This window comes from Cupriavidus sp. H39 (genome assembly GCF_050271075.1).
Taxonomy (GTDB): Bacteria; Pseudomonadota; Gammaproteobacteria; order Burkholderiales; family Burkholderiaceae; genus Cupriavidus; species Cupriavidus necator_B.
The window spans coordinates 2,254,527-2,367,176 of sequence record NZ_CP189848.1; the positions used below are offsets into that span (position 1 = coordinate 2,254,527).

Annotated in this window: 109 protein-coding genes and 2 tRNA genes (1 of these 111 cut by a window edge); 28 read left to right on the plus strand and 83 right to left on the minus strand. The window is 66.4% G+C overall.

What is annotated here, in order from left to right:
* The 3 genes in view from ACOCMH_RS25780 to ACOCMH_RS25790 are tightly spaced (at most 48 nt apart) and all read right to left on the minus strand, a layout consistent with a single transcriptional unit that may run on beyond the window.
* On the minus strand, positions 1–922 hold the 5' end (the start) of the coding sequence (locus ACOCMH_RS25780) for a dipeptide ABC transporter ATP-binding protein (protein ID WP_427309862.1). It extends 983 nt beyond the left edge of the window; the window shows 922 of its 1,905 coding nt (coding positions 1–922); the start codon lies at positions 920–922; its stop codon lies off the left edge, out of view.
* Positions 923–970: 48 nt separating this feature from the next.
* Positions 971–1,945: an isoaspartyl peptidase/L-asparaginase family protein gene (locus ACOCMH_RS25785; RefSeq protein WP_427309863.1), complete on the minus strand. Its 975-nt coding sequence runs from the start codon at positions 1,943–1,945 to the stop codon at positions 971–973.
* A gap of 8 nt (positions 1,946–1,953) precedes the next feature.
* Positions 1,954–2,916: a MurR/RpiR family transcriptional regulator gene (locus ACOCMH_RS25790; protein ID WP_427309865.1), complete on the minus strand. Its 963-nt coding sequence runs from the start codon at positions 2,914–2,916 to the stop codon at positions 1,954–1,956.
* 294 nt (positions 2,917–3,210) lie between these two features.
* Here ACOCMH_RS25790 and ACOCMH_RS25795 point away from each other — a divergent pair, with 294 nt between their 5' ends.
* On the plus strand, positions 3,211–5,145 hold the full coding sequence (locus tag ACOCMH_RS25795; protein ID WP_427309867.1) for an ATP-binding cassette domain-containing protein: 1,935 nt from the start codon (positions 3,211–3,213) through the stop codon (positions 5,143–5,145).
* A 258-nt stretch (positions 5,146–5,403) separates the two neighbouring features.
* On the opposite strand, the gene ACOCMH_RS25800 is transcribed toward ACOCMH_RS25795, so the two are convergent.
* From ACOCMH_RS25800 to alr, 4 genes are all read right to left on the minus strand, one after another.
* Positions 5,404–5,889 carry a disulfide bond formation protein B gene (locus ACOCMH_RS25800; protein ID WP_427313367.1) on the minus strand — a complete coding sequence of 162 codons (486 nt, stop codon included), beginning with the start codon at positions 5,887–5,889 and terminating at the stop codon, positions 5,404–5,406.
* Positions 5,890–6,033: 144 nt separating this feature from the next.
* Positions 6,034–6,597 (minus strand): GNAT family N-acetyltransferase, encoded by a 564-nt coding sequence (locus ACOCMH_RS25805; protein WP_427309869.1) that lies wholly within the window; start codon positions 6,595–6,597, stop codon positions 6,034–6,036.
* A gap of 3 nt (positions 6,598–6,600) precedes the next feature.
* Entirely contained in the window at positions 6,601–7,962 is a 1,362-nt protein-coding gene (gene radA, locus ACOCMH_RS25810) for a DNA repair protein RadA (protein WP_427309871.1), read from the minus strand.
* A gap of 116 nt (positions 7,963–8,078) precedes the next feature.
* Positions 8,079–9,200: an alanine racemase gene (alr, locus tag ACOCMH_RS25815; protein ID WP_427309873.1), complete on the minus strand. Its 1,122-nt coding sequence runs from the start codon at positions 9,198–9,200 to the stop codon at positions 8,079–8,081.
* A gap of 567 nt (positions 9,201–9,767) precedes the next feature.
* On the opposite strand from alr, the gene lplT reads away from it, so the two are divergent.
* Complete coding sequence (lplT, locus tag ACOCMH_RS25820; protein ID WP_171517232.1) at positions 9,768–11,087, plus strand: lysophospholipid transporter LplT; 1,320 nt, start codon at positions 9,768–9,770, stop codon at positions 11,085–11,087.
* A gap of 42 nt (positions 11,088–11,129) precedes the next feature.
* Here lplT and ACOCMH_RS25825 read toward each other — a convergent pair whose 3' ends face one another.
* The 4 genes from ACOCMH_RS25825 to tsaB are packed head-to-tail and all read right to left on the minus strand — an operon-like array spanning position 11,130 to position 14,413.
* A complete protein-coding gene (locus tag ACOCMH_RS25825) occupies positions 11,130–12,263 on the minus strand; it encodes a DUF1853 family protein (protein WP_427309875.1) in 1,134 nt (377 codons plus the stop codon).
* Positions 12,238–13,104: a uracil-DNA glycosylase gene (locus tag ACOCMH_RS25830; protein WP_427309877.1), complete on the minus strand. Its 867-nt coding sequence runs from the start codon at positions 13,102–13,104 to the stop codon at positions 12,238–12,240. The genes ACOCMH_RS25825 and ACOCMH_RS25830 overlap by 26 nt, the downstream gene beginning before the upstream one ends.
* Positions 13,101–13,661: a ribosomal protein S18-alanine N-acetyltransferase gene (rimI, locus tag ACOCMH_RS25835; RefSeq protein ID WP_171517216.1), complete on the minus strand. Its 561-nt coding sequence runs from the start codon at positions 13,659–13,661 to the stop codon at positions 13,101–13,103. The genes ACOCMH_RS25830 and rimI overlap by 4 nt, the downstream gene beginning before the upstream one ends.
* Positions 13,658–14,413: a tRNA (adenosine(37)-N6)-threonylcarbamoyltransferase complex dimerization subunit type 1 TsaB gene (tsaB, locus tag ACOCMH_RS25840; protein ID WP_427309879.1), complete on the minus strand. Its 756-nt coding sequence runs from the start codon at positions 14,411–14,413 to the stop codon at positions 13,658–13,660. The genes rimI and tsaB overlap by 4 nt, the downstream gene beginning before the upstream one ends.
* A gap of 128 nt (positions 14,414–14,541) precedes the next feature.
* Between tsaB and ACOCMH_RS25845 the strand changes: the two genes are divergently transcribed.
* Entirely contained in the window at positions 14,542–14,811 is a 270-nt protein-coding gene (locus tag ACOCMH_RS25845) for an acyl-CoA-binding protein (protein ID WP_427309881.1), read from the plus strand.
* A 20-nt stretch (positions 14,812–14,831) separates the two neighbouring features.
* On the opposite strand, the gene ACOCMH_RS25850 is transcribed toward ACOCMH_RS25845, so the two are convergent.
* Together ACOCMH_RS25850 and ACOCMH_RS25855 are read right to left on the minus strand one after the other, a co-directional pair.
* A complete protein-coding gene (locus tag ACOCMH_RS25850; RefSeq protein ID WP_427309883.1) occupies positions 14,832–16,313 on the minus strand; it encodes a DHA2 family efflux MFS transporter permease subunit in 1,482 nt (493 codons plus the stop codon).
* Positions 16,310–16,780 (minus strand): SRPBCC family protein, encoded by a 471-nt coding sequence (locus tag ACOCMH_RS25855; RefSeq protein WP_427313368.1) that lies wholly within the window; start codon positions 16,778–16,780, stop codon positions 16,310–16,312. Before ACOCMH_RS25855 ends, ACOCMH_RS25850 begins: the two co-directional genes overlap by 4 nt.
* 238 nt (positions 16,781–17,018) lie before the next feature.
* Between ACOCMH_RS25855 and ACOCMH_RS25860 the strand changes: the two genes are divergently transcribed.
* From ACOCMH_RS25860 to ACOCMH_RS25875, 4 genes are all read left to right on the plus strand, one after another.
* Complete coding sequence (locus ACOCMH_RS25860) at positions 17,019–17,426, plus strand: VOC family protein (protein WP_427309885.1); 408 nt, start codon at positions 17,019–17,021, stop codon at positions 17,424–17,426.
* A 314-nt stretch (positions 17,427–17,740) separates the two neighbouring features.
* Complete coding sequence (locus ACOCMH_RS25865) at positions 17,741–18,550, plus strand: MetQ/NlpA family ABC transporter substrate-binding protein (protein WP_427309887.1); 810 nt, start codon at positions 17,741–17,743, stop codon at positions 18,548–18,550.
* Between the two features lie 91 nt (positions 18,551–18,641).
* Positions 18,642–18,728 (plus strand) — tRNA-Leu (locus ACOCMH_RS25870).
* A 291-nt stretch (positions 18,729–19,019) separates the two neighbouring features.
* Positions 19,020–20,576, plus strand: a complete 1,557-nt coding sequence (locus ACOCMH_RS25875; RefSeq protein ID WP_427309889.1) for a serine hydrolase — start codon at positions 19,020–19,022, stop codon at positions 20,574–20,576.
* A 53-nt stretch (positions 20,577–20,629) separates the two neighbouring features.
* Here the strand turns inward: ACOCMH_RS25875 and ACOCMH_RS25880 are convergent, their stop codons facing one another.
* Positions 20,630–21,112, minus strand: a complete 483-nt coding sequence (locus ACOCMH_RS25880; RefSeq protein WP_427309891.1) for a DUF1801 domain-containing protein — start codon at positions 21,110–21,112, stop codon at positions 20,630–20,632.
* Positions 21,113–21,203: 91 nt separating this feature from the next.
* Here ACOCMH_RS25880 and ACOCMH_RS25885 point away from each other — a divergent pair, with 91 nt between their 5' ends.
* Complete coding sequence (locus tag ACOCMH_RS25885; protein WP_427313369.1) at positions 21,204–21,623, plus strand: DUF1801 domain-containing protein; 420 nt, start codon at positions 21,204–21,206, stop codon at positions 21,621–21,623.
* Between the two features lie 10 nt (positions 21,624–21,633).
* Here ACOCMH_RS25885 and ACOCMH_RS25890 read toward each other — a convergent pair whose 3' ends face one another.
* Positions 21,634–22,551, minus strand: coding sequence for a LysR family transcriptional regulator (locus ACOCMH_RS25890; RefSeq protein ID WP_427309892.1), 918 nt, complete (start codon positions 22,549–22,551; stop codon positions 21,634–21,636).
* A 218-nt stretch (positions 22,552–22,769) separates the two neighbouring features.
* On the opposite strand from ACOCMH_RS25890, the gene ACOCMH_RS25895 reads away from it, so the two are divergent.
* Complete coding sequence (locus ACOCMH_RS25895; RefSeq protein ID WP_427309894.1) at positions 22,770–24,530, plus strand: ABC transporter ATP-binding protein/permease; 1,761 nt, start codon at positions 22,770–22,772, stop codon at positions 24,528–24,530.
* 89 nt (positions 24,531–24,619) lie between these two features.
* The gene (locus ACOCMH_RS25900; protein WP_427309895.1) at positions 24,620–25,138 is read left to right on the plus strand and encodes a hypothetical protein; all 519 of its coding nucleotides are present in this window, start codon (positions 24,620–24,622) and stop codon (positions 25,136–25,138) included.
* Positions 25,139–25,157: 19 nt separating this feature from the next.
* Here the strand turns inward: ACOCMH_RS25900 and ACOCMH_RS25905 are convergent, their stop codons facing one another.
* Entirely contained in the window at positions 25,158–26,114 is a 957-nt protein-coding gene (locus ACOCMH_RS25905) for a Bug family tripartite tricarboxylate transporter substrate binding protein (RefSeq protein ID WP_427309897.1), read from the minus strand.
* Positions 26,115–26,150: 36 nt separating this feature from the next.
* On the minus strand, positions 26,151–27,299 hold the full coding sequence (locus ACOCMH_RS25910) for an L-talarate/galactarate dehydratase (RefSeq protein ID WP_427309899.1): 1,149 nt from the start codon (positions 27,297–27,299) through the stop codon (positions 26,151–26,153).
* A 250-nt stretch (positions 27,300–27,549) separates the two neighbouring features.
* Here ACOCMH_RS25910 and ACOCMH_RS25915 point away from each other — a divergent pair, with 250 nt between their 5' ends.
* Positions 27,550–28,545: a LacI family DNA-binding transcriptional regulator gene (locus ACOCMH_RS25915; protein ID WP_427309901.1), complete on the plus strand. Its 996-nt coding sequence runs from the start codon at positions 27,550–27,552 to the stop codon at positions 28,543–28,545.
* Between the two features lie 62 nt (positions 28,546–28,607).
* Here the strand turns inward: ACOCMH_RS25915 and ACOCMH_RS25920 are convergent, their stop codons facing one another.
* The 6 genes from ACOCMH_RS25920 to ACOCMH_RS25945 form a co-directional block, all read right to left on the minus strand.
* A complete protein-coding gene (locus ACOCMH_RS25920; RefSeq protein ID WP_427309903.1) occupies positions 28,608–29,072 on the minus strand; it encodes a ferritin-like domain-containing protein in 465 nt (154 codons plus the stop codon).
* A gap of 72 nt (positions 29,073–29,144) precedes the next feature.
* Positions 29,145–29,573, minus strand: coding sequence for a universal stress protein (locus ACOCMH_RS25925; protein WP_427309905.1), 429 nt, complete (start codon positions 29,571–29,573; stop codon positions 29,145–29,147).
* 178 nt (positions 29,574–29,751) lie between these two features.
* Positions 29,752–30,495, minus strand: a complete 744-nt coding sequence (phbB, locus tag ACOCMH_RS25930) for an acetoacetyl-CoA reductase (RefSeq protein WP_427309907.1) — start codon at positions 30,493–30,495, stop codon at positions 29,752–29,754.
* A 263-nt stretch (positions 30,496–30,758) separates the two neighbouring features.
* Positions 30,759–31,316, minus strand: coding sequence for a TIGR01841 family phasin PhaP3 (gene phaP3 / locus ACOCMH_RS25935; protein ID WP_427309909.1), 558 nt, complete (start codon positions 31,314–31,316; stop codon positions 30,759–30,761).
* A 343-nt stretch (positions 31,317–31,659) separates the two neighbouring features.
* Positions 31,660–33,246 (minus strand): malate synthase A, encoded by a 1,587-nt coding sequence (aceB, locus tag ACOCMH_RS25940; protein WP_427309910.1) that lies wholly within the window; start codon positions 33,244–33,246, stop codon positions 31,660–31,662.
* A gap of 51 nt (positions 33,247–33,297) precedes the next feature.
* Positions 33,298–33,999 (minus strand): haloacid dehalogenase type II, encoded by a 702-nt coding sequence (locus tag ACOCMH_RS25945; RefSeq protein WP_427309911.1) that lies wholly within the window; start codon positions 33,997–33,999, stop codon positions 33,298–33,300.
* A 290-nt stretch (positions 34,000–34,289) separates the two neighbouring features.
* Here ACOCMH_RS25945 and ACOCMH_RS25950 point away from each other — a divergent pair, with 290 nt between their 5' ends.
* Together ACOCMH_RS25950 and ACOCMH_RS25955 are read left to right on the plus strand one after the other, a co-directional pair.
* Positions 34,290–35,240, plus strand: coding sequence for a LysR substrate-binding domain-containing protein (locus ACOCMH_RS25950; protein WP_171516831.1), 951 nt, complete (start codon positions 34,290–34,292; stop codon positions 35,238–35,240).
* 175 nt (positions 35,241–35,415) lie between these two features.
* A complete protein-coding gene (locus ACOCMH_RS25955; protein WP_171516832.1) occupies positions 35,416–35,850 on the plus strand; it encodes a universal stress protein in 435 nt (144 codons plus the stop codon).
* 80 nt (positions 35,851–35,930) lie between these two features.
* On the opposite strand, the gene ACOCMH_RS25960 is transcribed toward ACOCMH_RS25955, so the two are convergent.
* Positions 35,931–36,692, minus strand: a complete 762-nt coding sequence (locus tag ACOCMH_RS25960; protein ID WP_427309914.1) for a M48 family metalloprotease — start codon at positions 36,690–36,692, stop codon at positions 35,931–35,933.
* Positions 36,693–36,959: 267 nt separating this feature from the next.
* Entirely contained in the window at positions 36,960–38,255 is a 1,296-nt protein-coding gene (aceA, locus tag ACOCMH_RS25965) for an isocitrate lyase (RefSeq protein ID WP_427309915.1), read from the minus strand.
* A 501-nt stretch (positions 38,256–38,756) separates the two neighbouring features.
* On the opposite strand from aceA, the gene ACOCMH_RS25970 reads away from it, so the two are divergent.
* From ACOCMH_RS25970 to ACOCMH_RS25980, 3 genes are all read left to right on the plus strand, one after another.
* Entirely contained in the window at positions 38,757–40,016 is a 1,260-nt protein-coding gene (locus tag ACOCMH_RS25970; protein ID WP_427309917.1) for a polysaccharide pyruvyl transferase family protein, read from the plus strand.
* Positions 40,017–40,259: 243 nt separating this feature from the next.
* On the plus strand, positions 40,260–41,300 hold the full coding sequence (locus ACOCMH_RS25975) for an isocitrate/isopropylmalate dehydrogenase family protein (protein ID WP_427309919.1): 1,041 nt from the start codon (positions 40,260–40,262) through the stop codon (positions 41,298–41,300).
* 65 nt (positions 41,301–41,365) lie between these two features.
* The gene (locus ACOCMH_RS25980) at positions 41,366–42,706 is read left to right on the plus strand and encodes a CitMHS family transporter (protein ID WP_427309921.1); all 1,341 of its coding nucleotides are present in this window, start codon (positions 41,366–41,368) and stop codon (positions 42,704–42,706) included.
* Positions 42,707–42,750: 44 nt separating this feature from the next.
* On the opposite strand, the gene ACOCMH_RS25985 is transcribed toward ACOCMH_RS25980, so the two are convergent.
* From ACOCMH_RS25985 to ACOCMH_RS26100, 24 genes are all read right to left on the minus strand, one after another.
* On the minus strand, positions 42,751–43,167 hold the full coding sequence (locus tag ACOCMH_RS25985; RefSeq protein WP_427309923.1) for a gamma-glutamylcyclotransferase family protein: 417 nt from the start codon (positions 43,165–43,167) through the stop codon (positions 42,751–42,753).
* A gap of 2 nt (positions 43,168–43,169) precedes the next feature.
* Positions 43,170–43,667 carry a ribonuclease E activity regulator RraA gene (gene rraA, locus ACOCMH_RS25990; protein WP_427309925.1) on the minus strand — a complete coding sequence of 166 codons (498 nt, stop codon included), beginning with the start codon at positions 43,665–43,667 and terminating at the stop codon, positions 43,170–43,172.
* 48 nt (positions 43,668–43,715) lie between these two features.
* Positions 43,716–45,455 carry a thiamine pyrophosphate-binding protein gene (locus ACOCMH_RS25995; RefSeq protein WP_427309927.1) on the minus strand — a complete coding sequence of 580 codons (1,740 nt, stop codon included), beginning with the start codon at positions 45,453–45,455 and terminating at the stop codon, positions 43,716–43,718.
* 58 nt (positions 45,456–45,513) lie between these two features.
* Positions 45,514–46,773, minus strand: a complete 1,260-nt coding sequence (locus ACOCMH_RS26000; RefSeq protein WP_427309929.1) for an MFS transporter — start codon at positions 46,771–46,773, stop codon at positions 45,514–45,516.
* Between the two features lie 155 nt (positions 46,774–46,928).
* Positions 46,929–47,753, minus strand: coding sequence for a LytR/AlgR family response regulator transcription factor (locus ACOCMH_RS26005; protein ID WP_427309931.1), 825 nt, complete (start codon positions 47,751–47,753; stop codon positions 46,929–46,931).
* A gap of 100 nt (positions 47,754–47,853) precedes the next feature.
* Positions 47,854–49,029, minus strand: coding sequence for a sensor histidine kinase (locus ACOCMH_RS26010; RefSeq protein WP_427309932.1), 1,176 nt, complete (start codon positions 49,027–49,029; stop codon positions 47,854–47,856).
* 59 nt (positions 49,030–49,088) lie between these two features.
* Positions 49,089–49,493 (minus strand): terminase, encoded by a 405-nt coding sequence (locus tag ACOCMH_RS26015; protein ID WP_427309934.1) that lies wholly within the window; start codon positions 49,491–49,493, stop codon positions 49,089–49,091.
* 244 nt (positions 49,494–49,737) lie between these two features.
* Positions 49,738–50,682: a CysB family HTH-type transcriptional regulator gene (locus tag ACOCMH_RS26020; RefSeq protein WP_012353037.1), complete on the minus strand. Its 945-nt coding sequence runs from the start codon at positions 50,680–50,682 to the stop codon at positions 49,738–49,740.
* Complete coding sequence (locus ACOCMH_RS26025; RefSeq protein ID WP_427309935.1) at positions 50,679–51,791, minus strand: sulfate/molybdate ABC transporter ATP-binding protein; 1,113 nt, start codon at positions 51,789–51,791, stop codon at positions 50,679–50,681. Before ACOCMH_RS26025 ends, ACOCMH_RS26020 begins: the two co-directional genes overlap by 4 nt.
* Entirely contained in the window at positions 51,788–52,729 is a 942-nt protein-coding gene (gene cysW, locus ACOCMH_RS26030) for a sulfate ABC transporter permease subunit CysW (RefSeq protein WP_427309936.1), read from the minus strand. The genes ACOCMH_RS26025 and cysW overlap by 4 nt, the downstream gene beginning before the upstream one ends.
* Position 52,730: 1 nt before the next feature.
* Positions 52,731–53,693, minus strand: coding sequence for a sulfate ABC transporter permease subunit CysT (gene cysT / locus ACOCMH_RS26035; RefSeq protein ID WP_427309937.1), 963 nt, complete (start codon positions 53,691–53,693; stop codon positions 52,731–52,733).
* Between the two features lie 160 nt (positions 53,694–53,853).
* Positions 53,854–54,525 (minus strand): RBBP9/YdeN family alpha/beta hydrolase, encoded by a 672-nt coding sequence (locus tag ACOCMH_RS26040; protein WP_427309939.1) that lies wholly within the window; start codon positions 54,523–54,525, stop codon positions 53,854–53,856.
* A complete protein-coding gene (locus tag ACOCMH_RS26045; protein WP_427309940.1) occupies positions 54,522–55,382 on the minus strand; it encodes an EAL domain-containing protein in 861 nt (286 codons plus the stop codon). The genes ACOCMH_RS26040 and ACOCMH_RS26045 overlap by 4 nt, the downstream gene beginning before the upstream one ends.
* Positions 55,383–55,567: 185 nt before the next feature.
* Positions 55,568–56,494: an ATP-binding cassette domain-containing protein gene (locus tag ACOCMH_RS26050; RefSeq protein ID WP_427309942.1), complete on the minus strand. Its 927-nt coding sequence runs from the start codon at positions 56,492–56,494 to the stop codon at positions 55,568–55,570.
* 36 nt (positions 56,495–56,530) lie between these two features.
* Positions 56,531–57,334 (minus strand): aliphatic sulfonate ABC transporter permease SsuC, encoded by an 804-nt coding sequence (gene ssuC / locus ACOCMH_RS26055; RefSeq protein WP_427309944.1) that lies wholly within the window; start codon positions 57,332–57,334, stop codon positions 56,531–56,533.
* A 14-nt stretch (positions 57,335–57,348) separates the two neighbouring features.
* Entirely contained in the window at positions 57,349–58,521 is a 1,173-nt protein-coding gene (gene ssuD / locus ACOCMH_RS26060; protein WP_427309945.1) for an FMNH2-dependent alkanesulfonate monooxygenase, read from the minus strand.
* Between the two features lie 29 nt (positions 58,522–58,550).
* Complete coding sequence (locus ACOCMH_RS26065; protein ID WP_427309947.1) at positions 58,551–59,579, minus strand: sulfonate ABC transporter substrate-binding protein; 1,029 nt, start codon at positions 59,577–59,579, stop codon at positions 58,551–58,553.
* Between the two features lie 155 nt (positions 59,580–59,734).
* Entirely contained in the window at positions 59,735–60,358 is a 624-nt protein-coding gene (gene ssuE / locus ACOCMH_RS26070; RefSeq protein ID WP_427309949.1) for an NADPH-dependent FMN reductase, read from the minus strand.
* Between the two features lie 73 nt (positions 60,359–60,431).
* Entirely contained in the window at positions 60,432–61,436 is a 1,005-nt protein-coding gene (locus ACOCMH_RS26075; protein ID WP_427309951.1) for a sulfate ABC transporter substrate-binding protein, read from the minus strand.
* Positions 61,437–61,834: 398 nt separating this feature from the next.
* Complete coding sequence (locus tag ACOCMH_RS26080; protein WP_427309953.1) at positions 61,835–62,377, minus strand: ferritin-like domain-containing protein; 543 nt, start codon at positions 62,375–62,377, stop codon at positions 61,835–61,837.
* A gap of 442 nt (positions 62,378–62,819) precedes the next feature.
* Positions 62,820–64,049, minus strand: coding sequence for a PLP-dependent transferase (locus tag ACOCMH_RS26085; RefSeq protein WP_427309955.1), 1,230 nt, complete (start codon positions 64,047–64,049; stop codon positions 62,820–62,822).
* Positions 64,030–65,292, minus strand: a complete 1,263-nt coding sequence (locus ACOCMH_RS26090; protein ID WP_427309957.1) for an MFS transporter — start codon at positions 65,290–65,292, stop codon at positions 64,030–64,032. Before ACOCMH_RS26090 ends, ACOCMH_RS26085 begins: the two co-directional genes overlap by 20 nt.
* 1 nt (position 65,293) lies before the next feature.
* Positions 65,294–66,031, minus strand: coding sequence for a TenA family transcriptional regulator (locus tag ACOCMH_RS26095; protein ID WP_427309959.1), 738 nt, complete (start codon positions 66,029–66,031; stop codon positions 65,294–65,296).
* A gap of 23 nt (positions 66,032–66,054) precedes the next feature.
* Positions 66,055–66,597 carry a GNAT family N-acetyltransferase gene (locus ACOCMH_RS26100; protein WP_427309961.1) on the minus strand — a complete coding sequence of 181 codons (543 nt, stop codon included), beginning with the start codon at positions 66,595–66,597 and terminating at the stop codon, positions 66,055–66,057.
* Positions 66,598–66,789: 192 nt separating this feature from the next.
* Between ACOCMH_RS26100 and ACOCMH_RS26105 the strand changes: the two genes are divergently transcribed.
* Entirely contained in the window at positions 66,790–67,767 is a 978-nt protein-coding gene (locus ACOCMH_RS26105; RefSeq protein WP_427313370.1) for a GlxA family transcriptional regulator, read from the plus strand.
* 117 nt (positions 67,768–67,884) lie between these two features.
* Here ACOCMH_RS26105 and clpB read toward each other — a convergent pair whose 3' ends face one another.
* The 10 genes from clpB to ACOCMH_RS26155 form a co-directional block, all read right to left on the minus strand.
* Positions 67,885–70,473: an ATP-dependent chaperone ClpB gene (gene clpB, locus ACOCMH_RS26110; RefSeq protein ID WP_427309963.1), complete on the minus strand. Its 2,589-nt coding sequence runs from the start codon at positions 70,471–70,473 to the stop codon at positions 67,885–67,887.
* A 227-nt stretch (positions 70,474–70,700) separates the two neighbouring features.
* Entirely contained in the window at positions 70,701–71,582 is an 882-nt protein-coding gene (locus tag ACOCMH_RS26115; protein ID WP_427309965.1) for a MaoC/PaaZ C-terminal domain-containing protein, read from the minus strand.
* The gene (locus ACOCMH_RS26120; protein WP_427309967.1) at positions 71,582–73,726 is read right to left on the minus strand and encodes a D-(-)-3-hydroxybutyrate oligomer hydrolase; all 2,145 of its coding nucleotides are present in this window, start codon (positions 73,724–73,726) and stop codon (positions 71,582–71,584) included. The genes ACOCMH_RS26115 and ACOCMH_RS26120 overlap by 1 nt, the downstream gene beginning before the upstream one ends.
* Positions 73,727–73,854: 128 nt before the next feature.
* The gene (locus ACOCMH_RS26125; protein WP_427309969.1) at positions 73,855–75,408 is read right to left on the minus strand and encodes an acyl-CoA synthetase; all 1,554 of its coding nucleotides are present in this window, start codon (positions 75,406–75,408) and stop codon (positions 73,855–73,857) included.
* Positions 75,409–75,422: 14 nt separating this feature from the next.
* Positions 75,423–76,499 carry a branched-chain amino acid ABC transporter permease gene (locus tag ACOCMH_RS26130; RefSeq protein WP_427309971.1) on the minus strand — a complete coding sequence of 359 codons (1,077 nt, stop codon included), beginning with the start codon at positions 76,497–76,499 and terminating at the stop codon, positions 75,423–75,425.
* Positions 76,500–76,510: 11 nt separating this feature from the next.
* Positions 76,511–77,539: a branched-chain amino acid ABC transporter permease gene (locus ACOCMH_RS26135; RefSeq protein ID WP_427309973.1), complete on the minus strand. Its 1,029-nt coding sequence runs from the start codon at positions 77,537–77,539 to the stop codon at positions 76,511–76,513.
* Between the two features lie 106 nt (positions 77,540–77,645).
* The gene (locus ACOCMH_RS26140) at positions 77,646–78,386 is read right to left on the minus strand and encodes an ABC transporter ATP-binding protein (protein ID WP_427309975.1); all 741 of its coding nucleotides are present in this window, start codon (positions 78,384–78,386) and stop codon (positions 77,646–77,648) included.
* Entirely contained in the window at positions 78,379–79,140 is a 762-nt protein-coding gene (locus tag ACOCMH_RS26145; protein WP_427313371.1) for an ABC transporter ATP-binding protein, read from the minus strand. The genes ACOCMH_RS26140 and ACOCMH_RS26145 overlap by 8 nt, the downstream gene beginning before the upstream one ends.
* Positions 79,141–79,232: 92 nt before the next feature.
* On the minus strand, positions 79,233–80,420 hold the full coding sequence (locus ACOCMH_RS26150; protein ID WP_427309977.1) for a substrate-binding domain-containing protein: 1,188 nt from the start codon (positions 80,418–80,420) through the stop codon (positions 79,233–79,235).
* 109 nt (positions 80,421–80,529) lie between these two features.
* A complete protein-coding gene (locus ACOCMH_RS26155; protein ID WP_427309979.1) occupies positions 80,530–81,177 on the minus strand; it encodes a TetR/AcrR family transcriptional regulator in 648 nt (215 codons plus the stop codon).
* Positions 81,178–81,416: 239 nt separating this feature from the next.
* On the opposite strand from ACOCMH_RS26155, the gene ACOCMH_RS26160 reads away from it, so the two are divergent.
* The gene (locus ACOCMH_RS26160; protein ID WP_427309981.1) at positions 81,417–82,292 is read left to right on the plus strand and encodes an alpha/beta fold hydrolase; all 876 of its coding nucleotides are present in this window, start codon (positions 81,417–81,419) and stop codon (positions 82,290–82,292) included.
* Here the strand turns inward: ACOCMH_RS26160 and crcB are convergent.
* From crcB to ACOCMH_RS26195, 7 genes are all read right to left on the minus strand, one after another.
* Positions 82,274–82,654, minus strand: coding sequence for a fluoride efflux transporter CrcB (gene crcB, locus ACOCMH_RS26165; protein ID WP_427309983.1), 381 nt, complete (start codon positions 82,652–82,654; stop codon positions 82,274–82,276). The genes ACOCMH_RS26160 and crcB overlap by 19 nt on opposite strands.
* Entirely contained in the window at positions 82,654–83,157 is a 504-nt protein-coding gene (moaE, locus tag ACOCMH_RS26170; protein WP_427309985.1) for a molybdopterin synthase catalytic subunit MoaE, read from the minus strand. The genes crcB and moaE overlap by 1 nt, the downstream gene beginning before the upstream one ends.
* A 1-nt stretch (position 83,158) precedes the next feature.
* A complete protein-coding gene (moaD, locus tag ACOCMH_RS26175; protein WP_171516870.1) occupies positions 83,159–83,416 on the minus strand; it encodes a molybdopterin converting factor subunit 1 in 258 nt (85 codons plus the stop codon).
* Positions 83,417–83,452: 36 nt separating this feature from the next.
* A complete protein-coding gene (locus tag ACOCMH_RS26180) occupies positions 83,453–84,691 on the minus strand; it encodes a molybdopterin molybdotransferase MoeA (protein ID WP_427309987.1) in 1,239 nt (412 codons plus the stop codon).
* A gap of 175 nt (positions 84,692–84,866) precedes the next feature.
* The gene (thrC, locus tag ACOCMH_RS26185) at positions 84,867–86,312 is read right to left on the minus strand and encodes a threonine synthase (RefSeq protein ID WP_427309989.1); all 1,446 of its coding nucleotides are present in this window, start codon (positions 86,310–86,312) and stop codon (positions 84,867–84,869) included.
* 21 nt (positions 86,313–86,333) lie between these two features.
* A complete protein-coding gene (locus ACOCMH_RS26190; protein WP_427309990.1) occupies positions 86,334–87,644 on the minus strand; it encodes a homoserine dehydrogenase in 1,311 nt (436 codons plus the stop codon).
* A 50-nt stretch (positions 87,645–87,694) separates the two neighbouring features.
* Positions 87,695–88,930, minus strand: coding sequence for a pyridoxal phosphate-dependent aminotransferase (locus ACOCMH_RS26195; RefSeq protein WP_427309992.1), 1,236 nt, complete (start codon positions 88,928–88,930; stop codon positions 87,695–87,697).
* Between the two features lie 320 nt (positions 88,931–89,250).
* Between ACOCMH_RS26195 and ACOCMH_RS26200 the strand changes: the two genes are divergently transcribed.
* From ACOCMH_RS26200 to ACOCMH_RS26220, 5 genes are all read left to right on the plus strand, one after another.
* Positions 89,251–89,634 carry an Mth938-like domain-containing protein gene (locus tag ACOCMH_RS26200; RefSeq protein WP_427309994.1) on the plus strand — a complete coding sequence of 128 codons (384 nt, stop codon included), beginning with the start codon at positions 89,251–89,253 and terminating at the stop codon, positions 89,632–89,634.
* A 142-nt stretch (positions 89,635–89,776) separates the two neighbouring features.
* Positions 89,777–90,241, plus strand: coding sequence for a peroxiredoxin (locus ACOCMH_RS26205; RefSeq protein ID WP_427309996.1), 465 nt, complete (start codon positions 89,777–89,779; stop codon positions 90,239–90,241).
* A gap of 444 nt (positions 90,242–90,685) precedes the next feature.
* Positions 90,686–92,389, plus strand: coding sequence for a PhoH family protein (locus ACOCMH_RS26210; protein ID WP_427309998.1), 1,704 nt, complete (start codon positions 90,686–90,688; stop codon positions 92,387–92,389).
* Between the two features lie 126 nt (positions 92,390–92,515).
* Positions 92,516–92,923 carry a hypothetical protein gene (locus tag ACOCMH_RS26215; protein WP_427310000.1) on the plus strand — a complete coding sequence of 136 codons (408 nt, stop codon included), beginning with the start codon at positions 92,516–92,518 and terminating at the stop codon, positions 92,921–92,923.
* A 46-nt stretch (positions 92,924–92,969) separates the two neighbouring features.
* Complete coding sequence (locus tag ACOCMH_RS26220) at positions 92,970–93,641, plus strand: C40 family peptidase (protein WP_427310002.1); 672 nt, start codon at positions 92,970–92,972, stop codon at positions 93,639–93,641.
* Positions 93,642–93,710: 69 nt separating this feature from the next.
* Here the strand turns inward: ACOCMH_RS26220 and ACOCMH_RS26225 are convergent, their stop codons facing one another.
* The 8 genes from ACOCMH_RS26225 to ACOCMH_RS26260 form a co-directional block, all read right to left on the minus strand.
* Positions 93,711–94,718: an inorganic phosphate transporter gene (locus ACOCMH_RS26225; protein WP_171516880.1), complete on the minus strand. Its 1,008-nt coding sequence runs from the start codon at positions 94,716–94,718 to the stop codon at positions 93,711–93,713.
* Positions 94,719–94,731: 13 nt separating this feature from the next.
* On the minus strand, positions 94,732–95,358 hold the full coding sequence (locus ACOCMH_RS26230) for a DUF47 domain-containing protein (RefSeq protein ID WP_010809517.1): 627 nt from the start codon (positions 95,356–95,358) through the stop codon (positions 94,732–94,734).
* A 191-nt stretch (positions 95,359–95,549) separates the two neighbouring features.
* The gene (locus ACOCMH_RS26235) at positions 95,550–96,941 is read right to left on the minus strand and encodes a replicative DNA helicase (protein WP_115661877.1); all 1,392 of its coding nucleotides are present in this window, start codon (positions 96,939–96,941) and stop codon (positions 95,550–95,552) included.
* A 164-nt stretch (positions 96,942–97,105) separates the two neighbouring features.
* A complete protein-coding gene (gene rplI, locus ACOCMH_RS26240; protein ID WP_171516881.1) occupies positions 97,106–97,558 on the minus strand; it encodes a 50S ribosomal protein L9 in 453 nt (150 codons plus the stop codon).
* A 32-nt stretch (positions 97,559–97,590) separates the two neighbouring features.
* On the minus strand, positions 97,591–97,869 hold the full coding sequence (gene rpsR, locus ACOCMH_RS26245) for a 30S ribosomal protein S18 (RefSeq protein WP_006163606.1): 279 nt from the start codon (positions 97,867–97,869) through the stop codon (positions 97,591–97,593).
* Between the two features lie 3 nt (positions 97,870–97,872).
* The gene (priB, locus tag ACOCMH_RS26250) at positions 97,873–98,172 is read right to left on the minus strand and encodes a primosomal replication protein N (protein ID WP_427310005.1); all 300 of its coding nucleotides are present in this window, start codon (positions 98,170–98,172) and stop codon (positions 97,873–97,875) included.
* An 86-nt stretch (positions 98,173–98,258) separates the two neighbouring features.
* The gene (gene rpsF / locus ACOCMH_RS26255) at positions 98,259–98,633 is read right to left on the minus strand and encodes a 30S ribosomal protein S6 (protein ID WP_427310007.1); all 375 of its coding nucleotides are present in this window, start codon (positions 98,631–98,633) and stop codon (positions 98,259–98,261) included.
* A 119-nt stretch (positions 98,634–98,752) separates the two neighbouring features.
* Positions 98,753–99,745: an asparaginase gene (locus tag ACOCMH_RS26260; protein WP_427310009.1), complete on the minus strand. Its 993-nt coding sequence runs from the start codon at positions 99,743–99,745 to the stop codon at positions 98,753–98,755.
* Positions 99,746–99,997: 252 nt separating this feature from the next.
* On the opposite strand from ACOCMH_RS26260, the gene lexA reads away from it, so the two are divergent.
* Both lexA and ACOCMH_RS26270 read left to right on the plus strand, forming a co-directional pair.
* Positions 99,998–100,651 (plus strand): transcriptional repressor LexA, encoded by a 654-nt coding sequence (gene lexA / locus ACOCMH_RS26265; protein ID WP_171516884.1) that lies wholly within the window; start codon positions 99,998–100,000, stop codon positions 100,649–100,651.
* A 113-nt stretch (positions 100,652–100,764) separates the two neighbouring features.
* The gene (locus ACOCMH_RS26270; RefSeq protein ID WP_427310010.1) at positions 100,765–100,935 is read left to right on the plus strand and encodes a hypothetical protein; all 171 of its coding nucleotides are present in this window, start codon (positions 100,765–100,767) and stop codon (positions 100,933–100,935) included.
* Positions 100,936–100,973: 38 nt separating this feature from the next.
* Here ACOCMH_RS26270 and ACOCMH_RS26275 read toward each other — a convergent pair whose 3' ends face one another.
* From ACOCMH_RS26275 to ACOCMH_RS26305, 7 genes are all read right to left on the minus strand, one after another.
* Positions 100,974–101,318, minus strand: a complete 345-nt coding sequence (locus tag ACOCMH_RS26275; protein ID WP_427310011.1) for a hypothetical protein — start codon at positions 101,316–101,318, stop codon at positions 100,974–100,976.
* A 90-nt stretch (positions 101,319–101,408) separates the two neighbouring features.
* A tRNA-His gene (locus tag ACOCMH_RS26280) sits at positions 101,409–101,484 on the minus strand.
* Between the two features lie 102 nt (positions 101,485–101,586).
* Positions 101,587–101,865, minus strand: coding sequence for a hypothetical protein (locus tag ACOCMH_RS26285; RefSeq protein WP_427310013.1), 279 nt, complete (start codon positions 101,863–101,865; stop codon positions 101,587–101,589).
* 991 nt (positions 101,866–102,856) lie between these two features.
* The gene (gene dusA, locus ACOCMH_RS26290; RefSeq protein WP_427310014.1) at positions 102,857–103,870 is read right to left on the minus strand and encodes a tRNA dihydrouridine(20/20a) synthase DusA; all 1,014 of its coding nucleotides are present in this window, start codon (positions 103,868–103,870) and stop codon (positions 102,857–102,859) included.
* Between the two features lie 189 nt (positions 103,871–104,059).
* Positions 104,060–104,620: an NADPH-dependent FMN reductase gene (locus ACOCMH_RS26295; protein WP_171516888.1), complete on the minus strand. Its 561-nt coding sequence runs from the start codon at positions 104,618–104,620 to the stop codon at positions 104,060–104,062.
* 128 nt (positions 104,621–104,748) lie between these two features.
* Complete coding sequence (locus tag ACOCMH_RS26300) at positions 104,749–105,837, minus strand: enoyl-CoA hydratase/isomerase family protein (protein WP_427310016.1); 1,089 nt, start codon at positions 105,835–105,837, stop codon at positions 104,749–104,751.
* Positions 105,838–105,942: 105 nt separating this feature from the next.
* On the minus strand, positions 105,943–107,508 hold the full coding sequence (locus tag ACOCMH_RS26305; RefSeq protein WP_427310018.1) for a methyl-accepting chemotaxis protein: 1,566 nt from the start codon (positions 107,506–107,508) through the stop codon (positions 105,943–105,945).
* Between the two features lie 33 nt (positions 107,509–107,541).
* On the opposite strand from ACOCMH_RS26305, the gene ACOCMH_RS26310 reads away from it, so the two are divergent.
* Together ACOCMH_RS26310 and ACOCMH_RS26315 are read left to right on the plus strand one after the other, a co-directional pair.
* Positions 107,542–107,667 (plus strand): hypothetical protein, encoded by a 126-nt coding sequence (locus ACOCMH_RS26310; protein WP_427310020.1) that lies wholly within the window; start codon positions 107,542–107,544, stop codon positions 107,665–107,667.
* An 83-nt stretch (positions 107,668–107,750) separates the two neighbouring features.
* Positions 107,751–108,614 (plus strand): sterol desaturase family protein, encoded by an 864-nt coding sequence (locus ACOCMH_RS26315; protein WP_427310022.1) that lies wholly within the window; start codon positions 107,751–107,753, stop codon positions 108,612–108,614.
* 49 nt (positions 108,615–108,663) lie between these two features.
* Here ACOCMH_RS26315 and ACOCMH_RS26320 read toward each other — a convergent pair.
* Together ACOCMH_RS26320 and typA are read right to left on the minus strand one after the other, a co-directional pair.
* Positions 108,664–110,033, minus strand: a protein-coding gene (locus ACOCMH_RS26320) for an IS3 family transposase (RefSeq protein WP_427308559.1) whose coding sequence is annotated in 2 segments (ribosomal slippage) — positions 108,664–109,550 and positions 109,550–110,033 — 1,371 coding nt in all. Because the reading frame shifts where the segments join, the coding sequence is not laid out codon by codon here.
* 87 nt (positions 110,034–110,120) lie between these two features.
* Positions 110,121–111,941 carry a translational GTPase TypA gene (gene typA, locus ACOCMH_RS26325; RefSeq protein ID WP_171516892.1) on the minus strand — a complete coding sequence of 607 codons (1,821 nt, stop codon included), beginning with the start codon at positions 111,939–111,941 and terminating at the stop codon, positions 110,121–110,123.
* A gap of 188 nt (positions 111,942–112,129) precedes the next feature.
* On the opposite strand from typA, the gene ACOCMH_RS26330 reads away from it, so the two are divergent.
* Positions 112,130–112,615 (plus strand): MarR family winged helix-turn-helix transcriptional regulator, encoded by a 486-nt coding sequence (locus ACOCMH_RS26330; RefSeq protein WP_427310024.1) that lies wholly within the window; start codon positions 112,130–112,132, stop codon positions 112,613–112,615.
* The last annotated feature ends 35 nt before the right edge of the window (positions 112,616–112,650 follow it).

The window sequence follows — 112,650 nt, forward strand, 5'->3', positions numbered from 1 at the left end:
CGGGGCTGGCGCTGTCCAGCCGCAGCAGCGGGAACTTGGCCGGCAGGTCGGTGCCGCGCATGGCGCCCAGGCGCGGCACCGCCGACAGCAGCGCGCGCGTATACGGATGGGCCGGCGCGCGGAACACGTCGTCCGAGGTGCCCTCCTCCACCTTCTCGCCGCGGTACATCACCAGCACGCGATCGGCCACCTCGGCGACCACGCCCATGTCGTGGGTGATGAAGACCACGCCCATGTGCATCTCGGCCTGCAGGCCGCGGATCAACTGCAGGATCTCGGCCTGGATGGTCACGTCCAGCGCCGTGGTGGGCTCGTCGGCAATCAGCAGCGCCGGCTTGCACGACAGCGCCATCGCGATCATCACGCGCTGGCGCATGCCGCCGGAGAGCTGGTGCGGATAACGCTCGAGCACGCGACGCGCCTCCGGGATGCGCACCAGTTCCAGCATGCGCAAGGCCTCGGCGCGCGCCGCCGCGCGGCTCTTGCCCTGGTGCAGCCGGATCGATTCGGCGATCTGCTCGCCCACCGGGAACACCGGGTTGAGCGAGGTCATCGGCTCCTGGAAGATCATCGCCACATCGGCGCCACGCACGCTGCGCAGCGTCGCGTTATCGGCGCGCGCCAGGTCGATCACCTCGCCGCCGCGCCGGCGCAGCGCCATGCTGCCGCTGGCGATCTTGCCGCCGCCATGCTCCACCAGCCGCATCAGCGCCAGCGAGGTCACCGACTTGCCCGAGCCCGACTCGCCCACCACCGCGAGGGTCTCGCCGCGGTCGACATGGAAGGACAGGTTGCGCACGGCCTCGACGGTGCGCTCGGACGTGGCAAAGCGCACGCCGAGCCCGTCCACCTGGACCACGCGCTCGGGCGGCAGGACGATGCCGGATGCGGGAACGCGCGCTGGCGCTGGGGTAGTGACCACGGGGACTCCTTGTATGGCGGGATGCGGGACGGACCGGGGCGCGGCGCGTCAGCCGTAGATCGACACGTTCACGGCCTCGCCCACCCGGGCGACACCGCGGTACATGCCTTCGGTGTTGAAGGGCAGCGTGACGTTGCCGGCGCGGTCCACCGCGATCAGGCCGCCGCGGCCGCCGATGGCGGGCAGCTTCTCCATCACCACGCGCCGCGCCGCTTCGTCGAGCGGCAGGCCGGCATAGCGCATCTGCGCCGCGACGTCGTGCGCGGCCACGGTGCGGATAAACATCTCGCCGGTGCCGGTGGCGGACACGGCGGCCACGTCGTCGGCATAGCAGCCGGCGCCGATCAGCGGGGTATCGCCGACGCGCCCCACCTGCTTGTTGGTCACGCCGCCGGTGGAGGTGGCCGCCGCGAGGTTGCCGCGGCTGTCGCAGGCGACCGCGCCGACGGTACCGAACTTGCTGTCAGGGTCGAGCGGATCCGCGCCCCGGACCTGGTCCTGCGCGGCCAGCGCGGCGGCATCGTGGTCGAGCAGCGCCATGCCGGCATTGCCGCGCGCGCGCTGCCACTGGTCGTGGCGCGCCTGGGTGAAGTAGTACCCGGGCGGCACCAGTTCCAGCCCTTGCGCCTGCGCGAAGGCCTCGGCGCCGGCACCGGCAAACAGCACGTGTTCGCTGTGGTCGAGCACCGCGCGCGCGGCCAGCACCGGGTTGCGCAGGCGCGTGACGCAGGCTACCGCGCCGGCGTCGCGGGTGGCGCCGTCCATCACGGCCGCATCCAGTTCATAGGTGCCGGCATGGGTCAGCACCGCGCCCTTGCCGGCGTTGAACAGCGGGCACTCTTCGAGCAGGCGCACCGCTTCGGTGACGGCATCGAGCGCGCTGCCGCCCTCGGCCAGGATGCGCTGGCCGGCGTGCAGCACGTGTTGCAGCGCTTCGATGTACTCGCGTTCGCGGGCCGCATCCATCGCCGCGCGGGTGATGGTGCCGGCGCCGCCGTGGATGGCAATGACAGCTGCTTGCATAAGGAGGTTCAGGACTTGCGTGTGTGGGTCGACCGGCCGCGCCTGGCGCCGGTCCCGGGTTCGGTGGAGGCCGCGGCCATCGGCGCGGGCCCGCGCGCCGCCTCGGCATCGGGAGCGCCATACAGCCACGGCAACAGGAATTCGGTCATTTCGGCGGCGGCCTTGACCGGTCGTTCGGCCCGGTGCGCCACCGCGCCGCACAGCGCTTCGATCAGCGCCAGCACGGTGGCATCGGAGTTGGCCGACAGCCGGTTGCCGGCCTGCGCGTACAGCGCGATATCGGCCAGCGGCGCCAGCGGCGAGGTGGGCCCGTCGGTCAGCGCCAGCACCTGCCCGCCGCGCAACTTGGCGCGCTGGGCCAGCTCGATGGTGTCGGTGACGTAGCGCGGAAAGGCAATCACGATCAGCAGGTCGCTTGGCTGCAGCTTGAACAGCTGCCGCGCCGCATGCGAGGCGCCGCCCGCGCCGGCCACCGAGGTCACCATGCGGCAATGCATTTCCAGCCCGTGCTGCAGCAGGCCCGCGAGGAAACCGCTGGCGCCGAAGCCGGCCACGTAGACACGCTGCGCGGCGAGGATCGCCGCCACCGCGCGCTCGCACGAGCCCGGGTCGATGCCGCGCCGTGTCGCTTCGGCATTGGCCGCGGCATCTTCGAGCGAGGCCGCGAAGACCTCGGCGGCGGTGGCGGGCCGCTCGAGTTCGCTGCGCAGCCGTTCCACCGGCGCCAGCGTGGCTTCGAAGCCGCGCACCAGCTCCGCCCGGAACTGCGGATAGCCGTCAAACCCGAGCGCGCGCGCGAAGCGGTTGGCCGTCGCTACCGACACTTCCACCGCCGCGGCAAATTCGTCGATGCGCATGGTCGCCGCGCGGAACAGATTGGCGAGCACGTATTCCGCCATGCGGCGGTGCGCCGGCGTCAGTGCCGGCAGGCTGCGTGCAATGCGGTCGGAGATCGAATGGCCGGTGGGCATGGTGGAAGCGCTTGGTCAGGGCGGCGTCGGGTCCGGCGCCGCTTTGTGAAAATGAATTTACACGCAACCGCCTTCCAAGAAAATAGAGTTTTGCCAGACCAAGGGTAATCCCTAGATTTGCACCTGTCGCCAGCCCATTCGCGGTGCACGCTGGCACCGGCCTTGCCGCGGTTTTGCACCGGCACGGCGTGCCGCGCACCGGAAACGCTACAATGCGGGCCAGCGCCTCAGACCCGGCCGCGGGCCGCGTTTCCCGGCGCTTTTTCTGTTTTTCACTCAGGCATTTCCCCTCTCGTGATCCGAATCGACCAGCTTGTCCTTCAGCGCGGCACCAAGGTGCTGTTCGACCACACCAGCGTGACGCTCAACCCGGGCGAGCGCGTGGGCCTCGTCGGCGCCAACGGCAGCGGCAAGTCGACGCTGTTCGCGCTGCTGCGCGGCGAATTGCATCCGGATGGGGGCGATGTCAGCGTGCCGGCGCAGTGGCGCGTCGCCCACGTGGCGCAGGAAACGCCGGCGGTCAGCCGCACCGCGGTCGACTACGTGATCGATGGCGACACCCGACTGCGCGAGATCGAGGCCGCCATTGCCGCCGCACAGGCCAGCGGCGACGGCAGCGACGAAGGCGAAGCCCACGCCGCCTATGCCGACGCCGACGGCTACACCGCCCCGGCGCGCGCCGAGGCCCTGCTGCTGGGCCTGGGCTTCACGCTGGCGCAGGTGTCGCAGCCGGTGGCGTCATTCTCGGGCGGCTGGCGCATGCGCCTGAACCTGGCGCAGGCGCTGATGTGCCCGTCGGACCTGCTGCTGCTCGACGAACCGACCAACCACCTGGACCTGGACGCCATCGTCTGGCTGGAAGACTGGCTGGCGCGCTACCCCGGCACCCTGGTGATGATTTCGCACGACCGCGAATTCCTCGACGCGATCTGCAATGTCACCGTGCATATCGAGAACCAGCAGTTGCGCCGCTACGGCGGCAACTACACGCTGTTCGAGACCTTGCGGCTGCAGCAGATGGCGCAGCAGCAGTCAGCCTACGCGCGCCAGCAGAAGGAAATCGCGCACCTGGAATCGTTCATCACGCGCTTCAAGGCCAAGGCGACCAAGGCGCGCCAGGCGCAGAGCCGGGTCAAGGCGCTGGAGAAGATGGAGCGACTCGCGCCGGTGCATGTCGCCGCCGGCTTTGCCTTCGAGTTCCGCGAGCCCGATGCCGCGCCCAACCCGATGATGGTGCTCGACGGCGTCGACTGCGGCTACGCCGAAGCCGAGCCTCCGGTTACCATCCTGCACAACCTGGCGCTGTCGATCCAGAACGGCCAGCGCATCGGCCTGCTGGGCGCGAACGGCCAGGGCAAGTCGACGCTGGTCAAGACCCTGGCCGGCACGCAGGACCCGCTCAAGGGCAACCTGCGGCTGGGCAAGGGCCTGCAGATCGGCTACTTCGCCCAGCACCAGCTGGAAACGCTGCGCGATCACGACTCCGCGCTGCAGCACCTGGCCCGGCTCGCCCCCGACACCCGCGAACAGGAACTGCGCGACTTCCTCGGCAGTTTCAACTTCCGCGGCGACATGGCCACCGCGCCGATCGAACCGTTCTCGGGCGGCGAGAAAGCGCGGCTGGCGCTGGCGCTGATCGTCTGGCAGAAGCCCAACCTGCTGCTGCTCGACGAGCCGACCAACCACCTCGACCTCGATACCCGCGAGGCGCTGACCATGGCGCTGGCGCAGTTCGAAGGCACGCTGATCCTGGTCTCGCACGACCGTCACCTGCTGCGCGCCACCGCCGACCAGTTCCTGCTGGTAGCCGACGGCACCATCCGGCCGTTCGACGGCGACCTCGACGACTACCGCGACTGGCTGCTGCAGCAGGCCGCGGCCAAGCGCAACGCCGCCACCGCCGCGCATCTCGCCGACAATGCCGGCGATGCCGCCGCGGCGCCCAACCGCAAGGACCAGCGCCGCGCCGAGGCTGACGAGCGCCAGCGGCTGTCGGCGCTGCGCAAGCCGCTGGCGAAGGAACTGGAAAAGGTGGAAAAGCGCATGGCGGTGTTGCAAGCCGCCAGGGTCGAGATCGACCAGTTCATGGCCGATGAAAGCAGCTACGCCGAGGCCAACAAGGCGAAGCTGATGGAGATGCTGAAGCGCCAGGGCGAGGTCAATGGCGAGCTGGAAACGCTGGAAGAGAAGTGGCTGGAACTGCAGGAGCAGATCGAGCAGATTGCTTGAGGGTCGGCCTCAACGCCAATAGCGCCGGCAAACCCCGACACCACGCGCAGACGCTCCCCTCTCCCGCGAAGTGGGAGAGGGGTGGGGGTGAGGGCCGGAGCATCCACGAAGCGAAGTTGGTCGGTATGCCAGCGCCTGCCCTCACCCCCTGCCCCTCTCCCGCATGCGGGAGAGGGGAGCACACCCACGGGACTTGAACGTTCGCGACAGCAAATAAAAACCGGCGCCTCAGCACCGGTTCTTTGCTTGCCTTACCGCTCAGCGGAAATTCTTCTCCCTCCGGATCAACCCCACCGCCAGCGTCAGCGTCAGGATAAACAGCCAGATCAGCGACCATGCCGGCACCGACAGCCCCAGCACCGGCGGCAGCGGCGCGGTGCACAGGCCATCGGCATAGAACACCTGCGGCAGCACCTTGGCGGTAGGCAGCGCATTGACCCAGTTCTCGAGCGGATCGATGCCGCACGATGCCTTGGGGTTGAGCAGCAGCGACACGTGGTAGACCGCCACCGCGATGCCGGCGATGCCGGACAGCATGCCCAGGCCCTGCCACAGCGAGCGCGTGTTCTGCGCCACCGCGGCCAGCAACGCGAAGATGCCGATGCCGACAAAAGCGAAGCGCTGCATCACGCAGAGCGGACAAGGCTGGTAGCCCTTTTCAAACTGCAGGTAGAGCGCAACGCCGACCAGGGCGAAGGAGACGATGGCAATCAGCAGGAAGTACGCGCGGGAATTGGCTTGCATCATGGGAACTCAGGTGATCCGGTAATCGTTGCCGTCAGTGGAGGGCGCGGCGTTGCTGCGCATTATTACCGATTTTGCCGCGCCTGCCCGTGGCGCCACATGCGGCGCAAGGCCCCTCGCCCGTGGCGGATTGACGCAGGGACATCAGGCGCCCGTTGCCAGCCACGTCGCGCGCGGCAAGCGGTACAGGCAATGCGGCCGCAAGGGGTGTCCCGGCGGCAATGCGGGATGGTCGAAGCCCTCGGCATCCTGGCGCATACCGAGCCGTTCCATCACCGCGCGCGAGCGGGTATTGGCAAGCGTGGTGAAGGCGACGATCTCTTCCAGCGCCAGGCGGCCGAAGCCATAGGCGAGCGCGCCGCGCGCCGCCTCGGTGGCGTAGCCCTGGCCCCAGGCCTGCCGCGCCAGCCGCCAGGCGATCTCCACGCACGGCGCGAACGGCAACACGGCGGCCGGCTCGTGCAGTCCGACAAAGCCGAGGAAGGCATGGTCCGCCATGCGTTCGACGACCCAGACGCCCCAACCCTTGTCCGCGATCAGGCTACGGCAGCGCCCGGCCATCGCATCGCTTTCGGCGCGGCTGAGGGGTGCCGGGAAATAGCGCATCACCTGCGCATCGGCATTGAGCGCGGCAAACGGCGCATAGTCTTCATCGCGCCATTGGCGCAGCCGCAACCGGCCGGTCTGGAAGGCGATGCCGGAGTCCATGGCTCACTCCAGATGCCGCACGCGGTCGATGGCCTGCTCGATGCGCTCCACCGCGATCACCTCGAGCCCGTCGATCTTCTGCTTGGGCGCGTTGGCCTTGGGGATCACGGCCAGCGTAAAGCCCAGCTTGGCCGCTTCCTTCAGGCGTTCCTGCCCGCGCGGGCTGGGCCGGATTTCGCCCGCCAGGCCCACTTCGCCGAACACCACCAGGCCGCGCGGCAGCGGCTTGTTGCGCATCGACGAGTGGATCGACAGCAGCACCGCCAGGTCGGCGGCGGGTTCGGTGATCTTGACCCCGCCCACCGCATTCAGGAACACGTCCTGGTCGAAGCAGGCAACGCCCGCGTGCCGGTGCAGCACCGCCAGCAGCAAGGCCAGCCGGTTCTGCTCCAGCCCCACCGCCAGCCGGCGCGGATTGGGCACGTGGGCGGTATCGACCAGCGCCTGGATCTCGACCAGCAGCGGCCGCGTGCCTTCCTGCGTCACCAGCACGCACGAGCCCGGCACGGTCTCTTCATGGTGCGACAGGAACAGCGCGGACGGATTGCTGATGCCGCGCAGGCCGCGCTCGGTCATCGCAAAAACGCCCAGCTCGTTGACCGCGCCGAAGCGGTTCTTGAAGGCGCGGATCAGCCGGTGCGACGAATGGGTATCGCCCTCGAAATACAGCACCGTGTCGACGATATGCTCCAGCACGCGCGGGCCCGCCAGGCTGCCCTCCTTGGTCACGTGGCCGACCAGGATGATGGTGATGCCGCTGCTCTTGGCAATGCGCGTCAGCTGCGCCGCGCATTCGCGCACCTGCGCCACCGACCCGGGCGCCGAGGTCAGCGCCTCGGAATACAGGGTCTGGATCGAATCGATCACCGCCACTTCGGGCTTTTCCACTTCCAGCGTGGCCTGGATCTTCTCCAGCTGGATTTCCGCCAGCAGCCCCAGCGACGGGCTTTCCACGCCCAGGCGCTGCGCGCGCAGCGCGATCTGCGCGCCCGATTCCTCGCCGCTGACATAGAGCACGCGGCGCTGTCCGGCCAGGTTGGCCAGCGCCTGCAGCAGCAGCGTGGACTTGCCGATACCGGGATCGCCGCCAATCAGCACCACCCCGCCCGACACCAGGCCGCCGCCCAGTACCCGGTCGAATTCATCGATGCCGCTGGAAAAGCGCGGCACGTCGGCCGCCTCGATCTCCGCCAGCTTGCGCACCGTGGCCGACGCCGCCAGCGGCTGGAAGCGCTTGTTGGCCGCGGATTCCGCCACGGTCTCCACCAGCGTGTTCCACTGCTGGCAATGCGGGCACTGGCCGGCCCAGCGCGGCGTGGTGCCGCCGCATTCGGTACAGGTATAGACAGTCTTGCTCTTGGCCAACGGAGGTCCTTGCATAATGAAACGAGCCGGGTCCAAATTGACCCGGCCCGCGGAAGGTGGCGGGGATGCCCGCAGATCGTAACCGGGCCGGCCTGGGCCCGCACCCGCGCCGCGGATCAGGCCACCACGGGCGCGGCGCTGTCCGATGCCGTAATGGTCGCCACCGTGGTCGGCACGCGCGGCGCCAGCGCGCACATCAGCTCGTAGCCGACCGTGCCGCTGGCCTGCGCCACTTCGTCGATCGGCAGGCCCTGGCCCCACAGCGTGACGGGGCTGCCGACGCGGGCCTTCGGGCATGGCGTCAGGTCCACGCACAGCATGTCCATCGACACGCGCCCGACCAGCTCGGTGCGCACCCCGTCGACCAGCACCGGGGCGCGCTGCTCGCCCCAGCCCGACGCATGGCGCGGGTAGCCGTCGGCATAGCCGCACGCCACCACGCCGATGCGCATCGGCCGCTCCGCGGTGAACAGGGAGCCATAGCCGACGGTATCGCCCGGCTGCAGGTCCTGCACCGAGATCAGCTCGCTGTGCAACGACATGGCCGGCTGCAGTCCGGTGCCGGCAAGATCGGCATCGCGCCCGGTGGGCGAGGCGCCGTACAGGATGATGCCGGGGCGCACCCACGCGCGGTGCGCCTGCGGGTGCCACAGCACCGCGGCGGAATTCGCCAGGCTGGCCTCGCCCGGCAGGTTGGCCGTGGCGGCGTCGAACGCCTCCACCTGGTGGGCGATGCCGCGCGGGCCATCCGCATCGGAAAAATGCGTCATATGGACGATGCTGCCCACGCAGGGCATGGCGCGCGCCCGCTCCCAGGCCGTGCGATATGCCGCCGGATGGAAGCCGAGCCGGTTCATGCCGGTATTGAGCTTGAGCTGGATCGCCAGCGGGCCCTTCGGGCGCGCGCTCTCAAGCATGCGCAGCTGCTCGTCGCAGTGGATCGCGGTGGTCAGCCGGTATTGCTCGATCAAGGCAATGTCCTGGGGCTGGAAGAAGCCCTCCAGCAGCAGGATCGGGCCCTGCCAGCCGAGGTCGCGCAGCAGCACGGCTTCATTCAGGTCCAGCAGGCCGAAGCCGTCGGCACCGCGCAGCGCGGCAAAGACGCGGCGGATGCCATGGCCGTAGGCGTTGGCCTTGACCACCGCCCAGACGCGAGAGTGGGATGCCTTGCGGCGGATCACGTCGAGATTGTTGGCCAGTGCGGGTTGGTGGATGACGGCTTGGATCGGTCTTGGCATGGAGGTCACATCAGGGTAGCGGACAGGCCGGCAGCGGCGCGGGGCGGCAAACACGCATGGCACAGGCTGGAGGGACGGCTCTGTCTCAGTATCGATGGCGCAAACGTCACCTGTCGGTGTGCCGCAGCACGTTGCGGCGACTGATATGCGGGATGCCCGCAATTGGCACCCTCAGGTATCCCAGTCACCATATCTTGCCGGGCGCACACCGGATCAGGGAAAGACCGGTCCGGCGGGCCGCGGTGGCAGCCGTTATTTGAACACATCCGGATGCGGTTGCCGGGGGTCATCGGGGAATCGGCAGGGCAATTTGCTGTCAAAAAGAGCCGTTGCCGGGGTTCGGGAATGTCATGTTTTCGTGATATAAAGCCGGACGCTCCGGCCATGTTCTAAAAGCGAAGCATTATGTCAATGACTGTCAGGCAGGCCTCACGGCGCCGCAGCGCAGCACCTACGACACAATTCGACACGGCCGCGGCACAAGGTTCCTTGCAAACCATGGCCTCTGCGGCCGGCACCAGCCTGGCCAACCTGAATGGAGCGCGCGATGGAGAGAAAGTCGACAGCATGAAGAAGGGTTTTTACACCATCATGGCCGCGCAGTTTTTTTCCTCGCTGGCCGACAATGCCTTACTGATCGCCGCCATCGCCCTTCTCACCGAATTGCATTCCCCGCAGTGGATGACCCCGCTGCTCAAGCTGTTCTTCGTTCTCTCCTACGTCATTCTTGCCGCCTTCGTCGGCGCCTTCGCCGATTCGATGCCCAAGGGGCGGGTGATGCTCATCACCAACGCCATCAAGGTGGTCGGCTGCGCCATCATGATGTTCGGGCTGCATCCGCTGCTGGCCTACGGCGTAGTCGGCTTCGGTGCGGCGGCGTATTCGCCCGCCAAGTACGGCATCCTGACCGAGCTGCTGCCCCCTGAAAAGCTGGTGCTGGCCAACGGCTGGATCGAGGGCCTGACGGTGGGTTCTATCATCCTGGGCACGGTGGTGGGAGGTGCGCTGATCTCGGTGCATGTCTCGAGCCTGCTGCTGCGCCTGGACGTGCCGTTTATCAATACCGGCATCGACACCCCGGCCGAGGCCGCGATGGTGGTGATCATGCTGTTCTACGTGATCGCTTCCGTCTTCAACGTGTTCATTCCCGACACCGGTGCCCGCTATCCGGCGCAGGAAAAGAACCCGATCAAGCTGATCGCCGAGTTCGGCGACTGCTTCCTGGGGCTGTGGCGCGACAAGCTGGGCCAGATCTCGCTGGCGGTGACCACCCTGTTCTGGGGCGTGGGCGCGACGCTGCAGTTCATCGTGCTGAAGTGGGCCGAGAAATCCCTGGGGCTGAACCTGTCCCAGGGTGCGTTGCTGCAAGCCGTGGTGGCCGTGGGCGTGGCGGTCGGCGCAATCCTGGCGGCGGCGCGCATTCCGCTGCGCAAATCGCTGTCGGTGCTGCCCTTCGGCGTGGCAATGGGCGCCACCGTGATGCTGATGGCGTTCTACACCAAGGACGCGATGCCGCAGGTCACGCTCGACGTGCTGGGCCTGCACATGCCGCTGTACATGGCCATCGCCTACGTGTTCCTGATGCTGGTGGGCGCCATGTCGGGCTATTTCGTGGTGCCGATGAACGCGCTGCTGCAGCACCGCGGCCATGTGCTGCTGTCGGCCGGGCACTCGATCGCGGTGCAGAACTTCAATGAGAACGTCTCGGTGCTGCTGATGCTGTGCCTGTACGCGCTGCTGATCAAGCTGAACGTGCCGATCGGCGTGGTCATCATTGCGCTGGGCCTGTTTATCTGCGTGACCATGGCGCTGGTGCTCAAGCTGCACAAGTACAACGTACGCACCTTCAACTCGCTGGCGATGATCGGCGAGGACAAGCACCACTAACACCGTCGCGACGCGGCCCGCGCCAGCGGCGGCAAGGCCAGCTCAGGCGTCGTCCTGCCCGCCTTGCGGCCCGGCCCGCGGCGGTTCCCCGGTGCGCGCCAGCGCGCGCTCCTGCCACCCCGGCGGTACCACGAACCCGCGCGAGCATTCGCGCCACCAGCCCGGCGCCTGCGGGCCGGCCGGTTCCAGTTCGCACAGCATCACCGGCGACTCGCGGCGCCAGCCGTGGTCATGGCGCGGATCGGCAAAGCGCTGCGCCAGCATTGCTTGCAGCGCGCCGGCGTCGGCCGTGCCGGAATCGGGCACCAGCGCCCCCGACAGCCACCCGGTACGCGGCAGGCGGCACCAGCGCATGCCCGGGCGTGCAGCGGCGCGCGCGGCCCAGGTATCGAGCGTGGACCACCAGCCGTGCAAGTGGTCCGGTGCAATGCCCAGTGTCTCCAGCCCGGCCGGCACCTGGCCGTCGCGATAGAACAGCCAGCCCAGCAGGTAGACCTCGCTGCGGTCCACGGTATGGCCCAGCGCGGCCCGCGCCTCGGCGGTATGTCCCAGCGGCAGCTGGCGATGCACGATATGGCCGAGCTTGTCGCCGAGGCGGTCGACCAGGTTCGGGCCGACGAAATCCTGCGCCCGCGGCGGTTGGTGGCCGCCCGCCGCCATCAGGTAGAACTTGGCCGCCATCTCCCAGTGGACCACCGCGCCCGAGGCCAGGTCGCGCCAGACGAAATCCAGTTCGCCCAGCGTGCGCACGCCGTGCTTGCCGGCACGCCGCACCGGCACGTTGGCCGCCAGCAGCGACAGCCCCTGCATATGCCGCAAGGCAAAATGCAGCAGCCGCTCGGCATGCCGGCCCAGGCGCAGGCTGCGGTTGGCGGGGTCGTGGTCGGCATCGGCGGGGAACGCGGCGTGGCCGTCGGCCAGTTCGTCGATGGTGGCGGGCAGCGTGGCGGGATCGGCGCCTTCGAGCCAGTGCTGCCAGGCCTCGCGGGTGCCGGCCGGCCAGCGCGCCAGCGCGGCGCCTGGCACCACGCCCAGCAGCGGCGGCGACAGCGTGGTCCAGGCCAGGTCGCGCGCGCGTGCCGACGCGGCACGGCGCCACAGCGGCGCGCCCGACGGCCCAGGGCCGTCGCCGCCGCGGGTCAGGGAAAGATCAGGCCCCAGCTCCCGCACGGTCATGGACCTCCCGGGCCAGGCACAAGTCTTCCCAGGCGCGCGCCTTGTCGGTCAGGGTGCGCAGCAGATAGGCGGGGTGGTAGGTCACCACCACGGGGATGCCTTCGTACGCATGCACGGTGCCGCGCAGCTTGCCGATGGGCGTGGTGGTGCGCAGCAATGTCTGCGCCGCGAAGCGGCCCAGCACCACGATCACGCGGGGCCTGACCAGCGCAATCTGCCGGCGCAGGAAGGGCTCGCACTGCGCCACCTCTTCAGGCTCCGGGTTGCGGTTGCCGGGCGGGCGGCACTTGAGCACGTTGGCGATGAACACATTGCGCCCGCGCGCCAGCCCGAGCGCGCCAAGCATGTTGTCGAGCAGCTTGCCGGCCTGGCCGACGAACGGCTCGCCCTGCAGGTCTTCGTTCTCGCCGGGGGCTTCGCCGACCAGCATCCATTCCGCCTGGCGGTCACCCACGCCGAAGACGGTATGGGTGCGGGTCTGGCACAGCCCGCAGGCGGTGCAGCCGGCCACGGCGGCACCCAGCGCCGCCCAGTCCATGGTGGCGATGGCGGCTTCGCGGTCGGCCTGCACCGAGCCCGGCGCCGGCCCGGCGGGAACCAGCGAAGGTATGGCGGGGGCCGGGGCTTGAGGCTGCATCGCGCGCGCCGACACGGGCTCCGCGACATCGGCAATCACCGCCGCAACCGGTGCCACCGGAGCAGCCGTTACGGCTGCAGGCGCCTGCGCGACCGGCGCCGTGGCCATGGCGGGCACCGCCTCTGCCGGTGCGTCGTTGCGCTCGCGCGGGACCCATTCGGTGGCGATCCCCAGCACCTCGAGGAACTGCGCACGGCGGTTCATGCCTGCCCCTCCGTGCCTTCATTGGCGGCATCCTGCGCCGGCCAGGCGCGGCGCAGCACCAGCGCGTCTTCGCGCTTGCCGCCGGGCGCCGGGTAATAGCCCTTGCGGCGCCCGATCTCGGCAAACCCGGCCGCCTGGTACAGCGCGATCGCGCCGGTATTGGAGGGCCGCACTTCCAGCAGCATGGTGTGGATGCGGTGCGCGTGCGAGGTCGCCAGCACCACCGCGAGCATCAGCCGCCCCAACCCCTGGCGCTGGCGCTGCGGTTCGACGGTGATATTGAGCAGGTGCATTTCATCGACCACCGGCATCAGCACGGCGTAGGCCACCAGCGTGCCCGCCGGATCGCGCAGCGTCAGCCCCAGATGCCCGGACTTGACCGAGTTCTCGAAGTTGCCGCGGGTCCAGGGGTGGCTGTAGGCGCGGGCCTCGATGCCTGCTACCGCTTGCAGGTCCAGCGCAGTCATGCGCCCCAGCGACCAGCCGTCCGGCAGCACTGGCATCGCCGGTACCGCGGGCCAGTCATGGCGGTCTTCGAGGGGATAGGCGGCGCTCACGATGCCTTCCCCGGCTGGGCCGCGGTGCGCGCCGCCGCGACGGCTTCGCGTTCGGCGATGGTCTGCGCGACCTTGTCGCGCAGGTAGAGCGGCATGGCCTGGTCGGCGTCGATGGCCTCGCCGCGCGCCAGCGCGCGCAGCGCGATGGCTACCATCGGCTGCGCATGGGGCATCGCCTCGGGCAGCACGTGGGCGGCGCGGGCCAAGCCGGCCAGCCGCTCGCCGAACACCGTCGACGCATTGCCGGCCAGCCAGAACGCGCCATCGGGCAACGCCACGGTTTCCGGCGCGCTGACCTGCATCGGCGTGATTGCCGTCCACTCCTGCGCGGCGGCGTCCCAGCGGAACGACGCGGCATAGGCCTCATCCATGCGCGCATCGAGCGCCACCAGCACCGCGGTATCGTCCGGCAGCGCCGGCGTGGCGGCGCGGGCGCGCTCGGCACAGGTCATCAGGGTATTGACCGGCACCACCGGCAGCCCGGCGCCGAACGCCAGCCCCTGCGCCACGCCGCAGGCGGTGCGCAGGCCGGTGAACGAGCCCGGGCCGGCCCCAAAGGCAATGGCCGCGCAATCGGCCAGCGCGATGCCGGCCTCGGCCAGCAATTCCCCGGCGGCCGGCAGCACGCGCCCCGACGAGCGTGCGCCGGTGTGCTCATGGCGCACCAGGCACTCGATGCCGGCGCCTGCCGCGCGTCCGAGCGCGACCGAGCACCACTCCGTAGAAGTTTCAACAGCAAGAATCCAGGACATGGCGCGATTGTATCCGTTGGGCCCGGAATCGAGGGCTTCTTCGGTTTTATACGGACGGCGCGGCCGTGCGGGACGGCTATCATCGGGCTGCATTTTCGCAATCCAGACAGTCCACACGGAGGAATCCCATGAGCGACCTGCAGGCACGCTTCGAACAGGCCCAGATCGACGTCAAGCAACTGAGCGAGCGCCCCAGCAATATGTCCCTGCTGCGCCTGTACGCCCTGTTCAAGCAAGGCAGCGAAGGCGACGCCCACGGCGACAAGCCCGGCATGACCGATTTTGTCGGCCGCTACAAGTTTGAAGCGTGGGAAGCGCTGCGCGGCACCGCGCGCGAACAGGCGATGGAGCAATACATCACGCTGGTGGAGGAACTGCGCAGCGGCGCGGCCAGCTGAACGGTGGCGGGCCGGTGGCCTCAGGCCGCCGGCACCGGGCGCGGGCGGATCCGCCAGGCCGCCAGCATCGCGCTGGCAATCACCACGCCCACCGCCAGGAAGGTTTCGTCGAAGGCGCGGATGCGCGCCGCCTGGACTACAGTGTCGCCGGCCTGGCCCAGCAACGCGCCATGCTCGGCCAGGCGCCACTGCAACCCCACGCCCGCCAGGCTCACGCCGATGGCCCCGCCCAGCTGCCGCAGGAAGTTGATGCAGCTCGAACCCTGTGCGATCAGCGTGAAGTCCACGCCGCGCATCGCACCCAGCGTCAGCGATGGCAGGATGCAGCCCAGGCCGATCCGCCCCAGCACCGCCAGCGCCACCAGCACCAGGTACGGCGTCGCGCGCGAGCCTAGCGCCATCAGCAGGAACGACAGCGACAGCAGCGCCAGCCCGAACGACACCTGGATATGCGGCGGGATCCGGTGCGTGAAGCGCCCCGCCAGCGCAATCGTCAGCGCCAGCACCACGCCCGCCGGGAACAGCACCAGGCCCGCGCGCGACGGCGTGTATTCCAGTGCCATCTGCATATAGACCGGCAACAGGTAGGTCGAGCCGAACAGGCCCGCGCCATAGATGAAGGCCACCACCGCCCCCGCCGCGAACTGCCGGTAGCTGTAGAGCCGCATATTCATCAGCGGATACGCCGCGCGCAGCTGCCACATCACGAATGCCGCCAGCATCAGCACGCCGAAGCCCGACAGCGCCAGGCCCGCGGGCACGCTCTCGCGCATCTCCACCACGCCGTTGAGCAGGCTCACCGTGGCGATGCCGGCCAGGCCCAGCCCGCGCCAGTCCAGCGGCTGGCGCTCGCCCATCATGATCGAATCCACCGCCATGAAGCGGCGCGCCATCAGCACCGCGAGCAGCGTCAGCGGCACCACCACGAAGAAGATCGAGCGCCAGCCAAAGGCCTCGACCAGGAAGCCGCCCAGGCTGGGCCCCAGCGCCGGTGCCAGCACCACGCCGAAGCCGAACATGCTGATCGCCTTGCCCTGCTCGCGCTCTTCGAACACCCGCAGGATCAGGATATTGGGCAGCGGCTGCATGATGCCCGCGGCAACGCCCTCGGCGACGCGCATGGCGATCATCACGCCGTAGGTCGGCGAAAAGCCGCCCACCAGCCCGCCCGCGCCCAGCAGCAGCGACGCGCCCAGGAAGGTGCGCCGCAGCCCGTAGCGGTTCAGCAGCCAGGGCGTCAGCAGCATCGACATCGTCATCGCGATCATGAAGCTGGCGGCGACCCATTGCGCGCGCTCCTGTCCCAGCGCGAAATGCCGGCTCAGGTCCGGAATGGCCACATTGACGATGGTGGACGAGACGATCGACGAGATCGTGCCCAGCATCAGCGTCGCCAGCACCAGCCAGCGCAGCCGCTCGCCGTAACGCGCACGCAGCACCTGCCGGGTCGGCAGGCCCGACTGCTGGCCGGAACCTTCCGGCGTGGCGGGGCCCTCGCTCACCCCAGCCGCCCGGTGTCGGCGATCTCGCGGATCTTGCGGACGGTGTCGATGTCGGCCGCGTGGTAGGCCGACTTGACGATCTCGGCGTAGCGGTCATCGCCGCTGGCATCGACTGCCGGCATGGTGGTGTCGTAGATAAAGCGCAGCAGCAGCGCGCCCGGCCCCGGGGTCTCGATCGCCATGGTCAGCGTGCCGCCGGCATGCTCGGCCGTCGCCGCGGTTTCATAGCGCACCCGCCGGCGCGGCTCGTAGACCACGTGGTCCTCGATCGACGCTTCGCCGAAATGCAGCACGCGATCGATCCAGTTGTCGCCGCGCCCCACCACCTCGGCGCGGTCCAGGCCCAGCACGAACAGCTCGGGAGACTCGGCGCGCAGCACCAGGCCCTGCCACACCTGCTCGGCCGACAGCGGTTCCAGCTGCGGGTTGCCCGGATCATTGATCTCAACCAAGTGCTCAAAACGCAACTTCACTCTCCCATTTGCGGTAAGTCGATATTATGAAGTCTCGGCGTATTCGCGAGGCCTTTTTGTCGGCGCGCTGCAACATGATTGCGCCCCTGCCTTTCTGATCGGCTTAACGCCGCGGCGACTTGAGCCCTGCGCAAGCGCCGCGCCCGGCTGAAACATCACTCCTGACAGCAGGTGTCAGGAGACCCGGCGCACAATGCGGCCGCTTTCACACGGAACGCCGCAGGAGGCTGTGATGGAGTTGCTGATCAATATCGATGTCGACGAGCTGTCGCGCGGCATCGACTTCTACACGCAAGGGCTCGGCTTGCGGCTCAACCGCAAGCTGTTCGACGGCACCGTCGCCGAAATGCTGGGCGGCAATACCCCGATCTACCTGCTCGCCAAGCCCGCCGGCACACGCCCGACCACGCGCGCCGAAACCCGGCGGGATTATCGTCGCCACTGGACCCCGGTGCACCTCGATTTCGTCGTCGCTGACCTGGAGCCAGCCATCGAGCGCGCCCTCGAGGCCGGCGCGGAGATCGAGGACTGGCCACAGGAGTTCGCCTGGGGCCGGCAGGCGACGCTGTCGGACCCGTTCGGTCACGGGCTGTGTTTTATCGAGTGGAAGGGCCAGGGATACGGGGCGGTGGCCGACTGAGCCGATCGCCGCTGCGCCGGGGCAGGCGTGTTCGGAAGATTCGCCTGTTGCCGGCGCCACCGTGATGTCCCATTTCCATGCGGCGTCGTGCCTGCCTGTTTCATGGATGCCCGCGATGTTAAAAAGCATTTAATGCCGGCATGCCCGCATGGCTTGGATTCATAAGCTTATGAAAAATAAATAGACGCCAGAATCGTCTGCATCGCGCCGTTCTGACGCAATTGCGTTAATCTGTGCCTTCGCTCCGGACAGGTGCTCCCTGCCCTGCGCTAGCCTCTCACTTGCCACATCACCACAAGCTCTTCACCACTCTTATGCGCACGTCTTTCATCAAGCGTCTGGCGGCAACCGTGTCCGCCTTGGGTTTTATCGCCGCCGGCAGTGCCTCGGCCCAGGACCAGACCATTCGTGTCGGCACGGTCAGCGGGCCGGACGCCGAGGTCTGGCAGGTGGTGCAGAAGGTGGCCAAGCGCAATGGCCTGAACGTGAAGGTGGTCGAGTTCAACGACTACGTGCAGCCCAACGCCGCGCTCGACGCCGGCGACCTCGACGCCAACAGCTTCCAGCACCAGCCGTACCTGGACAGCCAGGTGAAGCAGCGCGGCTACAAGATGCAGAGCGTGGGCTACACCTATATTTCGCCGCTGGGGGTCTACGCGAAGAACCTGAAGTCGCCCAAGGACCTGCCGCAGGGCGCCAAGGTGGCGGTGCCCAACGATCCGTCCAATGAAAACCGCGCGCTGCTGTTGCTGCAGGCGCAAGGCGTGATCAAGCTGAAGGCTGGCGCCGGCACCAACGGTTCCAATGCCACGCCGCTGGACGTGGCCGAGAACCCGAAGAAGCTGAAGATCGTGGAACTGGACGCGGCGCAGCTGGCCCGCGCACTGCCCGATGTCGGCGCCGCCGTGATCAACACCAACTACGCGCTGGCCGCCGGCTTGCAGCCGACCAAGGACGCCATCGCGCTGGAAGACATCCACAGCCCGTACGCCAACATCATCGTGGTGCGCACCCAGGACAAGGACAAGCCGTGGGTCAAGAAGCTGGTGGCGGCGTACCAGTCCGAAGACGTACGCCAGTTCATGAAGGCGCAGTACAAGGGCGCAATGGTCCCCTCGTTCTGATTGCCTGGCGGTCGCCAGGGTTTTTCACACGGCGCCCGCGCAGGGGCTTGCAAATTCCGTCGCCTTCGGTAGAATTCGCGGCTCACCACCTGCCCAGGTGGCGGAATTGGTAGACGCACTAGGTTCAGGTCCTAGCGGTGGCAACACTGTGGAGGTTCGAGTCCTCTCCTGGGCACCACAATACTAAAAAGGGTCTGCGCACGCAGACCCTTTTTTCATTTCCGCACAGGAAGAAAAGCGCTTGAGCGCTTTTCGCGAGGACGAGAAGGGCTGCGCTTGCAAGCGCAGCCGGGGTCGCGCTTGCGTGACCGAGCCCTCTCCTGGGCACCAGAGTTACAGGCAAAAGGCCCGCACGCAAGTGCGGGCCTTTTGCTTTGTCGGACGTCTCCCTAGCGATCGCATACAGTACTCCTATCCAGGCCACGGCGTCGCCGTGCCACCGCCTGCTTCTTCACAACGGAGAACCACCGTGGGCAAACTGCAAGAGCGTCGCCGTTTTCTGGGAGCCGCGGTGGGCGGCCTGCTTGTTCCTGCGCTGCCGGCATGCGGCGGCGGCGACGACAAACCGCCCACGCCCACGCCGCCCGAGCCGGTTCCCCCGGCACAGATCACCCAGGCCATCGCCCAGCTCGACAAGCTCGCGGCAGACCTGATGGCAAGCTCCCGCGTGCCCGGCATGGCGGTCGCGGTGGTGCGCGGCAATCAGACCGTTTACGCCAAAGGCTTCGGGCGCCGGCTGGTGACCGACCCCGCGCCGGTCGATGCCGATACCGTGTTCCAACTGGCCTCGGTGTCGAAGTCCCTCGGCGCCACCGTGGTGGCCCGACAGGTCGGCCGCGGCGGCATCGGCTGGGATACGCCGGTGCGCACGCACCTGCCATGGTTCGCGCTTGCCGATGCCGAGGCCTCAGCGGCGGTCACCATTGGCGATCTTTACTGCCACCGTTCCGGTCTGCCGGACCACGCCGGCGACCGCCTCGAGGACATGGGCTATGACCGCCAGCAAGTGCTGACACGCCTGCGCTTCCTGCCGCTGCATCCGTTCCGCGCGGTCTACGCGTACACCAACTTCGGCATGACCGCCGCCGCCGAAGCCGTTGCCGCCGCGGCGGGCATCGACTGGGCCACGCTGTCGGAACAGGCGCTCTACCAGCCGCTGGGCATGACGCGCACCAGTTCGCGTTACGCCGACTTTGCCGCGCGCGACAACCGCGCGGTGGGCCATGTCCGGGTCAACGGCGACTGGGTGCAGGGGGCGGGCCGGATGCCGGATGCGCAATCGCCCGCGGGCGGCGTCAGTGCGTCGGTGAACGACATGGCGAAATGGCTGGCGATGGTGCTCGGCAAAGGCGAGTTCGCGGGACAAAGGGTGGTCGACGCCGCCGCGCTGGCGCCGGCGCTAAGCCCGCAGATGCAGAGCAATCCGCCCGCCGGGGGCCGCCCTGCCGGCTACTATGGCTATGGCTTCAACGTCGGCACGACCGAACTGGGCCTGACCTCGCTTAGCCACTCAGGCGCCTTCGCCGTGGGCACCGCCACCAGCTTCACGGCGGTGCCGGAAGTCAACCTGGCCATCGTGACGCTGACCAACGGCCAGCCCATCGGCGTGCCGGAAGCCCTGAACGCACAGTTCTTCGACCTGGTGCAGTACGGCGCCATCCGCCGCGACTGGGGCAAGCTCTACGGCGATGCGCTGGCGTCGCTGCTGGCGCCGGAAGGCCGGCTGGTGGGGCAACCGCGCCCGGCCAATCCCCTGCCGGCGCGCGCGCTGTCGGCCTACACCGGCATCTACCGCAACGATTACTACGGTCCGCTGCAGGTCGTCGACCAGGGCGGCACGCTGGTGATGACGCTGGGCGGCGCGCCGCTGGTGGTGCCGCTGAGCCACTGGGACGGCGATGTGTTCACCTTCACGCTTGACAATGAAAACGCCATGCCGGGCACGATCTCGCAGGCCGCATTTTCCAGCGACCGCGTGTGGCTGGAGTTTTACGACCACGAAGGACTGGGCATCTTCGTCCGCTAGCCCGTTCGGGGGAAAGAACACCGGGCCACGCTGGCCGCGCGGCGCGCGGCTGGCTAAGGCTTCCATCCCGGCAGCGTCGCGGCCTGCCTGATCCAGTGCGCCACCAGGGCCTCGTCGAAGGCCTCGCCCTCGTGGATATGGAAATAGCGTGTGTCCTTGTCCCTGGACTCGACCGGCGGCACCGGGTCCAGCGACATGCCGCGGAAAAACGCCACCTTGATGTATCTTGTCATGCAATGGAAGCTGAGAAACCAGCCCTGCCCCGCCCTGCCATAGAACGGCGAGTTCCAGCGCACCGCCTTGCTCACATCGGGCACGTTGCGCTCGACCAGTGCGTCAAGGCGGCGGCCTGCGTCCTGCTTCCAGCCCGGCAGCGCCGCCAGGTAGGCTTGCACCGGCGCGTTGCCATCGCCTTTCGGAATCTGCGGATTGCCGCCTGCCAGCAGCACCGGCTTGCCGGTGGCAGGCCGGCTGACGGCTTTCTGCGGGGCCTTGCGTGCCCCCCTTGCCGGGGTCCTGGGCGTGCTGTGGGCCATGGCTGAACTCCGCTGGTTGACGGGCGGCGGCGAGACCTCGCTCCGCGGCTATGATAAGCCGGCCAGCCAGAACCTTGAGGAACGAGCATCGATGAATCCGTCTGAACAGATCGACCAGCTGATCGCGGGATTGACCGACTGGCGCGGCCAGACCCTGGCCACGCTGCGCAAGACCATCCTCGCGGCCGACCGCGGCATCGTCGAGGAATGGAAATGGATGGGCAGCCCGGTATGGTCGCGCGATGGCATGATTGCCGTCGCCAACGCGCACAAGGGCAAGGTGAAAATCACCTTTACCAACGGGGCCAGCCTGCCCGATCCGGACCGCCTCTTCAACGCCGGCCTGGGCGGCAACAAATGGCGGGCGATCGACCTGGCCGAGGGCGACAAGATCGACGCAGGCGCGTTGAAGAACCTGGTCCGCGCCGCCATCGCCTTCAACCAGGACAAGTCAAAGAAAAAGGCGCCGGCGCCGAAGCGGGCGAAAGCCAGCCAGCAAGACAACGCATAACGCCGGGGGCTCAGCCGGCGGCCCGCGGCGGCCCGAACCGTTCCGCATAGATCCCCGCCACCCAGTCGACAAACACCCGCACGCGCGGCGCCAGCTGCCGGTGGAACGGGTACAGCGCCGACACCGGCAGATCCGGGCAGGGCCAGGCTTCCAGCACCGGCACCAGCCGCCCCGCGCGCAGATGCGCGTCGACGCGGAAGCGCGGCACCTGGATCAGGCCGCAGCCGGCCAGCGCCGCACTGGTATAGCACTCGGCATCGCTTACTGAAATCCAGCCGCTGGCCCTGAACGCCCGCACCTCGCCATCGACGGTCAGCGTGAACGGATAGCGGTTGTCATGGTTGCGCGAAAAGAAGCCCACGCCGACATGATCGGCCAGCTCGGACGGATGCCGCGGCGTGCCGTGCGCCGCCAGGTAGGCGGGGCTGGCGCACAGCACCTCGGGCATATCCGCCAGGCGCCTGGCCACCAGCGACGAATCGCGCGGCCGGCCGGCGCGCACCACGCAATCGATGCCCTCTCCGATCAGGTCGACCAGGCGGTCGCCGCTGCTGACCACCAGGTCGATATGCGGGTAGCGCGCGCGGAACTCGCCGATGCGCGGCAGGATGATCAGCGTGGCATGCGTGCCGTGCAGGTCCAGCCGCAGCGTGCCGCGCGGGTCGGCCACCTGGGTGCTGAGCGAGGTTTCGGCGTCTTCCAGCGCTTGCAGCACGCGCTTGCCGCGCTCATAGAAGGCCTGCCCGTCCAGCGTCGGACGCACCTGCCGCGTGGTGCGCTCCAGCAGCCGGGCACCGACGCGCGCCTCGAGTTCCTTGATCGCATGCGTGGCCGTGGCGCGCGGCATATCCAGCGCGCTGGCGGCACGGGTAAAAGAGCCCAGTTCCACGATCCGGGTGAAGAGTTGCAGCGCGTCGAAGCGGTCCATGCGGGGGCGGCCTGTGATAGGAAAACGGTCACCCGGGATTGGAATCAGCTTCGCACCCTGCGTCAAGCCACAGCGGCTTTGGGCGCGAGCAAAACCGCCAGGCATTGATTTTGCTGGCCTATATTTCAATAGTCATTTTCCGCCGCGCCGCGCTCGCGATCGGGCCGGCGCCGCAATGTGACGATAATGAAATCTGCTCAGCACCCCGGAGGTGGATCATGAGCGCCGTGCCCGAGCAGGTGGCCGACAGCACTCCGCCCCCAGGCAAAGGCCCCGCCACGTCGACCCGGCACGTCTGGACCCGCTATTGGGTGATCGCCAAACCTTACTGGGTCTCGCAGGACCGCTGGAAGGCCGCCGGCCTGCTGCTGGTGCTGGTCCTGCTGCTGCTGGGCCAGACCCAGGCGGAGGTGCTGATCAACGAGCAGACCGGCGAATTCACCTCGGCGCTGGCGGCGCGCGACGCCGACCGTTTCTGGGCCTCGATCCGCAGCTGCCTGTATATCCTGATCGTCGCCATCCCCGTCTACGCGGTCTACTACTACATCCGCAACAAGCTGGGCCTGCTGTGGCGGCGCTGGATGACCCATCATTACCTGGATGGATATTTCAAGAACCGCATTTTCTACAAGCTCAATGCGGATCCTGCCATCGACAATCCGGACCAGCGCATCTCCGAGGATATCAACACGTTCACGCGGCAGTCGCTGTTCTTCCTGTCGATCGGCATCGGCGCGCTGCTGCAGCTGATTGCGTTCAGCGCGGTGCTGTGGCTGATCTCGAGGGAGCTGGTCTATTTCCTGGTGGTCTACGCCATCGCCGGCACCTTTGTCTCGATCGTGTTCTTCGGGCGCGTGCTGATCGGCCTGAACTTCTACCAGCTCAAGCGCGAGGCCGATTTCCGCTTCAGCCTGATCCGGGTGCGCGAAAACGCCGAATCGATTGCGTTCTATCGCGGCGAGCCGCAAGAGTCCGCCCATGTCCGTGGCCGCTTCGGCAAGGCCTTCCAGAACTTCGACCGGCTCATCAAGTGGCAGCTGGGGCTGAACATGTTCCAGTATGGCTATGGCTTCCTGACTATCCTGCTGCCCAGCGCCATCGTGGCCGCGCGCGTGCTGGACGGCGAGCTCGAAGTCGGCAGCGCCATCCGCGCCGCGGGCGCCTTCGCCGCCGTGCTGAATGCGCTGACCGTAATCGTCGACAACTTTGAAGACCTGAGCCGGTTCGTGGCCGGGCTGGACCGGCTGGATACGTTCTCCAGCACGCTGACCGGGAAAAAGGCGGGCGGGCCGCGCGCGACAGACACCATAGAATCCCGCCAGGAGGCGCGGCTAGCGCTGGAGCATGTCACGCTGCAGACCCCCAACCAGGAGCGCACGCTGGTCACGGACCTCAGCGTGTCGATCGACCCGGGCCAAGGCCTGCTGATCGTCGGCGCCAGCGGCGGCGGCAAGAGTTCGCTGATGCGCGCCATCGCGGGGCTGTGGAACAGCGGCACGGGCCGCATCCTGCGGCCGGTTCCCCAGGACATGCTGTTTCTGCCGCAGCATCCGTACATGGTGGTCGGCAGCCTGCGCAGCCAGCTGCTCTACCCCAACCACATTGGCCGGCAGATCCCAGACGACGAGCTGCTGCGGTTGCTGGATACCGTCAACCTGCGCGACATCGCCGGCCGCTTCGGCGGGCTGGACACGGAAGTGGACTGGAGCAAGGTGCTGTCCCTTGGCGAGCAGCAGCGGCTGACCATCGCGCGCGTGCTGCTGGCCAGGCCGCGCTATGTGATGCTGGACGAGGCCACCAGTGCTCTCGACATCAGCAACGAAGAAGCCCTGTACCAGTTGCTGGACGGCTTGCAGGCCACGCTGGTCAGCGTCAGCCACCGGCCCACGCTGCTGAAGTATCACCACCAGGTGCTGGAACTGCCCGGCGACGGCACGTGGCGGCTGCATCCGGCAAGGGATTATCGGTTTGGCTGGTGATGGCCGGGATGCAAGCGCCAGCACGCGCCCCGCAGGCGTTGCGCTATGCTGAAAGGATTCCCATGCGACGCGCTTACCGGAGATCGACCATGCGCCATCACCTGTCCGTCTGGCTGGCCGCCACCGCGGCAGCCCTGCTGTGCGCCTGCGCCACCCTGCAGCCCGTGCAAACCGCGCAGAAGATGCTCGGCAGCCCGCAGAGCGCGGTACGCGACACCTTCGGCGCGCCGTCCGAAACCTATGCGCTGGCAAATGGCGCCAGCCGCTGGATCTATTCCAAGCAGCCGTTGGGCTTCGAGGTCTACGCCGCCGACTTCGACGCCGGCGGCAAGCTGACCAGCTTCCGGCAGATGCTCACCGAGAAGGAAATCTACGCCGCCCGTCCAGGCGTGTGGACCAAGCAGGACGTGGCCGAGCACTTCGGCAAGCCGCGCGAGCCGGTCGAGTACTACCCGATGATGAAACGCGAGGCCTGGTCGTACCGGCTCTACGCCGGCGCGTATCAGCCGGCGCACTTCAGCGCGTACTTTGACGAACGTGGCGTGCTCGACCGCACCATGATCATTGTCGATGCGATCGGCGGGGACGCGCGCGACGGCAGCAAATAGGCAGCGCTGCCTGGCAAGGTCAATCGGCCGTGATCTTCCCCGCCTCGATGACCTTTTTCCACCGGGCGAACTCCGACGCCTGGAACGCTGTGAACTGTTCCGGCGTATTGGCGACGATCTCAAAACCGACATCGAGCAATTTCGCCTTGACTGCCGCGTCATTGAGCGCGTCCACGGTGGCGGCATGCAGCTTCGCCCGGATATCCGCGGGAAGGCCTTTGGGCGCCGCCACCGCTTGCCAGGAATAGACCGTCACACCCTTGATGCCGGACTCGTCCATGGTTGGCACGTCGGGCAGGATCGGCGATCGCCTGGTGCTCGTAATCGCGAGCGCGCGCAGCTTGCCTGCCCGGATATGCGGGACCGCGGTATTGATGTTCATGAAGGTGGCGTCGACCTGTCCGCCAAGCAGGTCATTCATCGCCGGCGCGCCGCCCTTGTACGGGATGTGGATGCCGGTGGTGCCGGTTTGCTGCCAGAACAATGCCGCGGTGAGGTGGTCGCTGGTGCCGTTTCCCGCGGACGCGAACGTCATCTTGTCGGGATTGGCCTTTTCGTAGGCGATGACATCCTGCAGGGTCTTGAAGCGTGAACTGGCCGGCACCGCCAGCACGTTCGGTGCCTGCACCGCGACACTGATGTAGTCGAAATCCTTGAGCGGATCATAGCCCGCATTCTTCGACAGATGCGGGCCAATCACGAACGGGCCCAGCGACGAGACGAAGACGGTATAGCCATCGGCCGGCGCGCGTTTGACGGCAGCCGCACCGATCATGCCGGCCGCCCCCGGGCGGTTGTCGACCACGAAACTGCCACCGAATTGCGCCTGGAATTTTGCGCTCAGGATCCGCGCGACATTGTCGGTCGAACCGCCCGCCGGGAAGGGAACCACCAGCGTGACGGGCTTCTCGGGCCACGCCGCCTGCGCGCCGGCCATGGCTACGGTCAGCAGCACGGATGCAATCCGCTTTTTCATGTTCTGTCTCCTTTGTCTTGGGTACGGCGGGGTAGGTCAGGCGCGATCGCCGAATTCGGCCTGGTGTCGCGTCCAGGCGCGGGCCTGCTCGCTGATGCTCAGGCCCAGGCCCGGCCTGGTCGGCACGATGATCCGGCCGTCGCGGATCTCCAGCCGCTCGTTGAACAGCGGCTCCAGCCAGTCGAAATGTTCCACCCACGGCTCGCGCGGATAGGCCGCGGCAAGATGCACATGCAACTCCATCGCGAAGTGCGGTGCGATCATCAGGCCCGCATGCTCGGCCAGCGCCGCAACCTTGAGGAACGGGGTGATGCCGCCCACCCGCGGCGCATCGGGCATCAGGTAATCGGCGGCGCGGTGGCGGATCAGGTCCCAGTGTTCGGCCGCGCTGGTCAGCATCTCGCCGGTCGCGATCGGGGTATCGAACTGGGTCGCGAGCGCGGCATGGCCTTCATGGTCATAGGCGTCGAGCGGCTCCTCGATCCAGACCAGGTTGAACGATTCGAAGGTGCGGCACATGCGCTGCGCCGTGGGGCGATCCCACTGCTGGTTGGCGTCGACCATCAGCGGCACCGCATCCCCCAGGTGCTCGCGCACCGCGGCCACCCGCCTGATGTCGAGCGCCCCGTCGGGCTGGCCTACCTTCAGCTTGATGCCGCCGATGCCGCGCGCCACCGACGCCGCCGCATTGACCCGCAACTGGTCCAGCGGCGTGTGCAGAAAGCCGCCGGAGGTGTTGTAGCAGCGCACGGCGTCCCGGTGGGCACCCAGCAGCTTTGCCAGCGACAGGCCGGCCCGCCGGGCCTTGAGGTCCCACAGTGCCACATCGAAGGCGCCGATCGCCTGGGTCGACAATCCGCTGCGTCCCACCGACGCGCCGGCCCAGCAGAGCTTGTCCCACAGCCTGGCAATGTCATTGGGGTCCTCGCCGATCAACGCCGGCGCAATTTCACTGGCATGCGCGAACTGCCCGGGACCGCCGGCGCGCTTGGCGTAGCTGAAGCCAACGCCCTCCTGGCCCTGCGCGGTCCGGATCTCGGCAAAGAGAATGGCGACCTCGGTCATCGGCTTCTGCCGGCCGGTCAGCACCTTGGCATCGCTGATCGGTGTGGCCAGCGGCAGGTAACACGACGAGAGCCGGATCCAGGCGATGGCATCGGCGGATGGGGTACTGGCAGTTGTCATGGCATATCCAGAAGGAAAAGAAGGGTCTCGACGGCGTCCCGCCCCATCACATGGTAACGTTGTCATTTTTCGACGAGCAAGATTGATATAATCGATCCGTCATAAGTCATTCCGCCGTTACCGAGCCTGTTCAGGCGATCATGCCACGGTTGCTTTGGGGGAATGAACGGATGGTAACGTTGTCATTTTAAGCGGTCAATGATTCCGAGCGATGTTGACCCTAGCGATTTACCCTGAGCCAGAACCCCGGATGACGAATACCAACCTGCCGAAATCCGTGACCTTGCATGACGTGGCACGCGAAGCCGGTGTCTCACTGATCACCGCCTCGCGCGCGCTCAGCAATCCCGGCATGGTGTCCGAGAAGACCATCGCGCGGGTGCAGCAAGCCGTGGCCGCGACCGGCTACATCCCCAACCTGCTCGCCGGCGGACTGAAGTCGAAGCGAAGCCTGATGGTGGCCGCACTGGTGCCGAATATCGCGGTGGCGCAGTTCCTGCCCACGGTCAAGGCACTGACCGATGCGCTGGACGCGGCCGGCTACCAGTTGATCCTGGGACAGACCGGCTATGACCACGCGCGGGAAGAAGCCTTGCTGGGCACGATGATCAGCCGCCGCCCGGACGGCATCGTGGTAACCGGGCTGGTCCACTCGCAGGCCGCCCGCGAGCGCTTGCGCCGCGCGGGGATTCCGGTGGTCGAAACCTGGGATCTCAGTGACCGCCCTGTCGACATGAGCGTGGGCTTTTCGCACGTGAAAGTCGGCAGTTCCATTGCCGGCTACTTCCTTGGCAAGGGCTGGCGTCACCTGGGCATTGCCACCGGCGACGATCACCGCGCCTCCGTGCGCCGCGAGGGCTTTGTCTCGACGGTGGGGCATGACGTGCCGACCGTGGTCGTGCCGGCCCCGAGCAGCCTGGCTCTCGGACGCCAGGCGCTGGCCAGGCTGCTGGAGCAGGATCCGCGCATCCGGGCCATCTACTGCAGCTCCGACCAGCTCGCGCAAGGCGTCATGGTCGAGGCGCTTGCGCGCGGCTTGCGCATTCCCGGGGATCTCGCCATCTGTGGCTTCGGCGATGCCGATTTCGCGGCGCACCTGAATCCGTCGCTGACGACGGTGCACGTGGATGGCGCCGCCATCGGCGCCCTGGCGGCGCGCCTGCTGCTCGACCGTTGCCAGGGCAAGGCCGTTTCCCAGCCCGTTATCGACGTCGGCTTTCGCATCATCGAACGGGAATCGACTTGAGGCATCGCGGGGAACGTTGCCGTTCCGTGGCGGGAGAAAAGCCTTGCCTGCGCTGGCGCTGGTCAGCCCTTCCCTGCCGGCCCCGCTACCGCGACACCGGGCTTGCGCAGCATTTTCTCGACCTCGCCCGCATGCAGTTCCTCCAGCTGGATGCATTGCCGCGCATACTCTTCGAGCGCCACGGAGCGGCCCTCGACCAGGGCCAGCAGTTCGCGGTACAGCGCGAGCGCCTGCTGTTCCGTGGCCAGCGATTCACGCAGGATCGCGCCGATATCGGTGGTATGGGCGTCCAGCAGTTCGCCGATGCCCAGCGAAGGATAGGCGCCGAGGGTGGTAATCCATTCCCCCGCCTGGTGCGCGTGCAGCAGCGACTCGCTGGCCTGCTCGCGCAGCCATGACACGATGGGAATGCGGCCGAAGCCAAAGATCAGGAACGAATAGTGCGTGTAGCGCACCACCCCGGCGAGCTCGGCCTCGAGTATCTGGTTGAGCACGCCGACGACCTTATCCTGTTCGATGTCCGTCATGGCAGTACCTCCGTGGGATGCAGTTCGACGGCACGCCCGCACCGGGGCGGCAAGGGCTGCGCACCCGCGCCTTCAGCGGTACACCAGTACGGGCACCCGGCAATGGGTGAGCACCTTCTGCGTTTCGCTGCCCACCAGCAAGGCGTCCAGGCCCCTGCGGCCGTGCGACGCCATGAAGATCACATCACACCCGTGCCGCTCCGCGGCATCGATGATGCCCTTGTAGGGAACGGTTGCCGTCATGTCCGTGGCGCAGGTCACGCCTGCCGCCTTGGCCGCGGCGACCACCTCCTCAAGCCGGGCCCTCGCCCGCTCGGCTTCCTGCTCCTCGAAAGCCTTGCGCCTGGGATGGCCGGCATCGCCCGACGCCACGTAGGGATATTCCTCCATGCACGTATAGGCGGTCAGCCTGGCGCCGGCTTTGACAAAGCCGATGGCCGCCTCCATTGCCATTCTTGAAAGTTCTGAGCCGTCGGTGGCCAGCAAGATGTGCTTGAACACGATTTCCCTCCGTCCGCGGTGGTCCCTGGCGGGGTGAGGCGGTCCGCCGGTCAAGCTTCAGTATGGACAAGAATCCGGCTTGCGGAAGCAACGCAACCATGACCAGCGGCTGGCACTTGCGCCGTGCCGCTCCCGGAAACGGCTTTCCGGGAGCAGGCAAAGGCCGGTGCCGACCCTCTTACTGCATGTGCTGCCCGCCGTTGATGGCGATATTGGAACCGGTCACATAGGCTGCGTCCTCGGAGCACAGGTAGGCAATCAGCGCGGCCACCTCCTCCGGCTTGCCGACGCGGCCCACCGGGATCTGCGGCAGGATCTTGCTCTCCATGATGTCTTTGGGCACGGCATTGACCATCTTGGTAGCCAGGTAGCCCGGCGAAACCGTATTGACCGTCACGCCCTTGCGCGCCACTTCCAGCGCCAGCGATTTGGTGAAGCCGTGCATGCCGGCCTTGGCCGCGGCGTAGTTGGTCTGGCCGAACGCACCCTTGGAGGCGTTGACCGACGAGATATTGATGATGCGGCCCCAGCCGCGCTCGACCATGCCTTCGCAAAGCGGCTTGGTGAGGTTGAACACCGAATCGAGGTTGGTGCGCATCACTGCATCCCAGTTCGGCTTGTCCATCTTCTTGAAAGCCATGTCGCGCGTAATGCCGGCATTGTTCACCAGGATGTCGACGTGGCCGACGTCGGCCAGGATCTGCGCCGCGCAGGCCTGGCAAGCGTCATAGTCGGCTACGTCGACCGCATAGGCGCGCATCTCGCGGCCGCCGGCGGCCATCGCGGCGAGCCAGGCCTGCGCGTTGGCATTGCCCGGCGTGTGGGTCACCACCACGGCATGGCCGGCGTCGTGCAGCCGGATGCTGATGGCTTCGCCCAGTCCACCCATGCCACCTGTTACCAGTGCGATTCTCTTTGTCATGCTGATTGCGTCGTTGTCGTAAGTTGAAAGACCCCTGCCATGCAGGAAAAAAGCATTCCCCCGGTAGTTCCGGGAAAGCTCCCGCCGCCGTGGCGCAGGCAAAGCGCGGCCATGCCGGGCCGGACCATGCCGGTCCCGGTGCGCAGTTTGGGCGGGAAGGTGGGTGTCGCGGTGCCGCAGGCCGGGAAACGCGGGGGTCCCGGCCTGCACGCCTGCGATCTGTGTTTAGCGCTGGCGGCGCTTGCGGAGCCAGCGTCGCGCCGTTACGCCTTGGCGGCGCGCGGCGAAGCGTTGGCAGCCGTGCCCGACGCGGCTGCGGCGCTCCTGGCAAAGTTGGCCTTGGCGACTTCAGCGGTCTGCTTGGCTGCGTCCTGGAGCGATTGATAGGTGGTGCTGGCCGCGGCGACGCCGGATTGCAGCAGCGCGGTCAGCGCTTCCGAACCGGCCGGCGCGTTCTGCACGAAGCTATCGACGAACACCTGCATATTGCGATTGTGCTGAGCGTACTGGGCCTCGACGGCCTTGCTCAGCTCCGCTTGCGTATTCGAGGCGATTTCGTAGACGTGGCGCGCATACGCTACCGCCTTCTCGGCGGCCGGCTGGGCCAGGTTGCCCTGGGCCGCGAACACTTCGCGCAAGTCCTTGCCGGCCAGCACTGCCTCGACGTTTTCCTGGCCTTCGACAAGCGTGCTCCTGAGGGCCTGCAGGTTCAGCTCGGTCAGCTTCTGGAAGCCTTCAAACGCCGTGTTCGTGAGCGCGAACAAATGGCTCAGGTTGGACTTCTGCGCTGCAGCAAACTGGTCAGGCGTAAAAGGTGACATGCAGATCTCCTGTGGATGGATCGGACGGGATGGCGCGCCAGCGCTGGCTCGCGAGCACGGAGCCAAGCCCTGCCCGGCCCGCGCGGCGAATCTTGCAGCGCACCATCGAGAACGCATCCTAGAGTCTTTCTTCTAATTCAAGCGCTAGGGATAAACCCAAAAAGTATTGAAGAAATGACAAATAAAAGTGCAGAAAGCGTTACTAAAGTTACAACTACTTACGCTGTCTTGCTGCACTGCATGACAGATGTAAGGCCGGCTTAACGTGCCCCCGTAGAAAGGCAACGCAAAAAAAACCGCAGCCAAAGCTGCGGTTTCTTTACCACTGGCGCCGGCTTGGCGCTCAGACTTCCTCGTACAGCGGCAGCGTCAGGAACTCGGCAAAGTCCTCCGACGTCGACATCTGCTCGAAAATTTCGGCGGCACGGTCGTACGTGCTGGTATCGCCGCCGACCAGTTGCTTGACCTTGGCCAGCTCTTCCGGAATCAGCTTGCGCACCAGTTCGGCCGTGACCTTGGTGCCGTCTTCCAGCTTGCCCTTGGGCGAGCGGATCCACTGCCACACCTGCGAGCGCGAGATCTCGGCGGTGGCGGCATCTTCCATCAGGTTGTGGATCGGCACGCAGCCATTGCCGGCCAGCCAGGCGCCCAGGTAGTGGATGCCGACGTTGATGTTCATGCGCAGGCCATGCTCGGTGATCGGCGTTTCCGGCTGGAAGTTCAGCAGGTCGGCGCCCTTCACTTGCACGTCCGGACGTTGCTTGCCGAACTGGTTCGGCTGGTCGCCCAGCACCGCCATGAATTCCTTCATGGCCGGCTCGACCAGGCCCGGGTGGGCCACCCAGCCGCCGTCATAGCCGTCGGTGGCGTCGCGGCGCTTGTCGCTGATGATGCCTTCCATGGCGATGGCGTTCTTCTCCGGATCGTTCTTGATCGGGATCAGTGCGCTCATGCCGCCGATGGCGGGCGCGCCGCGGTGGTGGCAGGTCTTGAGCAGCAGCAGCGCATACGAGCGCATGAACGGTGCGGTCATGGTGACCTTGGCGCGGTCGGCCAGGCAGAAGTCCTTGTCGTTCTTGAACTTCTTGATGCACGAGAAGATGTAGTCCCAGCGGCCGGCATTCAGGCCAGCGCTGTGCTCGCGCAGCTCATACAGGATTTCATCCATCTCGAACGCCGCCAGGATCGTTTCGATCAGCACGGTGGCCTTGATGGTGCCCTGCGGCAGGCCGATTTCGTTCTGCGCCATCACGAAGATGTCGTTCCACAGGCGCGCTTCCAGATGGCTTTCCATCTTCGGCAGGTAGAAGAACGGGCCGGCGCCGCGCGCGATCTGTTCCTTGGCGTTGTGGAACAGGAACAGCGCAAAGTCAAAGATGCCGCCCGAGACGCGCTTGCCGTCGATGGTGACGTGCTTCTCGTCCAGGTGCCAGCCGCGCGGACGCACCTGCAGCGTGGCGATCTTGTCGTTCAGCTTGTATTGCTTGCCCTTGGATTCCAGGCTCAGCGTGCGGCGCACGGCGGCCTTCAGGTTGACCTGGCCCTGCATCTGGTTGTGCCAGTTGGGGGTGTTGGAATCCTCGAAGTCGGTCATGTAGCTGTCAGCGCCCGAGTTGAAGGCGTTGATCACCATCTTGGCTTCGACCGGGCCGGTGATTTCCACGCGGCGGCATTCCAGCGCCTTGGGCACCGGGGCAACCTTCCAGTCGCCTTCGCGGATGCTCTTGGTTTCCGGCAGGAAGTCGGGCACCTCGCCGGCGTCCAGGCGCTTGGCGCGCTCGACGCGCGCGGCCAGCAGTTCCTGACGGCGCGGCTCGAAGGCGCGGTGCAGCTTGTCTACCAGGGCCAGGGCTTCCGGCGTGAGGATATCTTCGTAGGCCGGCAGGACTTCGCCGGTAATCTTCATGCCCGCGGGCAGCGTGATAGCCATCAGTGTTCTCCTGTTAAACGATAGCGATAGCGTTGGTTGTGGGGCGCCCTGCTATGCCGCCACGCCATGGGCGCGGACGAATTCGAGCAGGTCGTTCATGTCGTGCCCGGTGCCGGCGGGGGCGACATCGAGCCGCTCCGCCGGGTGGCCGGCACGGTTGATCCAGAAAGTGGTGTAGCCATACCAGGTGGCGCCGCAGGCGTCCCAGCCGTTGGACGAGACGAACAGCATCTCCCGGGCCTCCAGGCCGAAGGCCAGGGGCCCCAGCGCATAGGCCGCCGGCGCGGTCTTGTACTGGCGCACCGCATCGACCGACAGCACATGGTCGAACAGCCCGTGCATGCCCGCGCTCTTGACCGAGATGTCGAGCATCTCGGCATTGCCGTTGGAGAGGATGCCCAGCGGCAGCCCTGCCTTGCGCAAGCGCCTGAGCGCGCCCAGGTTTTCAGGGAAGGCCGACAGGCACGCGTACTCCTTGAGCAGCTGCGCTTCGTTGGCCTCGTCCAGCGCCAGGCCCAGGCGCTCGGCGGCGTAGCGCAGCGCGTCCACGGTGATGGCCCAGAACGGCTTGTAGTGCGCGCCGTCGGGCGCGGCCATGGTGCGGATGCGCGTGTAGTCGATCTGGCGCTCGCGCCACAGCAGCGCCAGCGCCTCGCCGCGGCCGGGGAACAGCTGCTCCGCGCGCGCGGTCACGGAGTACACGTCGAACAGCGTGCCATAGGCATCGAAGACGACGGCGCGGATCTTGTTCATAAGGGCCTGGGCAAGCTGCGACGGTATGGGCGACTGGATGGATAAGGGCCAGACCACAGCTGCGTGGCTCTGTACACCATTGAATGCATCAAATTGTAGGGAGACGCTGCAATGCGGCAAAGTGGCCGTCGGTCACTTGATCTTTTACTTTTACACAACTAATCTTGGCTCACTAAAACGAAACTCCGCACCAAATCCTCTTCTTTGGCGTGCGAAGGCCCGGCACGGCACCCAGTGCGTGGCCAACGCGCCACACCGCGCCCCTCCCGCGCATATCAGGCGAAACCTTTGTGGACCATTTCAAACAACTGGAGACTTTTGTATCCGTCGCCTCGCGCGGCAGCCTGTCCGCCGCCGCCGCGGCCGAGGGCGTAGCGCCCGCGATCATCGGCCGGCGCATCGATGCGCTCGAAGAGCGCCTGGGCGTCAAGCTGCTGGTACGGACCACCCGAAAGATCAGCCTGACCTTCGAGGGCTCGGCGTTCCTGGAAGATTGCCAGCGCATCCTCAACGACCTGCACAACGCCGAGGCCAGCGTCTCGGCGGGCGGGGTCAAGGCCAGCGGGCACCTGCGCGTGACCGCCCCGGCAGGCTATGGCCGCAAGCACGTGGCGCCGCTGGTGCCGCTGTTCATCGAGTCGCACCCCGACGTGTCGATCACGCTCGACCTGTCCGACCGCGTGGTCGACCTGGTCAACGAAGGCTTCGACTGCGCCATCCGCCTGGGCGACCTGCCCGATTCCAGCCTGGTGTCGATCCGGCTTGCCGAAACCCGCCGCGTGGTGGTGGCCGCGCCGGAATACCTGGCGCGCGCCGGGCGCCCGAAGACGCCGGAGGACCTGCAGCGCCATAACTGCCTGGCCTTCGGCGCCAGCGCCAATATGCAGCGCGGCTGGGTGTTCCAGGAAGAAGGCCGGGCCGTGACCGTGAAGGTGGGCGGCACCATGGAATGCAGCGACGGCGCGGTGCTGCACGAGTGGTGCCTGCAAGGCAACGGACTGGCCTGGCGCTCCTGGTGGGAAGTCGGCAGCGAAATCGCCAGCGGACGGCTGGTCACGGTGCTGGACGAGTTCCAGGCGCCGCCGATCGGCATCCATGCGGTGTTTCCGCAGCGCAAGCACCTGCCGCTGCGGGTGCGGCTCTTTATCGACCACCTGAAGAACACCTACGGCAACCCGTCCTACTGGCGGCGCGCCGAGCAGGCCGCTGCGCTGCCCGTGGCCGAGGTGCTGGCGGACTGAACCGCGGGGCGCACACGGTGCCGGGACACCTTGATCGCCATTGACATTACGCAATGACCTTCTCGGCACACTGACTACAATGGATTCGAGACAGGCGTTTCCCGGCGCCCCGGCGCTGCCGCCGATCAACGGGTCGCCGCCCTGCCCCGATCCCTAGTCAGCAAAGGAGCCCCGCATGTTCCAACATATCCTGCTTCCCACCGACGGTTCGGAACTCTCCAAGAAAGCCATCAACGGCGGACTGGAGCTCGCCAAGGCCATCGGCGCCCGCGTCACGGCCTATGTCTGCCTGGAGGAATACCCGTACACGCCGTTCAGCGAGATCGTGGTCGAGGCCCCACAGGCGTTCAAGGACCGCATCGAGAACCAGGCCAAGCTGTATCTGAAGGAAGTCGAGAACCTCGCCATGGCGGCCGGCGTGACCTTCGACACCGACATGTCGACCTTTGCCGTTCCTTACCTGGGCATCATCGATGCCGCCGAGCGCCATGGCTGCGACGTGATCTTCATGGCCTCGCACGGCCGGCGCGGGCTGTCCGGCCTGCTGCTTGGCAGCGAGACGCAGAAGGTGCTGACGCATACCGACATTCCGGTGATCGTCTATCGCTGAACGCCGGCGCGCCGCGCGCCAAAGCAAAACCGCCCGCACCGGCATGGCCGGTACGGGCGGTTTTTTTTTGCGCAGGCTGCTTACGAAGCCTTGCTGATGCGCTGCTCGATATGCTTGGCGCGATCTTCCGAGCCGGGGTGCGACGAGAACATGCTGGACTTGCCGCCGTCGAGCTTGGCCAGCTTCTGGAAGGCCGTGACCAGGCCCTTGGTGTTGGCCTTGTTCTTGGTCAGCAGGTCGAACGAGTAGTCATCCGCCGCGCTTTCCTGCGACTGCGAGAACTGCGCATTGATCAGCTTTTCGCCCAGCTCGCCCAGTTGCGACTGCGACAACGCCGCCACCGCGCCATTGCCGGCCGCCGCCGCCGCGCCGCGTGCCGCGGTGGCGGTGTAGGCCACCTGCATGGCCTTCTTGGTGTGGCCCAGCGCCACGTGGCCCAGCTCGTGGCCCAGCACGCCGCGCACTTCGTCGTCGGTCATCATGTCCATCAGGCCGCTGTAGACGCGCACGCAGCCGTTGGCCATGGCCCAGGCGTTGACGTCCTTGGTCATGTAGACCTTGGCATTGACATTGGGCACGTCGCTGTTCTTCAGCCCGCTCATGATCTTGACCAGGCGCTTGCTGTAGGTGGTATTGGCAGCGGCGATCTTGTTGGTCTTGTCCGATTCCGCGCAAGCCTGGTCCGACAGGCTCTTGACGTCGGCGTCAGACAGCGTGGCAGCCTTGGCCAGCGAGGTGCCGGCGCTGAGCATGCCGTCGACATTGGTGGGCATGCCGCCGGAACAGCCGGCCAGCAGTGCCGCCGCGACGGCGCAGGAAGCGAGCGAGAGAGTTGCTTTCATGATGTTGTTCTGGGTGAAGTGGCTCGGAGTGCCGATAAAGGCCCCGGCACTTTAAGCCATCTCTCCGCGCGAGGGAATCACCCAAACGCTGCAAGCCGCCAAAAATGACAATTTGTTGCATTTGGACAATCTTCCAGATCTCAGGCAAAAAAAAATCGCGCCGTCCCAGAGAGAGAGAACGGCGCGTCGCCTAAAAGAGAGAGCGTGATGGTCACACGCACTCCCGATCCCGCCGGACCCACGAGCCGGCGGGAGTGACCAGGAGAGTCAGGCCACTTTCTTGTTTTCGAAGAACTGTTCGTCTTCGGTCGAACCCTTCAGCGCGGTCGTTGACGACTGGCCGCCTTCGATGGCCTGGGTCACGGCGTCGAAGTAGCCGGTGCCGACCTCGCGCTGGTGCTTGACCGCGGTGAAGCCCTTCTCGGCCGCCTTGAACTCGGCTTCCTGCAGTTCCACGAACGCGCTCATCTGATTGCGGGCGTAGCCGTAGGCCAGGTTGAACATCGAGTAGTTCAGCGAGTGGAAGCCGGCCAGCGTGATGAACTGGAACTTGTAGCCCATCGCGCCCAGTTCCCGCTGGAACCGGGCGATGGTGGCGTCGTCCAGATTCTTCTTCCAGTTGAACGACGGCGAGCAGTTGTAGGCCAGCATCTTGCCCGGGAACCTGGCGTGCACGGCTTCGGCAAACTTCTTGGCGAACTCCAGGTCCGGCTTGCCGGTTTCGCACCACACCAGGTCAGCCACTTCGGCGTACGCCAGCGCGCGCGAGATCGACTGCTCCAGGCCGTTGCGGACGCGGTAGAAGCCTTCCACGGTGCGCTCGCCGGTGCAGAACCGCTTATCGTTGTCGTCGATGTCCGAGGTCAGCAGGTCGGCGGCCTCGGCGTCGGTGCGGGCGATCACCAGGGTCGGCACGCCCGAAACGTCGGCGGCCAGGCGCGCGGCGGTCAGCTTGGCGACGGCTTCGCGGGTCGGCACCAGCACCTTGCCGCCCATGTGGCCGCACTTCTTGACCGAAGCGAGCTGGTCTTCGAAGTGAACGCCGGCGGCGCCTGCTTCGATCATGGATTTCATCAGTTCGAAGGCGTTCAGCACGCCGCCGAAGCCGGCTTCCGCGTCCGCAACGATCGGGGCGAAGAAGTCGGTGTCACCCGTGCCTTCGCTCCACTGGATCTGGTCGGCCCGCTGGAAGGTGTTGTTGATGCGCTTGACCACCTGCGGCACCGAGTTGGCCGGGTACAGCGACTGGTCCGGGTACATTTCGCCGGCCAGGTTGGCGTCGCCGGCGACTTGCCAGCCCGACAGGTAGATCGCCTTGAGGCCGGCTTTCACTTGCTGCAGGGCCTGGTTGCCGGTCAGCGCACCGAGCGAATTGACGAACGGCTCGGTATGCAGCAGCTTCCACAGCTTTTCGGCACCCCGGCGTGCCAGGGTGTGCTCGACCTGAACCGAACCACGCAGGCGCACCACGTCTTCGGCGGTGAAATTACGCGTAATCCCCTTCCAGCGGGGATTGGTATCCCAGTCTGTTTGCAGCGCCTGGATCTGTTCTTGGCGGTTCATGGTCATGCTCCTGAAAGTGATTGGGATGGCTGAACAATTTCCTCATCACTTGCTCCTGAGCAGCGCTGCAGTGCCGTGGGGCCCTGTTTTGCGCGCTCAGGTCACGTGTCTTATATAAGAGTTTAGAGAGCCATACCGCGTTGCAACAACCCCGTTGGTGGCCTGGCGCATAGAATTTTTAATCTTGAAATTCAATAGGTTATGGATGCAATTTCACGATGCGGGACATAATATTCCATCATGAGAAATGACGTTGTGCTACGCAAAGCATGGATTTTTGCGGTTTAGAATCTCTTTCCACATCGTGAAAGAGCAAGGACCCGGTGAAGTTCCGGCACGCTGGCCAACATCGACGATGTCCGCGCCCGCTTCTCGGCCTATTTCCGCTGAAGCGACCGCACCCGCGGCGGGCGCCGCATGGGCGGCTTGAACGCGTCCTGGTTTGGCATTAAGTTGGACGCACGTGTGCGGCACATCCGCGCGTCCGACCTGGGAGCTGACATGGCAGGTTCACTTGCCGTCGACAAGACCGCAGTGTCCGGATCGTCTTCGCGAACCGCCGACTGCCCTGCCGTCCTGTTTGGCGCCTTTGACCGCCACAACTTCGGCGATCTGCTGCTGCCCCATGTCATCGCGCGCCTGCTCGCCGCGCCCGGTCTACCGGACCTCTATTACGGCGGCCTGGCCGAGCGCAACCTGGTCCCGCTGGGCGGCCATCGTGTGCGCGCGATGGCGCGGCTGGCTGCGAGCGTGGGCAACACCGCCGTCGACATCATCCATGTCGGCGGCGAGATCCTGGCCTGCAATGCCTGGGAAGCGGCCGTGATGCTGCAACCCGCCGAGCGCGCCCCTGCCATTGTGGCGAAACTCGATGCCCTGCCGCGGGAGCGGACCGCGTGGGCGCGCGAAGTGCTGGGGCTGCGGGACCGCGCGCCGTATCTGCTGCCTGCGGGCCTGTTTGCCAACGTGAGGCGGGTGATTTACCACGGCGTCGGCGGCATCACGCTGGGACAGATCGACCCGGACACGCGCCACGAAGTGATGACCAAGCTCGCAGCGGCCACCTGCGTGGGCGTCAGGGACCGGCAGACCCAGGCGATGCTGGACACCCACGGCATAGGCTGCCACCTGGAACCCGACCCGGCCGTAATGGTGGCCGCACTGTTCAGCGATCGCATCCGGCAACGCGCCCGTCACGGCGAGCTTGCTAGGCTGGTCTCCCGCTTTGCGCGCGGGTACCTCGCGGTGCAGTGCAGCGCCGACTTCGGCGACGACGACACCCTGTCGCAGCTTGCCACGCAGCTTGAACAGGTGGCCCGGCCCCGAAATCTCTGCCTGGTACTGTTCCGCGCCGGCGCGGCGCCGTGGCACGACGACCTGGCCTGCTACCGGCGCCTCGCGGCGCGACTGGTGGGCACACCGGCCGCGCTGTTTGGCTCGCTGAACCTGTGGGATATCTGCGCCCTGATCGCACACAGCCGCGGCTTCGTCGGCAGCAGCCTGCATGGCAGCATTGTCGCGGCCGCGTTCGCACTGCCCCGCCTGGGCGTGCTGCGGCCCGGGCAGGCGCTTGCGGCAAGCAAGCAGGCTGCCTTCGCCGCGACCTGGGGCACGGCCGACGTGCCCGCGGCGGTGGCGGTGAACGAGCTGGCCGCCGGCATGGACCAGGCCATGGCAACGGCGCCAGCGCAGCGCGAAGCGCTCGCCGGAGCCCTGGTGAACGCCTTCCGGGCCAGCTTCAAGGCGGTCCACCACGCATAGAGGGCACGCCGATGAAGTTGCCTGGTGGCAGCGCAGCGGCTGTCCTCAGCGTAAACCCCGAGGCGATATCCGTCACATTGACAGTTTGCTGACAGCCTTGCCTCCTAGAATCGGTCCCCCGGCTGGCTGTACCGGCTCTCGCATGCCGGAGCTCGGTGCCCGCCCCGCGCCAGCACGAGAAAACAGGGCCCGCCGGCCCGTAACCGTGGCCGGATCGAAGCCCGCTACATGACAGGAAAGCAAATGGAAAACGGTGCACGCGAACAGATCCCGGCCACGCTGATTCCCGGCGATGGCATCGGCCCCGAAGTGGTGGACGCCACCGTCAGGGTGCTCGACGCGCTGGGCGCCCCGTTTGCCTGGGAGATCCGGCATGCGGGCATGGCCGGCGTCGACTACAGCGGCGACCCCATGCCGGAGGAGACGCTCGACAGCATCCGCCGCACCGGGCTGGCGCTGAAGGGCCCGCTGACCACGCCGGTCGGCGGCGGCTTCCGCTCGGTCAATGTGCGCCTGCGCGAGACCTTCAACCTTTACGCCAATGTGCGCCCGGCCCGCACGCTGGTGCCGGGCCGCTTCGACAACATCGACCTCGTGCTGGTGCGCGAGAACGTCGGCGGCTTCTACGTGGCGCACGACTATTACATCCCGGTCGGCGACGATCCGCATGCGGTGGCGGTATCCACCGGCAACAACACGCGCGAGGCGTGCCAGCGCATTGCCCGCTTCGCGTTCGAGTACGCGCTCCGGAACGGCCGCAAGAAGATCACCGTGGTGCACAAGGCCAACATCCTGAAAGCGCTCACCGGCATCTTCCTCGACGCCGCCCGCGAAGTGGCCGGTGACTACGCCGGACGCGTCGAGATGGACGACATCATTGTCGATGCCTGCGCCATGCAGCTGGTGCTCAATCCATGGCGCTTCGACATGCTGCTCTGTACCAACCTGTTCGGCGACATCCTGTCGGACCAGATCGCCGGCCTGGTGGGCGGCCTCGGCATGGCCCCGGGCGCCAACATCGGCGACCAGGCCGCCATCTTCGAGGCGGTGCACGGCTCGGCCCCCGACATCGCGGGCAAGGGCATTGCCAACCCGATCTCGCTGATGCTGGCCGCGGGCCTGATGCTGGACCACGTCGGCCGCCAGGACCTGGCCACGCGGCTGCGCGCCGCAATCGCGCTGACGCTCAACCAGGACCAGGTGAAGACCGGCGACCTCCACGGCACCGCTTCCACGCTGCAATTCGCCGACGCGGTAACGAAACGCATCGTTTCGGCCGCCTGATCCCCTCTCCAACCGCCGCTCATCGCCCTCGCGCGGCCTGAGCGGCATCGTGACTTTTTTAGAAGATGTTGACTTTGCTTGCTTACGCCATGGTGGTCGTGTTCATGGCACTGATCATGACCAAGCGGCTCTCCGCCATGGTGGCGCTGATCCTGGTTCCGATTGCCTTCGGCCTGATCGGCGGCTTTGGCCCGGAACTCGGGCCGATGATGCTGGACGGCGTCAAGAAGCTGGCGCCGACCGGCGTGATGCTGATGTTCGCGATCCTGTATTTCGGCCTGATGATCGATGCCGGCCTGTTCGACCCGGTAGTGCGCGTCATCCTGAAGCTGGTCGGCGGCGATCCGGTCAAGATCATCGTCGGCACCTTCGTGCTGGCCGCGCTGGTGTCGCTCGACGGCGACGGCTCGACCACCTACATGATCACCTGCGCCGCCATGCTGCCGCTGTACAAGCGGCTGGGCCTGAGCCGGCTGGTGCTCGCCTGCGTGATCATGATGGCAGGCGGGCTGATGAACATCCTGCCGTGGGGCGGCCCGACCGCGCGTGCCGCCAGCGCGCTCGGCGTCGAGGTGGGATCGCTGTTCGTGCCGATGATCCTGCCGATGCTCGTCACCGGCATGTGGGGCATGTTCGTGGCCTTCCTGCTCGGCCGGCGCGAACGCAAGCGGCTGGGCCACCTCGCGCTGATGACTGCCGGGACTGCAGCGACCGGTGCGGCCGCAATCTCCGGCCATGGCGCGGCGGCACTGGCCACGGGCGATGCGCAGATCGCCCGGCCGCGGCTGCTGTGGTTCAACCTGCTGCTGACCCTCGGGCTGATGGTCATGCTGATCCTCGGCATATTCCCGCTGCCCGCGCTGTTCATCGTCGCGAGCGCGATCGCGCTGATGGTCAACTACCCGAGCCTGGGCGAGCAGAAGGAACGGATCGGCGCCCATGCGGCCAACGTCGTGCCGGTGGTATCGCTGATCTTCGCGGCAGGCATCTTCGTCGGCATCCTGTCGGGCACCAGGATGGTCGACGCCATCGCCAACAGCGTCATCAGCGCCGTGCCGGCCTGGATGGGCCCCTACCTGGCACTTGTCACCGGTGTGCTGAGCGTCCCGTTTACATTCTTCATCTCGAATGACGCGTTCTACTTCGGCGTCCTGCCGATCCTGGCCAAGGCCGCAGCGATGTATGGGATCAGCGCCGCCGAGATCGGGCGCGCCTCGCTGATCGGCCAGCAAGTGCACCTGCTGAGCCCGCTGGTGGCGTCGACGTATCTGCTGGTCGGACTGGCCGAAGTCGAATTCGGCGATCACCAGCGCTATACGATGCTGTGGGCGCTGTCGGCAGCGCTGGTCATGATGCTGGCCACGGTGTGCTTCGGCGTGATTCCCATCGTTGGCCGGATGGCGTGACCGCAACCGCGCCCGCTCCTGCGCGGATGCAGGGGCAGGCGCAGTCAGGCGGCGGCGTGGTCGCGCGCGCGGCGATAGGCGACCCAGTCGCCGCTGTCGATGCGCGGCAGCGTGGCTACCGCGGCTTCGGCCACCGGGTACAGCAGGCAGGCGAGGGGGTGGCCGTGGTGCAGCACATCCCGCTGCTCGCGCACGAACAGCGTGGCCTGGCCCGGATAGACCTCCTCGATTTCGTCCAGCACCGGCAACAGCGCGTCGGCGATGTCGTAGATATCGCCAAGCACCGGTCCGCTGCCGGCGTCCAGAACCAGGCCGGGATAGGTGCCGAAGTCATACAGCCGGCCGCTCACCGTACCCGTGCCCAGCAGCGTCGGCGCGGCAATGCCGTGGCGCCGGGCCGCGGCATTCAGGTCGTTGACCTCGCCGGCACGCAGCGTGCCGTAGACGAAGACGCGCGGCATGCTCAGCGCTCCAGCGCTTCGTCCGAGACCAGGATCCCGTCGACATCGACATAGATCCAGTTGCCCGGGCGCACCACGGCGCCAGGCATCTGCACCGTGACCTCGCTCTCGCCCACGTTGCGCTTCTGGCTCTTCTGCGGATGCGCGGCCAGCGCGCGGATGCCGATGTCGCACACGTCCAGCTCGGCGGTATCGCGGATGCAGCCGTTGACGACGATGCCGACCCAGCCGTTCTTCTCGGCCAGCAGGCCCAGGTTGCCGCCCACCAGCGCGCAGCGCAGCGAGCCGCCGCCGTCGACCACCAGCACGCGCCCCTGTCCCGGCGATTCCAGCGTGGCGCGCACCAGCGAGTTGTCTTCGAACACCTTGAGCGTCGCGGCAGGACCGGCAAACGCGGGCTGCCTGCCGAAGGCGCGGAACACCGGCGCCATCACGCGCAGGCTGCCTTCGGCAAGGCGGTCTTCATGCGCGTCGCACAGGTCGGTGGTGACGGGCTTCATCTACGGTCTCCTGATAGCAAGAAAAGAATGCGGTCGGGCAGCGCGGCCTCAGGGGTTCCCGCTGGCCAGCGCCTGCGCCCGGATCGCGCTCAGCGTGGTGCGCGGCGTGATCACGTCGGGGTCCACCTGGATCTCGATCAGCGTCGACACCGGCGCGGCCAGCGCTTCGCGCAGCGCCGGCGCAAAGCCCTCAGTCGTGGTCACGGTAGCGCCGCGTGCACCATAGGCGCGCGCCAGCGCGGCAAAGTCAGGGTTGTGCAGCTCGGTGCCGGACACATGCGTCGGGTATTCGCGTTCCTGGTGCATGCGGATGGTGCCGTACATGCCGTTATTGACGACGATGAAGATCACCGGCGCCTGGTATTGCATCGATGTAGCAAGTTCCTGGCCATTCATCAGGAAACAGCCGTCGCCCGCCAGCGCCACCACGGTCCGCTGCGGGAAAGCGATCTTCGCCCCCACTGCCGCGGGCACGCCGTAGCCCATCGCGCCGCTGGTCGGCGCGAGCTGGCCACGCCCGCCGCTGGTGAACGGGCGATAGTGGAAATAGCGGTGCAGCCAGCCGGCATAGTTGCCCGCGCCGTTGGTCACGACCGCGTCGGCCGGCAGCATCTGGTCCAGCGTGCGGATGACTTCGGCCATATCGACGCCCTGCCCCATGAACGGCGGCGGTTGCAGGTAGCGCTCGTAGTCGGCGTGCGCGGCTTCGGTCCAGGCTTGCCAGCGTGGCGCGGCCGGGGGCTGCAGCATGGCCAGGCGCGCGGCGATGGCCGGCATCGACGCCTGGATCATCAGGTCGGCCTGGTACACGCTGCCCAGCTCTTCGGCGCCGGCGTGCACATGGACCAGCGTCTGCGCGGGCCGCGGCGCCGCGATCAATGCGTAGCCGCCGGTGGTCATCTCGCCCAGCCGCGGGCCGATCGCGAGCACCAGGTCAGCGTTGCGGATGCGTTCGGCCAGCGCAGGGTTGATGCCGATGCCGACATCGCCGGCATAGTTGGGATGGCGGTTGTCGAACAGGTCCTGGCCACGGAAGGCACAGCCCACCGGCAGCGCGAAGCGCTCGGCAAAGGCCTGCAGATTGGCGCAAGCCTGCGGCGTCCAGCCGCTGCCGCCGGCCAGCACGAAGGGGCGCTCGGCGGCGTTCAGCATGTCGGCCAGCCGCGCCAGCTCACCCTCGCCGGGCCACGCCATGACGCGCTGGTACGCCTGCAACTGCGGCACCGCGGCCGTCTGCGCCAGCATGTCTTCGGGCAGTGCCAGCACCACCGGGCCGGGACGGCCCGCGGTGGCGGTCTGGTAGGCGCGCGCGATGTATTCGGGGATGCGCTCGACCCGGTCGATCTGCGCCACCCACTTGGCCATCTGGCCGAACATGCGGCGGTAGTCGATTTCCTGGAAGGCCTCGCGGTCCATGAAATCGGTGCCGACCTGGCCGATGAACAGGATCATCGGCGTCGAGTCCTGGAACGCGGTATGCACCCCGATGCTGGCATTGGTGGCGCCCGGCCCGCGCGTGCAGAAGGCCAGCCCGGGGCGGCCGGTGAGCTTGCCGTAGGCTTCCGCCATCACGGCGGCGCCGCCCTCCTGGCGGCAGACGATAAAGCGCAGCTGGTCGCGGCGGCGGTGGAAGCCGTCAAGCACCGCCAGGTAGCTTTCGCCCGGCACGCCGAAGGCCAGCTCGGCCCCGTGCGCCAGCAGCGCGTCGACCAGGATATGGCCGCCCGGCAGCGGCGTGCCGCGATCGGCGTCTTCAGGCTGGGTGGCGTTGGCCGGCGTCGTTGGCATGGAAACGTTCCTCAGGCAATCGGATTCGGATAGCGGTTGGCTGGACTGGCTGGCCGCGCTAGGCGGCCCCCGCCCGGGCGGCGGCGTGGCTGCGCGAGCGGTTGCCATTGCCCACCGTCACCGCAGTGAAGATGGACAGCAGCTGGAAGCCGCCGATCATGAAGAAGACCCAGGCCGGCAGCCTGGCATCCATCAGCGCGCCGAAGAACAGCGGGCCGCAGGCCAGGCCGATATCCAGCCCCGAGTAGACCACGCCGTAGACGCGCCCGGTGGCGCCGGCCGGGGCTGCCGCGCGCACCAGCAGGTCGCGCGAGGGCCCGGCGGTGCCGGCGCCAAAGCCGATCACGCCCATCAGCACCGGCACCAGCAGCGCCGGCACCAGGTTCAGCCCCACCAACACCGCCATCAGCCCCGACACGGTAAAGCTCACCGCAATCAGGCGGTCATGGTTGCTGGTGCGGCTGGCGGCAAAGCCGCCGACGATCATGCCCCCGGCGCTGCACAGCATGTAGATGGTGTACGACGCGGTGGCCAGCGTGAACGGCATGCCGTAGAGGTAAGTCAGCGCGGTCGGGGCAAAGCTCTGGATGCCGGCGGCGGAAAACGTGGTCAGCAGGAAAAAGCCCCAGCACACCCACACCTGCGGCAGGCGCAGGAAACCCAGCACGCTGGCGCCCGCCGCGGCCCTGGCGGCGGGACGGCCCACCGCGCCCCGCACTTCGCGGGGGTCCAGCACATGGCGCAGCGCCGCCAGCACGGCCAGCACGATGAAGGCCACCGCCGACGCCGCCGCCAGCGCCACGCGCCAGCTGGCCAGGTTGGCAACCGCCACCAGGAACAGCGGCGCCGCGGCCCAGCCCAGGTTGCCGGAAATGCCGTGCACCGAGAACGCGTGGCCCAGCCGCGGCTGCGACACATGCTTGTTCAGCAGCGTGAAGTCAGCCGGATGGAATACGCCGTTGCCCAACCCCGCCACCGCGGCGCCGAACAGCAGCCCTGCATAGCCGCTACTGGCCGACAGCAGCAAGGCCGCGGCGCCCAGGCAGGCCAGCCCGCCGAACAGCACCGGCCGCGCGCCGAAGCGGTCGACCACAAAGCCGGACGCCGTCTGCACCACCGCCGAGACCGCGAAGAACACCGTCATCAGCAGGCCCAGCTCGGCATAGCTCAGCCCGAACTCGGCCTTGATCCATGGGAACAGCGGGGCCAGCAACAGGTGATAGAAATGCGAGACCCCGTGCGCCAGCCCCACCAGCCCGATCACCTGGGCGTCGTGGCGAAGGGAGTTGCGCGTGGGTTCGAGGGCGGCGGTGGACATGGCGCTGGCGGTCGGAGGGACGATACGGTGGGCTGGGCGGCAGGCAAAAAAAATACGGGCCGAAGCCCGCATCATAGAGGAAAACCCCTGCCCGCTGCCGCCAGGTGGCGGTCACGCCGCCCCAGTCCTGTCCCGTCCCTGGCCCGTCGGCGCGCTCACATCTGCTTGAACAGGTGCGCGTACTGGCGCGCCACCGGCAGCAGTTCCGGGCGGTCGCGCAGCCGCAGCGACAGCCGGCCCAGCGACTGGTTGACCGCGCTGGCCACGCAGCCGATGTTGACCACGGTGCCGCGGTGCACCTGCCAGAAGCGCTCGGGATCCAGCTGCTGCGTCAGCTCGCGCAGGCTGGTGCGGATCAGCGCCTCGCCGGCACCCGAGACCACGTTGACGTACTTGTCGGTGGCTTCGAGGTAGATCACTTCATCGACGGGGATGATGCGCACCTCCTGCCCCACCAGCGCCTTGATAAAGCGCAGGTACTGGCGTTGCGGCGCGCCGGCGGCGCCCGGGGTGGCATGCTCCAGGGATTCCAGCCGTGCCAGCAACTGGCCCAGCCGGTCGGTCTCGGCCGTTGCGGCGTCATCGTCGCCGTCGTCCGCTTCCGCGGGATCGGACAGCCGCGCCTTGAGGCGCTGGACGGTCGCCTCCAGCCGTTCGCGCTGCACCGGCTTGAGCACGTAGTCCACCGCGGCGCGCTCGAAGGCCTCCAGCGCAAACTGGTCGTAGGCGGTGACGAAGACCACCAGCGGCGGCGCGTCGAATTCGATCAGTTCGCGCGCCACGTCCATGCCGCTCATGCCCGGCATGCGGATATCCAGGAAGGCCACTCGCGGCTGGTGCTCGCGCGCCGCCGCCAGCGCGGCCACGCCATCGTGGACCACTGACACCACCCGGGCTTCCGGCCACAAGGACGTCAGTTCGGATTCCAGCACGCGCGCAAGCAGCACTTCGTCGTCGGCAATCAACAGGGTCGGGGTCATGGGGGCGTGGGGGGCGGTCGCGGGGTAGTAGGCGGCACCCATGCAGGCAGTGCCGCCCTTGGTACTTGTTCTGGTCAGACGCACTGGCAGGCCAGTGGGTTCAGAGCCGTGGCATGGCGGCCGCGGATACCGGCATGCCCTCGGGCACGGCGGTGACGGTCTGGGTCACGGCGGGCGCCTCGGCCGGGCGCTCCAGCGGCAGCGTCAGCCGCACCACCACGCCGCGCGGCGTGTTCTCTTCCATCTGCATGGTCGCAGCCGCGCCGAAAATGCGCGCCAGCCGCTCGCGCACATGCGTGATGCCCAGCCCGGATCCCTTGCCCGAGGCATGGCCGAAACCCACGCCGGTATCGGCGATCACGACCTGCACCGCGTTGTCGCCGGCCGCGCGCGCCGACAGCCGGATATGGCCGCCGATCATGCAGGGCTCGATGCCGTGCGTGACCGCGTTTTCCACCAGCGGCTGGATCAGCATGGGCGGGATCTCCACCTTGGCCAGTTCGCGCGGCAGGTCGATCTCGTACGAGAGCCGCTGGCCGAAACGCATCGCCTGGATCTCCAGGTAGCTGCGCAACAGCTCGAACTCTTGCCGCAGCGTGCATTGCTCGGCGCGGGTATGCGCCAGCGACATGCGCAGGAAGCCGATCAGCCGCTGCAGCAACTGCCGCGCCGCCGGCGGATCGGTGGCGATCAGCCCATCGAGGTTGGCCAGCGAGTTGAACAGGAAATGCGGCTCGATCTGCGCCTGCAGTGCCATCAGCTGCGCGCGCACCAGCTGCTTTTCGGCCTCCTCGCGCTGCAGCGCGTCCAGCGCCGCCTGCCGTTCCAGCGACGCCAGTTTCTCGCGCGACCAGTAGAAATAGATCATCGATGCGGCCGCCAGCATGCCCACCACCAGGCACATGCGCAGCATGCCGCCGGCTTCGTCCGCCGATTTGGGCGGCAGGTCCAGCACCACGCGCGTGGCCCAGCTGCCGAACACCACGCCGGCCGGCACGGCCGCGGCGGCAAGCAGCAGGAAGGGCCAGCGGCGCGGCCGGTCGTTCCACCAGATCACCACGCGCGGGATGTCGATCAGCACCCAGATCGACAGGCCGATCAGCTGGCTGTAGACGAAGTTGTGCCACAGCGAGCCGCCGGTCTGGAAGCCGTAGTTCAGGCTGATCGCGATCACCGAGTTCATGCACAGCACGAACAGCAGGTCGCGCCCGAGGATATTGATCCGGGACGGGATGGCGGTGGCGACGTGTGAGAAGCAGCGGTCCATGGCGTTCATGTTAGCGCGGCTTTCGCCATGCGCAATACAGCAGCTGACGGGACGGCGGCATGGGGGCGTCAGCCACCCTGCCCGCTCGCATCGCTGGAGCGCGGCGCAGGCACCGGCGCCGGGCTGCGGCCGGCCAGCGCGCGCCACCATTGCCCGGACAGCACATAGCGGGGAAAGGTGATCCACTGCTCGGCCAGGATGCGCCCCGCGATGTCAGCAGGCCCGGCAAACGGTTCCGGCGCATGGGCTTCAAGCCGGTGGCCGCGGCCCTGCAGCGCCATTGACATGCCCATGCACACCAGCCCCAGCGCGATCGCCGGCAGGTTCAGGCGCAGCAGGCCATAGAGGCCCAGCACCGTGCCGGCCATGAACATCGGCACGGCCACGATATGCAGCAGCAGGTTGCGGGGATGCTGGTGGTTGCGGGCATAGCCGCGCCACTGCCAGCGCAGCAGCGGTTCGTCGTCGCGCATGATCGTCTCTCTCCCTTGCCCGGTCGTTGCCGGCCGGCGGCCGTGCGCAAGCTTTGTTGCGCTGCGGTACACGTGGCCGCCCTGGCCGGAATGCCAGTCGGGCACGTGCAGGGAATGTACCGCGCGGAGCAGGCTGGCGAAAGCCTCTTGCGACGAACGGCGGGCACGGGGTGCGAACGGCACCGTGCGGGTGCCGACGGCGTGGCTGCCGGGCGGCGCAGGTGATGTCGCCGCCGCGTGGGGGTCAGGCGGCCAGGGCCTGGCGGTCCTGCTCGGATAGCGCGCTGCTTACGGTATCGCGCGACAGGTGTGGCGCGAACATGTTGATGAAGGCGTGCGCATAGCCGCGCAGGTAAGCGCCGCGGCGCACCGCCACGCTGGTGGTGTTGGGCGCGAACAGGTGGTCGGCCGAGATCCGCACCAGGCCGGAGTCCTTGCGTTCGTCGTAGGCCATCGAGGCGATGATGCCAACGCCCAGGTCCAGTTCGGCATAGGTCTTGATCACGTCCGCGTCCAGCGCCGTCAGCACGATCTCCGGCTGCAGCCCGGCCTCGGCAAAGGCGCTGTCGATCTTGCGGCGGCCGGTGAAACCGGCGTCGTAGGTAATCAGCTGGAAGCCCGCCACATCTTCGAGCGTCGGTTCTGGGAGGCGCGTAAGCGGATGGTCGGGCGACACCACCAGCACATGCTGCCAGCTGTACGCCTCGAACGAGGTCAGTCCGGCCTCCGTCGCCAGCGCCTCGGTGGCGATGCCGATATCGGCCTGCCCGGTCAGCAGCAGCTCGACGATATGCGTGGGCGAAGCTTCCTGCAGGGCCAGCGTCACGTGCGGATATTCGCGGCGGAAGGCCTGCACCACGCGCGGCAAGGCATAGCGCGCCTGCGTGTGCGTGGTGGCAACAGTGAGCCGGCCGGTGTGGCGGCCGGCGTATTCGTCGCCGGCCTGGCGCAGGTTCTCGGCTTCGAGCAGCAGGCGCTCGACGATGCGCACGATCTCGCGGCCGGGCTCGGTCAGCCCGGTCAGGCGCTTGCCGTAGCGCTCGAAGATCTCCACGCCCAGTTCTTCCTCCAGCTCGCGGATCTGGCGCGACACGCCGGGCTGCGAGGTATAGAGCGCGTTGGCGACCTCGGTCAGGTTGAACTGGCGGCGCACCGCCTCGCGGATCGAACGGAGTTGCTGGAAGTTCATCGTGCGGCCTCTTGTTTATTGGTCAGCGTGGTGCCGTTGGCCTGCGTAAAGACGCGCAGCTGCCGCGGGCGCACGGCGAGCAGTTCGCCCTCCCTGAAGCCCGCGTGGCGAAAGCGCTCGAGCGGCAGCGCCACCTCGATCACGTCCTGGTTGTCTTCCCGCTCGAGCTCGAGCTGGGCCACCGGGCCCAGCGTCAGCGCGCGGCGCAGCGTCACGGCAATGCCGTCGGCGCCGGGCGCATACCGCTCCAGGTCCAGGTCGTGCGGGCGGACATAGGCGACCGCATCGCCCGCGGTTTCATGCCCGCTGCCGACCACCGGCAGCACCGCCTCGCCGGTATGCAGCAGGCCACCGCTCTCGCCCACTTCGAGCCGGCCGTGGAACAGGTTGACGTTGCCGAGGAAGCCGAACACGAACGGCGTGGCCGGATGGTTGTAGACCGCCTCGGGCGAGCCGTGCTGCTCGACGCGGCCGCGGTTCATCAGTACCACCTGGTCCGCCACTTCCAGCGCTTCTTCCTGGTCGTGCGTGACGAAGACGCTGGTCACATGCAGTTCATCGTGCAGCCGGCGCAGCCAGCGGCGCAGCTCCTTGCGCACCTTGGCGTCGAGCGCGCCGAAGGGTTCGTCGAGCAGCAGCACGCGCGGCTCCACCGCCAGCGCGCGGGCCAGCGCAATGCGCTGGCGCTGGCCGCCGGACAGCTGCGACGGGTAGCGGTCGGCCAGCCAGTCGAGCTGCACCAGGTCGAGCAGTGCATGCACCTTCTCGCGGATCTGCGCTTCGCCCGGGCGCTCGGCACGCGGCTTCACGCGCAGGCCGAAGGCCACGTTCTCGAACACGCTCATATGCTTGAACAACGCATAGTGCTGGAACACGAAGCCCACCTGGCGCTGGCGCACATGCTGGTCCGAGGCATCGCGCCCGGCCAGCACGATCTGGCCCGCGTCGGCGCGCTCCAGGCCGGCGATGATGCGCAGCAGCGTGGTCTTGCCGCAGCCGGACGGCCCCAGCAGGGCGGTCAGCTCGCCTTCGTCGAAATCGAGCGAGACATTGTCCAGCGCGACGAAATCGCCAAAGCGCTTCTCTACATTCTTGACCTGGATGCTCATGATGCTTGTCCTTGCACTGAAGCCGGCAGGCTTGCCAGTGGCCGCTCCGGCGCGGCCGCTTCGGTTTCCTTGCGGGCGCGGAATTCCACCAGCGTCTTGAGGCCCAGCGTGACCAGGGCCAGCAGCGTCAGCACCGACGCCACCGCGAAGGCCGCCGCGAAGTTGTACTCGTTGTAAAGGATCTCCACGTGCAGCGGCATGGTGTTGGTCAGCCCGCGGATATGGCCCGATACCACCGACACCGCGCCGAACTCGCCCATCGCGCGCGCATTGCACAGGATCACGCCGTACAGCAGGCCCCAGCGGATATTGGGCAGCGTGATATGGCGGAAGGTCTGCCAGCCCGACGCGCCCAGCACGATCGCGGCCTCTTCCTCTTCGCTGCCCTGCGCCTGCATCAGCGGAATCAGCTCGCGCGCCACGAAGGGAAAGGTCACGAAGATGGTGGCCAGCACGAGGCCCGGCACCGCGAACAGGATCTTGATGTCGTGCGCTTCCAGCCACGGACCCAGCCAGCCCTGCGCGCCGAACAGCAGCACATAGACCAGCCCCGAAATCACCGGCGACACCGAGAACGGCAGGTCGATCAGCGTGATCAGCAGGTTCTTGCCGCGGAAATCGAACTTGGCGATGGCCCATGCCGCCGCCACGCCGAACACCACGTTCAGCGGCACCGCGATCGCCGCCACGGTCAGCGTGAGCTGGATCGCGGCCAGCGCGTCGGGCTCGACCAGCGCTTCCCAGTAGGTCTGCACGCCCTTGCGCAAGGCTTCATAGAACACCGAAGCGAGCGGCACGAACAGGAACAGCGTGAGGAACAGCACCGCCACCGCGATCAGCGTATAGCGCACCCATGGCGCCTCGCCGGTGGCGTCGAAGCGGTGATGGGCCCTGGCGTTGCCGTGCCCGCCGAGGCGTCCCGCGATTGCGCCGGCCATCTCAGAACTCCTTCCCCGTCGCGGGCGCTTCCGGGGCCAGCGCGGCGCGCGCACCGGACTGGTGGCGGCGCGTCCAGGCCTGCAGCAGGTTGATCAACAGCAGCAGCCCGAACGAGATCCCCAGCATCACCACCGCCACCGCGGTGGCGCCGGCATAGTCGTATTGCTCCAGCTTGGAATAGATCATCAGCGGCGCGATCTCCGACACCATCGGCATATTGCCGGAGATAAACACCACCGAGCCATACTCGCCGGTGGCGCGCGCGAAGCTCAGCGCGAAACCCGTCAGCAGCGCCGGCAGGATCGCCGGCAGGATCACGCGGCGGAAGGTTTGCAGCCGGTTGGCGCCGAGGCTGGCGGCGGCTTCTTCCAGTTCCTGCTCGACGTCTTCCAGCACTGGCTGCACCGTGCGCACCACGAACGGCAGGCCGATAAAGGTCAGCGCCACCACCACGCCCAGCGGCGTGAACGCGACCTTGATGCCAAGCGGCTCCAGATAGCGGCCGATCCAGCCGTTGGCGGCGAACAGCGCGGTCAGCGCGATGCCCGCCACCGCGGTCGGCAGCGCGAACGGCAGGTCGACCAGCGCGTCGATCAGGCGCTTGCCGACAAAGCGGTAGCGCACCAGCACCCACGCGACGATCAGCCCGAACACCGTATTGACGAGGGCCGCGATCAGCGACGCACCGAAGCTCAGTTGCAGCGATGCCACCACGCGCGGCGCCGTGATCGCGGTCCAGAACGCGTCCCACGTCATCGTGAACGTCTTCAGGAACGTGGCCGACAGCGGCACCAGCACGATCAGCGTCAGGTAGAACAGCGTGAACCCGAGCGACAGGCCGAAGCCCGGCAGCACCGTAAAGCGCTGCCTGGACCGGTTGCGCGGCGCGCGCGCGGCGCCGGACTCGGGGGCGCCAGGCGCGGCTGGCGGCGGCGTGTCCGCCAGGGAGATGGAGGGAGGCATGTCGTCTCGTCTGTGGGCGCGCGTCGCAGGCCGGAGGCCGGAGGCTGCTGGGACACGCCGTTCTTTATGACGCCGGCGCATATGGCGCCGGCCTACGAGACAGATTCTGCAGAGTCGCCTTTATAAAAAGAACGAATCTTTCTGAATTTTCTTAGACGATTTAGATATAAGGGACGGTCGAGGCGACCTCGACCCCGGCTTCCCAAGGTGTGTTCACGCCACTTTGGCCCCCAGCGTCGGCCGCCGCGCCGATCCGTTGCACCAGCGTATCGAGCAGCGCGAGGCCTTCCGGCCACTCGCCCAGCCCCGAATCGGCATTGATATGGCCAAGATAGCCCACGTCGACCAGTTCGCTGCCCCACAGCGTGCCCCAGGAGAAAGCGGTGCGCTGCGGCATCCAGGGATCGTTGCGGCTGGCCGCGAGGAGGGTCGGGAACGGCAGCCGGTAGGTGGGCAGCAATGCTGCCACGCCAAACTTGTCCGGATCGGCGGGCGCGACCAGTAACGCGCCGGCAATGCCGACCGGGTCCAGCGCCGCCTGGCGCAACGTGGCCAGGCAGCCGAAGCTGTGCGCCACCAGCACGGCGCCGCGCGCGGCCACGCGCCGGGCCCGCATCACGCCTTCCGAGACGCGCTCGGCCCACAGCGGCAGGCTCGGCCGCGACCAGTCATGCTGCTCGACCCGCTGCCAGTCCGGGAACTGCTGTTCCCAGCGGCTCTGCCAGTGCCCGGGGCCACTGCCGTGCAACCCGGGCACCGTCAGCACCTGGAGGTGGCGCGGAATTTCCGGCCGCGCGGCGCGGCCCGGTGCGGTCCTGTCCGACTGCGTCATACCGGCTCCTCGCTCAGTGCGCATGGGGTCGCTGCGCGCGGATGCTCCACCGCGCGCAGTCCGGCCGCGCTGACCAGCCCGCCGGCAAAAGCGCCCTGCCCCAAGCTGATGCCAGCGGCCTGCAGCCGCTCGATGCTCTCGGCGTCCTGCAGGCGTCGCCCGATCAGCGTGACGCCGGCGCTGGCCGCGCTGGCGCGCAGGCCGGACAGCTGGCGGTCGGTCCAGGTGCGGCGCATGTCCAGCTTGAGCCAGTCCGGCAGCGCATGCGCCATCAGCGCACCCGCTTCAGCCGGATCCGAGGCCTGCAGGCTCACCGCAAAACCATTCCGGCGGTAGTTGCCGACCACATGCAGCAGCAGCCCCAGATCATCGTTGGCGCTGGCCGGCACCTGGATCACGAAGCGTTCCAGCGGCAACCCCAGCGACTGCAGCGCGCGCCGGAAGGCCGCGCCGTGATCGTCGGCCACCGCGGCCAGCAGGCGGTTGTGCACGTTCAGCACCAGCTTGTGCGCGCCGTCCGCCGCAAAATAGTTGATGGCATGCAGCAGGCGCGACAGCCGGTCCAGCGACACCAGCGTGTGATCGTCCGCCGCCATCGCGAACAGCTTCCATGCCGCCAGCCCGACGCCGTCCGCCGCGTAGGTATGGATCGCGCCTTCATGCGCCACCACCTGCCGGTCCGCCAGCGTGACCAGCGGCTCAAACGCGCTGGTGAGCGAGCAGTTGAAGAACTGTCCCTGCACCTGCCCGCGCGCATCGCGCCACAGTTGCCGGTCCGCCAGCGGCTGGCGCGGCAGCGATTCGAGATAGCGTTGGAGCGCGGATGTTGCGCCCGTGGGTTCATGCGCGCCTGGCATGGCAATCCTTGGGTTGACCGGCCGCGTCGGGCGGAGGGTCTGATGGGGTGACGGGCAAGCCCGATAACAGCGGCCGCCTGCCTGCTCATGATAGGAGGTGGGCGGGCGCCAGCGTATGAAGATTAAGGACTGACGATATGCGCCGTGTCAGCGATACCGCGCATGCGAGGTCCGCAGGCAACGGCTCAGGCGGCCCAGCCCACATTCAGCGGCGCGGGTGCGGCGGCAGCCGCGCCCTGGGCCCCGGCCGGCCCGGCCGACGGCGGCGATGGCCGCATCACCCGCTGCAGCACCGCTGCTTCCAGTTGCGCAAAGCCCGCCGCGCCGCGTTCACGCGGACGCGCCAGCGCCACGCGCGTATCCATGGCGATGCGGCCGTCCTCGATCAGCACGATGCGGTCGGCCAGCGCCACCGCTTCGGACACATCGTGCGTGACCAGCAACGCGGTGAAGCCCAGCCGGCGCCACAGCGACTCGATCAGCGCCTGCATTTCGATGCGCGTGAGCGCATCCAGCGCGCCCAGCGGCTCGTCGAGCAGCAACAGCTGCGGGTGATGCACCAGCGCGCGTGCCAGCGCCACGCGCTGGCGCTGGCCGCCCGACAGCCGCGCCGGCCAGGCCTGCGCGCGCTCGGCCAGGCCGACCTGCGCCAGCACCCTGGCGGCTTCGGCGCGCCGTGCGCGCGGCAAGCCCAGCGCCACGTTGTCCAGCACGCGCTTCCACGGCAGCAGCCGCGCGTCCTGGAACATCACGCGCACGTCGGCCGGCCGCGCGCGGCCCGTGGCAGCGGCTTCGCCATCGATGGTGATGCTGCCGCCATCGGCCGCTTCCAGCCCGGCCACCAGCCGCAGCAAGGTGCTCTTGCCGCAGCCGCTGCGCCCGACGATGGCCAGGAACTCGCCCGGCGCGGCGTCCAGCGCCACGTCGTGCAGCACCGCGCGGCCGTCGTAGCGCTTGACCACCTGGCGCACGCGCAGCGCCACGCCGCCCGCCGCCTTGCCTGGCACCTCGGGCGCCACGCTTGCCGCGGTCGTCTCGGTTGCCGCCGCGCGCCGCGCCAGGCCCGCTTCCAGTTCGGCCACGGCCGCCTGTTCCACCGGATACATCTGCATCTCGATCTCCTTTCCTTGATGGGGATGCCGGGGCCGTCAGCCTGCGGCGTAGCCCGGGTGCCAGCGCAGCCAGTAGCGCTCCAGCCCGCGCGACAGCCAGTCGGCCAGCTTGCCCAGCAGGGCATAGAGCAGGATGCCGACCAGCACCACGTCGGTTTGCAGGAACTCGCGCGCATTCATGGTCATGTAGCCAATGCCCGATTGCGCGGAGATGGTTTCCGCCACGATCAGCACCACCCACATCAGCCCCAGCGCAAAGCGCACCCCCACCAGGATGCCCGGCAGCGCCCCCGGCAGGATGACCTCGCGATACAGCTGCCAGCCGGACAAGCCGTAGCTGCGCGCCATCTCCACCAGCCCCGCATCGACCGAGCGGATGCCGTGGTAGGTGTTCAGGTAGACCGGAAAAAAAACGCCCAGCGAGACCAGGAACAGCTTGGCGCTCTCGTCGATGCCGAACCACAGGATCACCAGCGGGATCAGCGCCAGCGCGGGGATGTTGCGCACCATCTGCAGCGTGCTGTCGAGCAGCGTGGCGGCGCTGCGGAAGGTGCCGGTCAGCAGCCCCAGCAGCAGGCCGAGCCCGCCGCCAATGGCAAACCCCAGCAGCGCGCGCCAGGTACTGACGCCTACGTGCCGCCACAACTCGCCCGAGCGCGCCAGTTCCCATGCAGCCTGCACCACGGCCAGCGGGGCCGGCAGCACGCGGCTGGACAGCCAGCCGTGCTGCGAGGCCAGCTGCCACGCGACCAGCAGCAGCACCGGTACGATCCACGGCGCCGTGGCGCGCCAGAGTGCCCGCGGCGCGTGGCGCGGCAGCGCCAACAGTGGAGCCGTCATGATTGCCCTCCTACTCAGCTTTGCGCGGCGCGCGGCACGATGCCGGTCGCCATGACTTCACCAAACGGGCCCGACAGCACCTTGCCCGGCAGGGTGTCCAGCTTCGCCTGCACCGCGCGCGGCAGCAGCGGGAACACCAGCTCGGCAAAACGGTAGGCTTCTTCCAGGTGCGGATAGCCGGACAGCACGAAGGTGTCGATGCCCAGCCCCGCGTATTCGCGCAGGCGCTCGGCCACGGTATGCGGGTCGCCCACCAGCGCGGTGCCGGCGCCGCCGCGCACCAGGCCGACGCCGGCCCACAGGTTGGGGCTGATTTCCAGCGCCTCGCGCGTGCGGCGCGTGCCGCCCGCATGCAGCGCGGCCATGCGGCGCTGGCCTTCGGAATCCATGTTGGCGAACACCGCCTGCGCACGCGCCACGGTGTCGTCGTCGAGCCGGCTGATCAGGTCTTCGGCCGCGGCCCAGGCGGCGGCATCGGTCTCGCGCACGATCACATGCAGCCGGATGCCGAACTTCACCGTGCGGCCGTGGCGCGCGGCGTGGCGGCGCACGTCGTCCAGCTTTTGGGCCACGGCCGCCGGCGGCTCGCCCCAGGTCAGGTAGGTATCGACCTGCTCGCCGGCCAGCGCGTGCGCCGGCGCCGACGAGCCGCCGAAGTACACCGGCGGGTGCGGCCGCTGCAGCGGCGGGTAGAGCACGGTGGCGCCCTTCACGGCCAGGTGCTTGCCTTCATAGTCGACCTTGCCGCCGTCATGGCTGGCGGCCAGCACCTGGCGCCAGATGCGCAGGAATTCCGCCGAAGCCTCGTAACGCGCGGCGTGGTCGAGGAACAGGCCATCGCCTTCCAGTTCGGCGCGATCGCCGCCGGTGACGAGATTGATCAGCAAGCGGCCATTGGCGATGCGGTCAAAGGTCGCCGCCATGCGCGCAGCCAGCGTCGGCGCCATCAGGCCCGGGCGTACCGCAACCAGGAATTTCAGCCGCTGCGTGACCGCGGCCAGCGCCGATGCCACCACCCACGGGTCTTCGCACGAGCGTCCCGTCGGGATCAGCACGCCTTCATAGCCAAGCGTGTCGGCGGCCACGGCGACCTGTTTCAAATAGTCGAAGCTGACCGCGCGCGCGCCTTCCGAGGTGCCGAGGTAGCGGCTGTCGCCGTGGGTGGGGATGAACCAGAAAACTTGCATGTCATTGCTCCATTTCAGTTGCGCCGGCGCTATCGCCTGGCCTGCGGCTGCGGCGCGGCCCAGCGCGCATCGGCTACCTTGACCGGCCGGGGAATCAGCTTCAGGGAATGGAAGGCGTCGGCAATGCGTTGCTGCCCGGCCAGCACCTCGGCGCTGACCGGGCGCGCACCGTACGAGAAGCGCGCGACCGCAAGCTCGAGCACATCGGCCGGCAGCCCGGTTTCGCCGGCCAGCACCGTAGTGGCCTCCTTCGGGTTCTGTTGCGCCCAGGTGCCCAGCGTGGCCAGTTCATCCAGGATCAGGCTGACAATCTCCGGCCGGGCCTGCGCATAAGGGCGCGAGGCCAGGTAGAACTGGTGGTTGCTGACCACGTTGCGGCCATCCGCGCCGCGGCCATCGGCCAGCACGCGCGCGCCCAGCTGTTTCTCGGCGGCGGCAAGGAACGGGTCCCAGATCACCCACGCATCCACCGCGCCGCGCTCGAAGGCGGCGCGCGCGTCCGCCGGCGGCAGGTAGACCGGCTGGATCGCGGTGTAGGGGATGCCGGCCTGCTCCAACTGGCGCACCAGCAGGTAATGCACGTTGGAGCCTTTGTTCAGCGCCACGCGCTTGCCGCGCAGGTCGGCAACCGAGCGCAGCGCCGAACCCCTGGGCACGACGATGGCCTCGGCCGCCGGTGCCGGGGGCTCGTTGCCGACATAGACCAGTTGCGCGCCGGCGGCCTGGGCAAAGATCGGCGGCGCCTCGCCGACGGTGCCGAAGTCGATCGCGCCGACATTGAGCCCCTCGAGCAATTGCGGTCCCGCCGGAAACTCGGTCCACCGGACACTGATGCCTTGCGGCGCCAGGCGCTTTTCCAGCGTGCCGCGTGCCTTGAGCAGCGTCAGCGTGCCGTATTTCTGGTAGCCGATGCGCAGCACCTTGGGATCGATCTGGTTCGACTGCGCTTCGGCGCGGCCCGGCAGCAGCCCGTAGGCCAGGCCAGCGGCAAGCACCAGCGCGGCGCTAATCAGGCGGCGGCGCAGGATGGCCGGCCGCAGCGGGTTGATGCTGGTCATGCGATGTCCTCCATGGCCCGTGGCAATGCCCTGCGGGCCAATTGATGTTCTGGGGGTTACGGCAGCAAGCGTTCCTGCCGACCCCACATGGCGGGTGGCATGGCGTTGCTGCGGTGGCGCGGGCTGGCCGGCGCCGCGACAGTCAATCCGTCAGTTCAGGCGGAACATCGCTCGGCCACCGCGATCGTGGCGGCGCGGCGGACATAGGCGCCGGGCACCACGTCGAGCGGCACCTCGATGCGGGCATGCGCCAGGGCATCGCGCACGCGCAGCACGCCCTCGTCCAGCCGCGCTGCCAGCGCGGCGTCGAAGCGCGTTTGGCGCGCGCCGGCGGCATCGGCCGGTTCGATCTGCTGGTCGACGGCGAAGATGCCAGGCAGGATCTGGCGCGAACCAAGCGCGGCCAGCACCGGCCGCAGCGCATAGTCGATCGCCAGCGCATGCGCCAGGCTGCCGCCGGTGGCGATCGGCAGCACGATCTTGTCGCGCAGCCCGGCCTGCGGCAGCAGGTCCAGGAAGGCCTTGAGCAGGCCGCTGTAGGCCGCCTTGTAGACCGGCGTGGCCAATACCACCACCTGCGCCTCGGACACGGCCCGCGTGGCGGCGCCGATGGCGGGGTCGTCGGCGCGGGCGGCGAGCAGCGGGCCGGCGGGAAGTTCGCGCAGCTCGAGATGGCGGGTGCGTTCGCCGGCAGCCTCGAGCGCCGCGCGCAGGTGCGCCAGCACAAGGCCGGAGCGGGACTGGGCCGACGGGCTGCCGGAGAGCGTCAGGATGGACATCGGGCTTCCTTGTTCTGTTGGACCGGTCGGCGCGCGGACGCCGCACGCGACCCGTTGCGACGGTCTCGGGGTTTTACTTCTGGCCGGGCTGGTAGATCTGGTCGAACGTGCCGCCATCGGCGAAGTGGGTCTTCTGCGCCTTCTGCCAGCCGCCGAACACCTCGTCGATGGTGAACAGCTTCACCTTCGGGAAGTTGGCGGCGTACTTGGCCGCCACCTTCTGCGAGATCGGGCGGTAGTAGTTCTTCGCCGCAATCTCCTGGCCTTCATCGGTGTACAGGAACTGCAGGTAGGCCTCGGCCGCCTTGCGCGTGCCCTTCTTGTCGACCACCTTGTCGACCACGGCCACCGGCGGCTCCGCCAGGATCGACACCGACGGCGCGACGATATCGAACTTGTCGGGGCCCAGCTCCTTGATCGCCAGGATGGCCTCGTTCTCCCACGCGATCAGCACATCGCCCAGGCCGCGCTCGACAAAGGTGGTGGTGGCACCGCGCGCGCCCGAATCCAGCACCGGCACATGCTTGAGCAGTTCGCCGACGAACGCGCGCGCCTTGGCATCGTTGCCGCCCGGCTGGCGCAACGCATAGCCCCACGCCGCCAGGTAGTTCCAGCGTGCACCGCCGGAGGTCTTGGGGTTGGGCGTAATGACCTGCACGCCGGGCTTGACCAGGTCGCCCCAGTCCTTGATGCCCTTGGGGTTGCCCTTGCGCACCAGGAACACGATGGTCGAGGTGTAGGGCGAGGCGTTGTGCGGCAGGCGCTTCTGCCAGTCCGGCCGGATCAGGCCCTTTTCGGCAATGGCATCGATGTCGTAGCCCAGCGCCAGCGTGACCACGTCGGCGTCGAGGCCGTCGATCACCGAGCGTGCCTGCTTGCCCGAGCCGCCATGCGACTGGCGCACGCTCACGGCGTCGCCACCCTGGGCCTTCCAGGCCTTGGCAAAGGCGGCGTTGACATCGACATACAGCTCACGCGTGGGGTCGTAGGATACGTTCAGCAGGTTGGCAGCGCTCGCGGTCTGCGCCGCGCTCAGTGCTGCCAGGACAGCCAGGCCGATGGCCAGTTTGCGGATCATCTGGTATTGCTCCCGTCAGTGTCGTGAATGGCGTCATGCGCCTGTTTGCGTGACCCGCCGTGGCGGGCGGGCTGGTGTAGGAGCAAGACTACCGACGGGGCTATCGGAACGGAACGAAGGGTTTCGCCGATCCATGGCTGTTTTCTGCATAAGATCCGGCGGAAATATGGGCATGCCCGCGAAAGGGCCTCCGCCGAAGCGGATGGCGGCGCCGAGGTGGCGAAAGCGCCACGCACAAAAGAAAACGCCCGCGCCGGCAAACCGGCGCGGGCGAAGTTTCCATTCTGGAAACGGGTAGACAAGTCATGAAGAGCGCCCCCGCATCTCCATGACAGGACAAATCTTATCGGGCCCGCCGCCGCGGCGGCTTGACCCATATCAAGTGCGCGGCAATCGCATCAGCCACCGGCCTGCCGGCTCAGCAAGTCGGCCATCTCGTCGGCATGCTCCTCTTCCACCGCCAGGATCGATTCCATCAGCCGGCGCGAAGTCGGGTCGCGCTCGCCCAGGAACTGGATGATTTCCCGGTAGCTGTCGATGGCGATGCGCTCGGCCACCAGGTCTTCCCGGATCATTTCGGTCAGCGAGGTGCCGGCCACATATTCGGCATGCGAGCGGCTGGTCAGGCCGTCCGGGGCAAAGTCAGGCTCGCCGCCCAGCTGGACGATGCGTTCGGCAATCTGGTCGGCGTGGCCTTGCTCTTCGTTGGAATGCGCCAGGAACTCATCGGCCACGCTCTTCGAGTTCGGCCCCTTGGCCATGAAGTAATGGCGGCGGTAGCGCAACACGCAGACCAGTTCGGTGGCCAGGGCGTCGTTCAGCAGCTTCAGCACGGTCTCGCGGTCGGCGGCGTAGCCCGCGGTCACCGCCCCGTCGTCGATGTGCTGGCGGGCGCGCTCACGCAGGGTCTTGACGTCTGTGAGGAAAGGCTTGTCGTTCATAAAGGGCTCCTGGGGGGATCGGGCTGCGTCGGCGCAGCGCGTTGTACGGAAACTCAACCCTTTTGCAACGCGAAAAGTGTGCCACTGCCCGAACAAGCGCAATCCCTTACAGCTGGCCGCTACGCCTGCCATGCCGCGTGAAATATTTGCATGGGTGCAGACTACCTTACACGCGTCCGTAGACCGCAACGCGCGCTTGGCAAACCGGGTCGCCCCACGCGGCTCGCGTTCTAGCCACCGCAATGCACGCCAAATATGGCGCCATCCACACGTGCAAACGCCACCGAAGTCGGATCCACGACGAGCAACAAGCTCGCGAGCAGCGCCAGGAAAACCCACGCCAGTCGTCTCGGTTTGCGAGCCTGAATAGTCGCCGCCCAAAGCATCCACGGGGCGACGCTTGCGCCAACAAACAGAAATTTGATGACTATGCTGGGAATCATCATTGTTTAGACGGGGCACGAGGTTGCTTGCTGGCGTAGACCAGGGCGTGTTCGATGTCCGTCAGCAGGTCATCGACACTCTCTAGCCCCACCGACAAACGCACAAGACTCTCCTTGATCCCGGCTCGACTTCTTTCGTCGTCCGTCAGCTTTCCGTGCGTTGTCGATGCCGGATGCGTCACCATCGAACGCGTGTCGCCGATATTCGTCGCAATCGAGATCAGGCGAAGAGCGTCAATAAACGCCCAGGCAGACTCACGAGACTGCCCCACCTCAAAACTCAGGACCCCGCCAGCACCGCGCTGCTGACGCTCAACCAAAGCGCGCTGCGGATGGGACGGAGATCCGCTGTAGTACACAGCGCGGACATCGACTCGGCCCTCTAGCCAGCTTGCAAGCTTCTGTGTGCTCTGCGCGATCGCGCCTACACGAAGCTCCAGCGTCTCCAGACTCTTAAGCAAGAGCCAGGCGTTCATGGCACTCAGCGTTGGTCCAAGTGAGCGAGTCACCGCCCGCATTTCCCCCATCAAAGCGTCGGCCCCCGCTACCACCCCGGCAACACAGCGACCTTGCCCGTCGATGTACTTCCCTGCGGAATGCACTACAAGATCGGCACCAAACTGCAGTGGCTTTTGCAGAATCGGCGTAAGCATCGTGTTGTCAACAGCCAATAACCCACCATAGGCATGGACCAGGCTTGAAATCCCCCGGATGTCCGCGACCTGTTGAACCGGATTGGACGGCGTTTCCAGGAACGCCAAGCTTGTCCGTTCGTCGATCGCCGCGCGCCATTGCGCCAGATCTGTCAAATCGACGATGCGAACCTCAACACCAAATTTCGCAAAGTAGCATCGAAACGCACTCAGGGTCGTGCCAAAAACATCTCGCGAACAAACCACATTGAACCCCGCCCGGAGCCGTGCATGGGCAATTGCCGCAATTGCTGCCATACCAGATGAAAATGCCACCGCGTCCTCCGCTCCCTCCAGGACTGCAAGACGCTGCTCAAACGCTCGGACGGTTGGGTTGGTAAAACGCGAATACACGTTCCCGCAGGACGCTCCACTGAATCGCAGTGCTGCCTCCGCGGCCGATTTGAAGATGTATGCGGCCGTCAAGGCAACAGGCTCGCAAAACGAGTCAGAGTAATCCTGGAATTGAGCGACTCGTACAGCCTGTGTCAGGGAACCGCTCACCCTGCTTCGCTGTTCAGCCATTCGTGCCACCATTCGGCATTCCAGCACGTACCGGCGCGCCATGATTAATGGGCAATGGCCCGCTTCCACGTAAGCCGAACCATGAGCACATGGCCGAGAGTAAAGTCATCAAGACTAGCCCCATGATCGTATGCATGTAACTGCCACTGGACTCAAAAGACCAGGCGCCCAGCTGCACAGTCAGAAACGCACCGATCTGATGAACAAGAAACAGCAGGCCGAACGCTTTGCCCTTGACCTGCCTGCCATAACGCTCGAAGCAGAACAGCGATGTCAGGATAACTGTGCCCAGATAGCTGGCGCCGAAGAGAATCGCAAACAGCATGACACCCGCCCCCGGCACGAGGAGAAGCAGCATCGACAAGGAGCGCATGGCGTAGAACAGCGCGAGTAACCGATGCTTGTGGAAGCGCATCGCAAGCATGCCTGAAGCGATCCCACTCAGCAGTTCAAGAACACCCAGGACGCTCATGGCAAACCCCATCTCCAACCGTGGAACATGCACGTCCTGCCAGTGCGCCAGGAGATGGACATCCACGAACGCCATGGTCGCGCCACAACCGAGGAATCCTGCCGCCAGGACGTAGAAGACCGGGTCATGCCGCACCAGCGACCAGGCCGGCGCATCCTTCTTGCAAGCTTGCGGATCGGGCGCGGAACGCGACTGCGGTTCCCACTGGGACGCGAGCCAGAGAACCGCCGTGGCTGGCAAAGCAAGCACAATTCCGACCGCATTGAATACAGTCATCCAGCTTGCCTGCGGCTGCAACCATATCCATAGGGGAGAAAGGACGATGAAGCCAATCGCGGTGCCATTGGTCACCACCGCGTACGCCAGACCCTTCTTTCTCTCTTCAAAAAGACGGTCTACCAGGATGCCCATGGGCACAAAAGTCATTGCGGCGAGGCCGAATGCGCCGGCGATGCCAAATGCGAGACTAAAGAGCAATAGCGATTGATGCCAGACGGCCACGCTGACACAGGCGATGCCCGCTGCAAACGCGCCAATGGCGGACGTACGCAAGGGCCCGACACGATCGCTTAGCGCCCCGACCACTGGCGACATGACCCCCGTAGCAAGCATGAACAGTCCACCTGACCAGGAAAACTGCGCCCGGCCTTGGCCGTAGTGCTCGGCCAGTTGGACAAAGTAGACTTGGTAGATGCCCTTTATTGCGGTTGAGGCGAACATCACGCCAAAGCCAATGGCGACCAGCGTGTAGGTGACTGAGCGGGAACTGCCATGACCGTCCATGTCAGTGTCCCCCTCCAAGCGAAGCCGTGCCTGGCGCCTTTCGGCAATTTTCCAGGTAGATGTTTTCGTACATGCCATAGAAGAGTCTGCAGGTATGGTCAACGGCAAACAGCGCCTCGTCTTGCATCTTCCCTGTCGTGCATAACTGCGATACGAGATTCAGACCCTGCTCGACGTGCCCGACATCTTCGGCCTGATGAACAGAAAAAAACAGAAGGTCGCTCTCGGCGAGTCCATATACCTTACTGAAGAGTTCATGACGGGCCTCACCCGCCTTCGTTTCCAAGTTTTGGCCTTCGCTGGCGATCATGACCGCCGCAGCGCCCACGTGGTAATGTGAAGAATCGCGTACAGCGTCCAGACGGTAGTTGATCAATGCGCTGGTGGCGGGCAAAGGACGCTCGGCATCACGCTCTGAATCGCTGACGCCAATCGCACGCAAGAAATTTTTCATGAGCTCGACATGATTATCACTCCGAGAGAGTCGACCGGTTTCCTCCTCATACATATTGATCAAGAGAGCGCGCTTGAATGTTGGAATCGGGCAATAAAAAAAAAGATGCTCCACGTAATTCAGAAAGTGTTTCGTTAATTGATATCCCTGAAGCGCCGTGGATTTTAGCAAGGGCAAGTTTGGCCTCTGCGGGTCAAGGAGCGCGTCAAAGATAGGATGACCAAGGGTCAGGTTTTTATGCAGGACGCTGCGAAGCTCTTCCTTAAAAATTTCTCTCTTAATCATGGGGAGAACATCCGTTTGATGGTTTATCCGGGGAAGACTTGTTTTCGCAATGCGCCAACGGTTTGTGCAAGAAAGTGACCGCGATACGCCTCATCGCCTACGCGCGCATAATCATCAAGGACACCATATGACTTGAAGCCGAAACGCTGCCACAACCGATGGGCCCGGCTCCCCTCACGTACATCGAGAATCAGTTGCTGGATGCCCAGTGCCTCCGCTTTGAGGACGATTTCGCGGAAAGCGCGAGGGATGATATTTTGACCACGGTATTCGGGATGAACGACCCCCTTGGTTAGTTCCGCGCGATGGCGACAGTTCGGCATGGCATTGCGAGTCATCATGCAGAAGAAGACCAGGTTGCCATCCGCCTCCCCAACCAAGGCCAGTGCGCCGCTGGAAAGTCGATAGCGCAACTCGGTTACAAATGTCCCTGCTTCGTCGTTTGACATATGCCCGGCATAGCCGAGCGCGCCTTCGCCAGCGGTGCATTGAACCAGTTCGACAATGCGCCGCGCATCTGTACCGGCAAGGTCAGAGAGCCATTTAAGATGAATGATGTCTTTCACTGGAAGTCTGCAAGCGGTGCGGGATGAATGAATCCTAAGCGGGTGACTTGCAGCCATCCAGCAAATAGCCGGCCAAAGATGACAAGGATCTGGCCGTATCAGCCATAGCATTCCAGTTCCAGGGAGCGCATGAAAACGCCAGATAGACCGCGGGATCGCTGTCGACGCGAACCGATTCAACCGTTGCCAGTCATGAGGTGCGCCTACTTCCTTGTATTGCCCGGCGTGCACATGCTGGATCTGGCCGGCCCACTCCAGGTCCTTTCGACCGTCTCGGAATTGGGCATCGGTCAGCTATCTATTCAGTGCGTCGGCCCCCATTCGAACGTGCAGGCCTTTCAAGGCATAGTTCTGAGCCGGATCGAGGAATTCCCCGCACGCGTGACTGGCCACGACCTGATTCTCGTCATCGGCAGCAAGCTGCAGGACGCGTTGATGGCATCGCAACCCTGGCACGACGCAGCGGATTGGCTACGCAGCCTGTTCACCGAAAGAAGACGGCCTGAAGTGACTATTGCCGCGGTTTGCACGGGTGCCTTCCTGTTGGGTGACGCAGGACTCCTCGATGGCCGCCTGTGTACCACGCATCATGCATTCATCAGGAAACTTCGCGCCCGGCAGCCCAATGCCTCGGTGATCGACAACCGCGTCTTTGTACGCGATGGCAATGTCTGGACCTCCGCAGGAGTCGCGTCCGGCATCGACCTGGCGCTGAGGCTGGTGGCGGAGACATTTGGCGATGAGGCAGCCATTCGCGTTGCGCGCGAGAATGTCGTGCCATTCCGGCGCTTCGGCAACGATCCCGAACTCGATTCGCAGTTCCAGGCCCGTTCCCATGGCAACCAGCTGGTGCATACCATTCAGGATGCGATCTCCGGTCACCTGGATGCTTCGGTCTCCGATGCGCGCTTCGCCGGCAGCTTTGCTCTCAGCGTCCGGCATCTTTCCCGGCTATTCGTGCAGGAGACGGGGATCACGCCGAAGCAGTACCAGCTTGCGCTACGCATGGCGCGCGCACGCAAGCTGCTGACTGATTCAACTCTTTCCGTCGAAGAGATCTCGGTGAAGTCCGGCTTCGGCAGCGTTCAGGCTTTTCGTAGCTGCTGGAACAAGTTTGAAAGCATGACGCCTACCCGCTTCCGGGCGTCGACTGCGACGCGAAGGACTTGACTTGATTGCGCCGTGTTGAAGGCCTGAAGCAAAAAAATCCCCGCGCTTGCGCGCAGGGATCGATCGTAGGAGCCTTGGTCAGCGCTGTTCCCGTGAACGGCAACAGCGCAACCGGACTCAATCCAGCATCCGCCCGAACGTGAACTCGCCATCGGCATAATCCACCGGCACCACATCCTTGGCAGCGAACTTGCCTTCCAGGATGGCACGTGCCACCGGGTTTTCGATCTGCTGCTGGATCGCACGCTTGAGCGGCCGTGCGCCGAACACCGGGTCGTAGCCCGCGCTGGCGATCTTCTCCAGCGCCGTGTCGGTGACCTCCAGCGTCATGTCCATGCGGGCCAGGCGGGCCTGCAGGCGCTGCAGCTGGATGCGAGCGATCGACTCGATATGCTTCTGGTCGAGCGCGTGAAACACCACCACTTCATCGATCCGGTTGAGGAACTCCGGCCGGAAATGCGTGCGCACTTCCTGCCAGACCGCGCCCTTGATCGCTTCCTGCGGCTCGCCGGTCATCGACTGGATGATCTGCGAGCCGAGGTTGGAGGTCATCACGATCACCGTGTTCTTGAAGTCCACGGTGCGGCCCTGGCCGTCGGTCAAGCGGCCATCGTCGAGCACCTGCAGCAACACGTTGAAGACGTCCGGGTGGGCCTTCTCGACTTCATCGAGCAGCACCACGCTGTACGGCTTGCGGCGCACGGCTTCGGTCAGGTAGCCGCCTTCTTCATAGCCCACGTATCCCGGCGGCGCGCCGATCAGGCGGCTGACGCTGTGCTTCTCCATGAATTCGCTCATGTCGATGCGGATCAGGTGCTCTTCCGAATCGAACATGAACTCGGCCAGGGCCTTGCACAACTCGGTCTTGCCGACGCCGGTCGGGCCCAGGAACAGGAACGAGCCATAGGGCCGGTTCTCGTCCGCGAGGCCGGCGCGCGAACGGCGGATGGCATCGGATACCAGCCGCACGGCCTCGTCCTGGCCCACCACGCGCGCATGCAGGCGGTCTTCCATCTTCAGCAGCTTCTCGCGCTCGCCCTGCATCATCTTCGATACCGGAATGCCGGTGGCGCGGCTGACCACTTCGGCAATTTCCTCCGCGCCCACCTGGGTGCGCAGCAGCTTGTTGGGCTGCTTCTGCTCGCTGGCCTCGGCATCGGTCGCCGCCTTGAGCTTGCCTTCCAGGCCCGGCAGCTTGCCGTATTGCAGTTCGGCCACCTTGTCCAGCTTGCCTTCGCGCTGCAGCCTGGAGATTTCCAGCTTGACCTTCTCGATCTCTTCCTTGAGCGCGGCCGTGCCCTGCGCGGCGCCCTTCTCGGCCTTCCAGATCTCGTCGAGGTCGGCATACTCCTTCTCCAGCCGCGCGATCTCCTGCTCGATCAGTTCCAGGCGCTTCAGCGAGGCTTCGTCGGTCTCTTTCTTGACCGCTTCGCGTTCGATCTTCAGCTGGATGGTGCGGCGCTCGAGCTTGTCCATCGACTCCGGCTTGGAATCGATTTCCATCTTGATGCGCGCGGCGGCCTCGTCGATCAGGTCGATGGCCTTGTCGGGCAGGAAGCGGTCGGTGATATAGCGATGCGACAGCTCGGCCGCGGCGACGATGGCCGGGTCGGTGATCTCCACGCCGTGGTGCAGCTCATACTTTTCCTGCAGCCCGCGCAGGATGGCAATGGTCGCCTCCACGCTGGGCTCGTCGACCAGCACCTTCTGGAAGCGACGCTCCAGCGCGGCATCCTTCTCGATGTACTTGCGGTATTCGTCGAGCGTGGTCGCGCCGATGCAGTGCAGCTCGCCGCGCGCCAGCGCCGGCTTGAGCATGTTGCCCGCATCGATCGCGCCCTCGGCCTTGCCGGCGCCGACCATGGTGTGGATTTCGTCGATGAAGACGATGGTCTGGCCCTCGTCCTTGGCCACGTCATTGAGCACCGCCTTGAGCCGTTCCTCGAACTCGCCGCGGTACTTGGCGCCGGCCAGCAGGCCGGCCATGTCGAGCACCAGCACGCGCTTGTGCTTCAGGCTTTCCGGCACCTCGCCGTTGACGATGCGCTGCGCCAGGCCTTCGACGATGGCGGTCTTGCCCACGCCGGGTTCGCCGATCAGCACCGGGTTGTTCTTGGTGCGGCGCTGCAGGATCTGGATCGCGCGGCGGATCTCGTCGTCGCGGCCGATCACCGGATCGAGCTTGCCGATGCGGGCGCGCTCGGTGAGGTCGATGGTGTACTTCTTCAGGGCTTCGCGCTGGCCCTCGGCCTCGGCACTGTTGACCGAATCGCCGCCGCGCACGGCCTGGATGGCCGACTCCAGCGACTTGCGGTTCAGGCCGTGTTCGCGCGCAATGCGGCCCGCCTCGCCCTTGTCGTCGGCAACGGCAAGCAGGAACAGCTCGCTGGCGATGAACTGGTCGCCGCGCTTGATCGCTTCCTTCTCGGTAGCATTGAGCAGGTTCACCAGGTCGCGGCCGATCTGGACCTCATTGGTGCCCTGCACTTGCGGCAGGCGCTTGAGGGCGGCGTCCAGCGCCGTCTGCAGGCCCTGCACGTTGACGCCGGCGCGCGCCAGCAGCGCCTTGGCGGCGCCGTCATCCTGCGCCAGCAGCGCGCGCAGCACGTGCTGCGGGTCGATATATTGATTGTCGTTGGCCAGCGCCAGGCTTTGCGCTTCAGCCAGCGCTTCCTGGAACCGGGTGGTCAGCTTGTCAAGACGCATAAGGATTCCCTCTCTCGGATAGGTCGTGTCCTGATGCGGGGGGCGTTGGCCGCAGCGATGTTGCCGCAGCGTCCGTATGCCCTGCCGGACACTCGATGTCATACCGAAAGATAAGGCTTTGCCGTGACATTTCAAGGCCGCATTCCTGGCGTAATCGCGCCGGCGCGGCATCGGGCCGCGGCCGCCCGCGCGCGTGGCCGCATGTGATCCTCGCGGTACGCGTGTGGCTACGCGGCGCGATCCGCGCGCTTGTCGGCCAGGTTGCGCACCAGGACCAGCGATTCACCGTGCACCACCACCCGGCCATCCGCGCCGGTAACCACGCTGGTCAGGTTGACCAGATCCTTGTCGGCCCGCAGCCGCACGATCCGCACGCGCGCCGTCAGCGGCTCATCCGGCCGCGCCGGCGCGGCCAGCCGCAGCGACTGCTTCATCCAGCCCGTGCCACGGCCGGGCAGCCGGGTGCCAAGCAGGTCCGAAAACATCCCGGCCAGCAATGGCAGCGGCACCACCGGCCCGGCGAAGCCCCGCGCGCGGGCGAAGCCCGCATCGGCGTGGAAAGGGTTGGCATCGCCGGTGAGCGCGATGTACTCGTCCAGGTCCGCCACCGTGAAGGCCCGCGCCGCAGCCGCCTGCTGGCCCGGACGCAGCCCGTACAGGGCGGTGTCGCCGTCATGCACGGCCGGGTCCGGTCCGGCCGGCTGGCTGGCCAGTGCGGCGGGACTCGCTTCCACCAGCCAGCGCGCCTCGCCGATGGCCGTCGCCCGCGGCCCCTGGCCGGGCCCGGCCGCACTGCTCACCGTGGTGGCATAGGCAGCCAGCCCTGCGGGCGCCGGCTGCGCAGACACGGCAAACTGCACCGCATCGCCAACGAACGCCGGCGCCGGGAACATCAGCGACTGCGCGACCGGCAATGCCGGCCCCGGCAGTTGCCGCGCGCTATGCGCGCACAGCAGCGAGAACAGGAACATGCCGTGCGCCACCGTGGCACCGAAATGCGTGCCACGGGCGAAGGCCGGATCGCAGTGGATCGGGTTATCGTCGCGCGACAGCGCGGCGAAGCGGTCGAAATCGCGCTGCGACAGCACGCGCGGCGAGTCATCCTGCATCAGTCGGGCACCTGTACGGTATTGGCGTTGACGGTGATGGCGTTGCCGGCCGCCGGAGCGGCGGCGAACGGCGGCACGTTGGACGGCAGCAGCGCCGGCGCCGGCGTGTTGAGGGTGCCGCCCCGCGGCGTGGTCCGCACCACTTGCGACGGCGGCAGCGCCTTGCCAGTGCTGAGGTTGTCGTAGACCGCGTCCAGGGCCCGGTTCAGGTACACGTGCAGCGGCACATAGCGGTTGCTGTAGCCGGGCACGAGGCCGATGAAGGCATCGAAATGCTGGGCGTTCTCGACCTCGACGTATGACAGCTTGCTGGTCACGCCTTCCTGCTGGCGGTTCAGCCCCAGGTAAGGGCGCGAGGTATGGTTGACCGGCAGCAGCCCGTCGCTGCGCCCGTGCACGATCACCGCCGGCTTGCCGCGCAGGTTGCCGTTGCGCAGCGTCAGCGCCTGGCCCGCCTGCAACGCGCGCGCGACCGCGTCCGAGCCGCTGAGCAGGCTGCGCAGGCAGTTGGCGCCGTCGTAGTTGACGTCGGCGCGCAGGGTCGAGGCCGATACCGACGGCAGGTTCAGGTACGGTCCATGCTGCGGATCGCGGTCATTGATCAGTTGCACCGGCGCCTGTGGCGGAATGCCGTTGCCAGTCGCATACATCGACGCCAGCGCGGCGGGGGCGATCGGCGCGGGTTTCAGGTCGGTCAGCGTGGCGGCAAAGCTGTAGCCGCACAGCCGGTCGGTCACGCTGGCCTGGGCATAGGCGTTGGCATAGGTGACCGCGATCGCTGCGGCCACGTCGAACGCGGCCAGCGACGGATGCAGGTCGTCCGATTCCGCTTCCCAGCCTGCCGCATGCAGCGCCTGCAGCGCGCTGGCGCTCTGCTCGTCCGTCGTCGCGCCGCTGACCAGCCCCTTTTCGGCCAGCGTCTGGCAACGCGCGGCAAAGAACGGCGCCATGTTGGGGTTGGTGTAGAACGGCGCCTGCGTCAGCGCGATGGCGCGTCCGGCGCAGTGCTGCAGCAGGTTAGCGGTGGTGGTGTAGTCGTACAGCGTACGGCCCGAGGCGGCTACCTGCGCGGCGCCGCGCCGCACCACGATGCCGGTATTGGGCGGCATGTTCAGGTTGGGCTCGGCCACCGCCACGCCGTCGATCAGCCCGCCGGCATCCTGCTCGGCCGCCGCCACGGCGGCGCCGCCGCCGTTGGACACGCTGGAGGCGATCACCAGCACCTTGTCCTGGTCCAGCGTGCGCTGGCGCGTGCCGTTAGCCGATACGGCGCCGAAGCGGTCATTGATGGCCCACAGCGCAAACTCCACCGCCTGCAGCGTGAACTTGCCCCAGTCCTTCTCCGGGTTGCGCTGCGAATGCGCGTGCTTGAACGCGAGCCGGTGCGGATTGGCGGCAGTGAAATCCGCCAGCGACGTGGCGCCGGCGGGCGCTGCAAAGTGCGCGTTCTTGCCGGCGGCCGCGAGCGTGGTGCGGGTGCCGTCTATCAGCGGCACCGTGTCGGTATCGAGGTCATGCGGCGCGGCGCCGGTGCCCTTGTCGGTATAGGCCACCGCGCAGCCGCGCTTCAGGCCCCACTCGCCGGTGCCGATGGCGCCATAGACCCCACGCGAGCCGGACGATGTCGCAGTGATCAGGCACGGTTTGGCGGTATTGAAGGTGGCCGGTATCTGCACCAGCATGGTCACGTTCTGCTGGCCAGAGCCGTCGTCCGAATACGCCACGTACTCCACGCCCGCGACCTTGCCCTCGGACGCCGTGACATTGCCCTGCGCATCGACGTTGGGTCCATAGAGCGAGCCATAGCCGCCGCCGGCGCTGGTGTCGACAATGGCGCGATAGTTGGTATAGATCGCATAGCGCCGCAGTTCGGCCGCGGTCGGCGCGGTGGGGTTGAGCGGCAGCGGTGCCGTGCTGCTGGCCAGGCCGTCTTTGCCGAGCCCGGCGGTGAGCAGGTCGTCGGTGGCGCCGTCATAGCTGTTGATGGCGACCGTGCCGATATAGGCGGGCTTGGTATTGGGGTTGCCGCCGTTGCCGTTGTTGTCGTCGCTCGATCCGCATGCGGCCAGCAGCGATGCGGTCGCCGCCAGTGCTGTGAGCCTGAGGCCGCGGTGCCACCGCGGCGAATGCTGCGTGGATTGCATGTCAACCTCCTTCTGTCGCCCCGTGCCGGGGCTGTCGAGACATACGTCAATGGAAGACTGCGGAGACTGCGGAAACTGCCACTGCGAACCTCGGGAACCCCGGCAAAACGTGCTGACCGCCGCGCGCCTCAGCCACCGTTGCCGGTGAAGGCGGCACGCAGCTTGTGCTTTTCCACCTTGCCGGACGGCGTGCGCGGCAGCGCTTCGAGAAATCGCACCTGGCGCGGCACCTTGTAGCCGGCAAGGTGTGCCTTGCAGTGTGCGACCACGGCATCGGCGTCCAGCACGGCCCCCGGCCGCAACACCACCAACGCCATGCCGACCTCGCCCCAGCGCGGGTCGGGCGTGCCGATCACCGCGGCCTCGGCCACCGCCGGCAACTGGAACAGCACGTTCTCGACCTCGGCCGGATAGACGTTTTCCCCGCCCGAGATAAACATGTCCTTGGCGCGGTCGACGATGTAGTAGTCGCCGTCTTCGTCGCAATAGGCGATGTCGCCGGAATGCAGCCAGCCGTCGCGCAGCGCCTGCGCGGTGGCCTCGGGCAGGTTCCAGTAGCCCGGCGTCACGCCCGGCCCCTTGATCAGCAGCTCGCCGCGCTCGCCGGGGCCCACGTCGGCGCCCAGCGGATCAACGATGCGGGTCAGCATCGACCCCACCGGCTTGCCGATGCTGCCGATCTTGCGGCGCGCCGTGTCCTCGTCGCAAAGGAAGACCGTGGGACCGGTCTCGGTCATGCCGAAGCCGAAGCGGATGGTCACGCCCTTGTCCAGGTAGGCTTGCAGCAATGGCCGCGGCACCGGCGAGCCGCCCGCCCCCATCGTGCGCACGCCGGACAAGTCAGCCTGTGCAAAGCGCGGGTGCTGGCTCAGGAACAGGTACACCGCCGGCACCGCGAAGAACATGGTGATGCCCTCGCCGCTGCTGCGATCAAGCCGGGCCAGCACGGCCTGCGGCTCGAACTGCCGCATGATGTGCACCGTGCCGCCGGCGTGCAGCACCGGATTGGCGTACAGGTTCAGGCCGCCGGTATGGAAGAACGGCAGCACGTTGAGAAATACGTCGTCGCGCGTGATCTGGTTGGCCAGCATCGCATTGACGGCGTTGAAGAACACCATGCCATAGGTCTGGATCACGCCCTTGGGCTTGCCAGTGGTGCCTGAGGTGTACAGCAGGTGCCAGATTTCGCTCTCGTCGCGGCACGGCATCTCGATGATGCGCCCCGATGCGGCATCCAGCACGGCCTCGTATTCGGTCCAGCCGCCGGGCACGTCGGCGGCTTCGTCATCGGCCAGGTGCAGCACCGCGCGCAACGGTATGGCGCGGGCCAGTTCCGCCGCCACGCCCAGGAAGCCGTCGCCGGCCACCAGCACTTCAGGCGTGCAGTCCTGCAGGATCGGCAGCAGTTCGGCCGCGGGCAGGCGCCAGTTCAGGCACACCATCACCATGCCGGCCTTGGCGCAGCCGTACAGCATCTCGAAATAGTCCGAACTGTTGTGCGCCAGCAACGCCACGCGCGTGCCCGGCGCCAGGCGCAGATGGTCGCGCAGGTATTCGGCAAAGCGGCTGGCATGTTCATCGACATGGCGATAGGTCACGTGGCGGCCGCTCTCCACGTCCACCAGCGCGACCTTGTCGGGGAAGTGCTGCGCGTTCCGGTGCAGCCAGTCGATGACGTACATGGGCCAGCCTCCGCTCAGCTCGCGATATCCTGCACGGGCCCGGTGCCGCGCAGCCGTCCCACCACGCCCTGTGGGAAATAATAGACGCTCAGCACAAAAAGCAGGCCCAGCCACAGCAGCCAGCGGTCCGGGTGCAGCAGCGACGACAGCAGCGGCAGCGCGGCGGTGCCGTCGCTGGCCAGCTTCATCAGGTCCTGCAGGTAGGTCTGCGCTACCAGGAACAGCACGGTGCCAATCACGGCGCCGTAGAGCGTGCCCATGCCGCCGATCACCACGATCAGCAGGATGTCGACCATGATCTCGAACGACAGCGAGGTGTCGGGTCCGTTGTAGCGCAGCCAGACCGCCATCAGCACGCCTGCCAGCGTGGCGAACATGGCCGACAGCACCGTCGACACCGTGCGGTACACCACGGTGCGGTAGCCGATGGCCTCGGCGCGGAAGTCGTTCTCGCGAATCGCCTGCAGCACCCGGCCGAACGGCGAGTTGACGATGCGCAGCAACGCCAGGAACAGCACCAGCGCGCCGGCGAACACCAGGTAGTAGCTGACCAGCTTGCCGCTCAGCGGCACGCCCAGCCATTCGGTGTCGCCCAGCGTGAAGCCGGGACGCAGCACCTCGGGCACCTTGAAGGTCAGGCCGTCCTCGCCGCCGGTCCATTCCGACAGCTGCGACACCAGCGTGGCAAAGGCGGTGGCCACTGCCAGCGTGATCATGGCAAAGAAGATCGCCCGCACCCGCAGCGAGAACAGCCCAATCAGGAAGGCCAGCAGCGCCGACACCGCCAGCGCGCCGGCGGTGCCTGCCAGCAACGCGCCCCATCCCGGCTCCATGCGCGACATGGCGATGGCCACGCCATAGCCGCCGATGCCGAAGAACATGGTGTGGGCAAACGAGACGATGCCGGTATAGCCCAGCAGCAGGTCATAGCTGGCCACCAGCACCACGAAGATGCAGATCTTGGCCGCCATGTTCAGCGCGCGCGCGCCGGGGAACGCAAACGGCGCGCACGCCAGTGCCACCAGGATCAGCAGCAGGATCGCCGCCAGTACGCGGCTGCGCGGCAGGTCGCCGGAGAGAAGTCGGATCATGGTCGTTGCCCTCAGCGCCGCGCCACCGGGAACAGCCCTTGCGGGCGCCACAGCAGGATCAGCATCATCAGCAGGATGTTGGAGAACAGCGCCACCTTGGGGAACAGGAAGCCGGTGTAGTTGGCCATCAGCCCCACCAGCAGCGCGCCGACGAAACAGCCCGTGGTCGAGCCCAGCCCGCCGATGATGATCACGATGAAGATCAGCACATTGACCTGCGCGCCGATCGCCGCCGTGATGTTCTGCTGGTACAGCCCCCACAGCACCCCGCCCAGCCCGGCCAGCGCCGCGCCCGCGACGAACACGCCGATAAACAGGCGCCGCACCCGGTATCCCAGCGCCTCGACCATCTCGCGGTTTTCCACGCCGGCGCGGATGAGCAGGCCGATGCGGGTGCGGTTGAGCAGCAGCAGCATGGCGATGAAAATCACCAGACCCAGCGCCATCGCGATCAGCCGGTATTTTTCGATCGCTGCGTCGCCGAGCAGGACCGCGCCGCGGAAGGTGGTGGGCACCTGCAGCGCGATGGTTTCCGGGGCCCAGATGGCCTTGATCAGCTGCTCGGCCACGATCATGCCGCCCATGGTGATCAGGATCTGCTTCAGGTGCTGGCCGTAGACCGGACGCACCACCACGCGCTCGAAGAAAAGCCCCACTGCGCCGGCCGCGACCATTGCTGCGGCAATCGCCAGGGCAAAGACGGACAGGTTCAGCGCCAGGCTGTCGGCCTCGACCCAGCCGGCCAGCGGCAGCAGCACCGACGCCGCGACATAGGCGCCCAGCGCGATGAAAGCGCCGTGGCCGAAGTTGAGCACGTCCATCAGGCCGAACACCAGCGTCAGGCCGGACGACACCACGAAGATGATCATGCCCATCGCCAGGCCGGCGATGGTCAGCGTCAGCCAGGTGGAGGGACTGCCGACCAGGGGGAAGGCAAGCAGCATCAGCAAAGGGGCGAGCGCCAGCGGGGTCCAGTCGAGGCGGACCTTGGGTAGCTCAGCCGCTGCGCCTGCCGGGGGTAAGGTTGTAGAGGTTGTCATGTGTCTCGTCCTGCGCGGATATTCTTCCGCGTGCGGTTCTTGCAATCACTGATTGCTGGCTCCCTCTCCCGCTTGCGGGAGAGGGGAGCAAACCATCGGTTCAGTATCACTGGTGCGCCGCCAGCGACAACCCCAGCAGCCGCTGCTGCAGCGCCTCATCCTGCGCCAGTGCCGCCATCGCGCCGGTATGCACGGTGCGCCCGTCGTCCATCACCGCAACCGTATCGCCCACCGACTTCGCCATATGGAAGTTCTGCTCCACCAGCAGGATCGACACCTCGGTCTGCTTCAGCTCCCGGAACACCTGGATCATGTTCTGGATGATCGCCGGCGCCAGGCCCTTGGTGGGCTCATCGACGATCAGCAGCTGGCGCGGCTCGATGATGGCGCGCGCCACTGACAGCATCTGCTTCTGCCCGCCTGACAATACGCCGGCGCGCTGGTGCCAGAAGGTCTTCAGTGCCGGAAACATGCGGAACACCCAGTCCAGCCGGCGTTCGTCGATGGCGCCGGTGCGCGCGGCCAGGCGCATGTTCTCGGCCACGGTCAGGTCGGAAAACACGCTCATGTTCTCCGGCACGTAGGCAATGCCGGCCTGCGCGATCGCCGGCGTGCTCTGGCGCGTGATATCGGCGCCGTTGAAGCTGACGGTGCCGGCGCTGGCCTGCCACAGGCCCATGATGGTGCGCAGCGTGGTGGTCTTGCCGGCGCCGTTGCGCCCCAGCAGCATGGTCACGCCGCCGCGCGGCACCGCGAAGCTCACGCCATGCAGGATGTGGTACGGGCCGATATGGGTCTGCACGCCCTGCAGGCGCAGGATCGGCTCCGCCGTGGTCATGTCAGCCATGGCGGCCCTCCTCTTCGGGCAGGCCCAGGTAAGCCTGCTGCACCACTGGCGACGCGATCACCTCGGCCGGGTCGCCATCGGCCACCAGCGTGCCGTTGTGCAGCACGATGATGCGGTCGGCCAGCGAACGCACCACGTCCATCTTGTGTTCGACCAGCAGCACGGTCTTGCTGCGGTCCTGGCGGATCTCGCGGATCAGGTCCAGGATCACCGGCACTTCGTCGACGCTCATGCCCGCGGTCGGCTCGTCGAACATGAACACGCGCGGCTGCAGCGCGAGCAGGATGCCGACCTCCAGCTTGCGCTGGTCGCCATGCGGCAGCGACGCCACCGTCAGGTGCCGCTTGCCGGCCAGCGCGACGCGCTCGAGGATGGCCATGGCCTGCGCCTGAAGATCGCGGTGGCGCGACCACATCGAGAACAGGTCGATGCCGCGCTGCTGTCGCGCCTGCACTGCCAGCCGCACGTTCTCCAGCACCGACAGCTGCGGGAACAGGCTGGTCAGCTGGAACGCGCGGCCGATGCCGCGCTGGGTCTTCTGCGACACCGGCAGCGGTGTCACGTCCTCGCCATCGAGCAGGATCTGCCCGGCGGTGGGCGGCAGCTGCCCCGAGATCAGATTGAAATACGTAGTCTTGCCGGCGCCGTTGGGCCCGACGATGCAGGTCAGCTCGCCCGGGCGGAACGCGCACGACACCGCGTTGACAGCCACGTGGCCGCCAAAGCGGATGGTGAGCCCGCGGGTTTCCAGCAGCGGCCGCGCAGCGCTGGCGGCCGCGCCCGCGGGCTGGCCCAGCGGCTGCGCCGGCGCCGGCGCAGCCCTGGCGAAGGAGGCTGGCGTGTCCATCAGCGGTGGTTGCGCACGGGCACGTTCATTTCCTCGGGCTTGATCTCGCGCACCAGCTCGGGCACGCCCCAGGCGAAGGCGGGGTCCACCTTGATCTTGAAGTGGTACATCGACTGCATTGCCTGGTGGTCTTCCTTGCGGAAGGTCATCTTGCCCTTGGGCGTGTCGAACGACATGCCTTCCATCGCCGCGATCAACTTGTCGGTGCCGGTTTCGCCATGGGTTTTCTTCAGGGCCTCTACCAGCGCGATGCCCGCGCTCATGCCGCCGGCGGTGAAGAAGTCGGGCGGCGCCTTGAACTTGCTGTAGTGGTTGGACACCAGCCACTCGTTGGCCTTGTTCTTGGGGATGCCGAAGTAGTAATACGTGGCCCCTTCCATGCCCGGGAAATTCTTGTAGCTGGCCATCGCCGGCAGGATGTTGCCGCCGGTGGCAATCTCGATGCCGTAGCGCTTGGGATCGAGATCGGCAATCTTGAACGGATTGCCGGCGCCCGCCCAGATGATGAAGATGACCTTGCGGCCCGGCTTGTCCTTGAGCGCATCGAACAGCCGCTGCGCACCGGCGGTGAAGTCCGTGGTGCTGGTCGGCAGGTATTCCTCATGCACGATCTTTGCGTGCTTCAGCGCGCCCTTGAACGCCTTGACGCCGTCGCGGCCGAAGGCATAGTCCTGCGCCAGGGTGGCGATGGTCACGCCCGGCTTGTCCAGCGCCACCGCGTTGGAGATCGCGTCCTGCGATGAATTGCGCCCGGTGCGGAAGATATAGCGGTTCCACTTGTCGCCGGTGATCGAGTCGGCCACGGCGGGCTCGACCAGCAGCACCTTCTTGTATTCCTCGGCCACCGGCAGCATCGCCAGCGCCGTGCCGGACGAGGTCGGGCCCACGGCAATGTCGGCGAGGTCATCGCTGTAGGCCGCTGCCAGCTGCGCCTTGGCCACGTCGGGCTTGCCCTGGGTGTCTTTCTCGAGCACCACCAGCTTGTTGCCGTTGACGGTCATGGTGCCGTTGGTGGCGTATTCCAGGCCCATCATCAGGCCGGTCTGGGTCTGCTTGGCATAGGCCTCGAGCGCGCCGGTCTTGTCATAGACGTGCGCGATGCGAATGTCCTTGGCCAGCGCGGCGCCGGGCCCGAGCAGCGCGGCGGCCATGACCAGCGTGCGTACGGCGTGGGGGTTGCGATGCATTGCGGTCTCCTGTGTTCGGTTTCGTTTGTTGTTTGTAAGGCTGAAACCTGCTGCAACAGCGTGGCATGCCGGTTGCCGGCGCATGCGGGCCGGTACTGCACGCGCGCGTCTAGCGCGGCTGCAGGCCGTGCGCGATCAGGTCGAAGGCGGTGTCGACCACCTTCTCCATCGACGGCGGGCGCTTCCAGCGCGCATAGCGCATGCCCAGGAAATTGCTGATGCCGATCAGGCACCAGGCGCGCACCTCGGCATCGCCGGGCACGATCTCGCCCTGCTCTTCTGCGCGGGTCAGGCGCCGGCTGTAGAGCTCGGCGAACACCTGGAAATAGCTGCTGTAGATGGATTCGTCCACCGAGTACGAATCCAGCACGATCCGGTACAGGTTCTTGTGGCGCGAAACGAAAGAGAGAAACGCCTTCAGGCCCAGGCGCTCGGCCTCCATCTGGGTTTCCGCGGCGCCCACGTGCTTGCGCAGGTGCGCACGCACCAGGTCGAGCATGTGCGCGACCAGCGCGCGGAAGATGTCTTCCTTGTCCTTGAAGTACAGGTAGAAGGTGCCCATCGCCACCTTGGCTTCCTGCGTGATCTCGGAGATCGACGCGGCGTAGTAGCCCTTTTCGCCGAACACCTTCTCGGCGGCGCGCAGCAGTGCCTCGCGTGTCTTCTGCCCACGCGCGGTCTTGGGCGAGCCCATGCCGCCGGCCGGGCCGGTGGCGTCGTCGGCTACGCCGGTGTCGCCAGTCTGGGTGGTGGACATCTTGTCTCCGGTGGCGCTGCGCGCCTTGTCATGGAAATGCCAACCGCTGCCGGTAGCTCGGGCGGACAGCACGCGCCGCTGCGGCGCTGCGCCCCCGGCCCGGCAATCAGGCAAAACCTGATATCTGATTCATGTTTCATCGTATAAATTGAGTCCGGTGGATGTCAATAGAGGGGCACCCTCACCCGGGCGCGTCCTTGGCATTTTTTCTCTACCCTCCTGCCAGCCGAGACCCGCCGTTGGACGCTTCCGATCCGGTACTTGCCAGCCCCGCCGCGCCCCCCTTTACGGTCCATGCGGCGCGCGGCGCCCTGCCAGGCTGGCGCGAAACCGGCCAGGGGCGGCCCTTGCTGTTGCTGCATGGCTGGTCGGTCAACGGCGAGGCCTTTGACCGGCAGCGCGCGCTGGCGCCGGCCGGGTTCCGCGTGATCGCCCCGGATCATGCCGGGCACGGCCTGTCGCGGCAGCGCGCGAGCGCCACCATCGCGGCGCTCGCACAGGACGTGGCCGCGCTGGTCCGGCACCTCGGGGTGGCTGACGTGGTGGTGGCGGGCTGGTCGATGGGGGCGATGGTGGCCTGGGCCCTACTGCGCGACCAGCCGCAACTGCCGCTGGCGGCGGTGGGCAGCATCGACATGACGCCTCGGCTGGTTACTGGCCCGGACTGGCCGCATGGGCTGCACGGCCATTACGACATGGCCCAGGCCCGGCAGATGGCGGACCGCGTCCGCGCTGACTGGCCCCGGCTGGCGCCCTCGGTGGCATCAGGCTTGTGGGCAGCGGGCCGGCGCCCGGAGCCGGCAGCGACACAGCGCATTGCGCACATGGCGCAGCAGTGCGATGCGGCGGCGCTGGCCGGCTTGTGGGAAGACATGGCGCGACAGGATTTCCGCGAGACGCTGCGCGCGGCACGGCTGCCGCTTTTCCATCTGTATGGGGAGGCCAGCCGGCTGTATGCGCCGCAGGTGGGCGTCGCCACGCAGGCCTTGCAGCCCGCGGCCGGATTCAGCGTAGTGGCCGCAGCCGGGCATAGCCCGCACCTGGAGCAGGCAGAAGCGTTCAATGCCGCGCTGCTCGCCCTGATCCGGCAGGCAGATCAGGCCAGCATGCGATAGGTCCAGAGCCCCAGCGCGGTCAGCAGCAAGGACCCGCCCAGGTGCAGCAACAAGTGCATGGCCGCCCAGCCGTAGTCACCGGCCAGCAGGTTGGCCACGACCTCGCTCGAGAACGTCGAGAACGTGGTCAGCCCACCCAGGAACCCGGTGATGGCCAGCAGGCGCCATGCCGGCGGCAGGCCGGCATGCGTGTCGAAGAAGCCGACCGCCAGTCCGATCAGGTAGCCGCCCAGCAGGTTGGCGGCCAGCGTGCCGTAGGGCAAGGCGGGATTGATCGCATTCCACAGCACCGCCAGACCCCAGCGCAGCCATGCCCCCGCCGCGGCGCCGACACCGACGGCGACAAACCCCATCGCCCCCATCAGGGCTGGCCCTCGCCGCCCTCGCCGCCCTCACCGCTGGCGTTGATCGACGCGATGCCCCAGCGCTTCAGCGCGTCTTCATCGGTCACGCGCGCATCGACCCAGCGCGCGCCCTCCGGCGTTTCTTCCTTCTTCCAGAACGGCGCTTCGGACTTGAGGTAGTCCATGATGAATTCGCAAGCCGCGAACGCATTGCCGCGATGCTTCGATGCGACCGCGACCAGCACGATCTGGTCCAGCGGCAGCAGCGGGCCGACGCGATGGATGACGGTAACGCCCAGCAGTTCCCAGCGCGCGCACGCCGCGGCTTCGATCTGCGCCAGCGCCTTTTCGGTCATGCCCGGGTAGTGTTCCAGCTCCATCGCGCTGACGGCGCTGCCCTCGCTGACATCGCGCACGGTGCCGATAAAGCTGGCCACGGCGCCGACTTGCGGATTGCCGGCGCGCAGTGCCGCAACCTCGGCGCCCAGGTCGAAATCCTCGCGCTGCACCCTGACGCTCATCTCAGCCTCCGGTAACGGGCGGGAAGAAGGCCACCTCGCAGCCATCGGCGATCGCCGTATCGGGGCGCGCCACCGCGTGGTCGACGGCCATGCGCAGCGCGCGGCCTTCGGCCAGGGTCTCGGCCCACGCGCCGCCGCGCTGGCGCAGCCACTGGCGCAGTTCGCCCACGGTGCGCACCTCGGCCGGCACCTCGGCGCGCTCCTCGGCCACGCCGAGTTGTTCGCGCACGCTGGCGAAGAATCGTAGTTCGATGGTCATGACGCTGCCTCTGTCCTTGCTGGTGATGCGGGCCGGCTAGGCAAGCAGGCCGTCAAACGGAATGAATTGCACGATGTCGCCGGGCGCGATGGCCTGGTTGGGCGGGTTGTCGATCAGGCCGTCTCCCCATACCGTGGAAGTGAGCACGCCCGAGCTCTGGTTGGGGAACAGGTCCAGCCCACCATTGTCGTTAATGCGCGCACGCAGGAACTCGTTGCGGCGGTCGCCCTTTTTCAGCGCGAAATCCGCGCGCAACGGCAGGCAGCGCGGCGCCACGTCGGCCACGCCTTGCAGGCGCAGGATGAAGGGACGCACGAACAGCAGGAAGGTGACGAAGCTGGACACCGGGTTGCCCGGCAGGCCCAGGAAAAACGCCGGCTCGCTGCCGCTGCCAACCTGCCCGAACGCCAGCGGCTTGCCCGGCTTGATCGCGATCTGCCACAGGTCGAGGCGGCCCTCGGCTTCGACCGCGGGCTTGATATGGTCTTCCTCGCCGACCGACACGCCACCCGAGGTAATGATCAGGTCATGCCCCTGCGCCGCGCGGCGCAGCGTTTCGCGCGTTGCGGCCAGCGTATCGGGCACGATGCCGAAGTCGGTGACCTCGCAGCCCAGGTTTTCCAGCAGGCCGCGCAGCGTGAAGCGGTTGGAGTTATAGATGGCACCCGGCTTGAGCGGTTCGCCCGGCATGGCCAGTTCGTCGCCGGTGAAAAACACCGCGACGCGCACGCGGCGCACCACCTCCAGCTTCGCCTGGCCCACCGACGCGGCCAGGCCCAGCGCCTGCGGCGTCAGCCGCGTGCCAGCCGGCAGGATCACGCTGCCGGCCTCGATGTCCTCGCCGGCGCGCCGCACCCATTCGCCGGATTGCGGCGCGTGGTTGACGATCACGTCCTCGCCCTCGGCCGTGCATTGCTCCTGCATCACCACGGCGTCGGCCCCGGGCGGGATCAGGCCGCCGGTGAAGATGCGCGCGGCGGTGCCGGGTTCCAGCGCCGTGCCGACATGGCCGGCGGGAATCCGTTGCGACACGCGCAGCCGCGTGCCCACGGCCGGCACATCGGCGGCGCGCAGGGCGTAGCCGTCCATCGAGGTATTGTCGGCCGGCGGCACGCGCAGCGTGCTCGCCACCGGCGCGGCCAGCACTCGGCCATTGGCTTCAAGCGTGTCGATGGACTCGGCCTGCGCCAGCGGACGGGCGGCGCCAAGCAGCGCGTCGAGCGCCTGGGCCATGGTCAGCATCGGGGGGCGGGAAGGTGCTGCGGCTTGGGTCATGGTGCGATGTGGGAAAGAGTTGGCCCACGAAAAACGGCCCGCGCATTGCCCGCACCCGCTGAGTGGGGCTGGCAATCCGGGGGCCGAAATTCGGGCCCGCAGCCTGATTGTAGCGAGTTGGCCCGGACCCGGCACGCGGCGGCGCCGCGCAGCCACGTCCGCGCCCCCGCCGCGCTTACAGGCCGGTGTGGCGGGCGATATAGGCCTTCACTTGTGCGGCGTCGGCCGGCATCACCTCGAAGCGCTGCGGCAGGCTCTCGATGCCCTCGAACTTCGCCGGACGCTCCGGCTCATGGCCGAGCGCCTCGCGGATGGTGTCGGCAAACTTGGCCGGCAGCGCGGTTTCCAGCACTACCATCGGCACGCCGGCGCTGAGATGCTCGCGCGCCACCTTGATGCCGTCGGCGGTGTGGGTATCGATGGTGACGCCATAGCGCGACGACAGGTCGCGGATGGTTGCGAGCCGGTCCTCGTGGGTGCTGCGTCCCGAGACGAAGCCGAACGCGCGGATGCGGTCGAATTCCGGCGTGCCCGCCAGGTCGAAGCCGCCGCGCTCTTCCACGTCGCGGAACAGCGCGGCCAGCTTGCCGGCGTCCTGGCCGAGCAGGTCGAACACGAAGCGCTCGAAGTTCGACGCCTTGGAGATGTCCATGCTCGGGCTGGAGGTGTGGTAGGTCTCGGCCGACTTGCGCACGCGGTAGGCGCCGGTGCGGAAGAACTCGTCGAGCACGTCGTTCTCGTTGGTGGCGACCACCAGCTTGTCGATCGGCAGGCCCATCATGCGCGCGATATGGCCGGCGCAGACGTTGCCGAAATTGCCCGATGGCACGCAGAACGAGACCTTCTGGCCCGGGCCGTCGGTCGCCAGCAGCCAGCCCTTGAAGTAATACACGACCTGGGCCACCACGCGCGCCCAGTTGATCGAATTGACCGTGCCGATCTTCTGGCGCGCCTTGAAAGCGTGGTCGTTGGAGACCGCCTTGACGATATCCTGGGCGTCGTCGAACACGCCTTCAATGGCGATGTTGAAGATGTTCGGGTCCTGCAGGCTGAACATCTGCGCGGTCTGGAACGCGCTCATCTTGCGATGCGGGCTCAGCATGAACACGCGGATGCCGCGCTTGCCGCGCATCGCGTATTCGGCGGCGCTGCCAGTGTCGCCGGACGTGGCGCCCAGGATGTTCAGCTCCTGCCCGGCACGCGCCAGCGCGTACTCGAACAGGTTGCCGAGCAGCTGCATCGCCATGTCCTTGAACGCCAGTGTCGGGCCGTTGGACAAGCCCAGCAGTTGCAGCTTCGTGCCGCCCTCTTCGCCCAGCGTGCGCAGCGGCGTGATGTCGGCGGTCTCGTCGCCGGCGCGCGCGTTGCAGTACACCTCTGGCGTATAGGTCTTGCGCGTCAGCGCGCGCAGGTCCTCGGCCGGGATGTCGTCGCAGAACTTGCTTAGGATCTCGTAGGCCAGGTCGGCATACGACAGCTTGCGCCACGCTTCGAGCTCAACGGCGCTGACCTGCGGATACTGCGCGGGCAGGTACAGGCCGCCGTCCGGCGCCAGGCCGCCCAGCAGGATCTCGGAAAACGATTGCGGCATTTCATGGCCGCGGGTCGACTGGTATTTCATGGGAATCGTCAGGTCCGGCGCTTAGTTCAGTTCTTCCATGCGCAGGCGCGTCACGGCGGACAGCACGGTGGGCAGCGCCTCGATCTTGTCGATCGCCGCGTTGACATGCTTTTCGCGCGTGATATGCGTCAGGATGATGATGTCGGTCTGCGGCTCGCCTTCGCGCGATTCCTTTTGCAGCATGGCGTCGATCGAGATGCCGCCCTCGGCCAGGATGCGCGTGATCTCGGCCAGCACGCCGGTCTCGTCGGCCACGCGCATGCGCAGGTAGTACGAGCTGTTGATCTCTTCGATCGGCAACACCGGCACGCTCGACAGCTCGTCCGGCTGGAACGCCAGGTGCGGCACGCGGTGCTCGGGGTCGGCCGTGTGCAAGCGGGTCACGTCGACCAGGTCGGCGATCACCGCCGAGGCGGTCGGCTCGGCGCCGGCGCCCTTGCCGTAGTAGAGCGTGGCGCCGACGGCATCGCCCTGCACCAGCACCGCGTTCATGGCGCCTTCCACATTGGCGATCAGTCGCGTGGCCGGCACCAGCGTCGGATGCACGCGCAGCTCGACGCCGTCGTCGCGGCGGCGGGTGATGCCCAGCAGCTTGATGCGGTAGCCCAGCTCCTCGGCATACTTGATGTCGGTGGCCGACAGCCTGGTGATGCCTTCGACGTGGGCCTTGTCGAACTGCACCGGCATGCCGAACGCGATTGCGCTCATCAGCGTGACCTTGTGCGCGGCATCGACGCCTTCGATGTCGAAGGTCGGGTCGGCCTCGGCGTAGCCCAACTGCTGCGCTTCCTTCAGGACCGCGTCGAAATCCAGGCCCTTGTCGCGCATCTCGGACAGGATGAAGTTGGTGGTGCCGTTGATGATGCCGGCGATCCACTGGATGCGGTTGGCGGTCAGGCCTTCGCGCAGCGCCTTGATGATGGGGATGCCACCGGCCACCGCGGCTTCGAAGGCCACGATCACACCCTTGTTGCGCGCGGCTTCGAAGATCTCGTTGCCGTGCACGGCCAGCAACGCCTTGTTGGCGGTGACCACGTGCTTGCCGTTCTCGATCGCCTTGAGCACCAGCTCGCGCGCGATGCCGTAGCCGCCGATCAGTTCGATGACAATATCGATATCCGGGCGCGTCACCACCTGGTTGGCGTCGCTGACGATCTCCACTTCCCCGTTGGTCAGTTCGCGCGCGCGTTCGGTGTTGAGATCGGCCACCACGGCAATCTCGATGCCGCGGCCGGCGCGGCGGCGAATTTCTTCCTGGTTGCGCTTGAGCACGTTGAACGTGCCGCTACCGACGGTACCGATGCCGAGCAGGCCAACTTTGATGGGGTTCATGGACAATCTTCTGAGTTGCTAAGGATGGGTTGCGGCGCGGCCGGGGGAAATCAGGCCGCTGCCTTGCCGTGGCGTTTTCGGTACGCCTCGAGGAAGCGCGCGATGCGGCCGATGGCCTCGCGCAGGTCTTCCTCATGCGGCAGGAACACGATGCGGAAATGGTCGGGCTTGGCCCAGTTGAAGCCGGAGCCCTGCACCAGCAGCACCTTGGACTCCTGCAGCAGTTCATAGATGAACTCCTGGTCGTCCTGCACCGGGTACATCGACAGGTCCAGCTTCGGAAACAGGTATAGCGCGGCCTTGGGCTTGACGCAGGTCACGCCCGGGATCGCGGTGATCAGGTCATAGGCGAGGTCGCGCTGGCGGCGCAGGCGCCCACCTTCGGCGACCAGGTCGTTGATGCTCTGGTAGCCGCCCAGCGCGGTCTGGATCGCCCACTGGCCCGGCACGTTGGCGCACAGGCGCATCGACGACAGCATGTTCAGGCCTTCGATGTAGTCGATGGCCGGGCGCTTGTCGCCCGACACCACCATCCAGCCGGCGCGGTAGCCGCACGAGCGGTAGTTCTTGGACAGGCCGTTAAAGGTTACCGTCAGCACGTCGGTCGACAGCGAGGCGATCGAGGTGTGGGTGTTGCCGTCGTACAGGACCTTGTCGTAGATCTCGTCGGCGAAGATGATCAGGCCATGCTCGCGCGCGATCGCGACGATCTCGCGCAGCAGTTCGTCCGAATACAGCGCCCCGGTAGGGTTGTTCGGATTGATGATGACGATGGCCTTGGTATGCGGCGTGATGCGCGCGCGGATATCGGCCGCATCGGGCATCCAGTCGTTGGACTCGTCGCAGATATAGTGCACCGGCGTGCCGCCCGACAGGCTCACCGCGGCGGTCCACAGCGGATAGTCCGGCGCCGGCACCAGCACTTCGTCGCCGGTATTGAGCAGCGCGTTGACGGCCATCACGATCAGCTCGGAGGCGCCGTTGCCCACATAGATATCGTCCAGGCCGACGCCTTCGATATTTTTTTGCTGGGTATAGTGCATGATCGCCTTGCGTGCGGCGAAAATGCCCTTGGAATCGGAATAACCTGCCGAATTCGGCAAGTTTCGCATCATGTCCTGCTGAATCTCTTCGGGGGCGTCAAAACCGAATACGGCCAGGTTGCCGATATTCAGCTTGATGATCTTGTGCCCTTCTTCCTCCATCTGCTTGGCCTTTTCCAGCACCGGACCGCGGATGTCGTAGCAAACGTTATTGAGTTTGTTGGATTTCTGGATGGGTTTCACGGCGATGTCGGCAAGCGTGGCGTGCCGCGTCGGCGGCACCGGACTGGGAATCGGGGCGAATCTGAAAGAATGCGGAGGCGCCGTCCGCTGCGATGCAACGCCAACGTGGCAGACAGGGAGGCAAAAGCTATAATTTATCGGATTATGACAGACTTCGGCAGGGATTCTTGCATTGCAGCGTGCGCTATCCGCGCGCACCGCTGCCGCCTGCTTGCTGTCGCCCGTCCGCTATTGCCCGTCCATTGCGCCGCCCGGCCCGCCTGCCCTCCGCCTCGCGGACCGGCGCGCCAGCCCGCGGCGGCCACCGCCGAGACTCCCAAGTGAAACTCCACGCCGACCAGCCCCAGTCGCTCAACACCGTCACGGCCTACGGGCCCGGGTATATCGAAATCAACCTCGTCCGCCACACCAATTCGGTCCTGGTCATGCCGGAGGGCGAAGTCCGGCCCTGGCCGGTCAGCCGCTTCGAAGACCTGGAGCCTGCGCATTTCGAGCAACTGGCCGAATTGGGGCCCGAAGTGGTGCTGCTTGGCACCGGCGCGCGGCTGCGCTTTCCGCACCCGCGCCTGACCGCATCGCTGGCGCGCCGCCATGTCGGCGTCGACGCCATGGACATGCAGGCGGCGTGCCGCACCTACAACATCCTGATGGCCGAGGGCCGCAAGGTGGCGGCGGTGCTGCTGCTCGAGCCGGGGGCCGCCTGAAGCGCCTCCCGGAAAAGTTGAGCGGGCGCCACGCTTGAAGTCCGCGCGAGGCGCCCCAATCTGCTCGCGCTGAGGCGGCAGCCCCTCTCCCGATTCCAACGATCTCACCGATCCCTGCCCCTCCCCCCAAGGAGCCACAAGCATGACCGTCAGTCTCAACAAGGCCATCCCCGACTTCAGCGCGCCGATGACCGGCGATGCCACCTTCCGCCTGGCCGACTACCGCGGCAAGACGGTGGTGCTGTACTTCTACCCGAAGGACAACACGCCGGGCTGCACCACGGAGGCGATGAACTTCCGCGACCAGTATGAGGATTTCGAGAAGGCCGGCGTGCAGGTGTTCGGCATCTCGCGCGACAGCTTGCGCTCGCACGAAAATTTCAAGGCCAAGCTTGAACTGCCGTTCGAACTGATCTCCGATGCCGACGAAAATGTGTGCACATTGTTCGACGTCATCAAGATGAAAAAACTGTATGGCAAGGAGCACCGCGGCATCGAGCGCAGCACCTTTGTCATCGACGGCAAGGGCATCCTGCGACACGAGCTGCGCGGCATCAAGGTGCCCAGCCACGTCGACGAAGTGCTGGAGATGGTGCGCGGCATCTGAAGCATCGCTGGCCGCCAGCGTTGCCCGTAACGGATTCGATCCGGACGCGCTGTGGCAGCTGTGGCAAACCGCTGTGACAAACGCTAGGAAACCCAATTGCCAAACCCAAAGCCTTCAGATACATTGGCCCGTAATGAGTTCAGATTCCGGATGCCACGCTGTTTCGACTCCCCGGCCCAGGCGCTTCGTGCCACAGGCCGGTAGCGGACCTGCCGTGTCGGCAGTCCGCCAAAGAGCCGCCAACCCTGTTCCACAGGCATGGCGGCTTTTTTGTTTGCAGCCGCGTCTGCGCTCATGCCTGTCCGCGCCGGGTGTCTCGCGCCTGCATGCCCCGGCCATGCTCCGCCACGCCGTATCGCACGCGTCGGCTATCGCCGATGATGCGCGGCGCCGCGGACCGGACAGCCCCGCCCCCTTCTTGTCCCCCTGAAAGGAAAGCCAAGCATGCCGCTGCCTACCATGCCCGCCAAGCCTGCCCAATTGCTGGACCCGAGCGAGTTTGCTCCGGTTTCCGCGGTGCCTAAGGCCAAAGCCGCCACACAGGGCAAGAAACCTGTGCCGGCGCTCGAGCGCGTGGCATTGCTGGAAACCGGCGATACGCAGGCGCCTGAAGTCCAGGCCCGCGCCGCCGGCGGCACCCGCGCCCGCAGCACCGAGACGCCGGCGGTATCGACCCCGGCCGTCACCGCCGCCCCGGTCAGCCTGGTCAAGCCGTCGACCGGCCCCACGCGCCGCGCGCGCAAGGCCGAAGGCCCGAGCAAGCTGTTCGTGCTCGACACCAACGTGTTGATGCACGACCCCGCCTCGCTGTTCCGCTTCGAAGAGCACGACATCTACCTGCCGATGATGACGCTCGAAGAACTGGACAACCACAAGAAGGGCATGAGCGAAGTTGCGCGCAACGCGCGCATGGTCAGCCGCACGCTCGATTCGCTGGTGGGCGGCACCGACGGCGTGCTCGACGAAGGCCTGCCGCTGGCCAGGCTGGGCAACCGCGATGCACAGGGCAAGCTCTTTTTCCAGACACGCCTGAACGACATCAAGCTGCCTGAAGGGCTGCCCCAGGGCAAGGCCGACAACCAGATCCTGGGCGTGGTCAGCGCGCTGCAGCAGCAATATCCGGAGCGCCAGGTCGTGCTGGTGTCGAAAGACATCAACATGCGCATCAAGGCGCGCGCGCTGGGCCTGCCGGCCGAAGACTATTTCAACGACCAGGTCCTCGAAGACAAGGACCTGCTCTACGCGGGCGTGATGCAGCTGCCCGGCGACTTCTGGACCAAGCATGGCAAGGGGGTCGAAAGCTGGCAGGATCCCAAGTCCGGCGCCATGTTCTACCGCCTTACCGGTCCGCTGGTGCCGTCGTTCCTGGTCAACCAGTTCGTCTACCTCGAGCCCGTGGACGGCAGCCTGCCGCTCTATGCGCAGGTCAAGGAGATCAACGGCAAGACCGCGCTGCTGCAGACGCTGAAGGACTACACGCACCACAAGAACAATGTGTGGAGCGTGACCGCGCGCAACCGCGAACAGAACTTCGCGCTCAACCTGCTGATGAATCCGGACATCGACTTTGTCACGCTGCTGGGCCAGGCCGGTACCGGCAAGACGCTGCTGGCGCTGGCGGCAGGCCTGGAGCAGGTGCTGGACCAGAAGCTCTACAACGAGATCATCGTCACCCGCGCCACCGTGCCGGTGGGCGAGGACATCGGCTTCCTGCCCGGCACCGAGGAAGAGAAGATGCAGCCGTGGATGGGCGCCTTCGACGACAACCTCGAAGTGCTGCAGAAGAGCGACGACAGCGCCGGCGACTGGGGCCGCGCCGCGACGCAGGAGCTGATCCGCTCGCGCATCAAGGTCAAGAGCATGAACTTCATGCGCGGCCGCACCTTCGTCAACAAGTTCGTCATCATCGACGAGGCGCAGAACCTGACGCCAAAGCAGATGAAGACGCTGGTGACGCGCGCGGGTCCGGGCACCAAGATCATCTGCCTGGGCAATATCGCGCAGATCGACACGCCCTACCTGACCGAGGGCTCATCGGGCCTGACCTACGTGGTCGACCGCTTCAAGGGCTGGAGCCACAGCGGCCATATCACGCTGGCGCGCGGCGAGCGCTCGCGCCTGGCCGACCACGCCGGCGACGTGCTCTGACGCGGGCAGCGGCCCGGCGCCCTGCTACGTGGGGTTGCCCGGGCCCGCTGCCGTGATCGGCAAGCGCAATGCGGCTATGATGTCCGCAGCTCCGCTTGTTGTCCCGCATCCCCACTGGAGGCGTCGATGAACCCACAGCATCTCCGCCTGGCCGCGCTGATCGGCGCCGCCATGTTCCTGGCCAGCCCGCTCCAGGCGCGCGCCGCGGCTGACGACCTGGTGATCCGCACCATGGGCCCGGTCAGCTATGTCTGCGGCGGTGTCGCCGAAGACGAGCGCGAGGCGCTGGCCGCGCGCGAGAAGGATTTCAATATCGGCATCGTGTTCACGCAGGGCGCCGCGGGCGAGTTCCTGTCCGACGTTGCGGTCAAGCTGGTGCGCGACGAGCAGGAGGTTGCCACCTTCCGCGCCGCCGGCCCCCGCTGCCTGATACGTGCGCCCGAAGGCAGCTACAATATCGAGGCCAGTTACAAGGGCCAGCCCAAGTCGATCAAGGTCAGCACCGGTACGCGCAACGCCCAGCTACGCTGGTAGCGGCAAGGTTTCGGTGCGCCGGCAGGCCCGCGACCGGAATCCAGGGATGCCATTGCGCCGTACCAGCAGCTCTTCCAATCCTCCCGCAGTGCCCGTGCCGCTGGCCCGCGCCGGCCTGCCGCTGCTGTGCGCCGCCGCCCTGGTGCTGGCGGCGTGCGCCAGCGCCCCGCCGTCTCGCCATGGCGGCCCGCCGCGTCCGCCCGGCAAGCCCATGGTCGATCCCAGCGCCGGGCTCGAGGAAATCTCGATCCAGGCGATGTCGCTGGTCGGCACGCCATACCGCTACGGCGGCAACACGCCGGACGCCGGCTTCGACTGCAGCGGGCTGGTGCGCTATGTGGTATCTCGTGCCGCCAACGTGAACCTCCCGCGCACCACCGAAGCCATGGGGACCCGCGGCACCACGCTCGACCGCAGCGAAGTCGCTTCCGGCGACTTAGTGTTCTTCAATACCACCGGACGCGCCAACTCGCACGTCGGCATCTACGTCGGCCAGAACCGCTTTGTCCATGCGCCATCGTCCGGCGGCACCGTGCGGCTTGAGGACATGGGCAAGCCCTACTGGGCCACGCGCTACAACGGCGCACGGCGCGTGGTGGCCGGCGCGATCAACCAGCCGGCGACTCCAATCCCCGCTCCGGCCCCGACTCCGCTGGTGCCGGAACCGGCCCCCCTGCCCGACGACGACGATCCCATCGCCGCCTTCGTCAACCGCTGAACGCGCGGCACCCGGGCAAACAAAAAGCCAGGCATCTGCCTGGCTTTTTGCACGAGCGACCGATCCGCGTTAGAGGATATGGCGCCCGATCCACCATGCGATCGCCGCCATGAACGCCGAGGCCGGAATCGTCAGCACCCAGGCCCAGACGATATTGCCCGCCACACCCCAGCGCACCGCCGACATCTTCTGTGCCGAGCCCACGCCGACGATGGCGCCGGTGATGGTATGCGTGGTCGAGACCGGCACGCCCAGCGCCGAGGCAAAGAACAGCGTCATGGCGCCGCCGGTCTCGGCACAGAAACCGCCGACCGGCTTGAGCTTGGTGATCTTCTGGCCCATGGTGCGCACGATGCGCCAGCCGCCGAACAGCGTGCCCATGCCGATGGCGACGTAGCAGCTGACGATGACCCACGTCGGCGGCTGGCCGCCGGCGACCACATGGCCGCTCGCGATCAGCAGCATCCAGATGATGCCGATGGTCTTCTGCGCGTCATTGCCGCCATGCCCCAGGCTGTACATCGAGGCCGAGACCAGCTGCAGGCGGCGGAACCAGCGGTCCACGCGCGACGGCGGCGTGCGGAAGAAGGTCCAGCCCACGATCACCATCATCAGCGAGCCGAGGATGAACCCGAGCAATGGCGAAATCAGGATGAAGGCAACGGTCTTCAGCAAGCCGCTGCCCACCAGCGCACCGGTGCCGGCCTTGGCCACCGCCGCGCCCACCAGCCCGCCGATCAGCGCGTGCGACGAGGATGACGGAATGCCGTAGTACCACGTGATGACGTTCCAGGCGATCGCCCCGACCAGCGCGCCGAAGATGACGTAGTGGTCGACGATATTGACATCGATGGTCCCCGTCCCCACCGTGGCCGCCACCTTGAGGTGGAAGACAAAGATTGCGACGACGTTGCACATCGCCGCCATCGCCACCGCATGGTGGGGCTTGAGCACGCCCGTGGACACCACCGTGGCGATCGAGTTGGCCGCGTCGTGGAAGCCGTTCATGAAGTCGAACAGCAGTGCCAGCGCCACCAGCAAGGCGATCACCCACAGGCTCATTTGTATGGTCTGCATGCCGATAGCCGCCTCAGGCGTTTTCCAGGACGATGCCTTCGATGATGTTGGCGACGTCCTCGCACTTGTCGGTGATCGTCTCGAGCTGTTCGTAGATCGCCTTCAGCTTGATCAGGCGCTTGACGTCGGTCTCGTCGCGGAACAGCTTGGACATCGCCGAGCGCATCACGCGGTCAGCCTCGGATTCCAGCTGGTCGATCTGCTGCGCAGTCTTCAGGATGGTGCTGGCATTGCCCATGTCCTCGAGCAGGCCCACCGCGATCTTGACCTGGTCGCAGCACTGCACGCAGATCGCGGCCAGGCGCAGCGCCTCGTCGGTCAGGTTGGTCACGTCATAGAGCGAGATGGTCTCGGCCACGTCTTCCATCAGGTCCAGGATGTCGTCCATGGTCGTGATGAGCTTGTGGATTTCGTCACGGTCCAGCGGCGTGATGAAAGTCTTGTGCAGCAGGTCGATGGTGTCGTGCGTGATGCGGTCGGCCTTCTTTTCGGTGGCCTGGACGCGGCGGGCATGGGCCTCGGCGTTGGGCAGGTCGTTGACCAGCGCCTGCAGTTCATGGGCGGCGGTCACCGCGCAGTCGGCATGCTGGTTGAAATATTCGAAGAACTTGCCCTCGGTGGGCATGAATCGGCCGAACATGGAATGTTCCTTGTGGCAGCGTGCTGGCGCTGCGGATGGTGTTGCGGGATTAAGCGGACGCGTTGCATGACCGCCGCGCGCAGCGGCTGTCATCAAAGCGCAATATTTTACAGGGTTAGCGGGACATTGCCCGCGAATTTGGCGCAAACGAGACGGGATGGCACCGAGGATGGCTGCCCCGCTTGACTTCGTCAGGTGTCGTTGTCGAAGAAAGCCGGGCCGCCGCTGAAGTTGTCGAACTTCGTGAACTGGCCGAGGAAGGTCAGGCGCACCGTGCCGATCGGGCCGTTACGCTGCTTGCCGATGATGATCTCGGCGGTGCCCTTGTCCTGCGAGTCGGCGTTATAGACTTCGTCGCGGTAGATGAACAGGATCACGTCGGCATCCTGTTCGATAGCGCCGGATTCGCGCAGGTCGGACATCACCGGGCGCTTGTTGGGACGCTGCTCCAGGCTTCGGTTCAGCTGCGACAGCGCGATCACCGGGCAATTCAGCTCCTTCGCCAGGCCCTTCAGGGAACGGGAAATTTCTGAAATTTCCGTGGCGCGGTTCTCGCCGCCACCCGAACCCGACATCAGCTGCAGGTAGTCGATGATGATCAGGCCCAGCTGCCCGCACTGGCGTGCCAGGCGGCGCGAGCGGGCGCGCAGTTCCATCGGGTTCAGCGCCGGGGTTTCGTCGATGAACAGCTGGGTGTCGTTCATGCGCTGGATCGCATGCGTCAGCCGCGGCCAGTCTTCGTCGAGCAAGCGCCCGGTCCGCAGCCGGTGCTGGTCGAGGCGGCCGACCGAGCCCAGCATACGCATGGCCAGCTGCGTGCCCGCCATTTCCATCGAGAACACGGCGACCGGCAAGCCCTGCTCCACCGCCACGTGCTCGCCGATATTCAGCGAGAACGCCGTCTTGCCCATCGACGGGCGGCCGGCGACGATGACCAGGTCGCCCGGCTGCATGCCGCTGGTCATCTTGTCCAGGTCGATGAAGCCGGTCGGCACGCCGGTGACATCGGTGGTCGAATCGCGGTGATACAGCTCGTCGATGCGCTCCACCACCTGGGTCAGCAGCGGCTGGATTTCCTGGAAGCCCTTCTGCCCGCGCGAGCCCTCTTCGGCGATCGCAAAGACCTTGGACTCGGCCTCGTCGAGCAACTCGCGCACTTCGCGGCCCTTGGGCGCGAACGCGGCTGAAGCGATATCGTCGGCCACCGTCACCAGCTTGCGCAGCACCGAGCGCTCGCGCACGATTTCCGCGTAGCGGCGGATATTGGCCGCGCTGGGGGTGTTCTGCGCCAGCGAATTCAGGTACGCCAGCCCGCCCACCTCTTCGGCCTTGCCGGCCACTTGCAGCATCTCGTAGACCGTGATCACGTCGGCCGGCTTGGTGGCCGAGATCAACCGGGCGATGCTCTGGAAGATCATCCGGTGGTCGAAACGGTAGAAATCCGCCTCGGAAAGAAAGTCCGCGATGCGGTCCCAGGCGGCGTTGTCCAGCAGCAGGCCACCCAGCACCGATTGCTCGGCTTCGATGGAGTGCGGCGGGACCTTGAGGTTATCGAGTTGGGGGTCGGCGACGGGCGCGTTCATGGGGAGGGATTATAACGGCGGGCGGACACACTTCGACGTACATTTGGCGACTGCGCCGTCAAAGGCAGGCGGGCAACAAAAAAGGCAGGAGCCGGGGCTCCTGCCTTCTTTGCCATGCTTGCGGGCTTTGGCCGGCGCGATGCGCTGGCCGAGGCGGCGCGTCCTTAGACGCTCTCGCCCACCACCGACACGGTCACGTCGACCACGACGTCCGTGTGCAGCGCAACGCTGACCGGGTGGTCGCCGACCATCTTCAGCGGACCGTTCGGCATGCGAACCTGAGCCTTTTCCAGCTTGTAGCCTTGGCCAGCCAGGGCTTCAGCGATGTCGGCGTTGGTCACCGAACCGAACAGGCGGCCGTCGACACCCGACTTCTGCGAGATCTGGACGGTCAGGCCGTTCAGCTTCTCGCCTTCGGCTTGCGCGGCGGCCAGCTTCTCGGCGGCGGCCTTCTCCAGCTCGGCGCGCTTGACTTCGAATTCGGCGATCGCGGATTGCGTGGCGCGGCGGGCCTTCTTGCCCGGGATCAGGAAGTTACGGGCGTAACCGTCCTTCACCTTGACGATGTCACCCAGGTTGCCCAGGTTGACGACTTTTTCCAGCAGAATGATTTGCATCGTGTTCTCTCCTTGACGGACCTAGGGCCTGATCAGTTCTTGTGCAGGTCGGTGTACGGCATCAGCGCGAGGAAACGCGCGCGCTTGATGGCCGTATCCAGCTGACGCTGATAGTGGGCCTTGGTACCGGTCAGGCGGGCCGGCGTGATCTTGCCGTTGTCGCCGATGAAGTCCTTCAGGGTGTCCAGATCCTTGTAGTCGATCTGTTCCACGCCAGCCACGGTGAAGCGGCAGAAGCGCTTGCGCTTGAACAGCGGGTTCTGTTGCTGGAAGCGCTTCTTGTTCTTGTTGTCACGTTTGACGAATGCCATGATTCAATCCTTTTCGAATGCTTTACATCCAGTGATGTGAAAGACGAGAGCCTTGCTGTTGCGGTGCTTGCGGGTCAGGAATCCTTCGCAGTCGAGCAGCGTGCCGAGCGGCAGCCGCTCCAGACGCTGGCCAACCTGGCCGATCCCCATCGCTGCGATTGCAAACTCGACCTGCCGCGGCGTGTTCGCCTCGACGGCCTCGCCGCTGTACTGCAGGATGCAGTTGACGACGGGGACCCCGGCCGGGGTATAGCGCAGGGCATCGCGTTCCGCCAGGGTGGCGGCAAGCCGAAGCTGGTTCAACGCGGGGCCTCTTGCTGGTTGCAATCCTTGCTGTTTCCCGTGCCCTGGCCGACGCTGTCAGCCACGGCGCGCACCGCAGTCCGCACTCAGGCGGCCTGGGCTTCGGTGGTCGTTTGCGCGGCCTTGCGGGCTTCTTCGCGCTGCACTTCCTTCATCATCGGCGAAGGTGCGGTCTCGGCCTTCTTGGTCTGCACGATCAGGTGGCGCAGGACGGCGTCGTTGAACTTGAACGCGTGTTCCAGTTCAGCCAGCGTTTCCTTGCCGCATTCGATGTTGAGGCAAACGTAGTGAGCCTTGGCCAGCTTCTGGATCATGTAAGCCATCTGGCGACGGCCCCAGTCTTCCACGCGGTGAACGTTGCCGTTCTGCGAGGTCACGAGCTGCTTGTAGCGCTCGATCATGGCCGGCACTTGTTCGCTCTGGTCCGGGTGGACGATGAAGACGATTTCGTAATGACGCATTGACGCTCCTTTTGGGATTAGCCACCCGGGCGTCACGAGTCCGGTGTGGCAAGGTTAAATAGCCTTAAATTATAGCCCGCCGCACGGCATCAGCGCAAGCCACTGATTACACGGGCAAATCAGGCACTGGCGAACACCGCCTGCAGCCTCGCCGGATCGCGCGCCAATCCCGCATCTGCCGCCAGGGCAAACGCCAGCAACACGCGCGCCTTATAGGGGTTGAGGTCCGCGGCCGACACGAACACACCGTCGGCAGGACTCGGTTGCGGCGGGATCGCCACATGGCCCGCACCGGTACGCGAACTGCGCACCACCGCCATCCCGGCTCCGGCGGCGTCGGCGAGCGCGGCTGCCAGCACCTCATGGACCGAGCCATTGCCGGCCGCGGCCACCACCAGACCGGCGACACCAGCCTGCACCAGCGCATCCACCACCACCCGCCCAGGCTGGGCATAGCTCGCCACGATCTCCACCACCGGCCAGGCCGCCGGCATCGGCCCGATGATCGACGCCGCCCGCGGCGACCGGACAAAGCGCACATATTCATCCTGGACGAAACCCAGCGGCCCGCACGGCGAAACAAAGGCATCCACCGCCGACGTATGCGCCTTGGCCACGTCGCGCGCCGCGTGGATTTGCTGGTTCAGCACCACCAGCACGCCCTTGCCGCGCGCATCCGGATGGCCGGCGACGCGCACCGCATCCAGCAGGTTCAGCGGCCCGTCCGCCGACAGCGACGTCGACGGACGCATCGCCGCGGTCAGCACCACGGGCACCGGGCACGATTGCGTCAGGTGCAGCGCCATCGCGGTTTCTTCCAGGGTGTCGGTGCCGTGCGTGATCACGATTCCGGCAACGTCCGGCTGCGCCGACCAGTGCCCCACCCGCGCCGCCAGTGTTTGCCAGAGCGCGAAGGTCATGTCCTTGCTGTCGACCTGCGCCACCTGCTCGGCCTCGATGCGGGCGACCGACCGCAAGGGCGGCACCGCGGCCAGCAAGGAGGCCACCGGCACGGTCGCCGCCTGGTAGCGGGCGCTGCTGGCGGCGCTGCCGGCCGCGCCGGCGATGGTGCCGCCAGTGGCCAATACGACAATGCGGGGCAATTGGGTCATGGGATCGCGCAAGGAATCGTTGTGGAAGGCAACCGCGATTGTAGCGGGCGCACGCGCCTTGCCGCTGCCGGGACCAGGCGCACTGCGGACGTCCATGCGACACGCCTCAAAATTCTGCTTGCGCTGACGCCGATACTGTATAAAATCACAGCATACTGTTTAAACATACAGTGCCCGGCCCGCCGGACGCAGGATAACGGACCAGAGTTCCCCGTCATCCGGCCCAGGGGCCCTGCACGGAACGGCGATCCCATGGCGACCCTGACACCCCGGCAGCAGCAGATTTTCGATCTGATCCGCAACACGATCCGCCGCACCGGCTTTCCGCCCACCCGCGCCGAGATCGCAGCGGAGTTCGGTTTTTCCTCGCCCAATGCCGCGGAAGAACATCTGCGCGCACTGGCGCGCAAAGGCGTGATCGAACTGACGCCGGGCGCGTCGCGCGGCATCCGACTGAAGGTAGCGCGCAGCGATTCGGAACTGCCGGACCAGTTCTCGTTGCCGATGGCCGGCGTCATGCAGCTGACGCTGCCGCTGGTAGGGCGCGTGGCGGCCGGCAGCCCCATCCTGGCCGCCGAGCATATCGACCGCCAGTACCAGGTCGATGCCTCGGTCTTCGATGAGCGCCCGGATTATTTGCTGCGCGTGCGCGGGCTGAGCATGCGCGACGCCGGCATCCTCGACGGCGACCTGCTCGCGGTGCGCCGCGCCAGCGAAGCCGCCAACGGCAAGATCGTAGTCGCGCGACTGGGCGACGACGTCACCGTCAAGCGCCTGCAGCGGCGCGGTGGCCATATCGAACTGATTGCCGAGAACCCCGACTTCACCAACATCATCGTCGAGCCCGGTGAAGAGTTCTCGCTGGAAGGCATCGCCGTCGGGCTGATCCGCTCTTCCGGTTTCTAGCGGCCACGATCGCGGGCGGTCAGCCCGCGCGGGCCCACCCGCTCCCATTGCTTTGCAGATGCCGCCCGGCTTGCCGGGTGTTGACCCCGCTTTGCCAAAAAAGAGGTGCCACCATGCCGCAAATCCACCACGTCGCCGCCCGCCGTCCGGTCAAGCCCGTGCCGTTTCGCCAGAGCAAGGGCGTACGCGTCTATCAGGGTACGCAGCGCCGTACCATGGTCGGCAGCATGGCCGCAATCTGCCGCATGCTTGAACTGGAAACCTCCGAAAAACTGGCCGCCTGATATTCGCGGACGCCTTCGACGCGACTGCTCCGCCTCGGTCAGCTACGCGCGCACGCCTTCGCTTCAGCTTCCAGTTCCACCGGCGTCAGCTGGGGAAACCAGGTATCGGTCTTGCGCAATTCCAGCGCGGTGCCGTCGGCCTGTGCCGTCAGCGAGATCAGGTAGGCGTATTGGTATTGGCCGCTTGCGACGGTCTGGCCGATGCGGATTTCGGTTTGATTTTTCGCGGGCAACTGGACCAGCGTCGCGTCATCGCCGAGGTTGTTGCGCAGGCACTTCGCGACATCGGCCATCTTGGCCGGCGTGAACAGGCGCATCGGCGGGCGCGCGCGGACATCTTTCTCGGAAGTACCCGTGGCACACCCTGCCACCATGGTTGCCATCGCTACGCCAATCAGTGCCGCTCGAACAGACATACCACCCCCGGGGAATGCAAAACGGCGCCCTTGCGAGGCGCCGTTCTGGAAAATGCTTGGGGTGGCTGATGGGACTCGAACCCACGACGACAGGAATCACAATCCTGGACTCTACCAACTGAGCTACAGCCACCGTAGAGGTCATCAGCGAAGCGCTGATCGACGAAAAACAAGATTATACAAACAGATTTTCGAGATGGCTAGTATCCCGCACAAAAATTTTTGCCGGACAGGGTCAGGATCGCGGCGGGCTCCATTTGGCCTCGAGCAGGACCGCCTGCTTGATGGCTGCGATGGTTTCTGCTTCGGTATCAAATTGCCCCAGCAACCGGCGTGACTTGCCATTCAGCACGGCTTCCTGCAGCGCCTTGCCTGCGGCAGCGGAAGTACCGGGGTGCCAGCAGTAGCGCGCCGTCCATTTACCATCCTGGAGCTGCTCGGCCACCCAGATCACCCTGAAGTCTTCATAGACGACGCCGAACGGCGCTTCGTTTTCCACGTTGTCTTTGTCCATGCTGCCTCCCCGCCGGCACAGTCCGCATGCCGCGTCCGATCTCCCCTGGGGAACGTGCCGGCCATCGTATCACGGGTCTTGCACTACTCCCGGAAACCCCCGCCAGCCAACCCATATGCTGAACACAGCCCCTACCTCGGCAGGGTTCATGCGGCACGTGCCCGAAGCGATACTCGAGTCCGAGGGACATTGACCCCCCTCGACCTTCCCGTCAGGCGGCCCGCCCCATTGGCCGCCTGCCTCTTTTTCCCTTCCCTTGGCTAGTCGATGCCTCCATGGCGCGCCATGCCTGCGATGGAACCTCCTGCCCGCGAGCGAGACCAACCGACGTGATCGAACACAGCGAACAGGCCATGCAGAACAAGTGTAGATGGAGGACGAGGATACTTGCCGTGATGGCGCTGGCGGGCTGGCTCGGCGGATGCGCTGCAGGCGGCGCCGACGGCAGGGAATCGAGCATCACGACTTACGGCACACTGGACGTGGGCATCAGCCATACGCGATAACGGCCTCGATGCGGATTCAGCGAAAATCCATTCTGCGTGACCGATGGAACGCTTGCGCGGCAAGTTGGTCAAACCCGTTCGTCCCGGTGGTGCCGGCCGAGCGCGCAAAAAAAGAGTCCGCAGCGCGGACTCTTAACTTTAGCGATCTCAAATGCCCTGAAGGCCGTTGCACTCTAACTGCCACGCGGGGAATGCACCATTCGGGTAAACGAAGAGCGCCATGCGGCGAACATCAAATCGCCGACGCGCCAACGAAAAAAAAGCCCGCCGGAGCGGGCTAATAATCAGTTGAAGAAAGCCCTGTATTCGAGGGCAGGCACAGTGTAAGAAAGTGCCCTGCCTCAGCGAATTAGGGGAATCCCTTTCCGGACGCCGCTTTCCGGGCGATCCGGCATCTCATGTGCGGCGCGCGGAGCCCGCGCGCCGCCATGCATATTTTCACGATTCGAAGTTAGAGCGCAGCCTCGGCACGAGGCCGTGCGCGCTTACGCGGCCAGCGGCTCTTCTGCGTGCGGACGCAAATGCGTGCGCGCCTCGTCGAACAGCGCATCCACCTCGGCACGCGTGCGCACCGCATGCATGCGCTTTGCATCGGACAGCACGCGGCGCCAGCCGCGTCCGCCGGCGATGCCACGATGCAGGCCTAGCATGTGCCGTGTCACGGCCCCCATATATCCGCCCTGTTCCACAAGGTCGCCGATATAACGCTGCATCGCCAGTTCGACATCGAGCCGCGATGGCACCGGCGCCCCGGTATCGCCATAGAAGCGCGCGTCCATTTCCGCCAGGACGTACGGCTGGTGATACGCTTCGCGTCCGATCATGACGCCGTCGACATGCTCGAGGTGGGCCACGATTTCATCATGGCTGACGATGCCGCCGTTGATCAGGATCTCAAGCTCCGGAAATTCGCGCTTGAGCTGGTACGCCACCTCATAGCGCAACGGCGGAATCTCGCGGTTTTCCTTCGGGCTCAGGCCCTTCAGGATCGCATTGCGCGCGTGGACGATAAACGTGCCGCAACCCGCCTGCGCCACCTTGCCGACAAAATCGCGAACGAAATCGTAGTGCTCGATCTTGTCGATGCCGATGCGATGCTTCACGGTCACCGGAATCTCCACCGCATCGCGCATCGCCTTCACGCAGTCCGCCACCAATTGCGGCTCGGCCATCAGGCAGGCACCGAAGGCGCCGCGCTGCACCCGCTCGGAGGGGCAGCCGCAATTCAGGTTGATCTCGGCATAGCCCCACTGCTGGCCCAGTTTCGCCGCCATGGCGAGATCGGCCGGCTCGCTGCCGCCCAGTTGCAGCGCGACCGGATGCTCGGCCGCATCGAAGTCGAGGTGGCGCGGCACGTCGCCATGCAGCAGCGCGCCGGTGGTCACCATTTCGGTATACAGCCAAGTGTGGCGGCTGAGCTGGCGATGGAACATGCGGCAATGACGGTCGGTCCAGTCCATCATCGGCGCAACCGAAATGCGGCGGGGATTTACGTTCATGGAAATACAGCGTTTGGAGGCGGTCCGGGCGCGGCGGCACCGCAGGATCCCGGGACGCAGCGCCGCGACATATGCAGGTCACGGCACCCGGCGGCTGGGGCGGCCACGCGTACAGCGAGTGGCCGGCCCGCGCGAAGACGTGAGTATAGGCTACCGTGCCAAGGTCTGCTGCGCCCCACTGCGTGCCGCTCAGCGCGGCGCGGTGCGCTCGATCCAGGTGGCGAACGTGGCCAGGAACTTGCCAAGGAACCCCTTGGTCGACTCGTTGGCAATGCCGCCCTGCTCGTCAAACAGCTTGTCGACGCCGCTGATATAGGCCTCGGGCTGCTGCAGGATGGGGATATTCAGGAATACCAGCGACTGGCGCAGGTGGTGGTTGGCACCGAAGCCGCCGACGGCGCCTGGCGATGCGCTGACGATGGCGCCGGGCTTGCCGTCCCAGACGCTGCTGCCATACGGACGCGAGCCCACGTCGATGGCGTTCTTCAGCGGCGCCGGCACCGAGCGGTTGTATTCCGGGGTCACGAACAGCACTGCGTCGGCACGGCGAATACGGTCGCGGAACGCAGTCCAGGCCTGGGTCGGCTTGTCGTCGAGGTCCTGGTTGTACAACTCCAGGTTGCCGATCTCGACGATTTCCAGCTTGAGCTGCGCTGGCGCCAGTGCGATCAACGCCTTGGCCAGCTTGCGGTTGTATGACTCCTTGCGCAGGCTTCCCACCAGTACAACGACATCACGAGGATCACTCATTACGGCTCCTTTGACGGTGTGGACGGAATGGCACAGGCGGCGCCCGCGCACGGCATGGCCGTGCCGCAAGCGCCGGACCCTGCCGTCACTCTACCCGAGTCGGCCCCGAGGTGTCCTGCGCAGCGATGTCAGTCATGCTTGCCCAGCGCCGCCAGAGGATGCGCCTCGGGCCGCCATGGGCTGTCGAAGAACGACAGCGTCTTCTCGCGGCTGACTTCGTCGAGCCGTGCGTACTGCCAGCGCGGCTTGTGGTCCTTGTCGACCGCCAGCGCGCGGATGCCTTCCACGCCGTCGCCCTTGCGGAATACGTAGTGCATCATGTCCAGTTCCATGCGCAGTTCGTCTTCCAGCGACATGCTGCGCGCGCGGCGGATCTGCTCCAGCGTCACGCACAGCATCAGCGGCGAGCGGCTGCGCAGCATGGCGGCGGTCTGCGCGGCCCAGTCGCCCGGTGCATCGCTGACGGCGGCAAGGATATCCAGCGCGGTGTTGCCGGCGAACAGCTGGTTGATCTGCTCCGACAGCCCGGCCAGCGTGCTTTGCGCGGGCACGCAATCTTCGCGGTGCGCGGCGGTGAAGGTCTCGATATGCGCCAGCACCGCAGCGCCGCTGGCAAATTGCTGCGCGCGCAGGGAGTCGACCAGTTCCGCAAGGCGGTTGCCGGGCAGGTAAGCATCGGCCAGGCCGGCGTACAAGGCGTCGGCGGCATGGATCACGGTGCCGGTCAGGCCCAGGTATTCGCCGATGCGTCCGGGTGTGCGCGCCAGGAACCAGCCGCCGCCCACATCCGGAAACAGCCCGATATTGGTTTCGGGCATGGCCATTTTGGTGCGATCGGTGACCAACCGCAGGCGTGCGCCCTGCGAGATGCCCATGCCGCCACCCATCACGACGCCGTCCATCAGGGCGATATAAGGCTTGGCGTAGCGGTGGATCAGGAAATTGAGCGCGTATTCCTCAACAAAAAACTGGTCGAGCAGCGGATCGCCCGCATGCGCCGCCTGGTGGAAATAGCGGATATCGCCGCCAGCGCAGAACGCCTTGCCGCCGGCACCGGCCACCACCACGGCTGCCACCTCCGGGGCTGCGGCCCAGTCCTGCAGCGCCTGCGTGATGGCGCGGATCATGTCGAGCGACAGGGCGTTGAGCGCCTGCGGGCGGTTCAGCGTCAGGTACCCGATGCCGCCGCGGACCTCGGTCGTGACGAATTCAGTCATGTCGTACTCCTCCAATGCAACTGGCAATTTTACGCCAGTCACCCTGGCCAGCGCACGCTCATGGGCAGCGTGCGGCGCATGCGGAGACGTATGCGCCGTGCCCGTTCAGGCCAGCCGGAACGTCGCCACCAGCGAAGTGAGGCGCTGCGCCTGTTCTTCCAGCGATGCCGCAGCGGCCGCGGCCTGCTCCACCAGCGCGGCATTCTGCTGCGTCATGCTGTCCATCTGCGACACGGCCACGTTGACCTGATCGATGCCGTTGGACTGCTCGTCCGACGCCGCGCTGATATCGCCGATGAGGGCGCTGACACGCTGCACCGCATCGACGATGTCCTGCATCGCGCGTCCCGCATCATCGACCAGTCCCGATCCTTCCCGCACATTGGCCACCGAGGCGCCGATCAGCGTGCGGATTTCCTTAGAGGCACTGGCGCAGCGCTGCGCCAGGTCGCGCACGTCGCCCGCCACCACGGCAAAGCCGCGGCCATGCTCCCCGGCACGCGCCGCTTCCACCGCCGCGTTCAACGCCAGGATGTTGGTCTGGAAGGCGATCTTCTCGATCACATCGATGATGTCGACGATCTTGCCCGAGCTGGCGTCGATCGACTGCATGGTATTGACCACGCGCAGGACGGCTTCGCTGCCGCGCCCGGCCAGGGTGGCGGCATCCGTGGCAAGTGCGCGGGCCTCGCGGGCGCTGTCGGCATTCTGGCGCACGGTGCTGGTCAGCTCCTCCATGCTCGACGCGGTCTCTTCCAGCGAGGCCGCCTGCTGTTCGGTGCGCTGCGACAGGTCGGCATTGCCGCTGGCAATCTGCTTGCTGGCCGCGGCGATCGAGTCGGCGCCGCCGCGCACGTCGCCCACCATGGCCACCAGGCTGGCCTGCATCCGGCCCAGCATGCCGAGCATGCGCGCGGTCTCGCTGCGTGCCGCTTCGTCGGCCATCGCTTCGCCGCCGGACGCGGCAACGCTCAGGTCACCGCCGGCAATCTTTTCGAAGCGCGCAATCGCCGTGTCCAGCGGCTGCACGATCGAACGGCGCAGGCGCCACGCCACCACCGTGCTGAACGCCAGCCCCACCGCCAGCACGCACACGGACAGCGTGAACAGGTTGCGGTAGCGCTGCTGCGACGCCTCGTAGACCTGCCTCGCGCTGGCCACCTGCAGCTTGTTCAGTTCAGTGTTGACGGCAGTAAAGGCGATGTCGAGCTGCGGGATGGTTTCGAGCACGGCCTTCATCACGCCATCGCGATCGCCGGCATGGAGCGCGGCGATCATCGGCGCGACGCCCTGCTTGAACAACGCATCGCGCTTGGCGGTGACGTCTTCGACCACCCTGGCTTCATCGGCCGAACGCGGCAGCGCGAGATAGGCTTTCCAGGCCTTTTCCGATTCGCGCGCAAAGCCTTCCGCGGTCGCCGCGCGCGCCTTGGCGTCGGCCGGATCGGCGGCAAAGGTGGCCTGGTCCAGCAGCACGCGCACCAGCAACTGGTTCGAACGCGCCTCGGCGAGGTTGACCGCAGCCGACAGCTGCTGCTCATAGATCTGGTGTGTTGCCTCATTGCTGCGCGACATGCCAAGCCAGCCCACGGCACCGACAATCAGCAACAACAAATTAGTGACGATAGTGAGAAACCACAATCGGGCGCCGATAGTCGTGTTCTTGAACATGGATGAGGCTCCGGGAGAAATGAGGAAACTGGAATGAAGGCGGCGCGCCGCGCCGCTGCCCTGTCCAACTACGGCGCGCGCGCCGCATCCTTTACCCGTATTGATTGCCTTCACACGCGTGACAGAATTGCGTGGCAGTACATCATCACCATCAAGTGATGGATACGGCGCGCATTGCGCACGCACCGCCGTTTGGAGGAAGCCCTCGTGGCAATTTCGCGGCGAACGGGCAAACTGGCGGGATGAACACCGCCTCGCTGGATCCCGGACTCGTGCTGCTGGCCTTTGCGCCGGTCTTCGTGCTGACCATCGGTGCAGAAGCGTGGTACTGGGCGCGCCGCGACCCTGCCGTCTACAGCCTGCGCGACACCCTCTCCAACGCCGTGCTGGCGCTGATGCACCAGGCCTCCGATGCGTTCTTCCTCTGGCTGATGGTCCGCACCGTCTATACGTGGTGCTACCAGCACGGGCTGCAGGCCATGCCGCAGACGCTGTGGTCGTTCGCACTGCTGCTGTTGCTGCAGGACTTCCTCTACTACTGGTTCCATCGCGCCAGCCATCGCGTGCGCTGGCTGTGGGCCTCGCACGTGACGCATCATTCGTCGGAGGGCATGAATTTCTCGACCGCGTTCCGGCAGAGCCTGACGTACCCGCTGTCGGGCATGTGGCTGTTCTGGATTCCGCTGGCGTATATCGGCTTCACGCCGGACTGGGTGATCCTTGCCGTGGGCCTGAACCTGGCCTTCCAGTTCTTTGTCCATACGCGGCTCGGGCAGCGCTGGCCGTTGGTCGAGCGGCTGCTGAACACGCCTTCGGTCCATCGCGTCCACCACGCGAAGAACCCGCAGTACATCGACCGCAACTATGCCGGCGTGCTGACCATCTGGGATCGCCTGTTCGGCACCTTCGTCCCGGAGCGCGAGGCACCGGTGTACGGCATTACGCGCCAGGTGCGCAGCCATGACCCGCTGACGCTGACCTTCCACGAATGGCGCGACATGTTCGGCGACGCCTGGCGCGACCGCGAGCTGCGCTATCTGTGGAAGCCACCGGAATGGCGCAGCCCGCGTGCCGCCATGCCGGCGACGCTGCCGGACACGCAATAAAAAAACCGCGCCTGGCTGAACTGACCCCAAAAAGTTGGACAGTGATTGGCTAGGCTTGAGAGGGCTGAGTCCTGTACTTCACGGGACTCAGCCCTTTTAGTTTGAGTTTGATGCGGTCGTGATTGTAGTAGTGAATGTATTGGGCCAGGCCTTGCTGTAGTTGCTCGACGCTGGCGAATTTGTTCAGGTAGAAGAATTCGGACTTCAGGGTGCCGAAGAAGCTTTCCATGGCGGCGTTGTCCAGACAATTGCCCTTGCGCGACATGCTGGGACGGACGCTGCGCTTTTTGAGCATTTGCTGATAGGCCGGCATCTGGTACTGCCAGCCCTGATCGGAATGCAGTATGGGTCGATCCTTCGGGCCGAGGCGGCGGAACGCCTTCTTCAGCATATTCCTCACCATCTCAAAGGCGGGCCTGCGGGCAGTCTCGTAGGCGATGATCTCGCCGTTGTACAGGTCCAGCACCGGGGAAAGGTAGAGCTTCTCGCCGGCCACGTTGAATTCGGTCACGTCGGTTACCCACTTCCGATTCGCGCGTTCGGCGTGGAATCGCCGTTGCAGAACGTTGGGCGCGACACGCCCCACCATGCCCTTGTAGGATCGGTATTTCTTTGGCCGGACCAACGACTTCAATCCCATCTCGCGCATGAGCCGCTGAACCGTCTTGTGGTTGACGACCGTGCCGGTTTGCCGGATCGCCGCTGTGATGCGGCGGTAGCCATAACGACCCATGTGTCGGGCGAAGAGTTCGCGAATGCGCGTTTTCAGCTCCGCATACTTGTCCTGGGCCTGGAGCACCGCCTGCTGGTAGTAGAAGGTGCTGCGCGCCAGCTCCGCCACCCTCAGCAAACCGGACAATGGAAACTGCTGCCTCAGCTCAAGCACTATTTGCGCCTTTTGGGTTGCGCAGAGGTCTTGCTCGCTTGAACCAAGGCGTCGAGCTTTTTTAGGTACGCGTTCTCCATGCGCAGGTAGTTCAACTCTTCAAGGAGTTCCTCGCGTGTGCGCGTACGGTCGTCTGAAGACCGCGATGGCTTTGTCTTGGGAGTCCGTTGTGGCATCTTGCTGGGCCGCCGTCCCTTAGGCCGAGGCGTCAGAGCTTCTAAACCCCCAGCATCATACTGGCGTTCCCACACGCCAATGGCGCCGATATTGCGAATGTCGAACAGCGCCGCCACTTCCCGATGCGACAAGCCTTGGCGGCGCATCCGCTCGAGCACCGAGAGCTTGAACTCGGCGCTGTAGGTCTTGTACCTGCGCTTGAGGCTGGCTTTGCCGTGCAGCCGATAGGCTGCCACCCAGCGTCGCACCGTGCCGTCGTCTATTCCATGGCGCTTGGCAAGCGTACTGGCGCCTACCTGCCCGTCCAGATATTCCTTGATGACCGACAGCCTGAACTGCTCGGTGTACCTATACATGAAAACACCCCAAAAGTTGGTGTCCAACTTTTGGGGTGCAGTTCAGGCAGGCGCGGTTTTTTTTGATCAGCGTCAGCGCTTAGGTGCTTATGCGCCTTCGCGGGAAGCACGCTTGCGCTCGTGCTCCTTCAGGTGGCGCTTGCGCAGGCGGATGCTCTTCGGCGTCAGTTCGACCAGCTCGTCGTCGGCGATGAATTCCACCGCGTATTCCAGCGACATCTGGATCGGCGGCACCAGGCGCACGGCTTCGTCGGTGCCCGAGGCGCGCACGTTGGTCAGCTGCTTGCCCTTGATCGGGTTGACCACCAGGTCGTTGTCGCGGCTGTGGATGCCGATGATCATGCCTTCATACAGCGCATCGCCCGGCTTGACGAACATGCGGCCGCGGTCCTGCAGCTTCCACAGTGCGTAGGCCACGGCATCGCCGTCGTCCTGCGAGATCAGCACGCCGTTGTGGCGCTCGCCCAGGCCGCCTTCGCGCACCGGCGCGTAGTCGTCGAAGATATGGCTGATCAGGCCGGTGCCGCGCGTCAGCGTCAGGAACTCGCCCTGGAAGCCGATCAGGCCGCGGGCCGGGATGCGGTATTCCAGGCGGGTACGGCCCTTGCCGTCCGACGCCATGTCGAGCAGTTCGCCCTTGCGGCGGCCCAGTTCTTCCATCACGCCGCCCTGGTGGCTGTCTTCGACATCCACGGTCAGCAGCTCATACGGCTCACACTTGACGCCGTCGATTTCCTTGAACACCACGCGCGGACGCGACACCGCCAGCTCGTAGCCTTCGCGGCGCATGTTTTCCAGCAGGATGGTCAGGTGCAGCTCACCGCGGCCCGACACTTCGAAGATGGTGTCGTCGCCGGTATCGGCGACGCGCAGCGCCACGTTGGACTTCAGTTCGCGGTCCAGGCGCTCGCGCAGCTGGCGGCTGGTCACGAACTTGCCTTCACGGCCTGCCAGCGGCGAGGTGTTGACGCAGAAGTTCATGGTCAGCGTCGGCTCATCCACCTTCAGCATCGGCAGCGCGTCCTGGGCTTCCGGCGCGCACACGGTGCAGCCGATCCCCAGTTCTTCGATGCCGTTGATCAGCACGATGTCGCCGGCTTCGGCTTCCTGCACGATCTCGCGCTCCAGGCCCTGGAACTTCAGCACCTGGTTGATGCGGCCCTTGATCGGGTTGCCTTCCGGGCCGAACTTGACCACCACGTCCTGCAGCGGACGGGCGCGGCCACGCGAGATGCGGCCCACGCCGATCTTGCCGACGTAGCTGGAGTAGTCCAGCGAGATGATCTGCAGCTGCAGCGGGCCGTCGCGGTCGTCGTCACGCACCGGCACCTTGTCCAGCACGGTCTCGAACAGCGGCTTCATGTCGCCATCGCGCACGTCTTCGGTCAGGCCGGCAAAGCCGTTCAGGCCCGAGGCGTAGATCACCGGGAAGTCCAGCTGCTCGTCAGTGGCGCCCAGCTTGTCGAACAGGTCGAAGGTCTGGTTGATGACCCAGTCCGGACGCGCGCCCGGACGGTCGATCTTGTTGACCACCACGATCGGCTTCAGGCCCAGCGCCAGAGCCTTGCGCGTGACGAAGCGGGTCTGCGGCATCGGGCCCTCGACGGCGTCGACCAGCAGCAGCACGCCGTCGACCATCGACAGCACGCGCTCCACTTCACCGCCGAAGTCTGCGTGGCCCGGGGTGTCGACGATATTGATATGGGTGCCGTTGTACTCGACGGCACAGTTCTTCGCGAGAATCGTGATCCCGCGTTCCTTTTCCAGGTCGTTCGAGTCCATCACCCGTTCGGCGACTTGCTGGTTGTCGCGGAAGGTGCCTGCCTGGCGCAGGAGCTGGTCGACCAGGGTGGTCTTGCCATGATCGACGTGGGCGATGATGGCGATATTTCGGATGGCGCGGGTCATTGCTGCGTCTCGCTTTGGAGAATCTGAGGTAACCCAACATTCTAGCATGTTGCGGCGCAAGACGCGTTGACGGGAACTGCCCATGACATAGGGAAAATAATTGCGTAATTCGCAATAACGAATTTCCGTTCTTGCTTATCGTTAAACGTGAACATATATTTGCCTCAGCAAAGATTGCAAAGGCAAAGATGTCACAGCTTCCCGCTTCTGACCTGGCCGCCACCCCGGCCGTGTCGTTCGAACCCTCCCAGTACCAGATGTGCGACAGCGTCGGCTACCTGATGCAGCGCGCCAAGAACATGCTGGCCCACGGGGTCGAACAGGAAGTCAGCGGCCTGGACATCACCCAGGCCCAGGCCAGCTGCCTGATGATGCTGGCCACCGGCCGGGCCTCGACCGTCACCGATCTCGGTCGCGAACTCAACACCGACATGGGCTCCGTCACGCGCTTGCTCAGCCGCATGGAGAAGCGCGGGCTGATCGAGCGCCGGCGCCGCGACGCTGACCGCCGCGTCGTTGACCTCTCGGTGACGCCACAAGGCCAGGAGCTGGTGCAACAGCTGCCCGCCATCTTTTGCAAGGTCCTCGCGCACCACTTTCGCGGTTTTTCGGAAGACGAAATCCAGCTGCTGCGCAGCATGTTGCGGCGGGTCATCGACAACAACAGCGGGTAGCGGGCCGCGCGCCGGCTTTTCGGCACGCCAGAGGG

Coding starts and splice junctions, on each gene's coding strand:
- ACOCMH_RS26120 (WP_427309967.1), bottom strand. CDS start 73,726: ATGCAATCCACGCAGCATTCGCCGCGGTGGCACCGCGGCCTCAGGCTC.
- ACOCMH_RS25915 (WP_427309901.1), top strand. CDS start 27,550: ATGACGAATACCAACCTGCCGAAATCCGTGACCTTGCATGACGTGGCA.
- ssuC (WP_427309944.1), bottom strand. CDS start 57,334: ATGACGGCTCCACTGTTGGCGCTGCCGCGCCACGCGCCGCGGGCACTC.
- ACOCMH_RS26140 (WP_427309975.1), bottom strand. CDS start 78,386: ATGGCTGACATGACCACGGCGGAGCCGATCCTGCGCCTGCAGGGCGTG.
- aceA (WP_427309915.1), bottom strand. CDS start 38,255: ATGAACCGCCAAGAACAGATCCAGGCGCTGCAAACAGACTGGGATACC.
- ACOCMH_RS26275 (WP_427310011.1), bottom strand. CDS start 101,318: ATGGCAACCATGGTGGCAGGGTGTGCCACGGGTACTTCCGAGAAAGAT.
- ACOCMH_RS25825 (WP_427309875.1), bottom strand. CDS start 12,263: ATGACCGTGCGGGAGCTGGGGCCTGATCTTTCCCTGACCCGCGGCGGC.
- ACOCMH_RS25800 (WP_427313367.1), bottom strand. CDS start 5,889: ATGCAAGCCAATTCCCGCGCGTACTTCCTGCTGATTGCCATCGTCTCC.
- ACOCMH_RS26000 (WP_427309929.1), bottom strand. CDS start 46,773: ATGTCCACCGCCGCCCTCGAACCCACGCGCAACTCCCTTCGCCACGAC.
- ACOCMH_RS26220 (WP_427310002.1), top strand. CDS start 92,970: ATGCCATTGCGCCGTACCAGCAGCTCTTCCAATCCTCCCGCAGTGCCC.
- ACOCMH_RS26260 (WP_427310009.1), bottom strand. CDS start 99,745: ATGACCCAATTGCCCCGCATTGTCGTATTGGCCACTGGCGGCACCATC.
- ACOCMH_RS26190 (WP_427309990.1), bottom strand. CDS start 87,644: ATGAACCCCATCAAAGTTGGCCTGCTCGGCATCGGTACCGTCGGTAGC.
- alr (WP_427309873.1), bottom strand. CDS start 9,200: ATGCCAAGACCGATCCAAGCCGTCATCCACCAACCCGCACTGGCCAAC.
- ACOCMH_RS25890 (WP_427309892.1), bottom strand. CDS start 22,551: ATGGACCGCTTCGACGCGCTGCAACTCTTCACCCGGATCGTGGAACTG.
- lexA (WP_171516884.1), top strand. CDS start 99,998: ATGGCGACCCTGACACCCCGGCAGCAGCAGATTTTCGATCTGATCCGC.
- ACOCMH_RS25790 (WP_427309865.1), bottom strand. CDS start 2,916: ATGCCCACCGGCCATTCGATCTCCGACCGCATTGCACGCAGCCTGCCG.
- cysW (WP_427309936.1), bottom strand. CDS start 52,729: ATGGCCGGCGCAATCGCGGGACGCCTCGGCGGGCACGGCAACGCCAGG.
- rpsF (WP_427310007.1), bottom strand. CDS start 98,633: ATGCGTCATTACGAAATCGTCTTCATCGTCCACCCGGACCAGAGCGAA.
- ACOCMH_RS26105 (WP_427313370.1), top strand. CDS start 66,790: ATGAGGTGCGCCTACTTCCTTGTATTGCCCGGCGTGCACATGCTGGAT.
- ACOCMH_RS26065 (WP_427309947.1), bottom strand. CDS start 59,579: ATGACCAGCATCAACCCGCTGCGGCCGGCCATCCTGCGCCGCCGCCTG.
- ACOCMH_RS26180 (WP_427309987.1), bottom strand. CDS start 84,691: ATGACCCAAGCCGCAGCACCTTCCCGCCCCCCGATGCTGACCATGGCC.
- ACOCMH_RS26125 (WP_427309969.1), bottom strand. CDS start 75,408: ATGTACGTCATCGACTGGCTGCACCGGAACGCGCAGCACTTCCCCGAC.
- moaE (WP_427309985.1), bottom strand. CDS start 83,157: ATGAGCGTCAGGGTGCAGCGCGAGGATTTCGACCTGGGCGCCGAGGTT.
- ACOCMH_RS25995 (WP_427309927.1), bottom strand. CDS start 45,455: ATGCCAACGACGCCGGCCAACGCCACCCAGCCTGAAGACGCCGATCGC.
- ACOCMH_RS26230 (WP_010809517.1), bottom strand. CDS start 95,358: ATGTTCGGCCGATTCATGCCCACCGAGGGCAAGTTCTTCGAATATTTC.
- ACOCMH_RS26300 (WP_427310016.1), bottom strand. CDS start 105,837: ATGACTGAATTCGTCACGACCGAGGTCCGCGGCGGCATCGGGTACCTG.
- ACOCMH_RS25805 (WP_427309869.1), bottom strand. CDS start 6,597: ATGGACTCCGGCATCGCCTTCCAGACCGGCCGGTTGCGGCTGCGCCAA.
- ACOCMH_RS26045 (WP_427309940.1), bottom strand. CDS start 55,382: ATGCCAGGCGCGCATGAACCCACGGGCGCAACATCCGCGCTCCAACGC.
- ACOCMH_RS26150 (WP_427309977.1), bottom strand. CDS start 80,420: ATGCATCGCAACCCCCACGCCGTACGCACGCTGGTCATGGCCGCCGCG.
- ACOCMH_RS26315 (WP_427310022.1), top strand. CDS start 107,751: ATGAACACCGCCTCGCTGGATCCCGGACTCGTGCTGCTGGCCTTTGCG.
- ACOCMH_RS26270 (WP_427310010.1), top strand. CDS start 100,765: ATGCCGCAAATCCACCACGTCGCCGCCCGCCGTCCGGTCAAGCCCGTG.
- ACOCMH_RS25920 (WP_427309903.1), bottom strand. CDS start 29,072: ATGACGGACATCGAACAGGATAAGGTCGTCGGCGTGCTCAACCAGATA.
- ACOCMH_RS25880 (WP_427309891.1), bottom strand. CDS start 21,112: ATGGCCCACAGCACGCCCAGGACCCCGGCAAGGGGGGCACGCAAGGCC.
- ACOCMH_RS26040 (WP_427309939.1), bottom strand. CDS start 54,525: ATGACGCAGTCGGACAGGACCGCACCGGGCCGCGCCGCGCGGCCGGAA.
- dusA (WP_427310014.1), bottom strand. CDS start 103,870: ATGAACGTAAATCCCCGCCGCATTTCGGTTGCGCCGATGATGGACTGG.
- ACOCMH_RS26115 (WP_427309965.1), bottom strand. CDS start 71,582: ATGCAGGATGACTCGCCGCGCGTGCTGTCGCAGCGCGATTTCGACCGC.
- ACOCMH_RS26025 (WP_427309935.1), bottom strand. CDS start 51,791: ATGAGCATCCAGGTCAAGAATGTAGAGAAGCGCTTTGGCGATTTCGTC.
- ACOCMH_RS25785 (WP_427309863.1), bottom strand. CDS start 1,945: ATGCAAGCAGCTGTCATTGCCATCCACGGCGGCGCCGGCACCATCACC.
- ACOCMH_RS25955 (WP_171516832.1), top strand. CDS start 35,416: ATGTTCCAACATATCCTGCTTCCCACCGACGGTTCGGAACTCTCCAAG.
- ACOCMH_RS26330 (WP_427310024.1), top strand. CDS start 112,130: ATGTCACAGCTTCCCGCTTCTGACCTGGCCGCCACCCCGGCCGTGTCG.
- ACOCMH_RS26310 (WP_427310020.1), top strand. CDS start 107,542: ATGAAGGCGGCGCGCCGCGCCGCTGCCCTGTCCAACTACGGCGCGCGC.
- rraA (WP_427309925.1), bottom strand. CDS start 43,667: ATGAAGCCCGTCACCACCGACCTGTGCGACGCGCATGAAGACCGCCTT.
- tsaB (WP_427309879.1), bottom strand. CDS start 14,413: ATGTCCTGGATTCTTGCTGTTGAAACTTCTACGGAGTGGTGCTCGGTC.
- ACOCMH_RS26285 (WP_427310013.1), bottom strand. CDS start 101,865: ATGGACAAAGACAACGTGGAAAACGAAGCGCCGTTCGGCGTCGTCTAT.
- ACOCMH_RS25905 (WP_427309897.1), bottom strand. CDS start 26,114: ATGAAAAAGCGGATTGCATCCGTGCTGCTGACCGTAGCCATGGCCGGC.
- ACOCMH_RS25885 (WP_427313369.1), top strand. CDS start 21,204: ATGAATCCGTCTGAACAGATCGACCAGCTGATCGCGGGATTGACCGAC.
- ACOCMH_RS25895 (WP_427309894.1), top strand. CDS start 22,770: ATGAGCGCCGTGCCCGAGCAGGTGGCCGACAGCACTCCGCCCCCAGGC.
- ACOCMH_RS26135 (WP_427309973.1), bottom strand. CDS start 77,539: ATGACAACCTCTACAACCTTACCCCCGGCAGGCGCAGCGGCTGAGCTA.
- ACOCMH_RS26010 (WP_427309932.1), bottom strand. CDS start 49,029: ATGAACGCCATGGACCGCTGCTTCTCACACGTCGCCACCGCCATCCCG.
- phbB (WP_427309907.1), bottom strand. CDS start 30,495: ATGACAAAGAGAATCGCACTGGTAACAGGTGGCATGGGTGGACTGGGC.
- ACOCMH_RS26050 (WP_427309942.1), bottom strand. CDS start 56,494: ATGCAGATGTATCCGGTGGAACAGGCGGCCGTGGCCGAACTGGAAGCG.
- phaP3 (WP_427309909.1), bottom strand. CDS start 31,316: ATGTCACCTTTTACGCCTGACCAGTTTGCTGCAGCGCAGAAGTCCAAC.
- ACOCMH_RS25945 (WP_427309911.1), bottom strand. CDS start 33,999: ATGAACAAGATCCGCGCCGTCGTCTTCGATGCCTATGGCACGCTGTTC.
- ACOCMH_RS25860 (WP_427309885.1), top strand. CDS start 17,019: ATGGAGTTGCTGATCAATATCGATGTCGACGAGCTGTCGCGCGGCATC.
- ACOCMH_RS26235 (WP_115661877.1), bottom strand. CDS start 96,941: ATGAACGCGCCCGTCGCCGACCCCCAACTCGATAACCTCAAGGTCCCG.
- ssuD (WP_427309945.1), bottom strand. CDS start 58,521: ATGCAAGTTTTCTGGTTCATCCCCACCCACGGCGACAGCCGCTACCTC.
- rplI (WP_171516881.1), bottom strand. CDS start 97,558: ATGCAAATCATTCTGCTGGAAAAAGTCGTCAACCTGGGCAACCTGGGT.
- ACOCMH_RS25845 (WP_427309881.1), top strand. CDS start 14,542: ATGAGCGACCTGCAGGCACGCTTCGAACAGGCCCAGATCGACGTCAAG.
- ACOCMH_RS25960 (WP_427309914.1), bottom strand. CDS start 36,692: ATGAAAGCAACTCTCTCGCTCGCTTCCTGCGCCGTCGCGGCGGCACTG.
- ACOCMH_RS26225 (WP_171516880.1), bottom strand. CDS start 94,718: ATGCAGACCATACAAATGAGCCTGTGGGTGATCGCCTTGCTGGTGGCG.
- ACOCMH_RS26210 (WP_427309998.1), top strand. CDS start 90,686: ATGCCGCTGCCTACCATGCCCGCCAAGCCTGCCCAATTGCTGGACCCG.
- ACOCMH_RS26205 (WP_427309996.1), top strand. CDS start 89,777: ATGACCGTCAGTCTCAACAAGGCCATCCCCGACTTCAGCGCGCCGATG.
- ACOCMH_RS25910 (WP_427309899.1), bottom strand. CDS start 27,299: ATGACAACTGCCAGTACCCCATCCGCCGATGCCATCGCCTGGATCCGG.
- ACOCMH_RS26305 (WP_427310018.1), bottom strand. CDS start 107,508: ATGTTCAAGAACACGACTATCGGCGCCCGATTGTGGTTTCTCACTATC.
- ACOCMH_RS25900 (WP_427309895.1), top strand. CDS start 24,620: ATGCGCCATCACCTGTCCGTCTGGCTGGCCGCCACCGCGGCAGCCCTG.
- ACOCMH_RS25865 (WP_427309887.1), top strand. CDS start 17,741: ATGCGCACGTCTTTCATCAAGCGTCTGGCGGCAACCGTGTCCGCCTTG.
- ACOCMH_RS25830 (WP_427309877.1), bottom strand. CDS start 13,104: ATGAACCGCCGTGCGCAGTTCCTCGAGGTGCTGGGGATCGCCACCGAA.
- ACOCMH_RS26155 (WP_427309979.1), bottom strand. CDS start 81,177: ATGTCCACCACCCAGACTGGCGACACCGGCGTAGCCGACGACGCCACC.
- ACOCMH_RS26020 (WP_012353037.1), bottom strand. CDS start 50,682: ATGAACTTCCAGCAACTCCGTTCGATCCGCGAGGCGGTGCGCCGCCAG.
- cysT (WP_427309937.1), bottom strand. CDS start 53,693: ATGCCTCCCTCCATCTCCCTGGCGGACACGCCGCCGCCAGCCGCGCCT.
- lplT (WP_171517232.1), top strand. CDS start 9,768: ATGAAGAAGGGTTTTTACACCATCATGGCCGCGCAGTTTTTTTCCTCG.
- ACOCMH_RS26080 (WP_427309953.1), bottom strand. CDS start 62,377: ATGAACGACAAGCCTTTCCTCACAGACGTCAAGACCCTGCGTGAGCGC.
- rpsR (WP_006163606.1), bottom strand. CDS start 97,869: ATGGCATTCGTCAAACGTGACAACAAGAACAAGAAGCGCTTCCAGCAA.
- ACOCMH_RS26015 (WP_427309934.1), bottom strand. CDS start 49,493: ATGCGCGACGACGAACCGCTGCTGCGCTGGCAGTGGCGCGGCTATGCC.
- aceB (WP_427309910.1), bottom strand. CDS start 33,246: ATGGCTATCACGCTGCCCGCGGGCATGAAGATTACCGGCGAAGTCCTG.
- ACOCMH_RS26090 (WP_427309957.1), bottom strand. CDS start 65,292: ATGGACGGTCATGGCAGTTCCCGCTCAGTCACCTACACGCTGGTCGCC.
- ACOCMH_RS26130 (WP_427309971.1), bottom strand. CDS start 76,499: ATGATCCGACTTCTCTCCGGCGACCTGCCGCGCAGCCGCGTACTGGCG.
- thrC (WP_427309989.1), bottom strand. CDS start 86,312: ATGAAATACCAGTCGACCCGCGGCCATGAAATGCCGCAATCGTTTTCC.
- crcB (WP_427309983.1), bottom strand. CDS start 82,654: ATGGGGGCGATGGGGTTTGTCGCCGTCGGTGTCGGCGCCGCGGCGGGG.
- typA (WP_171516892.1), bottom strand. CDS start 111,941: ATGACCCGCGCCATCCGAAATATCGCCATCATCGCCCACGTCGATCAT.
- ACOCMH_RS26005 (WP_427309931.1), bottom strand. CDS start 47,753: ATGACCCCGACCCTGTTGATTGCCGACGACGAAGTGCTGCTTGCGCGC.
- ACOCMH_RS25975 (WP_427309919.1), top strand. CDS start 40,260: ATGGAAAACGGTGCACGCGAACAGATCCCGGCCACGCTGATTCCCGGC.
- ACOCMH_RS25970 (WP_427309917.1), top strand. CDS start 38,757: ATGGCAGGTTCACTTGCCGTCGACAAGACCGCAGTGTCCGGATCGTCT.
- clpB (WP_427309963.1), bottom strand. CDS start 70,473: ATGCGTCTTGACAAGCTGACCACCCGGTTCCAGGAAGCGCTGGCTGAA.
- ACOCMH_RS25980 (WP_427309921.1), top strand. CDS start 41,366: ATGTTGACTTTGCTTGCTTACGCCATGGTGGTCGTGTTCATGGCACTG.
- ACOCMH_RS26095 (WP_427309959.1), bottom strand. CDS start 66,031: ATGATTAAGAGAGAAATTTTTAAGGAAGAGCTTCGCAGCGTCCTGCAT.
- ACOCMH_RS26085 (WP_427309955.1), bottom strand. CDS start 64,049: ATGGTGGCACGAATGGCTGAACAGCGAAGCAGGGTGAGCGGTTCCCTG.
- ACOCMH_RS26295 (WP_171516888.1), bottom strand. CDS start 104,620: ATGAGTGATCCTCGTGATGTCGTTGTACTGGTGGGAAGCCTGCGCAAG.
- moaD (WP_171516870.1), bottom strand. CDS start 83,416: ATGACCATCGAACTACGATTCTTCGCCAGCGTGCGCGAACAACTCGGC.
- ssuE (WP_427309949.1), bottom strand. CDS start 60,358: ATGTCCATCCTGACGCTCTCCGGCAGCCCGTCGGCCCAGTCCCGCTCC.
- ACOCMH_RS25985 (WP_427309923.1), bottom strand. CDS start 43,167: ATGCCGCGCGTCTTCGTCTACGGCACGCTGCGTGCCGGCGAGGTCAAC.
- ACOCMH_RS26215 (WP_427310000.1), top strand. CDS start 92,516: ATGAACCCACAGCATCTCCGCCTGGCCGCGCTGATCGGCGCCGCCATG.
- ACOCMH_RS26075 (WP_427309951.1), bottom strand. CDS start 61,436: ATGATCCGCAAACTGGCCATCGGCCTGGCTGTCCTGGCAGCACTGAGC.